The organism is Geodermatophilus sp. SYSU D01119 (genome assembly GCF_054049975.1).
Genome location: NZ_JBJGYL010000002.1, coordinates 1 through 112,163 on the forward strand (window position 1 = coordinate 1; position 112,163 = coordinate 112,163).

A 112,163-nucleotide genomic window follows, 5' to 3' on the forward strand; every position below is an offset into this window, starting at 1 on the left:
ACCGCGACCTGACAGATCGCGATATCAATCAACCAAAGGAATCCCACCCAGACCACCAAAGGCCCGGGACGGGGTATTACTTGGCACTGACTTTCGGCACGCTGTTGAGTTCTCAAGGAGCGGACGCACACCAACTCGACCCTTCCGGGCTCCGTCAGCAGCGGCTTGTCCTACCGTACGCCGTCTCCGGAGGTCCTGCACCCTCGGGGTGCTCCTCCGTGGCCCTCGCGGGCTCCGTCCGGCGCGAAGAGAACAGTACACCAACTCCGAGGGGGTCTGCACGGGGGTCCGGTGGGACGCCGGACACACCCCGGGCACCTCCCCGGGACCGGCCCTCACAGGCCCAGGAAGGACTCCAGTCCCACCGTCAGGCCGGGGCGCCGGCCGATCTCCCGGACGGCCAGGAGCACGCCGGGCATGAACGACGCCCGGTCGTAGGAGTCGTGCCGCAGGGTGAGGGTCTCCCCCGCCGCTCCCATGAGCACCTCCTGGTGCGCGACCAGACCGGTGAGCCGCACGGCGTGCACGGCCACCCCCTCGACGTCGGCCCCGCGCGCGCCGGGCAGCGAGTCGGTGGTGGCGTCCGGGGACGCGGGCAGGCCGGCCGCCCGGCGGGCGGCGGCCACGAGGCGCGCGGTGCGCACCGCCGTCCCCGAGGGCGCGTCCACCTTGTGGGGGTGGTGCAACTCGACGATCTCGGTCGAGGGGAAGAAGCGCGCGGCCTCCTGGGCGAAGCGCATGAGGAGGATGGCGCCGATCCCGAAGTTGGGCGCGATCACGACGCCGACGTCCGGCTTCGGCTCGAGCCACTCGGCCACGGTCGCCAGCTTCTGTTCGTCGAACCCGGTGGTGCCGACCACGCAGGAGATGTTCTGGTCGATGCAGAAGCGGATGTTGTCCATGACGACGTCCGGGCGGGTGAAGTCGACGACCACCTGCGCGCCGGCGTCGGCGACGTTGAACAGCCAGTCGCCCTCGTCGACCATCGCCACGAGTTCGAGGTCGTCGGCGGCGTTGACCGCCTTCACGACCTCGGTGCCCATCCGGCCCCGGGCGCCGAGGACTCCGACCGAGATCCGTGGCGGCTCGCCCGCCGCGGTCCCGGTGGCCTGCTGGTCGGGGGTCGGGGTGCTCGTGGTCACCGGGTCAGTCTCCCGGGGTCCCCGCGCGGCGCAAGTGTCGGGCCGTCCTCAGACGGCCGGGACCCGCCGCTCCCCCACCGCCCAGGCCGCCAGGCCGAGGGCGATGCCGGCCGCGTCGGCCAGCCAGTCGGTCACCGTGCCGGAGCGCCCCAGCAGCGGGAGGGCCTGGACCACCTCGCTGACGGCGCCGTACCCGAGCAGCAGCACCCCGAGCGGCACCGGCCGGATCCCCGCCCAGCGGCCGGCCAGGGTCAGCGCCAGGAACAGGCTCAGGTGCACGACCTTGTCCACGCCGGGCGGCGACGACGGCACGTCGGACGCCGGCGCGAAGAGGACGGCCAGCGAGACGAGAACCGTGACGGCGAGCACGCCGCGGGACAGGGCGCCGTGCACGCGCAGGACGGGGTGGGGACGACGGGCCATGGGGCGGGCGGCGGCCTCAGAGCCGGTCGAGGTCGGACTCGCGGTACGGGCCGACGACGGCCAGGCAGGTGTCGCGGCCGAGCAGGTCGGCGGCGACGGCGCGCACCTGGTCCTCGTCGACGGCGGCGATGCGCTCGAGCACCTCGCGCACCGGCACGTACTCCCCGTGCGAGAGCTCGCTCTTGCCCAGCCGGCTCATCCGCGAGCCGGTGTCCTCCAGGCCGAGGACGGTGCCCCCGCGCATCTGGCCGCGGCCGCGGGCGACCTCCTCGGCGGTGATCCCCTCGGACGCGACCCGGGCCAGCTCCTCGCGGACCAGCCGGAGCACCTCCGGCACGCGCTTCTTCGCGCACCCGGCGTAGACGGAGAACGCCCCGGTGCCCGCGTAGGAGGTCAGCGCCGACCCGACGCTGTAGACCAGCCCGCGCTTCTCCCGGATCTCCTGGAACAGCCGCGAGCTCATCCCCCCGCCGACCGCCGTCTCCAGGACCGCGGCCGCGTAGCGGCGCTCGTCGAACCGGCTCAGGCCGACGCTGCCCAGCAGCAGGTGCGTCTGCTCGGTCTTCCGGCTCACCAGCCCGGCGGGCCGGGCGGGGCGGCAGAGCACCAGTTCGTCGCCGCGCCGCAGCGGCGCCGGGGGCACCGGGCCGGACAGCCGGTCGCCGAAGACCGCCGTCACCAGGTCCACCACCTGCTGGTGGTCGACCCGGCCGGCCGCGGTCACCACCATCGACGGGAGCGCGTAGCGGGACCGGTACCAGCCGTCGACGTCGTCGCGGGTGAGGCCCTCGATCGACTCGACGGTGCCGAGCACCGAGCGGCCGAGCGCGGTGTCCCCGAAGAGCGTCTCGGCGAACAGGTCGTGCACCAGGTCGGACGGCTCGTCGTCGCGCATGGCGATCTCCTCGAGCACCACCGTGCGCTCGGACTCGAGGTCCTCCGCGGTGTTGAGCGCCTCGGTGACCAGGTCGCCGAGCAGCGTCACCGCGAGCGGGAGGTCGCTGGCGAGCACGTTCGCGTAGTAGCAGGTGTGCTCCTTGGCGGTGAAGGCGTTCATCTCACCGCCGACGGCGTCCATCGCCGTCGCGATCTCCAGGGCGCTGCGGCTGCGCGTGCCCTTGAACAGCAGGTGCTCGAGGAAGTGCGAGGCGCCGGCGACCCGGTCGCTCTCGTCCCGCGAGCCGACGCCCACCCAGATGCCGAGGGTGGCCGACAGGACACCGGGCATCGTCTCGGTGAGCACCCGCAGCCCGCCGGGCAGCACGGTGCGCTCGACTCGGCCGCCGACCTCGTCGACGTCGAGGACTCGGGTGACACCGACCGGGGCCGGGACGGACACGAGGTCGGCAGACCCCGCGCCCGTCCCGGCCCCGGCAGGAGTCGGGTCGGCGACCGTGTCAGGCCTCCGCGGGCGCGTCGGCCGGGGCCGCGGGGGCGTCGGCGGCACCGTCGGCGGGGGCACCGTCACCGGCGGCCTCCGTGGCGACCGGCACGAGGCTGATCTTGCCGCGGGCGTCGATGTCGGTGATCTCCACCTGCAGCTTGTCGCCGACGTTGACGACGTCCTCGACCTTGCCGATGCGCTTGCCGCCGCCGAGCTTGCTGATGTGGACGAGGCCGTCCTTGCCGGGCAGCAGCGAGACGAAGGCGCCGAACGGCGTCGTCTTGACGACGGTGCCGAGGAAGCGCTCGCCGACCTTCGGCATCTGCGGGTTGGCGATCGCGTTGATGCGGTCGACCGCCGCCTGCGCCGAGGGGCCGTCGGAGGCGCCGACGTAGATCGTGCCGTCGTCCTCGATCGTGATGTCGGCGCCGGTCTCGTCCTGGATCGAGTTGATCATCTGGCCCTTGGGGCCGATGACCGCGCCGATCTTGTCGACCGGGATGCGCACCGTGGTCACGCGCGGGGCGTACGGGCTCATCTCGTCGGGGCCGTCGATGGCCTCGTTCATCACGTCGAGGATGTGCAGCCGGGCGGCGCGGGCCTGGGTCAGCGCCTGGGCGAGCACGTCGGACGGGATGCCGTCGAGCTTGGTGTCCAGCTGCAGGGCCGTGACGAAGTCCTTGGTGCCGGCGACCTTGAAGTCCATGTCGCCGAAGGCGTCCTCGGCACCGAGGATGTCGGTGAGCGCGACGTACTCCGTCTTGCCGTCGACCTCGTCGGACACCAGGCCCATCGCGATGCCCGCGACCGGGGCGCGCAGCGGCACACCGGCGTTGAGCAGCGCCAGCGTGGAGGCGCAGACCGAGCCCATCGACGTCGAGCCGTTGGAGCCCAGGGCCTCCGACACCTGCCGGATCGCGTAGGGGAACTCCTCGCGGTCGGGCAGCACCGGCAGCAGCGCGCGCTCGGCGAGCGCGCCGTGGCCGATCTCGCGGCGCTTGGGCGAGCCCACGCGGCCGGTCTCGCCGGTGGAGTACGGCGGGAAGTTGTAGTTGTGCATGTAGCGCTTGCGCGTCTCGGGCGAGAGCGTGTCGAGCTGCTGCTCCATGCGGAGCATGTTCAGCGTGGTGACGCCGAGGATCTGGGTCTCGCCGCGCTCGAAGAGCGCCGAACCGTGCACCCGCGGGACGACCTCGACCTCGGCCGACAGCGGCCGGATGTCGGTGACGCCGCGGCCGTCGATGCGGACCTTGTCACGCAGGATGCGCTGCCGGACGACCTTCTTGGTGACGGCGCGGAAGGCGGCCGACACCTCCTTCTCGCGGCCGGCGAACTGCTCGGCCAGCGAGGCGGCGACCTCGTCCTTGAGCGCGTCGGTGGCGTCGTTGCGCTCCTGCTTGCCGGCGATGGCCTGCGCCTGGGTCAGCCGCTCGAGGGCGGCGGACTCGACGGCGGCGTAGACGTCGTCCTGGTAGTCCAGGAAGCGCGGGAACTCCGCGACCGGCTTGGCGGCCTTCTCGGCCAGCGCGGCCTGGGCCTCGCACAGCCGCTTGATGAAGGGCTTGGCGGCCTCGAGGCCCTGGGCGACGACCTCCTCGGTCGGCGCGGTGGCGCCGCCGCGGACCAGCTCGATCGTCTTCTCGGTGGCCTCGGCCTCGACCATCATGATCGCGACGTCTCCGTCGGGGAGGACGCGGCCGGCCACGACCATGTCGAAGACGGCGTCCTCGAGCTCGGCGTGGGTGGGGAAGGCGATCCACTGGCCGCCGACGAGGGCGACGCGGGTGCCGCCGACCGGGCCGGAGAACGGCAGGCCCGACAGCTGGGTGGACGCCGAGGCGCCGTTGATGGCGAGCACGTCGTAGAGGTGCGCCGGGTCGAGCGCCATGACGGTGATGACGACCTGGACCTCGTTGCGCAGGCCCTTGGCGAAGGTCGGGCGCAGCGGGCGGTCGATGAGCCGGCAGGTGAGGATCGCGTCTTCGCTGGGGCGGCCCTCGCGGCGGAAGAACGAGCCGGGGATGCGCCCGGCGGCGTACATCCGCTCCTCGACGTCGACCGTCAGCGGGAAGAAGTCGAAGTGCTCCTTGGGCTGCTTGCTGGCCGTGGTGGCCGACAGCAGCATGGTGTCGCCCATGGTGACGACGACCGAGCCGGCGGCCTGCTTGGCGAGGCGGCCGGTCTCGAAGGTGATCGTGCGGCTGCCGTAGCTGCCGTTGTCGATGACCGCGGTGGCGGTGGTGACCCCGTCCTCGGGGTCGTACTCGGCAGCTACGCCGGTGGTGGGCTGGCTGCCCTGGGTGGTGGGTGCGGACACGTCGTCCTCTTCCTACGTCGCATGCGGCGACGTCCTCTTCGTGGCGCCCTGCGCCGGACTGCTCCCGGGTGACCGGTCTTCGATCGAAGCCCCCGGGGACGTTCCCCCCGCGGGGGGGAGGCATGCCCGGGGGCCACCACCGAGGACCGGCCGGCGTCGGAGCGCGCGGCGGGGGCCGTGGTCCCGTGGGGCGGACGCCCCACGAGAGAGGGGACCGTCCCGGTGGGACGGTCCCCTCTGGGGTCAGCGGCGCAGACCGAGCCGCTCGATGAGCGAGCGGTAGCGGTTGATGTCGGTCTTGGCCAGGTAGTTCAGCAGCCGCCGGCGGCGGCCGACCAGCAGGAGCAGGCCCCGTCGGCTGTGGTGGTCGTGCTTGTGCTGCTTGAGGTGCTCGGTCAGGTCACTGATCCGGCGGGTGAGCATCGCGACCTGGACCTCGGGCGAGCCCGTGTCCTTCTCGACCGTCGCGTACTCGGTCATGATCTGCTGCTTCGTCGCGCTGTCGAGCGCCATGGGCGGGCCTCCGGGCCTGGTCAGGTGTGGCCCCCGGTCTGGTTCACGGGGGCAGCTCGCACACACGTCGGGCGGTGCCCGACTCCTGCGAGGCTACCAGCGTGCCCGCGGCCGCCCGTGCCGGCGATCACCCGGCGGGGGGCAGCCCCAGCACGGCGCGGGTGCGGGCGACGTCGCCGGCCATGGCCTCGACGAGGGCGTCCACCCCGGCGAAGGAGGTCATCGGCCGCAGCCGCGAGACGAACTCGACGCCGACGTGCTCGCCGTAGAGGTCGCCGGTGAAGTCGAGGACGTACGCCTCGACGGTGCGCCGCGACCCCTGGAACGTCGGGTTGGTGCCGACCGAGATCGCCGCCGGGGCGCTGCCGAGCGTCGCGCCGGAGGGGTCGAGGGTGACCAGGTGGCCGGCGTAGACGCCGTCGGCGGGGATCGCCGTCCACGGCGGGCTCTCGACGTTGGCCGTCGGGTAGCCGAGCTCCCGGCCGCGCCGGTCGCCGCGGACGACGACGCCGTCGACGCGGTGCGGCCGGCCCAGCGCCCGCGCCGCGCTCTCCATGTCCCCGGCCGCGACGCAGGCGCGGATGTAGGTGGAGGAGATGGTGACCTCGCCGTCGGCGGAGTCGTCGCCGGCCAGCGGGATGCCCTCGACCGCGAACCCGAAGCGGCGGCCCTCCTGGGCGAGGGTGGTGACGGTGCCCGCGGCGCGGTGCCCGTAGGTGAAGTTCTCGCCGACGACGACCGCCGAGGCGTGCAGCTGCTCGACCAGCACGCCGTGCGCGAACTCCTCGGGGGTGTGCCGGCTGAACTCCAGGGTGAACGGGATGACGCACATGCCGTCGACGCCGAGCCCGGCCACCAGCTCGGCCTTGCGGTCGAGCGAGGTGAGGATCGCCGGGTGCGAACCCGGCCGGACCACCTCGCTCGGGTGCGGGTCGAAGGTGACCAGGACGCACGGCCGGCGCAACGACCGGGCCCGCGCGACGGCGGTGCCGATCAGCTGCTGGTGGCCGCGGTGGACGCCGTCGTACTGGCCCACCGTGACCACCGTCCGCCCGAGGTCGGCCGGGGTGGCCGCCAGCCCGCGCCAGCGCCGCACGCGCCGTCCTCCTGGGGGTCCGCCGGGGTCGCTCAGGCGACCCGGTGCAGCCAGCCGTGGGTGTCGGGCACCCGGCCGTGCTGGATGTCGAGCAGGTGCTCCCGCAGGCCCATGGTCACCGGGCCGGGGGTGCCGTCGCCGACGGTGAAGTCGCCCGTGCGGGCCTTGACCTCGCCGACGGGGGTGATGACGGCGGCCGTGCCGCAGGCGAAGGTCTCGGTGACCGTGCCGTCGGCGACGCCGGCGCGCCACTCGTCGACGCTGAACTTCCGCTCGGTCACCCGCATGCCGCGGTCGCGGGCCACGGTGATGAGCGAGTCGCGGGTGATGCCGGGCAGCAGGGTGCCGGTGAGCTCGGGGGTCACCAGCTCGGCGTCGTCGCCGGAGCCGAGGACGAAGAACAGGTTCATCCCGCCCATCTCCTCGACGTAGCGCTTCTCGACGGCGTCGAGCCAGACGACCTGGTCGCAGCCGGCGGCGATGGCCTGCTCCTGCGCGAGCAGGCTCGCGGCGTAGTTGCCGGCGCACTTGACGTCGCCGGTGCCGCCGGGCGCGGCGCGGATGTAGTCCTCGGAGAGGTAGACGCTCACCGGGTGCACGCCGCGCGGGAAGTAGGCGCCGGCGGGGCTGGCGATGACGAGGAACAGGTACTCGGTGGCCGGGCGCACGCCCAGGAAGGGCTCGCTGGCCAGCTGGTAGGGCCGCAGGTACAGCGTCTGGTCGGGGCCGGTGGGGACCCAGTCGCGGTCGGCGTCGACGAGCGCGTCGACGGCGGCGAGGAACGCCTCCTCGGGCACCGGCGGCATGGCCAGCCGGCGGGCGCTGCGGGCGAAGCGGGCGGCGTTGGCCCCGGGCCGGAAGGTGGCCACGCTGCCGTCGGGCTGGGCGTAGGCCTTGAGCCCCTCGAAGATCGACTGCGCGTAGTGCAGGGCCGCGGTGGCGGGGTCGACCTGCAGCGGGGCGTACTGCGTCAGCCGGGCGTCGTACCAGCCGCGGCCGGCCGCGTAGCGGGCGACGAACATCGAGTCGGTGAACGCCCGGCCGAAGCCCGGGTCGGCCAGCACGGCCTCCCGCTCGGCGGCGGGACGGCGGGTCACGGACTCCACGGTCACCGGCACGCCCTCGGTGAACATCCGGGAGGAGGTGCGGCTGTCGGCGAGCGTGTCGGTCATGTCTCCCACCTGGGTGAGCTCGTGCGGGCGCCGGGCCGGCGGAGGACCGGCCCCGCGCTCACAGTAGCCCCGGGCCCGGCGGCGGCCGGGAGCCGACCGCCGCCGTGCCCGCCGCCGTGCCGACCCCCGGTCCGCTCAGGGCCGGTCGGGCGCCGAGCTCTCGACCACCTGGTAGGACCACAGGTGGTGCGAGTCGCTGGCGGCCGGGGCGAGCTCGTCGCCGCCGCCGGAGTGCGCCCGGGCGAAGTCCTGCCCGCCCTCCCAGGCCTGGTAGGCCTCCTCGCTCTCCCACCGCGTGTAGACCAGGTACTGGTCGGTGCCCTCGAGCGGGCGCAGCAGCTCGAACCACTCGAAACCGGGGGTCTTCTCGACCAGGCCACCGCGGCCGCGGAAGCGCTCCTCGAAGCGCTCCTGCGCGTGCGGCGGGACCACGATCGCGTTGATCTTCACGACGCTCATGCGCGGCTCCTTCCCGGCGTGGCCGCCGGTCACACGCACGCCCGCGCGGCGCCGCCGGTCCGGGGCGAGGATGACCCGGTGACCCAGGACCCGCGGCCCGGCGTGCTCTTCGACGTCGACGGCACCCTCCTCGACACCAACTACCTGCAGGTCCTCGCGTGGTGGCAGGCCTTCCGCGACACCGGGCACGACGACGTGTCCATGGCCGACTGCCACCGCGCCATCGGCATCGCCAGCGAGCAGCTGGTCACCCACCTGCTCGGCGACGACGCCGACGACGCCGAGGAGGTCTCGGAGACCAAGACCCGGCGCTACGAGCCGCTGCGCGAGCTGGTCTCGGCGTTCCCCCGCGTCGACGAGCTGCTCGCCGCCTGCCGCGAGCGGGGGCTGGCGGTCGTGCTGGCCACCAGCGGCAAGGAGTCCGACCTCGAGTGGATGGTGCCGGCCATCGGCGGCGAGGACGTCGTCGACGGCTCGACGACGTCGGCCGACGTCGAGTCGGCGAAGCCCGCCCCCGACCTGCTGCGGACGGCGGCCGAGCGCAACGGCCTGGACCCGGAGCGGACGGTGGCCGTCGGCGACACCATCTGGGACGTGCGGGCGGCCCGCGACGCCGGCTTCCCGTGCATCGCGCTCACCTGCGGCGGCATCTCGCGGCAGGAGCTGCTCGAGGAGGGCGCCGACGAGGTCTACGCCACCCCGGCCGACCTGCTCGAGCACCTCGACGGCTCGCTCATCGGCAAGGCCGCCCGGGGCTGAGCCGCCCGGGGCTCAGCCGCCCGAGCCGAGCGGCCTCGGGCCGGCCCGCCCCGGCCCGCCTCAGGACGGCGGGAAGCCGACCGCGACCCGGGCGGTGCCCCCTGCGTCCTCGACGAGCGCGGCCAGCCGGCCGGCCGGGTCGAGCGCGGCCACCAGGCCGGGCCGGCCGGTGGCGGCGATCCGCTGCCCGTAGCCCAGGGCGCGCGCCTCGTCGTCGGTGAGCCGGCGCTCGGGGTAGATGGCCGTCGCGGCGCCCGGCAGGGACAGCACGCCCGGTCCCCCGCCGGCGGCGAGCGCGGCCGCGGCCTCCTCCACCGGGGCGGCCTGCTCGGTGGTGAAGGGCCCGGAGGCGGTGCGGCGCAGCGCGGTGAGGTGCCCGCCCACCCCGAGGGCGGCCCCGGCGTCGCGGGCGATGGCCCGGACGTAGGTGCCGGCGGTGCAGGCGACGGTGACCTCGACGTCGACCAGGCCGGGCGCGGGGCGGGTGACCGCGTGCACGTCGATGCGGTGCACGGTGACCGCCCGCGGCTCGAGGACCACCTCCTCGCCGGCGCGCACCCGGTCGTAGGAGCGCCGCCCGTCGACCTTCACCGCGCTCACCGAGGAGGGCACCTGGAGCAGCGGTCCGGTCTGGGCGGCGAGCGCGGCCCGGACGGCGTCGTCGTCGAGCCCGTCGGCGGGGGTGGTGGTGAGCACCGCGCCCTCGCGGTCGTCGGTGACGGTGGTCTGCCCGAGCCGGATCGTGGCCTCGTAGACCTTGTCCGAGCCGCCGAGGTGGCCGAGCAGCCGGGTGGCGGTTCCCACGCCGAGGACGAGCAGGCCGGTGGCCATCGGGTCGAGGGTGCCCGCGTGCCCGACGCGGCGGACCGACAGCACGCGGCGGGCGCGGGCGACGACGTCGTGGGAGGTCATGCCGCCGGGCTTGTCGACCAGCAGGATCCCGGGGGTCACGTCGGCGTCGGCGGCGCGGCGGCGGCTCATCCCGGGGTCCCCGCGACGACGTGGAGCGCCGGCGGAGCGTCTTCGTGGGGTGAGCTCATGCGCCCACCGTCGCAGGTGCGGTCAGCCACCTGTCCCCCGCCACCCGGGCGAGGACGGCGACGAGGCGCAGCGCGATGAACAGGGTGAGGCCGGTCCAGACGCCGGCCAGGCCCCAGCCGAGCGGGCCGGACAGCAGCGACAGCGGCAGGAACCCGAGCAGCGCGGCGCCGATCGTGACGGTGCGCAGGTAGGCGACGTCACCGGCGCCCATGAGGACCCCGTCGAGGGCGAACACCACCCCGGCCAGCGGCTGGAAGCCGGCGAGGAACCACCAGACGAGCTCCGCCTGCTCCCGGACGGCGGGGTCACCCGTGAACAGGGGCACGAGCAGGTCGCGGCCGGCGAGCAGGAGGACGGCGACCAGCACACCGGTGCCGAGGCCCCACAGCGTGACCCGCCGGGCGGTGGCCCGCGCCTCCTGCGGCCGCCCGGCGCCGAGCGCGTGGCCGACCAGCGTCTGCGCGGCGATGGCGAACGCGTCGAGCACCAGGGCGAGGAAGAGGAACAGCTGCAGCGCGATCTGGTGGGCGCCCAGCTGGGCCTGCCCGGCGCGCGCGGCCACCCCGGCGGCGGCGAGGAACGCCGCCTGCAGCACGGTGGCGCGCAGCAGCAGGTCGCGGCCGAGCACCAGCTGCGCGCGGACGGCGGCGGGGCGGAACCGCCAGTCGGCGCGCTCGCGCAGCAGCGCCCGCACGAACAGCGCCGCCGTCAGCGACTGGCCGACGAGGTTGGCCACCGCGGAGCCGGGCAGGCCCAAGCCCGCGGTGTGCACCAGCAGCGGGCACAGGACCAGGCTCAGCAGGCTGCCGGCGACGACGAAGCGCACCGGGCGGCGCAGCTCCTGCACACCGCGCAGCCACCCGTTCCCGGCGAGGGACACCAGCAGCAGCGGCGCGCCGCAGCCGGCGATCCGCAGCCACTGCTCCCCCGCCGTGGCCACCTCGCCCGGGCCGCCCGCGAGCGCGCGGGTCAACGGACCCGCCAGCAGCTGGAAGAGGAGCACGACCGCGGCGCCGAGCAGCAGCGCCAGCCAGGTGGCCTGCACGCCCTCGGCGACCGCGCCCGCCCGGTCTCCGGCCCCGGCGCGGCGCGCGGCGCGGGCGGTGGTGCCGTACGCGAGGAAGTTGAGCAGCGCGGCGGCCCAGGCCAGCAGCCCGCCGCCGACGGCGAGCCCGCCCAGCGGGACGGTGCCGAGGTTCCCGACGACGGCGGTGTCGACGAGCAGGTACAGCGGCTCGGCGGCCAGCACCACCAGCGCCGGGACTGCCAGCCCCAGGACGGACGGCGCCCGCGCCGTCACCGGGGGGTGGTCGCGGGTGTCCCCTCGGCCCGGACCGTGGCCCGGACCGTGGACCCGACCGTGGCCCCGACGGTGGCCCGGATCGCCGCCACCGTCGCCTCCCGGTCGAGGTGCGAGGTGAAGCCCGCGGCGGCGCGGTGCCCGCCGCCACCGAGGGCCATGGCCACGCGGGCGACGTCGGTGCCCCCGCGGGAGCGCAGCGACACCGACCACGAGCCGTCGTCCTGGCCCTTGAGCACGCAGGCGACGTCGGCCTCGGCGGTGGCGCGGACGACGTCGACCAGCGCCTCGAGCTGCTCCCCGGGCAGGCCGTGCTCGGCGGCCTCGGCGGTGCTCGACCAGGTCCACACCAGGCCCGCGCCGACCTCCGGCTCGAGCACGGCGCGGCCGGCGACGGCGGACAGCAGGCGCAGCCAGCCGAACGGCGCGGTGTCGAACAGCCGCCGGCTGATCGCGGCGTGGTCGATGCCGGTGCCGAGCAGGCGGGCGGCGAGCAGGTGGGTGTCGGGCCGGGTGCTGCCGAAGCGGAAGGAGCCGGTGTCGGCGGCCAGGCCCGCGTAGAGCAGCGTGGCCAGCGGCGCGTCGAGGGCGACGCCGAGCTCGTCGAGCAGCCCGGCCACGAGGACGACGGTGGCGGGCGCCGCGCCGTCGACGAGGCGCACGTCGCCGAAGCCCGGGTTGCTGGCGTGGTGGTCGACCACGACCGAGGTGCCGGCCCGCTCGAGCAGCACCGCCAGCTCGCCCAGGCGTGCCGGGGAGGCGACGTCGAGGCTGACGAAGACGTCGGGCGCGGGGTCGACCGCGGCGGCCGGTGTGAGCCCCTCGGCCCCGGGCAGCCAGCCCAGCGACGCCGGGAGCTCCGGGCGGCCCGGGAAGGTGGCGGTGACGCGGGCGCCGCGCCGGCGCAGGCCCTCGGCCAGCGCGAGGGTGCTGCCGAGCGCGTCGGCGTCGGGCTGCACGTGGCCGGAGAGCACGACGGTGGCACCGGCGTCGGCGGCTGCGGCCAGCACGGCGGCCGGGGTGCGCGGCGGCACCCCGGCGGACGGGAGGGTCACCGCGGTCAGGCGTCGGGGCCGGGGTCGGACACCGGTGCGGCGTCCTCGTCCTCGGACACGGTGCCCCCGCCGGGTGGCAGGGCGGGGCCGCCGTCGGTGGGCTCGTCCGCGGCGATGCTGGGGATCTCGCCGACCTGCCCGGTGCGGCCGCCGTCGGTGGGGTCGCCGGCGTTGGGCTCCTGGCGCCCGCCGAGCTCGGAGAGCCCCTGGCCCTCTCCCGGCAGGTACGGGTCGGGGTCGTTCTCACTCACGAGGCGCTCCTGTGCTCGGGGGACGCGTCGGCGTCCTCGTCGTCGTCCTCGTCCGGGTGCCGGTAGGGGTCGGCGTCGCCGGCGTAGCTGGCGTTCTCGCGCAGGCGGGCGAGCTCGGCGTCGGCGTGCCGCACCCGCTCGAGCGCCTCGTCGAGCTCCCGGGCGGTGTCGGGGACCATGTCGGCGACGAAGGTCAGGGTCGGCACGAACTTGATGCCGGTCTGCCGGCCGACCGTGGAGCGCAGCACGCCGGTGGCGCTGGCCAGGGCGCGGGCGGAGTCGGAGACGGCGGTCTCGTCGCCGTAGACGGTGTAGTAGACCGTGGCCTCGCGCAGGTCACTGGTCACCCGGGCGTCGGTCACGGTGACCATGCCCAGCCGCGGGTCCTTGATCTGCGACTCGATCGCCGCGGAGACGATCTGGCGGATGCGCACCGCGAGCTTGCGGGCACGGGCGGGGTCGGCCACGGCGGACCTCCGGGGGTCGGGGGCGCGCCGGTGTGGCGCGCCCGGACGGGCGTGGGACTGCGGCCGGCCGGGATCGGTCAGTCGGTGTCGGAGAACAGCTGCCGGTGCGTCGACAGCAGCGTCACCTCCGGCCGCTCGGCCAGCAACCGCTCGCAGGCGTCGAGGACGTCGGTCACCTGACCGGCGTCCCCCGCGACGGTGGCGACCCCGACCTGCACGCGGCGGTGCAGGTCGAGGTCGCCCACCTCGGCCGCGGCGACGGCGAAGCGGCGCCGCAGCTCGGCCACGATCGGCCGGACGACGGCGCGCTTGCCCTTGAGCGAGTGGACGTCGCCGAGCAGCAGGTCGGCGGTCAGCGACCCGGTGAACACCGGATCACCTCCCGCCGACCCGCAGCTGGTGGCCGTGCACTCAGACGCGCGGCTTCTCGCGCATCTCGAACGTCTCGATGACGTCCTCGATCTTGATGTCGTTGAACGACCCGAGCCCGATACCGCACTCGTAGCCGTCGCGGACCTCGGTCACGTCGTCCTTGAAGCGACGCAGCGACTCGACGGTGAGGTTGTCGGCGACGACCACCCCGTCGCGCACCAGCCGGGCCTTCGAGTTCCGGGTGATGACGCCGCTGCGGACGATGGAGCCCGCCACGTTGCCGATGCGCGGCACGCGGAAGACCTCGCGGACCTCGGCGGTGCCGAGCGCGACCTCCTCGTACTCCGGCTTGAGCATGCCCTTGAGGGCCGCCTCGATCTCCTCGATCGCCTGGTAGATGACCGAGTAGTACCGGACGTCGATGCCCTCGCGGTTGGCGAGCTCGGTGGCCTGGCCCTCGGCCCGGACGTTGAAGCCCAGGACGATGACGTCGTCGGCCAGCGCCAGGTCGATGTCGCTCTTGGTGATGCCGCCGACGCCGCGGTGGATGACCCGCAGCGAGATGTCGTCGCTCACCTCGATCTTCATCAGGGCCTCCTCGAGCGCCTCCACGGTGCCCGAGTTGTCGCCCTTGATGATCAGGTTGAGCTGGCGGTTCTCCTTGAGCGCCGCGTCGAGGTCCTCGAGGCTGATCCGCTTGCGCATGGAGGCGTTCTGCGCGTTGCGGATGCGGGCCTGACGACGGTCGGCGATCTGCCGGGCGACGCGGTCCTCCTCGACGACGAGGAAGGTGTCGCCGGCACGCGGCACCGAGGTGAGACCCACGACCTGCACGGGGCGGGCCGGCAGGGCCTCCTTCAGCTTGTTGCCGTGCTCGTCGAGCAGCGAGCGGACGCGCCCGTAGGCGTCGCCGGCCACGATCGAGTCGCCCTGGCGCAGCGTGCCGCGCTGGACGAGGACGGTGGCGACGGGGCCGCGGCCCTTGTCCAGCTTGCCCTCGATGACCACGCCCTGCGGGTCCTGCTCGGTGTTGGCGCGCAGGTCCAGCGAGGCGTCGGCGGTCAGCAGGATCGCCGCGAGCAGGTCGTCGATGCCCTGGCGGGTGGTCGCGGAGACGTCGACGAACATCGTGTCGCCGCCGTACTCCTCGGCCACCAGCCCGTACTCGGTGAGCTGCTGGCGGATCTTGGCGGGGTTGGCCCCCTCCTTGTCGATCTTGTTGACCGCGACCACGATCGGCACCTCGGCGGCCTGGGCGTGGTTGAGCGCCTCGACCGTCTGCGGCATGACGCCGTCGTCGGCCGCCACCACCAGGACGACGATGTCGGTCACCTTCGCGCCACGGGCACGCATCGCGGTGAACGACTCGTGACCCGGGGTGTCGATGAAGGTGATCGGGCGCTCCTCGCCCTCCAGCTCGCTGACGATCTGGTAGGCGCCGATGTGCTGCGTGATGCCACCGGCCTCGCGCGCCACCACGTTGGTGTTGCGGATGGCGTCCAGGAGCTTCGTCTTGCCGTGGTCGACGTGACCCATGACGGTGACGACCGGCGGACGGGCCGACCAGTCCTCCTCGTCGCCCTCGTCGCCGAAGGTGAGGTCGAAGGTCTCGAGGAGCTCGCGGTCCTCGTCCTCGGGGCTGACGACCTGGATGTCCCACTCGATCTCGGCGCCGAGCAGCTGGAGCGTCTCGTCGTTGACCGACTGGGTCGCGGTGACCATCTCGCCCAGGTGGAACAGGGCGGTGACCAGCGCGGCCGGCTGGGCGCCGATCTTCTCGGCGAGGTCGGTCAGCGAGGCGCCACGGGGCAGCCGGACGACCTGCCCGTGCCCACGCGGCAGGCTGACGCCGCCCATGCTGGGCGCCGCCATGGAGTCGAACTCCTGACGCCGCTGCTTCTTGCTCTTGCGCCCGCGGACCGGACCGCGGCCACCGGGACGCCCGAAGGCACCCGCCGTGCCCGCACCCGAGCCGCCACGGCCGCGGCCACGGCCACCGCCGCCGGCACGGAAGCCGCCGCCGGCCGGCGCGCCGGCACCCGGGCCGCCACCGCCGCCGGGACGGAAGCCACCGCCGCCGCCGGGACCACCCGGACGGCCACGGCCACCGGCGCCACCCGGGCCGCCGGGACGACCGGCACCGGCCGGACGCGGCGGCATCATGCCGGGGTTGGGCCGGGGCGGCATCATGCCCGGGTTCGGCCGGGGACCACCCGGACCGGCCGCGGGACGCGGGCCGCCCGGACGGGGACCACCGGCACCGGGCGCCGGGCGGGGACCGCCGGCACCAGGGGCCGGGCGGGGACCGCCGGCACCGGGACCCGGACGGGGACCACCGGCCGCGGGACCCGGGCGCGGGCCACCGGCAGCCGGACCCGGACGCGGGGCGCTGCTGAAGGGGTTGTTGCCCGGCCGCGGGGCCGGACGGGGGCCGGGACGCGGACCGGCGCCGGGGGCACCGGGCGCGGCACCGCCGGGACGCGGACCGGCGCCGGGGGCACCGGGCGCGGCACCGCCGGGACGCGGCGCACCCGGGGCGGCCGGGCGCGGGGCACCCGGACGGGCGCCACCGGGCACGGGGCCACCGGCCGGACGCGGCGCGGGGCCGCCCGGACGGGGAGCGCCCGGCGCGGCCGGACGCGGGCCCTGCGGGGCGGTCGGCTGCTGGGTCGGCGCGCTCGCGGCCGGCGCCTGCGGGGCGGCCGGCTGCTGCTGGACCGGCTGCTGCTGGACCGGGCGCGGCCCGGGCACGGGGGCACCCGGGCGCGGGGCACCCGGACGCGGACCCGGCGTCGGACCGGCCGACGGGGCGGGCGCCGACGGGGCGGCCGGCGCCTGCGGAGCGCGCGCGGCCGGTGCGGGCGCCGAGGGGCGCGGCGCGGCCGGGGGCATGGGACGGGGCGCGTTGCCGCCGCCGTTGCCGCCGCCGTTGCCGCCGCCGTTGCCGCCGCCGGTGGCGGCGCCGAGGGCCTCCCGCAGCCGCCGGGCCACGGGGGCCTCGACGGTGGAGGAGGCGGACTTCACGAACTCGCCCTGCTCCTTGAGCTTGGCGAGGACGGTCTTGCTGTCGACCCCGAACTCCTTGGCGAGTTCGTGGACGCGGGCTTTGCCTGGCACGGATCTCCTCTGGTGAGGCCGGCGGCTCGCCCGCGCGACCTCGTCGTCAGTGGTGCATGGTCTGGCTTGTCATCGTGGGGACTTCACGGCTGACTCATCCGACGACGTCCTGCTCTCGACGTGCGGACCGGCCGGGTGCCGGTCCGTCTGGGGAAGTGCGGTCTGTCGTTCGTCCGCTGTCGCCCGCCCCGGGTCGTGGTCACCCGGCGCGGAGGCGCCGAGGACGTGCTCCCGGAGCGGACCGGCCTCCACCGCGGCGCCGCCTCCGGGGAGGCGCAGCGCCCGGGGGAAGGCCCGGCGTCGCTCCGCTGCGTGCAGGCACTCCGGCGTGGGGTGCAGGGACGCACCCCTACCGGGGAGCCTCCTCCGCGGATCGGGCACCAGGGCACCGGAGCGGAGGACGACACGTAGCAGGTCGGTGACCGGAGCGCGCTTCCGGCAGCCCACACACGTGCGCACCGGGATCGACGTTTCGGCCACCCGTCATGTTAGCGCGCGGCGGGGCCGCGTTGTTCCGGGCGCCGCTGACCGGCCCGGGGCGCCCCTCCACCGGGGTACGGGCGGCCGCCGGGGGCGCCGGCCCGGACCGGCGGCGGGCCCGACCGGAGCGGCGGGCGGCCCACGCCCGGCGACGGCGCGGCGTCGTCGGCCTGCGCGTCGCTGCGGATGTCGATCCGGCAACCGGTGAGCCGGGCGGCCAGGCGGGCGTTCTGGCCCTCCTTGCCGATGGCCAGCGACAGCTGGTAGTCGGGCACGACCACCCGCACGGCCTTGGCCTTCGGGTCGACCAGCGTCGCCGACGCCACGCGCGCCGGGCTCAGCGCGGACGCCACGAAGGTGGCCGGGTCGTCGGACCAGTCGACGATGTCGATCTTCTCGCCGTGCAGCTCGCTCATGACGTTGCGCACCCGCTGGCCCATCGGGCCGATGCAGGCGCCCTTGGCGTTGAGCCCCGGCACCGAGGTGCGGACGGCGATCTTCGACCGGTGCCCCGCCTCGCGGGCGACGGCGACGATCTCGACGCTGCCGTCGGCGATCTCGGGGACCTCGAGGGCGAACAGCTTGCGCACCAGGTTCGGGTGGGTGCGCGAGATGGTCACCTGCGGGCCGCGGTGGGTGCGGGACACCGAGACGACGTAGGCGCGCAGCCGGCTGCCGTGCGGGTAGCGCTCCCCCGGCACCTGCTCGGCGGCCGGCATGACGGCCTCGACCTTGCCGATGTCGAGCAGCACCGCGCCCTGCGCGTTGCGGCGGGCGTCGGCCTGGACGACGCCGCTGACGATGTCGCCCTCGCGGCCGGCGTACTCGCCGAAGGTCTGCTCGTGCTCGGCGTCGCGCAGCCGCTGGACGATCACCTGCTTGGCGGTGCTGGCCGCGATCCGGCCGAAGTCGGAGGGGGTGTCGTCCCACTCGCGCACGACCTGCCCGTCGTCGCCGAGCTCCTGGGCGAGCACCGCGACCTCGCCGCTCTTGCGGTCGACGTGCACCCGCACGTGCCTGGCCGCGCCGTCGGCGTGCCGGTAGGCGGTCACCAGCGCCGTCTCGATCGCCTCGATCACCGTGTCGGCGGGGATGTCCTTCTCCCGCTCGATGGCCCTGAGGGCGGTCAGGTCGATGTTCACTGTCGTCCTCCGTCGTCGCCCTCGTCGTCGTCCAGCAGGTCCTCGTCGAGGTCGTCGTCCATGAGGTCGTCGGCGTCGTCGGGGCCCGGGCCGTCGTCCGCGGGTCCGTGCTCGTCCTTGCCGGGCCGGCCGAACTCGACCTGCACCCGGCCGGCGCCCAGCTGCGCCCACGGCACGTGCCGCGGGGTGGGCGCCTTCTTCTTCGCGCCGGGCTTGCCCGGCTTCTCGACCGCCAGGGTCACACCCGCGTCGTCGACGGCGGTGACCCGGCCGGTCAGCTGCTCGCCGCCGACCGCGACCGTCACCAGCCGCCCGGTGTTGCGCCGCCAGTGCCGCGGCTCGGTCAGCGGCCGGTCGACGCCGGGGCTGGTCACCTCCAGCACGTAGGGTGCGCGGCCGAGCTCGCCGTCGTTGCGGTCGAGCACGGCCGACACGGCGCGGCTGACCTCGGCGACGTCGTCGAGGGAGACCCCCTCGTCCCGGTCGACGACGACGCGCACGACGCTGCGGCGGCCGGCGGGGGTGACCACCAGCTCCTCCAGGTCGTAGCCGGCGTCGGCGACGACCGGCTCGATCCAGCCGGCCAGCCGCGTCGCGGCCGGGTCCTGACCCTTCGCTGCGGACACGGGCTCCCTCCCTCCTGACCGGTCGGAGCTCGTGCTCGGCGGACCGCACCCGGGCAGCGGACGGCGGCGCGCACGGCACCGCCCGGCGGCGTACCCGGGAAGAGGTCAGGCTACCGCTCCCCCGCGGGCCCGGCCCCGGCCGCTCGGGCGCCGGCGGCGGACCGGGCCGATCCGCCCGTCGCTGCCCGCGGCGCGCGGGGGCGCCTGGGAGGATGGCGGCGATGTCCACCTCCCCTCCCGGCCGCTCCCCCGCCGGGTTCTCCCGGCGCCGGCTGCTCGCCGGCGCGGCCGGGCTGGCCCTGCTGGCGGCGGCCGGGTGCACCGCGGGCGACGCCGGCGGCGCGGCCGCGCAGACGTCGGCGCAGGACGACCGGCTGGCCGCGCAGTTGCCGGTGCAGGAGGCGGTCGTGGCCGCCTACGACGCCGCCGCGGCCGCCGACCCCGCCCTCGGCGGCGAGGTGGCCCCGCTGGCCGAGCAGGCGCGCACCCAGCTCGAGCGCCTGCGCGCCGCGGCACCGGCCGCGGCCGCGTCGGCATCGGCGTCGGCCTCGTCGTCGGCCTCGGCGTCGGCGTCGACCCCGGCGACCGCCCCGGCCCCGCCGGCGGGCGGGGACGTGCGGGGATGGCTGCGCGAGCAGGTGGCCACGGCCGCCGCGGCGCACACCGCCGCGTGCGTGGAGGCCACCGGCGCCCGGGCGGCGCTGCTCGGGGCGGTGGCGGCCGGGCTGCGCGGCCACGAGGCCGCGCTGGCGTGACGAGGACTCGCGGGAGGCACCCACGTGGCCGATGACGGGACCGCCGCGGGCGGCGAGGACGCCGCGCTGCGCGAGGTGCTGGCCGCCGAGCACGCGGCGGTGTGGGGACACGGCGTCGTCGGCGCCGCGCTGCCGCCGGACGCGCGCGGACCGGCCGTCGACGGCGAGCTCGCCCACCGCGACCTGCGCGACCGGCTGGCGGCGCTGCTCGAGGAGCGGGACGCCGACCCGGTGCCCGCGCAGGCCGGCTACGAGCTGCCCTTCCCCGTGCTGTCCGACGTCGACGCCGCGGCGCTGGGCGCCGCGCTCGAGGAGGGCGTGAGCGCCTCCTGGGTGGCGCTGCTGAGCGCCGCGGAGCAGCCGGCGGTCCGGCAGCTGGCCGTCGACGCGCTCGGCGCCGCGGAGGCGCGCGCCGTCGGCTGGCGCCGGGCGGCCGGGCGGACGCCGGTCACCGCTGCGCTGCCCGGCCTGCCCGACGCCTGACCCGCCGGCCGTCGACCGGCCGGCCGCGAGCGGTCAGCCGACCGCGCCCAGGAAGGCGTCGGTGACGGCGACGGCGGCGCTGCTGGACTGGCCGCCCTCGACGAGCACCGCGAACGCGATGTCGCCCTGCGCCCCGCCGAGCCGGTAGCCCACGAACCAGCCGTGCGAGTCCGGCGGGGTGTTGGTGCCGTACTCGGCGGTGCCGGTCTTGCCGTACACCTCGCCGCGGTCGGCCAGCGCGGTCGCGGTCCCGCTGAGCACCACCTGGCGCATCATCGGCCGCAGCTGGTCGAGCACGCCCTGCCCCGGGCCCGCGGGCGCGGGACCGGCGGGCTCGGCGCCGACGACCTCGACCGGCGCGGCCGGGGTGCCGCTCGCGATCCCGGCGGCGACGAGCGCCATCTGCGCGGGGCTCATGAGCACCTGGCCCTGGCCGATCGCGTTGGCCGCCTTGGTGGTGCCGGTGGAGTCCGACGGCACGCTGCCGGAGAAGACGCCGACCGGCAGCTGCCACTCGGTGCCCACGCCGTAGGAGGCGGCCGCGGCGGCCAGGGCGTCGTCGGGCAGCTCCAGGCCCTCCTGGATGAAGGTGGTGTTGCAGGACTGGGCGAAGGCCTCGGTGAAGGGCACCGTGCCGAGGTCGAACTGGTCCTGGTTCTCGAACTCGCGGCCCTCGACGACCGTCGTGCCCGGGCAGGCGACCGGGGTGTCGGGGGCCACCGTCCCGGTGGACAGCAGCGCGGTGGCCGAGATGGTCTTCATGCTCGAGCCGGGCGGGTACTGGCCCGACAGCGCGTTGGCGGGCACGGCCGCCTCGTTCGACGACACGGCCAGGACCTCGCCGGTGCCCGGCCGGACGACGACGAGGTGGGTGGCCCGCGCCTCGGTGGCGACGGCGGCGTCGGCGGCCTCCTGCAACGGGCGGACCAGCGGCGTCTGCAGCGGCTGGCCGGCGACGGGGGCGACGGACGCCACCTCCCGGCCGGCGTCGCCGGTGGCCTCGTCGGTGCTGACCACGGAGACGGTGAAGCCGGGAGTGCCGGTCAGCTGCTCCTGGAAGGCCCGCTGCAGGCCGGACAGGCCCACCTGGTCGCCGGCGGCGTAGGCCGGGCCGGCCTCCTCGGTGGTGGTCTCCTCGATCACCTCGGCGGTGGCGGCGCCGACCCGGCCGAGCAGCGCGGAGGCGAACCGCGCCGTCGGTGCGAGCAGCCGGGTGTCGGTGGGGAACACCGCGCCGGGCAGGTCGAACACCTGCGCGCGGATGGCCTCGAAGTCGGGACGCCGCAGGGTGATGACCGGCACGAACTGCCCGGGCGGCGCGGCCTGGACGTCGGCGGTGATGTCCTCGGCCGGGATGCCGGTGGCCGCCGAGAGGCCCGCGGCCAGCGCCGGCAGGTCGGTGACCTGGCCGGGGTCGACGCCGACGTTCACGACCTCGGTGGGCGCGAACAGCGGCTGCCCGGCGGCGTCGGTGATCGCGGCGCGCTCGGGCAGCGACCGGGTGAGCTGCAGGCGCTGGCCCTCCCCCAGCTCGGGGTGCACGAGCGTCGGCTCCGCCACCACCTGCCAGGCGTCCTCCCCCTCCCGCAGCTCGAGGGTGGCGTCGTAGGTCCAGTCCGGGGCGGCCTGCAGGTCCCAGGTGGCGGTCCACCCGGCGGTGGCGGTGCCGTCCTCGACGGCGACCTCGCCGAGCTCGGCGGACAGCGCCGCGCCGGGCAGGTCGGCGGCGGTCTGCTCGAGCAGCGCGGTGGCGGCGGCGGGGTCGGTGGTGGCGTCCGCGGCGGCCGCGGCGTCGCCGCCCGCCCAGTCGTCGAGGAAGGCCTGTGCGGCGGCGCGGACGTCGTCCTCGGAGCCGCCGGAGCAGGCCGCGAGGACCGGTGCGGACAGGAGCGTGAGGACCGTGCCGAGGACCGCCGTGCGTCGTGCTGCCACGTCCGGACACCCTGTCAGACCCGGAGCGCCATCCCGGGGAGGCGCCTCAGAACAGGACGCTGGCGTAGCAGCCGACCTCGCGGAAGCCGACCCGGCGGTAGACGGCCCGGGCGGGCGCGTTGAAGTCGTTGACGTAGAGGCTGACCACCGGCGCGACGACCGTGCGGGCGTACTCGACGACGGCGGCCATCCCGGCGGCGCCGATGCCGCGGCCGCGCGCCTCGGGGGCGGTCCACACGCCCTGCACCTGGCAGGCCGCGCGCGACACCGCGCCGATCTCGGCCTTGAACAGCACCCGCCCGTCCTCGATCCAGGCCAGCGACTGGCCGGCGCGGACGAGGTCCTCGACCCGCATGCGGTAGCCCACCCCGCCGTCGGCGCGCAGCGGGCTGACCCCGACCTCCTCGGTGAACATGGCCACCGCGGCGGGGAGCAGGACGTCGATCTCCGAGGGGCGCACCGGGCGCACCCGCGGCTCGGGCGCCACCGCGGGCGGGCCCTCGATGGCCAGGAGGGGCTGGCGCGGCCGGTGGTCGCGCGCCGGGCCCCAGGAGGGCTCCAGCAGCTGCCACAGCGGGTCGACGGCGGCGGCCGGGCCGACGATGGTCGAGCAGCGGCGGCCGGCCCGGCGGGCGCGCTCGGCGAACGCCTCCGCGGCGGCCCGCTCGGCGCCCGGGACGCTGAACGGGATCAGGTTCGCCCCGGCCAGGCAGACGGCGTCGAGGCTGCGGCCGGTGCCCACACCCCACAGCGGCGCCCCGAGCGAGGCCGGGGCGGTGCCGGCGGCCTCCACCCGCCCGGCGAGCACGCACGCCGCGACCGGGTCGGCGGACAGCAGCCGGCGGACGGCGGGTTCGTCGCTCTCGTCGAGGACGCGGGCGGACGACCCGGTCGAGCGCAGCACGGCGGGCGGGGGGAGGCGCGTCAGCCGACGGTGACGACGGGCGGGCCGGAGGGGACGCCGTCGTCGTCGAGCTGCTCACCGGCCAGGCGCATGGCCTCCTCGATGAGGGTCTCGACGATCTGCGACTCCGGCACGGTCTTGATGACCTCGCCCTTGACGAAGATCTGGCCCTTGCCGTTGCCGGAGGCGACGCCGAGGTCGGCCTCGCGGGCCTCGCCCGGGCCGTTGACGACGCAGCCCATGACGGCCACGCGCAGCGGCACCTCCATGCCCTCGAGGCCGGCGGTGACCTCGTCGGCGAGCTTGTAGACGTCGACCTGCGCGCGCCCGCACGACGGGCAGCTGACGATCTCCAGGCCGCGCTGGCGCAGGTTCAGCGACTCGAGGATCTGGGTGCCGACCTTGACCTCCTCCGCGGGCGGCGCGGAGAGGGAGACGCGGATCGTGTCGCCGATGCCCTGGGACAGCAGCGCGCCGAAGGCGACGGCGGACTTGATGGTGCCCTGGAACGCGGGGCCGGCCTCGGTGACACCGAGGTGCAGCGGGTAGTCGCACCGGGCGGCCAGCAGCTCGTAGGCGCGGACCATGACCACCGGGTCGTTGTGCTTGACCGAGATCTTGATGTCGCGGAAGTCGTGCTCCTCGAACAGCGAGCACTCCCACAGCGCCGACTCGACCAGCGCCTCCGGCGTCGCCTTGCCGTACTTGGCCAGCAGGCGCTTGTCCAGCGAGCCGGCGTTGACGCCGATGCGGATCGGGATGCCCGCGCCCTTGGCCGCGCGGGCGATCTCGCCGACCTTGTCGTCGAACTTCTTGATGTTGCCGGGGTTCACCCGCACCGCGGCGCAGCCGGCGTCGATCGCGGCGAAGACGTAGCGCGGCTGGAAGTGGATGTCGGCGATGACCGGGATCTGCGACTTCCTCGCGATGATCGGCAGCGCCTCGGCGTCGTCGGTGTCCGGGACGGCCACGCGCACGATCTGGCAGCCCGAGGCGGTCAGCTCGGCGATCTGCTGCAGGGTCGCGTTGACGTCGGCGGTCTTCGTCGTGGTCATCGACTGGACGCTGACCGGGAAGTCGCTGCCGACCCCCACGTCCCCGACCATCAGCTGGCGGGTCTTGCGCCGGGGCGCGAGGACGGGCGGGGGTGCGGCGGGCATGCCGAGACCGACGACGGTGGACATGCCCCCGAGTATCCCCGCTCTCCGCAGGTCGGCGCCGTGCGCTACTGGAGTGTGATCGGGTTGACGACGTCGGCGATGAGCAGCAGGCCCGACAGCGCGATGAACAACCCGGCGACGACGTAGGCCACGGGCATGAGCCGGGCGATGTCGAAGGGCCCCGGGTCGGGCCGGCCGCGCCACCGGGCGACCACCGAGCGCGCCTTCTCGTACAGCGCGCCGGCGACGTGCCCGCCGTCGAGCGGGTAGATCGGCAGCAGGTTGAACAGGAACAGCACGAGGTTGACGCTGGCCAGCAGGCCGAGGAAGAAGCTCAGCTTCTCGGCGCCGCTGAACTCCTGGATGGCGAACACCTCGCCGGAGATCCGCCCGACGCCGACGACGCCGATCGGCCCGTTGACGTCGCGCTCCTCCCCGAGGAAGGCGGCGCGGAACAGCTGCGGGACCCGCTCGGGGATCTCGATCAGCCGCTGCACCGACTGCGACACGACCATGCCGAAGTAGCCGGGCAGGTCGGAGAAGGACTGGCGGGCGAAGCCGAACACCGGGCTGACGCCGAGGTAGCCGGCCGTCATGGTGCCCTCGCCGTCGTCGGTGGCGACGACGTTCTCGATCGGGGTGACGGTCAGCTCCCGGGCCTGCCCGTCGCGCTCCACGGTCAGCGCGAGCGGCTCGCCCGCCGAGCCGCGGATCGCCTGCTGCACCGCCGTCCAGCTGTCGTAGGCGGTGGGGTCGAGGGTCTGCCCGTCGATGGCGACGATCGTGTCGCCCGGCTGCAGGCCGGCCTCGGCGGCGGGGCTGGCGACCGGCTCCGCGCAGCCGGCGGTGCCCTCCTCGCACAGCTGCCCGGCGTCGGCACCGCTGGTGACGATCGGGATGCCGCAGACGTCGGTCTGCTGCTCCTCGGCCAGCGCGATGCTCTCCGCCCCGGCCGGGACCACGCACGCCGGGACGCTGGCCAGCTGGGTGGTGATGACGTTGGTGCCGATGGCGGTCAGCAGGACCGCGAAGAACACCACGGCCAGGACCAGGTTGTGGAACGGCCCGGCGAACATGACGACCACGCGCTGCCACCAGGGCTTGGCGTAGAAGACCCGGCCGGCGTCGCTGGGCAGGACGTCGTCGAGGGCCTGGCCGCGCACCTCGGCGATGAACGTCCGCATGCGGGTGGCGCGGGTGCTCTCGTTCTCCTCGGCCGGCGGGATCATCCCGACGATGCGGATGTAGCCGCCGAGCGGGATGGCCTTGACGCCGTACTCGGTCTCGCCGCGCCGGCGGGAGAACACGGTCGGGCCGAAGCCGACCATGAACTGCGGCACGCGCATGCCGAACTTCCGGGCCCAGTAGAAGTGGCCGTACTCGTGGAACGCGATCGAGGCGAGCAGGCCGACGAAGAACGCGACGATCCCGAGGACCGTCAGGACGATGCTCAGCTCGGGCCTCCGGCGACGGCGGCGCGGGCGTGCTGCCGGGCCCATCGCTCAGCGGCCAGCACGTCGTCCACGCAGGTGGGGGCGCCGAGGTCCGGCGCGTCGTCGAGGGTACGCGCGACGAGGCCCACGACGTCCGGGAAACGCAGCCGTCCCCCCAGGAAGGCGGAGACCGCCTCCTCGTTGGCCGCGTTGAAGACCGCGGGGACGACGCCCCCGGCCTCCCCCGCGGCCCGTGCCAGGCGCACCGCCGGGAACGCCTCCTCGTCGAGCGGCGCGAACTCCCAGGTGCTCGCCGCCGACCAGTCCAGCGCCGGCTGCACGTGCGGCAGCCGGTCGGGCCAGGCCAGTGCGAGCGCGATGGGCAGCCGCATGTCCGGCGGGCTGGCCTGCGCGATGGTGGCGCCGTCGGCGAAGGTCACCATCGAGTGCACGATCGACTGGGGGTGCACGACGACGTCGATGTGGGCGTAGGGGACGCCGAACAGCAGGTGCGCCTCGATGAGCTCCAGGCCCTTGTTGACCAGCGTGGCCGAGTTGATCGTGACGACCGGGCCCATGTCCCAGGTGGGGTGCGCCAGCGCCTGCTCGGGCGTGACGTCGGCGAGGTCGGCGGCCCGCCGCCCGCGGAAGGGCCCGCCGCTGGCGGTGAGCACCAGCCGGGCGACCTCCCCCCGGGCCCCGCCGCGCAGGCACTGCGCGAGCGCCGAGTGCTCGGAGTCGACGGGCACCAGCTGACCCGGTGCCGCGGCGGCGGTCACCAGGTCGCCGCCCGCGACCAGGGACTCCTTGTTGGCCAGGGCGACGGTGTTGCCGGCCCGCAGCGCGGAGAGCGTCGGCCCCAGGCCGATCGAGCCGGTGATGCCGTTGAGGACGACGTCGGCCGGGCGGGCGGCGAGCTCCTCGGCGGCGCGCGGCCCGGCGAGGATCTCCGGCAGCGCGTACTCCCCGCGCGCCCAGCCCCGCTGCGAGGCGGCCGCGTAGAAGGCCAGCTGGAGGTCCTGGGCCGCCGTCGCCCGGGCCACCGCCACCGTGCGCACGCCGAGCGCGAGCGCCTGCTCGGCCAGCCGGGCGACGTCGCCGCCGCCGGCCGCCAGCGCGGTGATCCGCAGCCGGTCGGGGTTCTGCTCGGCGACCGCGATCGCCTGCCGGCCGATCGAGCCGGTCGAGCCCAGCACGGTCACCTCGCGCGGCTCGCTCATGCGGCGCATCCTCCCCGACGCGCCGCACCACCTCGAACGGTGCCCCGCGGGCGGGGCTGGCAGGATGGGATCCGTGAGCGAGCACCACGGCCCGGGTGTCCGGTCGGACAACCCGCTGTCCACGCGCGTCAACCAGCCCAACCGCGAGGAGGGCGTCGTCCGCGCCGGGGCCCACCCGGTCGAGGAGGAGCGCCCCGAGGACTGGGGCTGGCACGGCCGCTCCGGCAAGTGGGCACAGATCGCCGGCTGGCTCACCGTGCTGTCGATGCTGGCCTACACGTGGGGCAACCACGAGGGCCGCATGGAGGACGTGTGGCTGTTCGGGATCGCCGCGTTCCTCGTGCTGATCCTGCTGTGGGACCTCCGGCGCAAGCGCACCGCCTGGCGCCCGTAGCGCCTGGCAGTCCCGAGACGTCCCCGACGACCCGGTCCGGCACCCGCCGGGCCGGGTCGTCGGGTGTCGGGGCCCGGCTCAGGTGGCGGTGACCCCGATGGCGGCGCCGATCAGGTAGGTGGCCCCGGCGGCCAGGGCGCCGAACAGCAGCTGGCGCAGGCCGGCGTACCACCACGGTCGCGGGGTGAAGCGCGAGGACAGCGCACCGGCGGCCACCAGGCCGACCGCGCCGCACAGCAGCGCCACCCACAACAGCGACAGCCCGAACAGGTAGGGCAGCAGCGGCAGCACCGCGCCCAGGGAGAACGTCAGGAACGACGAGACCGCCGCCGTCCGGGGCGAGGGCTGGTCCTCGGGGCTGACGCCGAGCTCCGCGACGACGTGCAGCCGCAGCGCCACCTCGGGGTCGCGGGACAGCTGGACGGCGACCTCGTGGGCGAGGTCCGCGTCGACGCCGCGCTCGCGCAGCATGCCGACGAGCTCGCCGAGCTCCTCCTGCGGGTGCCGCTCGAGCTCCCGCCGCTCCTTGGCCACCTCGAGCTCGAGCTGCTCGTTCTGCGTCCTCACCGAGGTGTACTCGCCGAGCGCCATCGAGATCGCGCCGGCGACCAGCCCGGCGACGCCGGTGAGGACGATCGTGCGCGGCGCCGCTCCCCCGCCGCCGACGCCGGCGACCAGGGCGGTGTTGGTCACCAGGCCGTCCATCGCGCCGAAGACGGCGGCGCGCAGCCAGCCGCCGGAGACGTCGCCGTGGTGGTGCTCGTGCAGGGCGGCGGGCTCCCCGGCCGCGGGCTCCTCGGTACGGGAGCTCACGCGGTGTCCCCGGCGCTCACGTGGTGTCCCGCGCGCTCACGCGTCGGCCTCGGCGCCCAGCGGCACCGGCGCCTCCAGCATGGGCGCGGGGGTGGCGACCGCCGGCACGCCGGCGTCGTCCCCGAGGTCGGCGGCGGCGAGCTGGCCGCAGGCACCGTCGATGTCCTGGCCGCGGGTGTCGCGCACCGTCGTCGGCACGCCCGCGGCCCGCAGGCGGGCGACGAACTCCCGCTGCGCCGGCAGCGGGCTCGCATCCCACGGGCTGCCCGGCGTCGGGTTGAGCGGGATCAGGTTGACGTGCGCGAGCTTCCCGGCGAGCAGCCGGCCGAGGAGGTCGGCGCGCTCGGGCTGGTCGTTGACGTCGCGGATGAGCGCGTACTCCACCGAGTAGCGGCGGCCGGTGCGCGCGGCGTAGTCGTCGGCGGCCTCCACCACCTCGGCGACCTTCCACCGGGTGTTGATCGGCACGAGGGTGTCGCGCAGCTCGTCGTCGGGGGCGTGCAGGCTGACCGCGAGGGTGACCGCCAGGCCCTCCTCGGTGAGCTTCCGGATGCCGGGCACCAGGCCCACGGTGGAGACGGTGACCGACCGCTGCGACAGGCCGAGGCCGTAGGGCGCCTGCCCGAGCAGCGCGCGCAGCGTGGCGCGCACCCGCGGGTAGTTGGCCAGCGGCTCGCCCATGCCCATGAAGACGACGTTGGACAGCCGGCCCGGCCCGCCGGGGACCTCGCCGTTGGCCATCGCCGCCGCGGCCGCGACCGCCTGGCCGATGATCTCGGCGGCCGACAGGTTGCGGGTCAGCCCGTTCTGGCCGGTGGCGCAGAAGGGGCAGGCCATGCCGCAGCCGGCCTGGCTGGAGATGCAGACGGTGGCGCGGTCGGGGTAGCGCATGAGCACGCTCTCGACCAGGGCGCCGTCGTGCAGCCGCCACAGCGTCTTGCGGGTGCGGCCGCCGTCGGCGCTGAGCGTGCGCACCGGCGTGAGCAGGCCGGGCAGCAGCGCCTCCGTCAGCGTCCCGCGGACCGCCGCGGGGACGTCGGTCATCTGCGCGGGGTCGGTGACGCCGCGGAAGAAGTGCCGGGCCAGCTGGTCGGCGCGGAACGCCGGCTGCCCGAGGTCGGCGACGGCGGCGCGCGCCTCCTCCCGGGTGAGGTCGGCGAGGTGGCGCGGCGGCTTGCCCCGGCGCGGGGCGTCGAAGACGAGGGGCAGGGCAGTCATGGCCCCTCCATCGTCCCACCCCGCCCCGCACCGTGGGACGCGCTCCGGGTGAGGTCGCTCGCTCAGGAGGACGGCGCGGCCGGGTCCCCGCTGGGCTCCGGGGTCGCCGATGGCTCCGGCGACTCCGTCGGCGTCGGCTCCGGAGACTCCGTCGGCGTCGGCTCCGGCGTCTCCGTGGGCGTCGACTCCGGGGTGCCCGTGGGGGTCGGCGTGCCGGTCGGGGTCGGCAGCGGGGTGGCGGTCGGCACCGGCGTCGGCGCGGGGGTGGGCACGGGCGCCTGGGTCGGGAGGGCCACCGGCACGGGCACCGGCGCCGGGACGACCACCGGCGCCGGCGGCGGGACCACCTGGGGGACGACGGCCTGGGGGACGACGGCCTGGGGGACGACGGGGAGCGCGACGGCGGCCGGCGCGGACGGGGCCGCGGCGAGCACCGGCGCCGGCGCGGGGTCGTCCTGGGACTGCGGCGCCGGCGTCTCGGCGGCGGTGGTCGGGGTGGGCGTGACCGGCGGCGGGACGGCGGGGCGCACGGGCCGCGGGGCACGCGTCGGGGTGGCGGTCGCGGTGGCGGTGGCCGTGGGCGAGGCCTGGACGGCGGAGGTCGGGACCGGGCCGGACGCCGAGCCCGCCAGCAGGACCGCACCGGTGATGCCGCCGGCCGCGAGCAGGCCGAGGGCCACCGCCAGGCCGGTGCGGCGGCGCGGCCGCGGCCGCGGGGCGACGACGACGCGCGGCAGCGTCACCGGCCCCTCGGGCGCCCGGGCGGGGCCGGCGGGGTCGTCGTACCCGGGATCGTCCTCGGGGTCGTCGTACCTGAGGTCGTCGTACCCGAGGTCGTCGTACCCGAGGTCGTCGTACCCGAGGTCGTCGTACCCGGGCACGTCGGCGACCGGGACGGCGAGGACCGCGGTGCCCTCCGCGAGGGCCTCCTCGGCGACAGCCTCCTCGGCGAGGGCCTCCTCGGCGACGGCCTCCTCGGCGACCGGCAGGTCGGGAACGGACTCCCCCACCGCGACGGGCTCCTCCACCGCGACGGGCTGGTCCTCGGCGGACGCCTCGCCGGCGGGGACCTCGTCCGACTCCCCGTCGGCGGGGACCTCGTCGGAGGCGTCGGTGGAGGCGTCGGCACCGGCGTCGGCACCGGCGTCGGGGGAGGCGTCGGGGGAGGCGTTCTCCGGGGCGGCGTCGTCCGCGGTTCCCACCGGCGCGGGCTCCCCGGCCGCGGGCTCCTCGGACGGCACCACCTCGGCCGGCACCACCTCGGCGGCGTCGTCCCCGGCCGGCGCACCGTCCCCGGCGGGCTCGTCCCCGGCGGGCTCGTCCTCGGCCAGCCAGAGGGGCAGCAGGTCCCGCAGGTCCTGCGTCGGCATCAGGCCGTCGTCGTCGACGAACGAGGTCGCGGCCGCGTCGGCGGCGCCCGGCGCCTCGTCGTCCTGCTGTGCCGTCATCCCACCTCGCAGTCACTCATGGTCATCCCCCGCTCACAGGTCGGAGTGATGGTGCCCGACGGGGACGCCCGGGGGCCGGAGGCGCGGCCGGGCTAGCGTCCCCCGGGTGCGCGAGACGGCGGATGACGAGGCGGAGGTGGCGGGTCCGTCCGATCCGGTCGGCGTGGGGCCGTGGGAGGGCCCGTGGCCCGAGGACCCGCGCTACGACCCGGAGCTGCTCGCGCACGGCGACCGGCGCAACGTCGTCGACCGGTACCGCTACTGGACGGTCGAGGCGATCGTCGCCGACCTCGACCCGCGCCGGCACGCCTTCCACGTCGCCATCGAGAACTGGCGGCACGACCTGAACATCGGCACGGTCGTGCGCACCGCGAACGCCTTCCTCGCCGCCGAGGTGCACGTGGTCGGGCGCAAGCGCTGGAACCGCCGCGGGGCGATGGTCACCGACCGCTACCTGCACGTGCGCCACCACCCCGACGCGGCGGCCCTCGGCGCGTGGGCGCGCGAGGCGGGCCTGCCGGTGCTCGCCGTCGACAACCTGCCCGGCGCCCGGCCGCTGGAGACCGCCGAGCTGCCGCGCGCGTGCGTGCTGCTGTTCGGCCAGGAGGGCACCGGGCTGTCGGCCGAGGCGCGCGAGGTGGCCGACGGCGTCCTGTCCATCGCCCAGTTCGGCTCCACCCGGTCGATCAACGCGGGCGTCGCGGCCGGGATCGCCATGCACGCCTGGATCCGCCGGCACGCGCAGCTGCCCTGACGCGCGCGTCCGCGCCGGGTGCGCCACCCTCGGCGGGGTGGGCCGACTCGACGACGTGGACCTGACGCTGGCGCTGTCCAAGAAGGACGGCAAGGAACAGCTGGCCGCGGCGCAGCGGCGGCTGGTGCACCTGCGGCTGTTCCTCGGTGGGCAGCTCGGCGGGCCGATCGGGCCGCCGGTGTGCGTGCTCTTCGAGGGCTGGGACGCCTCGGGCAAGGGCGGGGCCATCAAGCGGCTGGTCGACGAGCTCGACCCCCGGCACGTGCGGGTGGCCCAGTTCGCCGCCCCGACGCCGACGGAGAAGCGGCACCACTTCCTGTGGCGCTTCTGGCCGGTGCTGCCCGGCTGGGGCGGCATGGCCGTGCTCGACCGCACCTGGTACGGCCGGGTGCTGGTCGAACGGGTGGAGGGCTTCGCCTCCGACGAGGCGTGGCAGCGGGCCTACGGCGAGATCGTCGACCTGGAGACCACGCTCGCCGCCGAGGGCACGATCCTGGTGAAGTTCTGGATGCACGTCTCCCCCGAGGAACAGCTGCGCCGGTTCGAGTCGCGCGCCGCCGACCCCTACCGCGCCTGGAAGCTCACCGACGAGGACTGGCGCAACCGGGAGAAGCGGCCGGCCTACGAGGCCGCCGTCGAGGAGATGCTCGAGCGCACCGACCACCCCGGCGGGCGCTGGACCGTGGTGCCGGCCGACGACAAGCGCCACGCCCGCGTCGCCGTGGTCCGGACGGTCTGCGAGGCGATCGAGGCAGGGCTCGCCGCCCGCGGCATCGACCCGGACGCCCCCGCCGCGTGAGCGTCCTGCTCCACCTGTGCACGAGCGGCGAGTGGCGGGCCGCCCTCGACGCCGGCGCGCTGCGGCCGCCCGGGCCGTTCGTGCACCTGTCGCGGCCCGAGCAGGTGCACCTGCCGGCGCGGCGGCTGTTCCCGGGTCGCCGTGACCTCGTGCTGCTCGTCGTCGACCCGGCCCGCCTGACCGACCCCGTGGTCGAGGAGCCCGGCGTCCCCGGTGACCCCGGCGGCATGCGCTTCCCGCACCTGTACGGGCCGCTGCCGGCGTCGGCGGTGGTCGCCGTCGTCCCGTACCGGCCGCCGGTCCCGCCGGTGCTGCCCGAGCCGGGCGACGCGCTCGGCCGGGCGCTCGCGATGTCGCTGTCCCTGCCGGTCCGGCGCGCCGCCGACGTGCGTGACGTCCCCGGCGGGGTGGCGGTGCGCGACCCGCGCTTCCCGTACTCGCACGACCACAACCGGCTGCTGCTCGACTCCCCCGTCGACGCCGCCACCGTCGCCGCGGCCGCCGCCGACCTGGCCGTGCCGGCCGCGCTGCTGAGCTGGCCCGCCGCCGCGGGGGTCGCGGCTGAGCTGGCGGCGTCCGGTTGGGACGCCGGGGAGCTGCTGGTCATGACCCGCGCGGCGCGCCCGCCACTGTCGGGCGGCGAGCGGGCGGAGGTCCTGACCGAGCCGCAGGTGCGCGCGTTCCGCGCCGAGGCCTGGCGGCGCGACCTGCCCGCCGGCACGCCCGACCGCGACGAGGTGGTCGCCCAGCTGGTCGGCCGCGAGCCGCTCACCGGCACCGTCGTGGCGGTGCACGAGGTCGCCGTCCGCGAGGGCGGCCGCGTGGTCGCCGCCGGTCAGCTGCGGATCGACGGCGCGACGGCGGCGGTCGAGTCCGTGGAGACCGAGCCGGCCGCCCGCGGCCGGGGCGCGGCCGACGCGGTCCTCGCCCGCCTGGTCGGGCTCGCCGCCGACGCCGGCTGCGACCTGGTGGTGCTCGAGGCCGACGCCGCCGACTGGCCGCGGCACTGGTACGCGCGGCGCGGCTTCGCCGTCGCCGGGTCGGTGTGGGAGGTGACCCGGCGTCAGGCGGGCGGCGCGACCCAGGCCAGCAGCAGGTAGGCCGCAGCGGCCGACGGCAGCAGGCTGTCGAGCCGGTCCATGATCCCGCCGTGGCCGGGCAGCAGCGTGCCCATGTCCTTGATGCCGAGGTCGCGCTTGATCAGCGACTCGCCGAGGTCCCCCACCGTCGCGCTCACCGCCAGGGCGACGCCGAACAGCACACCGCCCCACCACGGCCCGTCGAGGGCGAGGGTGACGATCGGCGTCGCGACGGCCACGCAGGCCACGATCGACCCGGCCATGCCCTCCCAGGACTTCTTCGGGCTGACCGTCGGCGCCATGGGGTGCCGCCCGAACAGGACGCCGGCCGCGTAACCGCCGACGTCGTTGCCGACCACGGTGGCGATGAACGCCAGCACCCGGGCCACGCCGTCGTCCGGGACCAGCAGCAGCACGGCGAAGCCCGCGAGCAGCGGGACGTAGAGGGCGACGAAGACGCCGGCGGTGGCGTCGCGCAGGTACCCCTCGGGGCCGTCGCCGAGCCGCCACAGCAGGACGGCGACGACGGTGAACACGAACCCGGCCACCAGCCCGTCGGTGCCGCGCGTCCAGGCCAGCGCCAGCATGGCGACGGTGCCCACGAGCACCGGCGCGAGCGGCACCCGCGCGTTGCCGGCCTCCAGCGCCCGGACCAGCTCGACGACGCCGACCAGGATCGCGACGGCGATGACGCCGAGGAACGCCGGCCGGTAGACCAGCAGCGAGGCGACGATGACCGCGCCGAGGCCCAGCCCCACGCCGATGGCGGCGACCAGGTCGCGCCCGGCCCGGCTGCTCTTCGGCGGGACCAGGTCCGGCTCGGGATCGGAGCCGGGGACCGGGGCGATCACCGGGCCGTGCCCGCCGTCGCGCTCGCCGTCGTGCCCGCCGTCCGTTCCCGGGACGGCGGGGACCGGGGTGGGGACCGCGATCTCCTGGGTGCCGGGCGGCCCGGCGCCCGGCACCGTGATGGGGCTGGTGGGTGGGGCCACCGGCCGGGCGGGACCGGCGGCCGGACCGCGGAGGGCCGCCGGGGCGGGCGGGGGCGGCGGTGCGGGGGCGCGCCGGACGGCCGGGATCGGCCCGGTCTCGGCGGCCCCCTCGGGGGCTGCGCCGGACGGGCCGGCCCCGGCGTCGGGACGGGAGGTCATGGGAGGGACGGGGCGGGGTGGCTCAGACCTCGAGCAGCTCCGTCTCCTTGTTCTTGACCGCCTCGTCGATGCTCGCGACGTGCTGGGCGGTGAGGTCGTCGAGCTCCTTCTCCGCGCGGCGCACGTCGTCCTCGCCGGCCTCGCCGTCCTTGGCGATGCGGTCGAGCTCCTCCTTGGCCCGGCGGCGCACGTTGCGGATGGCGACCTTGGCGTCCTCGCCCTTGCTGCGCGCCTGCTTCACCAGGTCGCGGCGGCGCTCCTCGGTCAGCTGCGGGAAGACCACGCGGATGATCTGCCCGTCGTTGGTCGGGTTGACGCCGAGGTCGCTGTCGCGGATCGAGCGCTCGATCGCCGACAGCTGGCTGTTGTCGTAGGGCTTGATGACGGCCATCCGCGCCTCGGGCACGGTGATCGACGACATCTGCGGCACCGGGGTGGGCGCCCCGTAGTAGTCGACCAGGATCTTGTTGAACATCGACGGGGCGGCGCGTCCGGTGCGCACCGAGCCGAGGTCCTCCCGCGCGACCGACAGGGCCTTGTCCATCCGCTCCTCGGCGTCGAGCAGGGTGTCGTCGATCACGGGTCTCTCCTCCTGCGGCGGTCGGTCCCCGCCGTCGTCCTGCGGTGCGGTGCGGTGTGCTGGGGGCGGCGCCCGGGGGCGCCCGCTCAGCTGATCAGCGTGCCGATCCTCTCACCTGCCACGGCGGCGGCGATGTTGCCGTCACGCAGCAGGTTGAACACCACGATCGGCATGCGGTTGTCCATGCAGAGGCTGATCGCGGTGGCGTCGGCGACCTTGAGCTGGTCGGCGAGGACGGTGGCGTAGTCGAGGTCGCGGTACATGGTGGCCGCCGGGTTGGTGCGCGGGTCGTCGTCGAACACGCCGTCGACGCCGTTCTTGGCCATGAGCAGCACCTGGCAGCCGATCTCCAGCGCGCGCTGGGCGGCCACGGTGTCGGTGGAGAAGTACGGCATGCCGGCACCGGCACCGAAGATGACCAGCCGGCCCTTCTCCATGTGCCGCACCGCCTTGCGCGGGATGTAGGGCTCGGCGACCTGGCCCATCTCGATCGCCGTCTGCACCCGCGTCTGCAGGCCGACCTGCTCGCAGAACGCCTGCAGGGCGAGGGCGTTCATGACCGTGCCCAGCATGCCCATGTAGTCGGCCTGCCGGCGGTCCATGCCCGCCTGCGACAGCTCGGCGCCGCGGAAGAAGTTGCCCCCGCCCACGACGACGGCGACCTGCGTGCCCGAGGCGACGACGGCGGCCAGCTGGGTGGCGATGTCGTGGACGATGCCGGAGTCGACGCCGACCTTCCCGCCCCCGAAGGCCTCACCGGAGAGCTTGAGGAGCACTCGCTGGTAGCCCGCGCCGTCGGCGGGCTGGAAGGCGCTGGGAGCCGAGAGCGGCGGGCTCTGCGGAGCGGTCTGCGGCGCGGCGGTGTCGGTCAACGGTCCATCCCTCGCTCGACGTCGTTCTGGTGATCCTGCCAAACGGGCCGCGCGGCGCCAGCCGGGCCCGGACAGGCCACCGGCCCCGTCCCGGGTGCGGGACGGGGCCGGTGGGGTGCCTCGTGCTGCCTGACGATCAGGCCTGGCCGACCTCGAAGCGGGCGAACCGCTGCACGGTCAGGCCGGCGTCGTCGAGGATCTGCTTCACCGTGCGCTTGGGCTCGGTGATCGACGGCTGCTCGAGCAGGACGAAGTCCTTGTAGTAGGCGTTCACCCGGCCCTCGACGATCTTGACGATCGCCTGCTCGGGCTTGCCCTCCTCCTTCGCCGTCTGCTCGGCCACGCGGCGCTCGGTCTCGACGGCCTCCGCCGGGACCTCCTCGCGGGACAGGTAGCGCGGGCGCGCGGCGGCGATGTGCATCGCCAGCGAGCGCGCGGCCTCCTCGTCGCCGCCCTGGTACTGCACGGCGACGCCGATGGCCGGCGGCAGGTCGGTGGCCCGCTTGTGCAGGTAGACCGCGGTCGGGCCCTCGAAGGTGGCGAAACGGGAGAGGACGAGCTTCTCGCCGATGCGGGCGGACTCGGACTCGATCAGCTTGGCGACGGTCTGGCCCTCGACCTCGGTGGCCATGAGGTCGTCCAGGGTGGCGGGCGACTTCTCGAGGACGATCTCGATGAGCCGCTCGGCCAGCGCCACGAAGTCGGCGTTCTTGGCGACGAAGTCGGTCTCGCAGTCGAGCTCGAGCAGGGCGCCGTGCTTGCTGACGACGATGCCGTTGGTCGTGGAGCGCTCGAGGCGCTTGCCGACGTCCTTGGCACCCTTGATGCGCAGCAGCTCGATGGCCTTGTCGTACTCGCCGTCGGCCTCGGTCAGGGCCTTCTTGGCGTCCATCATGCCGGCGCCGGTGGCGTCGCGGAGGCGCTTGACGTCGGCAGCGGTGAAGGCGGGCATGTCACTTCCTCACGGGTCTGAAGGGGGTGGTGCGGACGTGCCGCGGCGCCGCCGCCCGGCCCGCGCGGGGCCGGGCGGCGGCGCCGGCGGGGTCAGCCGTTCTGGGCGCCCTGGGTTCCGGTGGAGGTGTCGCCGGTGGCGGGCACGCCCTCGACCGGGGCGACCGCGTCGGCCGTGACGGCCGGCGGGGCGTCCGGGGTCTCCGGGAGCGGGGTGGCGCCGCCGGCCTCGGTGCCGGCCCCGCCGGTCAGCAGCTCGCGCTCCCAGTCCGGCAGCGGCTCGTCGCCACCGATGGCCTGCTCGCCGCCGTCCTCACGGCCGGCGTTGGCCTGCGACGCCGAGCGGGCCATGAGGCCCTCGGCGACGGCGTCGGCGACCACGCGGGTCAGCACGTTGATCGCGCGGATCGCGTCGTCGTTGCCCGGGATCTTGTAGTCGACCTCGTCGGGGTCGCAGTTGGTGTCGAGGATCGCGACGACCGGGATGCCCAGCTTGCGGGCCTCGCCGACGGCGATGTGCTCCTTCTTGGTGTCCACGATCCAGATGGCGCTGGGCACCTTCTGCATGTCGCGGATGCCGCCGAGGCTGCGCTCGAGCTTGGCCTTCTCGCGGGTCAGGCCGAGCTGCTCCTTCTTGGACAGGCTGACCAGCACGCCGGTCTGCTCCATGTCCTCGAGCTCCTTGAGCCGCTGGAGCCGCTTGTGCACGGTCTGGAAGTTGGTGAGCATGCCGCCCAGCCAGCGCTGGTTGACGTAGGGCATGCCGACGCGCTGCGCCTGCTCGGCGACGACCTCCTGCGCCTGGCGCTTGGTGCCGACGAACAGGATCGTGCCGCCGTGCGAGACCGTCTGCTTGACGAACTCGTACGCCGAGTCGATGTACCCGAGCGTCTGCTGCAGGTCGATGATGTAGATGCCGTTGCGCTCGGTGAAGATGAAGCGCTTCATCTTCGGGTTCCAGCGACGGGTCTGGTGCCCGAAGTGCACGCCGCTGTCGAGCAGCTGCTTCATGCTGACGACTGCCATGGTCGCCTTCCTGTCCGCGCGCGGCCGCAGGGCGGCCGCGCTCCTCGGTTGACGCGGGCGCCGGGTGGCGGCCCGCCCTGGCGTCCTGCTGACCCACCGACCCGGTGCGGACCGGGACCGAGGTGGGGCTGCCCCGCCGTGCGAGGCGGGAGGAGGACGCGCGGAGTCGACCCGCACAGACGGGTCGCACCTGACAGCATACGCGGCGCCCCCGGGGCTCCTCCCCCGCCATCGGGTCCGTCCACAGGCCGGCTCCCGCGCCCCGCCGGGTCCGGCGCCGGGGAACGCTCTCGGGCGTGCTCCCCCGCCTGCTCGTCGTGCTGCTGACCGCGGCGCTGGTGGCGCTCGCGCCGGCCGCCGCGGTGGCCGAGCCCGCCGGGCCCGTCGGCGCGGGCGGGCTGCCGTGGGTCTCCCCGCTCGGCGACCCGCCGGCCGTGACGCGGCCGTTCGAGCCGCCGCCGACGCCGTACGGCCCGGGCCACCGCGGCGCCGACCTCGGCGGCTCGCCGGGCGACGTCGTCCGTGCGGCCGGGGACGGCGTCGTGGTCTTCGCAGGGACGGTCGCCGGGCGGCCGGTGGTCAGCGTGGACCACGCCGGCGGGCTGCGGACGACCTACGAGCCGGTCGCCGCCTCCGTCGCCGCGGGGCAGGGCGTGGCGCGGGGCGACCCGCTGGGGACGCTGGCGCCGCACCACGCGGGCTGCCCGGCCACCGCCTGCCTGCACTGGGGCCTGCGCCGCGGCGAGGTGTACCTCGACCCGCTGTCGCTGCTGCGCCCGCCGCGGGTGCGCCTGCTCCCGCTCGGCTCCTGACCGGAGGTCAGGCGATGTCGGCGAGCTTCGTCCGCAGGTGCAGCACGGCCTTCGTGTGGAGCTGGCAGATCCGGCTCTCGGTGACGCCGAGGACGCGGCCGATGTCGGCCAGGGTCAGCCCCTCGAAGTAGTAGAGGCTGACGACGACCTTCTCCCGCTCGGGCAGCTGCTCGACGGCGCGGGCGAGGAGCTGGCGGGACTCGCCGTGCTCGGCGACGGCCTGCGGGTCGAGGGCGTTGGCGTCCTGCAGCGTGTCGACCAGGCGCGGGGCGCCGCCCTCGTCGTCGGTGAGCAGCTCGTCGAGGGCGACGACGTTGACCAGGGACAGCTGGCCGAGGAACTTGCGGACCTCCTCGACGTCGAGGTCCATCTCCGCCGCGATCTCCTCGTCGGTCGGGCTGCGCTGCAGGCGGCTCTCCAGCGTCGCGACCGTGCGCTCGAACTGACGGGCGCGGTTGCGCACCGACCGCGGGATCCAGTCGGTGCTGCGCAGCTCGTCGATGATCGCGCCGCGGATGCGGGCCATCGCGTAGCTCTCGAACTTGACCTCGCGCGAGGGCTGGTAGCGGGTGATGGCGTCGATGAGGCCGAAGGTGCCGTAGGAGACCAGGTCGGCCTGCTCGACGTGCGCGGGCAGCCCGCTGCCGACCCGGCCGGCGACGTACTTCACCAGCGGGGCGTAGTGCAGGATCAGCCGGTCGCGCAGCGCGGGCGCCCGGTCGGCGACGTACTGCGCCCACAGCTCGGCGAGCGCCGCGTCGGCGTCCTCGTCGGACCCCCCGATCCGGTGGATGGTCGCCTCGGGCACGTCAGCACTCCCCGTGTGGTGGTCGGTCGGGTCCCCGCGGTGCGGCGGGGGCACGGTGGGCCGGATGGTCTCGGACACGGCGGCCGCTCAGGCTCTCGGGTGGGCCTGGGCGTGGACCGCGCGCAGCCGTTCCACCGTCACGTGCGTGTAGATCTGCGTCGTCGCGAGGCTAGCGTGGCCGAGCAGCTCCTGGACCGAGCGCAGGTCGGCGCCGCCCTCGAGGACGTGGGTGGCCGCGGAGTGCCGCAGCCCGTGCGGTCCGACGTCGGGCGCGCCGGGGGCCCTCGCCACGGCGGCGTGCACGGTGCGCCGCGCCTCGCGCGGGTCCAGGCGACGGCCGCGGGCCCCGAGCAGCAGGGCCGGGCCGGAGTCGGCGGTGGCTAGCGCCGGCCGGCCGCGCACCAGCCAGGCGTCGAGCGCCCGCTCGGCCGGGGCGCCGTAGGGCACGCTGCGCTCCTTGCGGCCCTTGCCGAGGACACGCAGCAGCCGGCGGCCGCGGTCGACGTCGTCGACGTCCAGGCCGACCAGCTCGCTCACCCGGATGCCGCTGGCGTAGAGCAGCTCCAGGACGACGGCGTCGCGCAGGCCCACCGGGTCATCGGCGCCGGCGGTGGACTCGACCACCGCGCGGGCCTGGTCAGGGGCGAGCACGTCGGGCAGCGTGCGGTGCGCCTTGGGGCTGACCAGCCGCAGGCCGACGTCCTCGGGGGTCAGGCCGGCGCGGCGCAGCCACGCCGTGAACGAGCGGGCCGCGGCCGCGCGGCGGGCGGTGGTCGCCCGGCTCGCACCCTTCGTCCGGCCCTGCGCGAGCCAGCTGCGCAGCGCGGCGAGGTCCAGCTCGTCGACGCGGGTGCCGCCGCGGCGGGCCAGGTGGTCGAGCAGCCAGACGGCGTCGGTGACGTATCCCCGGACGGTGTGGGCCGAGAGGTCGCGCTCGCCGGTGAGGGAGTCCTCGTAGCCCTCGAGCGCCGCGGCGAGCGCCGGTGGCAGCGCGGCGCGGGCATCGGCGGTCCGGACGGTCACGTCCCGACCGTCCGACGGCGCCCGCGCCCGGTCAAGGCGCCGCGCCGGTCGGTTGCCCGCGACGGATCGGGCGTCCCACCCTCCTCAGGGGCGCCGCGCCCTCTCCGGCGGCGGGGCCAGCCGCCAGCCGGTGCCGGTCCACTGCACCAGCCCGGAGATCTCCAGGCCGGGCAGCACCCGCATCGCCTCCAGCGGCCCGCAGCCGGCGACCGCCGCCAGCCGCTCGGCGCTCACCCCGACGCGGACGGGGCAGGCGTCGAGCACCCGGCGCGCGAGGTCGGAGAGCCCGTCGCGCGGCGACGCCGGCCGGTCGGGCGGGTCGGCGAGGTCGCTGCCGAGGTCGCCCACCTCCTCGATCACCTGCGCGGCACTGGAGACCAGCCGGGCACCGGCCTCGGCGTCGCGCAGCAACTCGTGGCAGCCGACCGACAGCGCCGAGGTGACCGGGCCCGGCACGACCAGCACCCGCTTGCCCAGCGCCTGCGCGCGGCGGGCGGTGGCCTGCGCGCCGGAGCGGGCCGCGGCCTCCACCACCACGGTGCCGCGGGTGAGCCCGGCGATGAGCCGGTTGCGGACCAGGAAGCGGTGCCGGTGCGGGGCAGCGCCCGGCGGCCACTCGCTGACCAGCAGCCCGCCGCCGTCGACGATGCGGGTGAAGACCGCCGAGTGCGCGGCCGGGTAGGCGCGGTCGACGCCGCACGCCAGCACCGCGACGGTCGGCGCCCCGGCAGCCAGCGCGCCGCGGTGCGCCGCGACGTCGATGCCGTACGCGCCGCCGGAGACGACCGTCCAGCCCCGCTCCCCCAGCTGCGCGCCGAGCTCCGCGGCGACGTGCTCGCCGTAGGAGGTCGACGCCCGCGACCCGACCACGGCCACCGAGCGGTCGACGGTCGCGTCGAGCGGCGCCTCGCCGCGCACCCACAGCGCCATGGGCGGCACCAGCGCCGTCGTGCGGTCGCCCTGGCCCTCGACGCCGCCGTCCCCGCCGTCTCCCCCACCGTGCGCGGCCACCGTGAGCGGGTGCAGGGCGAACGCCGGCCACTCGTCGTCCTCGGGCACGACCAGCCGGGCGCCGCAGCGCTCGGCCCGCCGGAGGTCGGCGAGGCTGGCGTCCCGCTCCGCCCGCGAGCCGACGAGCGCGCGCAGCGCCCCGGGCGCCGTGCCGTCGCGCAGTGCCCGCACCGCCGCGGCGGGGCCCCGGTCCTCGACCCAGCGCCACAGGGCGACCGAGCCGGGCTCGGCGGCCCGGGTGAGCCACGCCCGCGCCCGGCGAACGCCTGCGGCGCCGTCGGCGCTGCCGGGCGCCTCGACCGCGGCGGCGAGGTCGTCCTCCAGCCCGGTCACGCCGCCACCCGCTGCAGCCGCATGCCGAGGGACTCGGCCACGTCGTCGGCGTGCGGGACGGCGCGGCCGTCCAGGTCGGCGAGGGTCCAGGACACCCGCAGCACCCGGTCGAGGCCGCGCACCGACAGCAGCCCGCGGTCCAGCGCGCGCTCGGCCAGCGCCAGCGCGGGCCGGGGCAGCGCCCAGCGCTCGCGCAGCAGCCGGCCGGGCACCTGGCTGTTGAGGGTCAGCCCGGTGCCCCGCAGCCGGGCGGCGGCCGCCGCCCGCGCGGCCGCGACCCGGGCGGCCACCGTGGCCGTCGACTCGGGCTCGGCACCGGCGCCGAGCCAGGCGGCGCGCCCGACCGGCGGGAGCTCGACCCGCAGGTCGATGCGGTCGAGCAGCGGCCCCGACAGGCGCGCCTGGTAGCGGCGGCGCTCCAGCGGGCTGCAGGTGCAGGCCGCGTCCCCCGCGGCGCTGGCGCAGGGGCACGGGTTGGCGGCCAGCACGAGCTGCGCCCGGCAGGGGAAGGTGGCCGAACCGGCCGCCCGGCTGATGGTCACCGCGCCCCGCTCCAGCGGCTGGCGCAGCGTGTCGAGCGTCGCCCGCGGGAACTCCGGCGCCTCGTCGAGGAACAGCACACCGCGGTGGGCCCGGCACAGGGCGCCGGGGCGGATGGCGCCCGAGCCGCCGCCGACCAGAGCCGCCATCGTGGCCGAGTGGTGCGGGGCCTCGAAGGGCGGCCTGCTGACCAGCGGGGCGTCCGGGGGCAGCGTGCCCGCCACCGAGTGGATCGCGGTGACCTCCAGCGCGGCCCGCTCGTCGAGGACCGGCAGCAGCCCGGGCAGCCGCTCGGCGAGCATCGTCTTGCCCGCGCCGGGCGGACCGGTGAGGAACAGGTGGTGCCCGCCGGCGGCGGCGACCTCGACCGCCCGCCGGCCGGCCGCCTGGCCGACGACGTCGCCGAGGTCGGGCACCGGTGCCGGGGGCGGCAGCGGACCGCGGGCGTGCGCCGCGAGCCGGGCCCGGCCCGACAGGTGGTCGACGAGCTCGCCGAGCGTGCCGGCGGGCAGCACCTCGGCGCCGTCGACCAGCGCCGCCTCGTCGGCGTTGCCGGCCGGGACGACGACGGTGCGGTGGCCCGCGCGGGCGGCGGCGAGCACCGCCGGGAGGACGCCGCGGACGGGGCGCACCGACCCGTCGAGGCCGAGCTCGCCGAGCAGCACCAGCCCGTCGGCGGCGTCGGCGGGCACCGTGCCGGCGGCCGCCAGGACCGCGGCGGCCAGCGCGAGGTCGAACCCGCTCCCCTGCTTGGGCATCGACGCCGGCGAGAGCCCGATGGTGATGCGGCGCATCGGCCACGACGCCCCGGTGTTGACCACGGCCGCGCGGACCCGGTCGACCGACTGGCGGACCACCGCGTCGGGCAGGCCGACCAGTGCGACGCCGGGCAGCCCCGCCGACATGTCCACCTCGACCTCGACCATCGCGCCGGTGACGCCGGCCAGGCCCACCGACCAGGTGCGGGCGAGGGTCACGAGAACGCCCCGCGCAGGTGCGTGACGAGCGCCGGGCCGGCCGGGCGGACGAGGACGCCGACGACGTCGAAGCGCAGGTCGGGCGCGTGCTCGTCGTGGGCGGCCAGCCAGCGCTGGGCGAGCACGCGCAGGCGCCGCCGCTTGGCGGCCGGCACCGCCTCGACCGGGTGGCCGAAGCCGGTGGCGCGGCGGGTCTTGACCTCGCAGAAGACGATCGCCGCGCCGTCGCGGGCGACGATGTCGAGCTCGCCGTCGCGGCAGCGCCAGTTGCGGTCGAGGACGCGCAGGCCGGCGTCGGTGAGGTAGGTGGCGGCGATCGACTCGCCGCGGCTGCCGAGTTCGGAGGAGGGAGGCACCCGCCGACCGTGACCGCGGCCCGCCCGCGGCGGTGCGGTCCGGCGACGTCTGTGGACGGCACGGCGGGCTGTGGACGGAGGCGGCGGTCCCGTCGGCCCGGGCGGTCAGCCTCCCGGGCGTGGATCCGGGAGGAGGCCGGAGATCAGGCCGGAGATCAGGACAGGCGGGGCCCGTCGGGCAGCTCGAGGTCGGGCTTGTCGAGCTCCTCGACGTTGACGTCCTTGAACGTCAGCACGCGCACGTTCCGCACGAAGCGGGCCGGGCGGTACATGTCCCACACCCAGGCGTCGGAGAGCTTGAGCTCGAAGAACACCTCGCCGCCGGCCTCGCGCACCTGCAGGTCGACGGAGTTGGCCAGGTAGAAGCGCCGCTCGGTCTCCACCACGTAGGTGAACTGGCGGACGATGTCCCGGTACTCGCGATAGAGCTGCAGCTCCATCTCGGTCTCGTACTTCTCCAGGTCCTCGGTGCTCATCGCGGGTCTCCGGAGATCGTGCGCATGCCCCCATCATCGACCATGCCGCCCGCGGCGGTGAGGTGGAGTTCCCGGCCGGCGTGCGCGTCGCGGGCGCGGACGACGTTGACGAAGCGCGACCGGTGCTCCGGGCAGGGGCCGTGACGCTCCAGCGCGGCGGTGTGCGCGCCGGTCGTGTAGCCCTTGTGCACGGCGAAGTCGTACTCGGGGAACCGCTCGTGCACCTCGAGCATGATCCGGTCCCGGGTCACCTTCGCCAGCACGGATGCCGCGGCCACGCACGCCGCCACCCGGTCGCCCTTCCAGACGGCGAGCGTCGGGACGCCGAGGCCGGGCACCGGGAAGCCGTCGGTGAGGACGTAGTCGGCCGGCGGGTCGAGTGCGCTGACCGCGCGGCGCAGCGCCTCAAGGTTGGTCACGTGCATGCCCCGCGCGTCGAGGTCCTCGACCGGGATGACCACGACGGACCACGCGACCGCGCGGTCGACGATCTCGTCGTAGGCCCGGTCGCGGGCGGCGGCGGTGAGCAGCTTGGAGTCGGCGAGCCCCGGCACGCGGCCGCGGCGGCCGGCGGGCAGCACGCAGGCGGCGGCCACCAGCGGGCCGGCGCAGGCGCCACGGCCGGCCTCGTCGGCGCCGGCGACGGCGGAGAAGCCGCGTCGGCGCAGCGAGCGCTCCATGTCCCACAGCGCGTCGCCGCCGGGGAGCTCCGGCGGCGCCAGACGGCGGGTCCGGGCGGCCGGCGCGGCGGCGGCCCGGTGGGCGGGGGGAAGACGGCCTGCCATCGCCGTCCGACAGTACGACCCGCCACCGACGGACCGGCCCGGGCCACCGGCCGGCCCGCAGCACACGGCCGCGGGCCGGCCCCCGGGTCAGTGGGGACCGGCCCGCGGACCGGAGCGGGCCAGGTGGCCCGCGGTGCCGGACCGCCGAGGAGGCGGACGGTCCGGCAGAGCGAGGGAGTCCTTCGTCAGACCTCCACGGGGGCGGGGGCGGCGGTCACGGCGTGGGCGCCGCAGGTGCAGGCGGCGGTGCCGCGGGAGGACAGGACCAGCGAGACGGCGTGCGCGCGGTCCCGGGCACCCAGCTTGCGCAGGATGGCCTTGACGTGCGACTTGACGGTGTCCTCGCTGATGAACAGGTTGCGGCCGATCTGGCGGTTGGACTGGCCCTGCAGCAGCTCGTCGAGGACGTCCTGCTCGCGGCGGGTCAGCGGCACCTCGGGGGTGAGCGGCTTCGCCACGGGAGCGGCGGCGGCGCCCTCGACCCGGCGGATCTGCGGGTCCACGACGGTGCGGCCGGCACGGGCGGCCAGGATGGCCCAGCCGAGCAGTGTCGGCGAGGTGTTGAGCATGAGGTAGCCGCGGACGCCGGCGGCGACGGCCTCGTTCACGACGGCCGGGTCCTCCGAGGTGGCCAGCGCGACGACGGCGACACGGGGGAAGCGGCGGCGCAGGTCGCGGACGACGTTGAGAGTGGCCGCGCGGCCGGCCCCCAGCTCCACGACCACGGCGTCGGGACGGGCGGTCTCGACGAGGGTCAGGGCCCGGCGGAGCTCGCCCGGGGTGCCCACCGACTGCATGCCGGCGGTCTCGTTGATCATGCCGACCAGGCCGCGGCGCAGGACGGGGGCGTCGGCGAGGAGGAGCACGCGGGTAACGCCGCGGGTGGCGCTCGCCAGGGGTGCGGACACGACTTACTCCATTTCGGGGAACCGGTGTTGTTCTCGATTACTCCATCGGGCGGTATTGGCGACGGCTTGAACACTTCTTGGGGATTTTTTCTGCCTTTTCGGTGCGGCCGTCGTCACAGGGGAAACGCACAACGGTCACCGACTCGCGATTGTCGACATGGGGACGACCATTCCGGAATGGCGGGCGGAAACGGCGACGGCGCCGCCCCGGAGTGGGGCGGCGCCGTCGGAGGGCGCGAGGGGGCGGGTCAGCCCGGTGGGCCGCGGCGCAGCCGCCTGCGCCGGTTCCACAGGGCGACGGGGAGCGCGCCGACGAGCCCCGCGCCCAGGGGCAGCACCTGGCCGATCCGCCCGCTCGTGGCAGCGGCCTCGGCGGCCTGGATGTCCGGGGAGTCGAGCGTGCCGAAGCGGTCGACCGGCCAGACGATGAGCGCGGCCTTGCCGATGACGTCGTCGACGGCGATCGTGCCGCCGTAGCGGTCGCCCACGTGGGCGCGGGAGTCGGCCGACGCCGAGCGGTGGTCGCCCATGACCCACAGGCGCCCCTCCGGGACCGTCACGGGGCCGAAGGCGCGGCTCTCCAGCGGGGTGTCCTCGAAGATGTAGGGCTCGTCGAGCGGCTCGCCGTCGACGGTCACCCGGCCCTCGGCGTCGCAGCACTGCACGGTCTGCCCGCCGGTGGCGATGACGCGCTTGACGTAGTCGTCCTCGCTCGGCGGCGCGACGCCCACGGCCCGGCCCAGCCACAGCAGTCCGCCGGTGAACCAGTTCGACGGCTCCCGGTAGTCGACCTCGGGCACCCACGTGTCGGGGCCCTCGAAGACGACGATGTCGCCGGGCTCGGGCTCGCCGAACCAGTACGGCACCTTGTTCACCAGCACGCGGTCGCCGGTGCAGCCGGGGCAGCCGTGCAGCGTCTGCTCCATCGACCCCGAGGGGATGAAGAACGCCTGGGCGAGGAACGTCTTGACCAGCAGGGCCAGGACGAAGGCCACCACCAGCAGCACGGGCAGCTCGCGCAGCAGCGAGCTCTTCTTCTCCGGCTGGGCGGGCCGGCGCCGCCAGAGGGACCGTCGGGCCGCCGTCCTGGGCGGCGGGTCCTCCCCCGGGACGACGTCGGCGGGCCCACCGGACCGGTCGCTGCTCATCGGGAGTCAGCGTACGGCCGCGGTGGACCCGCCGCGGTCAGGCCGGGCGGAGCCGGCCGGGGAACGGAGGTCGCGTCAGCGCGCGACGGTCTCGCGCTTCTCCTTAATCTTGGCGGCCTTGCCGCGGAGCTCGCGCAGGTAGTACAGCTTGGCGCGGCGGACGTCACCGCGGGTCAGCACCTCGATCTTCTCGACGACCGGGGTGTGCACCGGGAAGGTGCGCTCGACGCCCACGCCGAAGCTGACCTTGCGGACGGTGAAGGTCTCGCGGATCCCACCGTTCTGGCGGCGGATCACCACACCCTGGAAGACCTGGATGCGCGAGCGGTTGCCCTCGACGACGCGGACGTGCACCTTGACGGTGTCCCCGGGGCGGAACTCGGGGATGTCGTCGCGCAGCGAGTCGGCGTCGAGTACGTCCAGGGTGTTCATCGCAGCATTCCTCGGTCTCAGCGTGTGGCTCGTCGTCGGCCCGGGCAGCGGGGCGCCCCACTCCGGACCAGGTGTCGGCTGCGACTCCGGGAGGGAGTGCCCGTCGGCGGGCGCCTCCGGTCTGCAGCGACTCTCTACTGTGCCACATCCCCGCCACCCTGCCGAGCGCGGCCCCGGGGAACGGGCTCAGTCGACCACGCGGGGTGGCCGGCGCCACGGTCCGGCGAGCAGTTCCGGCAGCACGGCGGCGAGCTCCCGGGGCGCGAACCCGACGTCGGCGGCGGCGATCTCGGCCACGGTCCACCAGCGGTGCGGCTCCTCGCCGAGCAGCTCGAGCTCGGTGCGGCCGGTGGCATCCACCTCGTGGACGACGTCGCGCAGCACGAAGAAGGTCTCCCGCGAGTCGACCTGCACGCCGGCGAAGGGCCCCACGTGCCGGCGGAACCACACCGGCCCCTCCAGGGCCACGGGGTCGACCACCAGGCCGATCTCCTCGGCGAGCTCGCGGGCCGCGGCGGCGCGCACGCTCTCGCCGTCCTCCACTCCCCCGCCGGGCGTGTACCAGAACAGCACGTCGCCGGGCGGGACCGCGGGGTCGGTCAGCCGGGCACCGAGCAGCAGCACGCGCCCGTCGGGGTCGAGGACGACGACCCGCGCCGTCGGGCGGACCACCGCCCGGGCGACCTCCGCGCGGTCAGGCACCGTCGAGGACCGCGCGGTCGGCCGGGGTCAGCGCGTCCTCCGGGAGCGCGGCGAGCAGGTCGGGACGGCGGGTGGCGGTCCGCCGCAGCGACTCCGCGCGCCGCCAGCGGGCGATGGCCGCGTGGTCGCCGGACAGCAGCACCGGCGGGACCTCCAGGCCGCGCCAGGACGCCGGCCGCGTGTAGGAGGGGCCCTCGAGCAGCCCGTCGGCGTGCGAGTCGAACTCCACCGACTCGCGGTTGCCGACGACGCCCGGGATCAGCCGGGTGACCGCCTCGACCATCACCAGCACCGCGGACTCCCCGCCGGCGAGCACGTAGTCGCCGATCGAGACCTCCGACACGGGGCCGGACGCGGCGGCCCACTCGGCCACCCGCTGGTCGATGCCCTCGTACCGCCCGCAGGCGAACACCAGTCCGGGCTCGGCGGCCCACTCGGCGGCGACGGCCTGGGTGAACGGGCGGCCGGCCGGCGTCGGCACGACCAGCCGGGTGCCGGGCGGGCGCACCGCCTCCAGCGCGCGGGCCCACGGCTCCGGCCGCATCACCATGCCGGGACCGCCGCCGTAGGGGGCGTCGTCGACGGTGCGGTGGACGTCGTCGGTCCACTGCCGCAGGTCGTGCACGCCGACGGAGACCAGGCCGCGGTCGGCGGCCTTGCCGAGCAGCGACTGGCGCAGCGGCGCCAGGTACTCGGGGAAGATCGTGACGACGTCGACGCGGTACGGGGCGCTCACAGGTCGAGCAGCCCCTCGGGCGGGTCGACGACGACGAACCCGCCGGGCACGTCGACCGTGGGCACGATCGCGGCGACGAACGGGACGAGCAGCTCCCCGCCCACCCCACGGCGCACGACGAGCAGGTCGGCGCCCTCGTGGCGGACCGCGGTGACCTCGCCCAGCGGCGTGCCGTCGGGCAGCCGGGCGGCGAGCCCGACGAGCTGGTGGTCGTAGAACGCGTCGGGGTCCTCGAGGTCGGGGAGCTCGTCCACGGGGACCTCGAGCAGGGTGTCGCGGAGGGCCTCGACGGCCTCGCGGCTGTCGTAGCCCTCGAACGCGAGCAGCAGCACCTCGCGGTGCCAGCGGGCCGCGGTGATGGTCAGCGGGCCGCGCTCGGCGGGGTCGGTGCGCAGGGCGATCCCGACGCGGAAGCGGGCGTCGGGGTCGTCGGTGCGCACCTCGACGGTGGCTTCACCACGGACACCGTGGGGCCGGCCGATGCGGCCGACCACCACGGTGTCCTGAGGAGGGGTTCCCACGCGCGGGACGCGGGTGCTCAGCGCCCGTCGGTGTCGACGACGTCGACCCGCAGGCCGCGGCCGCCGACGCCGGCCATGACGGTGCGCAGGGCCTTGGCGGTGCGGCCGCCGCGGCCGATCACCTTCCCGAGGTCGTCGGGGTGCACCCGGACCTCGAGGGTCTTGCCGCGGCGACCGCCGACCAGGTCGACGGTGACGTCGCGCGGGTGGTCGACGATGCCCTTGACCAGGTGCTCGAGCGCCTCTTCGAGCACGTCTTACTCGGCGGGCGTCGAGGTGGCGCCGGCCGCCGGGCCCTCGCCGCCGGCACCGGCGGCCTCGGCCACCGTGTCGGCGGCGGCGCTGTCGGCGGTGTCGGCCTTGGGGGCGGCCTTCTTCTTCGGGGTGGTGGCACCCGCGGCCGGCTCCTCGCCGTTGCCGCGGACGGCCTCCTCGTAGAGGGCCTTGCGGTCGGGCTTGGGGGCGGCGACCTTCATGGGCGGCGGGGCCGGCTCGCCCTTGAACTTCTGCCAGTCACCGGTGACGCGGAAGATGGCCGCGACCGGCTCGGTCGGCTGCGCGCCGACGCCCAGCCAGTACTGCGCGCGGTCGCTGTCGACCTCGATGAAGGAGGGGTCCTCCTTCGGGTGGTACTTGCCGATCGTCTCGATGACGCGACCCTCGCGCTTGGTGCGCGAGTCGGCGACGACGATGCGGTAGTACGGAGCACGCATCTTGCCCAGACGCATGAGCTTGATCTTGGTGGCCACGGTGGCTCGAACTCTCCTCGAACGCTGTTCGTCGGTGCTCGCCGGACGGACGCGTGGGGTTACGCCGGGGCGGAGCCAGGGACACGGCCGGCGACGGTGAGAGGGCCGCGCACCGCCGTGTTCGACCGACCATGATGCCAGACGCGAGGAGGCTCGCCGTGACCAGCCGGGGTCTGCTCCACCACGTGGAGCTGTGGGTGCCCGACCTCGACCGGGCGGAGCGCTCGTGGGGGTGGCTGCTGACCGCGCTGGGCGCCGCGCCGTACCAGTCGTGGGCGCACGGCCGGTCCTGGCGGCTCGGCGACGCGTACGTCGTCGTCGAGCGCTCCCCCGACCTCGCGGCCGGCGTCCACGAGCGGCGCCGTCCGGGGCTCAACCACCTGGCGTTCTGGGCCGGGGGCCCGGACGACCTCGACGCCCTGGTGGAGCAGGCCCCGGCGCACGGGTGGCGGCTGCTGTTCGCCGACCGCCACCCGTTCGCCGGCGGCCCGGACCACCGGGCCGCCTACCTCGAGGACGCCGACGGCTACGAGGTCGAGCTGGTGGCCGATCCCGCCTGACCGCGCACCTCGGCGAGGACGGCGGCGGCCGCGTCGGCGACCGGCACCTCGCTGCGCCCCCCCGTCGCGCGGTCGCGGACCTCGACGACGCCCTGCGCCAGGCCGCGGCCGACGGTGACGATGGTCGGCATCCCGAGCAGCTCGGCGTCCTTGAACTTCACGCCCGGCGACACCTTCGGCCGGTCGTCGTAGAGCACGGTCAGCCCGGCGCCGACGAGCTCCCGCGACAGCGACTCGGCGGCCTCGAAGACGGCGGCGTCCTTGCCGGTGGCGACGACGTGCACGTCGGCCGGGGCGACCTCGCGCGGCCAGACCAGGCCGAGCTCGTCGTGGGTGGACTCGGCGATCGCGGCCACGGCGCGGGAGACGCCTATGCCGTAGGAGCCCATGGTCACCGTGACGAGCTTGCCGTTCTCGTCGAGCACCTCGAGGCCGAGGGCCTCGGCGTACTTGCGGCCCAGCTGGAAGATGTGCCCGAGCTCCACGCCGCGGGCGAGCTCCAGCGGGCCCGAGCCGTCGGGCGCGGGGTCGCCGGCCAGCACCTCGGCGGCCTCGACGGTGCCGTCCCAGGAGAAGTCGCGCCCGGCGACGAGGTCGAACACGTGCTTGCCGGGCGCGTTGGCGCCGGTGACCCAGCGGGTGCCGGGGACGACGCGCGGGTCGACGAGGTAGCGGATGCCCGACTCGCTCCCGCTGCCGAGCACCTGCGGGCCGATGTAGCCCTTGACCAGCGCGGGGTGGGCCTCGAAGTCGGTGAACGGCTCGACCTCGGCGGGCGCCACCTGCGCCTCGAGGCGCTTGGCGTCGACCTCCCGGTCGCCGGGGATGCCGATCACCAGCGGCTCGCGGGTGCCGTCGGGCTGCACCAGCGTGACGACGACGTTCTTCAGCGTGTGCGCGGCGGTGTAGCCGGCGTCGGGGAACAGCTGGTTCGCGGCCGCGACCAGCGTCTCGATGGTCGGGGTGTCGGGGGTGTCCTCGACGTGCGCCTCGGGCAGCCCGTCGAACGGCACGGCCTCGGGGACGACGGTGGTGACCGCCTCGACGTTGGCCGCGTAGCCGCCGGCCGAGCGGACGAAGGTGTCCTCGCCGATGTCGGTCGGGTGCAGGAACTCCTCGCTGCGCGACCCGCCCATGGCCCCCGACATCGCCGAGACGATGACGTACTCCAGGCCCAGCCGGTCGAACACCCGGATGTAGGCGTCGCGGTGCGCGGCGTAGCTCTTGTCCAGCCCGGCGTCGTCGACGTCGAAGGAGTAGCTGTCCTTCATCGTGAACTCGCGGCCGCGGAACAGCCCGGCGCGGGGCCGCGCCTCGTCCCGGTACTTGGTCTGGATCTGGTACAGCGACAGCGGCAGGTCCTTGTACGACGAGTACAGGTCCTTCACCAGGAGCGTGAACATCTCCTCGTGCGTGGGGCCGAGCAGGTAGTCGGCACCCCGGCGGTCCTGCAGCCGGAAGAGGTTGGGGCCGTACTCGGTCCAGCGGTTGGTCGCCTCGTAGGGCTCGCGCGGCAGCAGCGCCGGGAAGTGCACCTCCTGCGCGCCCATCGCGTCCATCTCCTCGCGGACGACGCGCTCGACGTTGCGGAACACCCGGTAGCCCAGCGGCAGCCAGGTGAAGCCGCCCGGCGCGGCGCGCCGGATGTAGCCGGCGCGGACCAGCAGCCGGTGGCTGGGGACCTCGGCGTCGGCGGGGTCGTCGCGCAGGGTGCGCAGGAACAGCGTGGACATCCGCAGGAGCACGGGAGCAGTGTCCCAGCACCCGCGAGGCGGTTTCCCGCCGCCGTCGGGGACGGGGTCAGACGACGCGGCCGCGCAGCAGCCGCAGCACCGGCCGGGTGAGGGCGCCGAGGTCGGCGCGCGGGTCGGCGTCGTAGACGACGACGTCGGCCGGCGCGCCCTCCTCGATGCCCGGCAGCCCCAGCCACGCGCGGGCCGCCCAGGACGCCGCCCCGAGCGCCGCCTCGGCCGGCAGCCCCGCCTCGCACAGCGCCCGCACCTCGTCGGCGATGCGGCCGTGCTCGATGCCGCCGCCCGCGTCGGTGCCGGCGAACACCGGCACGCCGGCCTCGTACGCGGCGCGCACCACCGCACCCGAGCCCGCGTACAGCCGCCGCATCGTGCTCGCGTAAGCCGGGAACCGCTTCTCCCCCGCCTCGGCGAAGCCGGGGAAGTTCTCCACGTTCACCAGCGTGGGGACGACGGCGGTGCCGCGGGCGGCCATCTCCGCGACGAGGTCCTCGGTCAGCCCGGTGCCGTGCTCGACGCAGTCGATGCCGGCGCGGACGAGATCGGGCAGCGCGTCGGTGCCGAAGGTGTGCGCGGTGACCCGCGCGCCCTCCTCGTGCGCGGCGGCGATGGCGGCGGCGACGACGTCGGCCGGCCACTCCGGCGCGAGGTCGCCCACGGAGCGGTCGATCCAGTCGCCGACCAGCTTCACCCAGCCGTCGCCGCGGCGGGCCTGCACCCGCACCTGCTCGACGAGGTCCTCCGGCTCCAGCTCGACGGCCAGCCCGGGGATGTAGCGGCGGGTGCGGGCCAGGTGCCGGCCGGCCCGGACGATCGTCGGCAGGTCGGGCTCGTCGTCGAGCGCCCGGGTGTCCACCGGCGAGCCGCAGTCGCGCAGCGCCAGCACGCCGGCGTCGCGCTCGGCGACCGCCTGCGCCCGCAGCCCGGCCAGGTCCTCGACGTGCACGCCGCCGCGGCCGATGCCGACGTGGCAGTGCGCGTCGACCAGGCCGGGCAGCAGCCAGCCGCCGCGGGAGACTGTCTCCGCGCCGGGCACCGGCTCGGACGTGATCCGGCCGTCGCGCACCCACAGGTCGCGGTGCTCCCCCTCGGGGAGGAGGACGCCGGACAGGTGCAGCGCGGGCGCGCTCACCGCCCGGGCCGCTCGTCCCCGAACTTGCTGAAGTCGAGCTTGGAGAGATCCGGCAGCGCCTGGCCGGGGGGCAGCGAGGGCATGCCGCCGGGCAGCTGGCCCGGGAAGCCGGCGCCGGGAGGCAGCCCGGGGGCGCCCATCGGCCGGCGGGCCGGGGCCTTGCCCTTGGCGCCCTTCTTGCCCTTGCCCTTCTTCGCGGACTGGGCCTGCATCTGCCGGCCGCGGGCCTTCTTCGACATGGGGCCCATGCCGGGCAGGCCCATGCTGCCGGCCATCTGGCCCATCATCTTCTGGGCCTGCGCGAAGCGCTCCAGCAGCTGGTTGACCTCGGTGACGGTGACGCCGGAGCCGTTGGCGATGCGCACCCGGCGCGAGGCATTGATGATCTTGGAGTCGACGCGCTCCTGCGGGGTCATCGACCGGATGATCGCCGCGGTGCGGTCGAGGTCGCGGTCGTCGACCTGCTTGAGCTGCTCCTTCATCGCCCCGGCGCCGGGCAGCATGCCGAGCAGGTTGGCGATCGGGCCCATCTTGCGGATGGCCATCATCTGCTCGAGGAAGTCCTCGAGCGTGAAGCCCTCGCGGCTGACGAGCTTGCCGGCCATCTTCTCGGCCTGGTCGGCGTCGAAGGCCTGCTCGGCCTGCTCGATGAGGGTGAGCACGTCACCCATGCCGAGGATGCGCGAGGCCATCCGCTCGGGGTGGAAGACGTCGAAGTCGGTGAGCTTCTCGCCGGTGGAGGCGAACATGATCGGCTGCCCGGTCACGTAGCGGACCGACAGCGCGGCACCACCGCGGGCGTCGCCGTCGAGCTTGGTGAGCACCACGCCGGAGAAGCCGACGCCGTCGCGGAACGCCTCGGCGGTGGTGACGGCGTCCTGGCCGATCATCGCGTCGACGACGAACAGCGTCTCGTCCGGCTGCACGGCGTCGCGGATGCCTGCGGCCTGGGCCATGAGCTCGGCGTCGATGCCGAGGCGGCCGGCGGTGTCGACCACGACGACGTCGTGCATGGTGCGGCGCGCGTGCTCGATCGACTCGGCGGCCACCCGGATCGGGTCGCCGACGCCGTTGCCCGGCTCGGGGGCGTAGACGTCGACCCCGGCCTGCCCGGCGACGATCGTCAGCTGGTTGACCGCGTTCGGGCGCTGCAGGTCGCAGGCCACCAGCAGCGGGGCGTGGCCCTGGGACTTGAGCCAGCGGCCGAGCTTGCCGGCGAGCGTGGTCTTACCGGAGCCCTGCAGGCCGGCGAGCATGATCACCGTCGGCGACTGCTTGGCGAAGCGCAGCCGGCGGGTCTCGCCGCCGAGGATCTCGATGAGCTCCTCGTTGACGATCTTGATGACCTGCTGGGCGGGGTTGAGCGCCTGCGAGACGGCGGCGCCGCGCGCCCGCTCCTTGATCGCGGTGATGAAGGCGCGCACCACCGGCAGCGCGACGTCGGCCTCCAGCAGCGCGATGCGGATCTCGCGCGCGGTGGCGTCGATGTCGGCGTCGGTCAGCCGGCCCTTGCCGCGCAGGCCGGTGAAGACCTTGTCGAGGCGGTCGGAGAGTGTCTCGAACACGAGCAGTCCTCAGCAGTCACGGGCGCTGTCGTGGCCCCGACGGGCCGCGCCTCCTGACTCCAGCGTATCGACCCGGGCGCTCCCGCCCCGGCCGTGCGGGCGCTCAGGCCGCGCGGCGCACCGCGGCCTCGACCACGACGTCGAGGCCGCCGAGCAGGAAGGCGGTGCCGCAGTCGGTGCACGCCCACTCGGGGCACTCGCCGCCGTCGGCGGTGTGCCCGTCGATGCACTCGGGCTGCTCGAACACGGTGTCCTCGCCGCAGGTGGGGCAGGGCCAGGTCTGGGACCGCACGGGGACTCCCCTCGCCGTCGGTGGCGGGACCGGTCCGTCCCGCATCTGCCGCGACGGTGCCACGGGCCACCGACAGTCCCGCGCATTCAGCGCGGCGTGTCCCCTCCCCCGCTGTGCGCGGGGTCCGGCACGGCGCCCCGCGCGGCGGCCACCAGCGCCGCCTCCACCCGCCCGCGCTGGGCGGCGTCGATCGGGCAGCCGGCCGGGTTGCTCACGTAGAAGTAGTCGGCGGCGTCGGCGCCGAGGGTCTCGATCCGCGCCGAGGTGACGTCGAGGCCTTCGGCGCCGAGCGCCGCGGTGAGCCGGTAGAGCAGGCCCGCCCGGTCACCGGCGCGCACCTCGACGATGCTCGTGGCCTCCCCGCTGACCTCCGAGTCGTGCCAGGAGACCCGCGGCGGCGCGGAGCGGACGGCGTCCTGCCGGTAGTCGGCCTCGCGCTGCCGCAGCCGGTCGGCCAGCGGCAGCGTGCCCTCCAGGGCGGCCCGGACGGCGTCGGCGAGGATCGCCGGCTGCGGCGCCCGCCCGAAGCGCGGGCGGACGGCGAACACGGCGGTGGCCCGCCCGTCGAGCACGTTGACCTTGGCGGCGCGCACGTCGAGCTGGTTGAGCGCGAGCACCCCGGCCAGCCGGCTGAACAGCCCCTGCTCGTCGGGGGCGCCGATGGTGACCTGCTGGCCGTCGGCGACGTCCTCCACCCCGACGGTCACCGCGCCGGTCACCGCGCCCTCCCCGGGACTGGTGACGCTCGGCTCGGTGGGGTGCAGGACCGGGTCGGGCGCCTCCACGGGCGTCCCGCCGAGGTGCGCCTGCACCCGCGCCACGAGGTGCGCGACCAGGTGCGCCTTCCACGGCGACCAGGCCGAGGTGCTGGTGGCCGCGCCGTCGGCCTGCGCCACGGCGTGCAGCAGCTGCAGCACCTGGGCGTCGCGGCCGATGGTGTCGGCCACCCGCTCGATGGTGGCCGGGTCGTCGATGTCGCGGCGGGTGGCCGTGTCGGGCAGCAGCAGGTGGTGGCGCACGAGGGTGCCCACGGTGGCGACGTCGGCCGGGGTGAACCCCATCCGCGCCGCGATGCCGGCGGCGATCGGCTCCCCGACGACGCTGTGGTCGCCGGGCCAGCCCTTGCCGACGTCGTGCAGCAGCGCGGCGACCAGCAGCAGGTCGGGCCGGTCGACGTCGCGGGTGAGCTCGGCGGCGGCCGCGGCGGCCTCGACCAGGTGCCGGTCGACGGTGAACCGGTGCCACGGGTGGCGCTGCGGCAGCGAGCGCACCCGCTCCCACTCCGGCAGCAGGCGGGTGAGCAGGCCCTCCTGGTCCAGCTGCTCGAGGACCGGGACGGCGGAGCGGCCGCTGGCCAGCAGCCGCAGGAACGACCAGCGGACCTCCGCGGGCCAGGGCTCGGGCACCGGCGGCGCGTGCACCGCGAGCACCTTGAGCGTGTAGGGCGACAGCAGCAGGTCCTCACGGGCGGCGGCGGCCGCGCCGCGCAGCACCAGGCCGGGGTCGGTGGCGGGGCGGGCGTCGCGGGCGAGCACCACCTCGTCGCCCTGCCGGACGACGCCCTCGGCCAGCGGCTCGCGGCGCACCCGGCGGTAACGGGCGCGGGGACGGCGGACCAGCGCGGCGTCCACCCGGCGCCAGGTGTCGTCGGCGACGAAGGCCAGCCGGCGCCCCGCGAGGCTGACCTCGCGCAGCAGCACGTCCTCGTCGGGCAGGCCGAGGGCCGCCGCGACCGGGCGCTGCTCCTGGCGGACCAGGACGTCGGTGGGCCGGCCGGTGCGGCGGCGCAGCTCGTCGCGCACGTCGAGCAGGAAGGCGTAGGCGGCCTCGGCGTCGGCGGACGGCTCGTCGCCGAGCTGGGCGGCGGCGACCGCGCGCAGCACCTGGCCCTCGCGCAGCCCGCCGTAGGCCTCCTTGAGGTCGGGCTCGAGCAGGAACGCCAGCTCGCCGACCTGGCGGGCCCGGCCGCGGCGCAGGTCGCGCAGCTGCGGCAGCAGCCGCGACGCCGACTGGCGCCAGCTGGCCAGCGTCGCGGTGCGCAGCGCGGCGGCGAGGTCGGCGTCGCCGGCCACCAGCCGCGCGTCGAGCAGGCCGAGGCCCGCCTTGACGTCGGTGGAGGCGACCGAGACGGCCTCGGCGACCGAGCGCACGGAGTGGTCGAGCCGCACGCCGGCGTCCCAGATCGGGTACCAGACGGCGTCGGCGAGCGCGGCCACCTCGGGGCGGCCGTCGTGGACGAGGACCAGGTCGAGGTCGGCGTGCGGCGGGGGCTCGCGCCGGCCGAGGCTGCCGACGGCCACCAGCGCGACGCCGTCGGTGCCCGTGCGCGGGGCCGGTGCGCCCCGGCCCTGGCGGGGCGGCGGGGTGCCGGCCACGGCATCGGCGAGCAGTCCGCCGAGCCACCCGTCGAGCAGCCGCACCCGCTCGGCGCGGGGCAGGTCGGGCAGCGAGCCCAGGTCCGGCACGGTCTCCCCCTCGGTCAGCGGTTCGCAGGACGGCGTCGGCCGGGGCGGTGGTCCTGCCACCACCCCGGCCGACACGACGGGCTCCGGGGTCAGTCCCGGGTCAGAGCGCGTCCTCGCCGCGCTCGCCGGTGCGGACCCGCACGATCTCGTCGATCGTGGTGACCCAGACCTTCCCGTCCCCGATCTGGCCGGTGGAGGCCGACTCGACGACGGCGTCCACCACGCGGGCGGCCTCGATCTCGCCGACGACGACCTCGATGCGGACCTTGGGGACGAAGTCCACCTGGTACTCCGCGCCGCGGTAGACCTCGGTGTGGCCGCGCTGGCGGCCGAAGCCCTGCACCTCGCTGACGGTGAGCCCGGTGATCCCGATCAGCTCGAGGGCGTTCTTCACGTCGTCGAGCTTGAAGGGCTTGATGATGGCGGTGACGAGCTTCATGCCCGGACCCCTTCCGTGGTCTTCGGGGTGGTGGCCTGGTGCAGCGCGGAGCCGCTGCCGCCACCGAGACTGGTGAAGTCGTACCCGGACTCCGCGTGGACGACCGTGTCGATGCCGGCGACCTCGTCCTCCTCGGTGATCCGGAAGCCCATGACGGCCTTGACCAGGACGCCGATGACGTAGGTCAGCACGAAGGAGAACACGAGCACCGCGCCGGCCCCGACGGCCTGCCGCCAGAGCTGGTCGACGCTGCCGCCGAAGAAGAGGCTCTCCACGCCGGCCGGGGCGTCGGGGTCGGCCAGGAAGCCGATGGCCAGGGTGCCCCAGAGGCCGCCGACGAGGTGCACGCCGACGACGTCGAGGGAGTCGTCGTAGCCGAGGCGGTACTTCAGGCCGACGGCGAGGGCGCACAGCGCGCCGGCGATGACGCCCACGATGATCGCGCCGACCGGCGAGACCGCGGAGCAGGCGGGGGTGATGGCGACCAGGCCCGCGACGGCGCCGGAGGCGGCGCCCAGCGAGGTGGCGTGGCCGTCGCGCAGCTTCTCGGTGACCAGCCAGCCGAGGACGGCGGCGCCGGTGGCGGCGAGGGTGTTGACCCAGACGACGGCGGCGGTGTTGTTGGCCGCGAGCGCGGAGCCGGCGTTGAAGCCGAACCAGCCGAACCACAGCAGGCCGGCGCCGAGCATGACCAGCGGCAGGTTGTGCGGGCGCATCGCCTCACGGCCGAAGCCGCGCCGCTTGCCGAGCACCAGGGCGAGCGCGAGGCCCGCCGCGCCGGCGTTGATGTGCACCGCGGTGCCGCCCGCGAAGTCGATCGCCGCCAGGTCGTTGGCGATCCAGCCGCCGGTGTGGGTGACCACGCCGTCGTCGTCGGTGAGGGTGAAGTCGAAGACCCAGTGGGCGACCGGGAAGTAGACGACGGTGGCCCAGATCCCGGCGAAGACCATCCAGGAGCCGAACTTGGCGCGGTCGGCGATGGCGCCGGAGATCAGGGCGACGGTGATGATCGCGAAGACCGCCTGGAAGCCGACGAAGGCCATGGAGGGCAGGCCGCCGGCCTCGCTCGTGGTGTCCTCCATCAGGCCCTTGAGGCCGAAGAACTCACCGGGGTCGCCGAGCAGGCCCAGGCCGACGTCGTCCCCGAAGGCGAACGAGTAGCCGTAGAGCACCCAGAGCACCGTGATCAGCGCGAGGGCTCCGAAGCTCATCATCATCATGTTGAGGACGCTCTTCGCACGGACCATGCCGCCGTAGAAGAGCGCGAGACCTGGGGTCATCAGCAGCACGAGCGCGGCGCTGGTGAGGATCCAGGCGGTGTCGCCGGTGTTGACCACGGCAACCTCCTGAGGTGGGTCGTGGGCCGTCGGCCGCAACGAGGACGGGCCCCGGCGGGCCGGGGTCGGGGCGGGTCGCGGTCGCTGCCCTCCCTGGCGGCGACGCGGCGTTCACGGTGCCGGGACGGTGTTTCGGGGGACGTCGTCGCCGCGTTTCCGCGCGGTGAACTCCCGTTCGCGTGTCCCGCACCGATGTGACGGCCGTGTTGCGCGCCCGGCCGGGAGGGAGCCGGGGCAGACCTGCGAGACCCGTGCACCTGCAAGCGATGTGCAATAAGGTGCCGACGGGCCGGCGACGGGCCGGTCCCCCATCCTGCGGAGGTCCGCGTGCACGTCCCCGACGGGTTCCTCGACGCCCCGACGTCGGTCGCCACCGGCGCCGTGGCCGCCGGGACCGTGGCCCTCGCCCTGCGCGGCGCGCGCCGCGAGCTCGACGAGCGCACCGCTCCCCTGGCCGGCCTCACCGCCGCCTTCGTCTTCGCCGTCCAGATGGTCAACTTCCCGGTCGGCGCCGGGACCAGCGGCCACCTGATCGGCGGCGCGCTCACCGCCGTGCTGGTCGGGCCGTGGACGGCGGTGCTGTGCATGACCGTCGTCCTGCTGGTCCAGGCCGTGCTGTTCGCCGACGGCGGGCTGACCGCGCTCGGCACCAACGTGACGCTGCTGGGCCTGGTGGCCGTGGGCGCCGGCTACGGCGTGTTCCGCCTGCTCGTGCGGCTGCTGCCGCGCACCCGCACCGGCGTGCTGGCCGCCGCGGGCGCCGGCGCCTTCCTGTCGGTGCCGGTCGCGGCGCTGGCCTTCGTCGCGCTGTTCGCCGCCGGCGGGGTCGCCGACGTCCCGCTCGGCACCGTGCTCGCCGCGATGGGCGGCGTGCACCTGCTCATCGGCATCGGCGAGGCGGTCATCACCGTCGCCGTCCTGACCGCGGTGCTCTCCGTGCGGCCGGACCTGGTGCACGGCGCCCGGCACCTGCGCCGCGCCGCCGACCTGGCCACCCGCCCGGGCCTGCGCGCCGAGGGGGCCCTCCGGTGAGTGGCGCTGCGATGAGGGGCCGCCGCGCGTTCTGGATCGCCGGCCTCGTGGTCACCCTGGTGGTCGCCGGGTTCGTCAGCTACTACGCCAGCTCCTCCCCCGACGGGCTGGAGTGGGCCGCGGGCGAGAGCGGCTTCGCCGACACCGCCCGGGACAGCGCCGCCGCCGGCTCGCCGCTGGCCGACTACGGCGTCGAGGGCGTCGACGACGGCCGGCTGTCCGGCGGGCTGGCCGGCGTCATCGGCGTCGCGGTCACCCTCGTGCTCGCCGGCGGCCTCACGCTGGTGCTGCGCCGCCGCGGCAGCACCGCCGACCGGGACTGAGCGTGGGCGCCGGGCACGGCGGCCCGCTCGGCTCGGCCTACGTCGCGCGCGACACCGTCGTCCACCGGCTGCCGGCGCACGTGGCGCTGGTGGCCGTCGTCGCGTTCGCGCTGGTCGTCGTCGCCACGCCGGTGCAGGCGGCCTGGGCGCCGGCCTACGCCGGGTACGCCGTCCTGGTGCTCGGCGCGGCGGCCCTGGCGCGCGTACCGGCCGCCCGGCTGCTGCGCGGCCTGACCGTGGAGCTGCCGTTCGTCGTGTTCGCGCTGCTGCTGCCGTTCGTCGCGCGCGGCCCTCGGGTGGAGGTCCTCGGGCTGTCGCTCTCGGAGAGCGGCCTGCTCGCCGCGGGCGGACTGCTGGCCAAGGCGACGCTGTCGGTGCTCGCGGCCACCGTGCTGGCGGCCACCACCACGCCGCAGGACCTGGTCCGCGGGATGCAACGGCTGCGGCTGCCGGCGGTGCTCGTGCAGATCCTGTCGTTCATGGTGCGCTACGCCGACGTCGTCACCGGCGAGCTGCGCCGGATGCGGGTGGCGCGGGAGTCGCGCGGCTTCCGCGGCCGCGGGCCCGGCGCCCTGAAGGTGGTGGCCGGCACCGCGGGGTCGCTGTTCGTGCGGTCCTACGAGCGCGGCGAGCGGGTGCACCTGGCGATGCTGTCCCGCGGCGGCGACGGCCGGCTGCCCGCCGGGCCCGCCGTCGCCGTGCCCGCGCGCACCTGGCTGACCGGGCTCGCGCTGCCCCTGTCGGCAGCCGCCCTGCTGGCGGCGGGGATGCTCGGGGCGTGAGCACCCCGCCGTCCCTCCTCGTGGAGGACCTGGCCTTCGCCTACCCCGACGGCCACCAGGCGCTGTTCGGTGTCGACCTGCGCCTCGAGCGCGGCGAGCGGGTGGCGCTGCTGGGGCCCAACGGCGCCGGCAAGACGACGCTGGTGCTGCACCTCAACGGCATCCTCGGCGGCGGCCGCGGCCGGGTGAGCGTGGCCGGGCTGCCGGTGGAGAAGCGGCACCTGCCCGAGGTCCGGCGCCGCGTGGGCATCGTCTTCCAGGACCCCGACGACCAGCTGTTCATGCCGACCGTCGGCGAGGACGTCGCCTTCGGCCCGCGCAACCTGGGCCTGCCCGAGCCGGAGGTGGCCGCGCGGGTGGCCGCGGCGCTGGAGCAGGTGGGCATGGCCGGGTCGGCCGACCGCCCGCCGCACCACCTGTCGTTCGGGCAGCGCCGCCGGGTCGCCGTCGCCACGGTGCTGTCGATGCACCCGGAGGTGCTCGTGCTCGACGAGCCCTCCTCCAACCTGGACCCGGCCGGGCGCCGGGAGCTGGCCGAGGTCCTCACCGGCCTGCCGGTGACCGTGCTGATGGTCACCCACGACCTGCCCTACGCGCTCCAGCTGTGCCCGCGCTCGGTGGTGCTCGACGGCGGCGTGGTGGTCGCCGACGGGCCGACCCGCGAGGTGCTCGCCGACGCCGACCTCCTGGCCGCGCACCGGCTCGAGCTCCCCTACGGGTTCGACCCGTCCCGCGCCTGACCCGCCCGGCGGCCGGCCGGCGGCCGGCCGGCGGCCTCAGTCGGCGCCGCCGACGAGGCCCTCCGCGAAGGCCTCCGGCTCGAACGGCGCGAGGTCGTCGGCGCCCTCGCCCAGCCCGATCAGCTTCACCGGGATGCCGAGCTCGCGCTGCACGGAGACGACGATGCCGCCCTTCGCGGTCCCGTCGAGCTTGGTGAGCACGACGCCGGTGACGTCGACGGCCTGCGTGAACACCCGCGCCTGCACGATGCCGTTCTGGCCGGTGGTGGCGTCGAGCACGAGCAGCGTCTCGGTGACCGGGCTGACCTTCTCCACGACCCGCTTGATCTTGCCCAGCTCGTCCATGAGCCCGGACTTGGTGTGCAGACGGCCGGCGGTGTCGACGACGACGGTGTCGACCTCGGCCTCCACGCCGGTGCGCGCCGCCTCGAACGCCACCGAGGCGGGGTCGGCGCCCTCGCGGCCGCGCACGGTCATCACGCCGACCCGCTCGCCCCAGGTCTCGAGCTGGTCGGCGGCGGCGGCGCGGAAGGTGTCGGCGGCGCCCAGCACGACGCTGCGGCCGTCACCCACGAGCACGCGGGCGATCTTGCCGACCGTCGTCGTCTTGCCGGCGCCGTTGACCCCGACCACGAGGACGACGCCCGGGCGGCCCTCGCGGCGGTCGGTGCCCAGCGTGCGGTCGAGGTCGGGGCCGAGGACGGCGGTGAGCTCGCGGACCAGCAGCGCGCGCAGGTCGGCGGGCGTGGCGGTGGCCAGCACCATCGACTGGGTGCGCAGCCGGTCGACGATCTGCGTGGTCGCGGCGACGCCGACGTCGGCGGCCAGGAGGGTCTCCTCGACCTCCTCCCAGTCGTCCTCGGTCAGCCGCTCGCGGGCGAGCACGGTGAGCAGGCCGCGGCCCAGCGAGGACTGCGAGCGGGCCAGGCGCGAGCGCAGCCGCACCAGCCGGCCGGCCGACGGCGGCGGGGTCTCGAAGACGAGGTCCGGCTCGGGGACGGCGGGCGGCAGGTCGACCGTCGGCGGCGCGTCGGGGGCGACGGCGTCGGGCTCGGCCGGCGCCAGCCCCAGCCCGGACGCGGTGGCCCCGGCCGGGCGGTCCTCCGGGGGCGCCGGCGGTGCGGCGGGCGGCCGCGGGCGGGTGAGCGTCGTGCCGGACACCGCGTCGTCGTCGAGCCGGGTGGTGCGCCGGCCCCGGCCGACCAGCAGGCCCACCCCGGCGACCAGGGCCACGAGGACGATCGCGATCGCGATCAGCACGAACTCCATGCCGCCCAGTCTCCCAGGAGCCGCACCCGGGGCTCTGGGCGGAACCCGGCCGCGAGGGGCACGCTGGGCCGCGTGACGTTCCCCGCGGGAGACACCCCCGCCCTGCTGCTCGGGCCGCTGCTGCGGCACGTCGACCCAGTGTCGGCCACGGTGTGGGTGGAGACCGACCGCCCGTGCACCGTCGACGTCCTCGGCCGGACCGCGCGCACCTTCCGCGTGGGCGGCCACTGGTACGCCCTCGTCGTCGTCGAGGGGCTGGAGCCCGGCAGCACGACCCCCTACGAGGTGCGCCTGTCCACCGACGGCACCGACGGCGAGCGGGTGTGGCCGGAGGCGAGCTCCCCGTTCCCGGCCAGCCGCATCCGCACCCCCGGCCGGCCCGGGCCGTTCCGGCTGGCCTTCGGCTCCTGCCGCTACGCCGCCCCCAGCACCGTCGACCTGGGCGAGGGCATCCCGCCCGACGCCCTCGACGCCTACGCCCAGCGGGTGGCCGCCCTCCCCGAGGAGGAGTGGCCCGACGCGCTGGTGCTGCTCGGCGACCAGGTCTACGCCGACGAGCTCACCTCGGCCACGCGCGCCTGGCTCACCGTGCACCGCGGCGAGCCGGTGCCCGAGGACGCGCAGGTGCGCGACCGGGAGGAGTACACGCGGCTGTACGCCGAGTCGTGGATGGACCCGCAGGTGCGCTGGCTGCTGTCGACGATCCCGTCGTCGATGGTCTTCGACGACCACGAGATGATCGACGACTGGAACACGTCGGCGGCCTGGCGGAGGAAGGTGACCGCCACCGGCTGGTGGGCCGAGCGGATCGCCGGCGGCCTGGTCAGCTACTGGGTGCACCAGCACCTGGGGAACCTGAGCCCCGCCGAGCTCGCCGCCGACCGCACCTGGCAGGCCGTCCTCGACCTGCCCGAGGGCACCGACGCCGAGCCGCTGCTGCGCGGGATGGCCGTCGCCGCCGACCGCGAGCCGCGGACGGTGCGCTGGAGCTACGTGCGGCACTGGGGCGACGCCCGGCTGGTCATGGTCGACAGCCGCGCCGGCCGGGTCCTCGACGAGCAGGGCCGCCGCATGGTCGACGACGACGAGTTCGCCTGGATCGAGGACCAGATGCGGCAGGCCGTCGCCGACGGCGTCGACCACCTGCTCGTCGGCACCTCGCTGCCGTGGCTGCTCCCCCACGCCGTCGACTCGATCGAGCGCGTGGACGAGGCGGTCGCCGTCCGGCACGAGGGCCGCTGGCGGGGGAAGGCCGCCGAGGCGGTGCGGCAGGCCGCCGACCTCGAGCACTGGGCCGCCTTCGGGCACAGCTTCGACCGGCTCGCGGCCGCGCTGCTCGCCGTCGCCCGCGGGGAGCACGGCCGCGCCCCGGCGACCGCGCTGGTGCTCTCCGGCGACGTCCACCACGCCTACGCCGCCGAGGTCGTCTCCCCCGGCGGCCTGACCGGCCGGGTGCACCAGCTGACGGTCTCCCCGCTGCACAACCAGGCGCCGCACCCCATCCGCGTCGGGTTCCGGATCGGCTGGAGCCGGTGGGCCCGCCGGCTCACCGGCGTGATCGCGCGGGCGGCGCGGGTGCGGCCGCCGTCGGTGGAGTGGGCGAAGGCGGCGGGCCCGTTCTTCGGCAACCAGGTCGGCGAGCTGGTGCTCGAGGGCCGGCAGGCCCGCTTCGTGCTGCACGTGAGCGACCACCGACCCGACGGCCAGGAGGGCCTGCAGCAGGTGCTCGACCTGCCGCTGGCCGACCCGGTTCCGGCGACGGTCGCCGTCGACGGGTGACAGGCTGACGGGGTGACCGATCCCCATGGCGTGAAGCCCGCCCCCGGTCCCGACCAGCCGCCGATCCCGGTGCGGCTGGTCACCTTCAACACCCACCACGGGGTGGGCGACGACCGCCGGCACGACCTGCCGCGGCTGGCGAAGGTGCTCGCCGCCGCCGACGCCGACGTCATCTGCCTGCAGGAGGTGGACCGGCACTTCGGCGACCGCAGCGAGGACGTCGACCAGGCGCTGCTGCTGTCCCGCGCGCTGGACATGCAGCTGGCGTGGGGCCCGGCGATCGACGAGGAGCGCCCCGGCGACGCGCCGCGCCGCCAGTACGGCAACGCGCTGCTGTCCCGGCTGCCGATCCTGATCAGCGACGTCCACCCGCTGCCGGGCACCGGTGAGCCGCGCAGCGCGCTGCGCACGCTGGTCGAGCTCGACGGCGGCGCGCTGTGGGTGACCACCACGCACCTGACCACCCGGTCGGCCGAGGAGCGGGCCCGTCAGGTGCAGCTGCTGCGCGACCTGCACACCGACTCGATGGAGACCGGCGTGGTGGTCGGCGACCTCAACGCCGCCCCGGACGCGCCCGAGCTGTCCGCCCTGCGCGCCGACTTCTCCGACGCGTGGGCCCTCGCCGGCGACCGCGACGACCAGGCCCGCTGGCGGTTCTGGCAGCGCGACGAGGGGCTCACCCACCCGGCGCGGGCGCCGCACGCGCGCATCGACCAGGTGTGGGTGACCCCGGGCATCCAGGTGGCCTCGGCCCGCGTGCTCGACGGCGCCGGCGCCTCGGACCACCTGCCGCTCGCCGTCGACCTGCTGGTCCCCTCCGGCGTCTAGCGAGGCACGGGGAGCGATACGCACGTCCCGGGGCCGAGAACGTGCGGACGGCTTCCTGTGCCTAGGCCGGGTCGGGCTCGCGCAGCCGCTGGCTGATGACGCCGGTGATGCCGTCGCCGCGCATGCTCACGCCGTAGAGCGCGTCGGCGATCTCCATCGTGCGCTTCTGGTGGGTGATGACGATCAGCTGCGACGTCGCCCGCAGCTGCTCGACGAGGGTGAGCAGCCGGCCGAGGTTGACGTCGTCGAGGGCGGCCTCCACCTCGTCGAGCACGTAGAACGGCGAGGGCCGCGCCCGGAAGATGGCCACCAGCAGCGCGACGGCGGTCAGCGAGCGCTCGCCGCCGGACAGCAGCGACAGCCGCTTGACCTTCTTGCCCGGCGGGCGGGCCTCGATCTCCACGCCGGTGGTGAGCATGTCCTCCGGGTCGGTGAGCACCAGCCGGCCCTGCCCGCCGGGGAACAGCGTGGCGAAGACGCCCTCGAACTCGCGGGCCACGTCGGCGAAGGCCGCGGCGAACACGTCGTGGATGCGCCCGTCGACCTCGCGGACGACGGTCAGCAGGTCGCGGCGGGTGGCCTTGAGGTCCTCGAGCTGGGTGGCGAGGAAGGTGTGCCGCTCCTCCAGCGCCGCGAACTCCTCCAGGGCCAGCGGGTTGACCCGGCCGAGCGTGGCCAGGTCCCGCTCGGCCTGGGCGGCGCGGCGCTCCTGCGTCGCGCGGTCGTAGGGCACCGGCCCGGGCGCGGGCTCCCCCGCCGCCTCCGCGGCGGCGATCCGCGCCGGTGACGGCGGCACGGGCGCGGCCGGGCCGTACTCGGCGACCAGCGTGGGCAGGTCGACGCCGAACTCCTCGGCGGCCCGCTCCTCCAGGGCCTCGATGCGCAGCCGCTGCTCGGCCCGGGCCACCTCGTCGCGGTGCACCTCGTCGGTGAGCCGCTCGAGCTCGGCGGTGGCCGCGCGGACGCGGGTGCGCACCTCCAGCAGCTCGGCCTCGCGGGCGCTGCGCTGCCGGGCCAGCTCGTCGCGCTCGGCGGCGGCGCGGGCCAGCGACGTCGCCAGGGCGGTGAGGGCGTGCTCCGCGCCGGCGCGCACCCGGCCGGCCACCTCGGCGCCGCGGCGGCGGGCCAGGGCGGCCGCGGCGGCCCGCTCGCGGGCGGCGCGCTCCTGCCGGGCCTGCCGGCGCAGCGCCTCGGCGCGGCCGGACAGCGCGCGGGCGCGCTCCTCCGCGGTGCGCACCGCCAGCCGGGCCTCGGTCTCGGCCTGCCGGGCGGCGGCGACCTCCAGCCGCAGCCGGTCGCGCTGCCCGGGGTCGGGCTCCTCCTCCGCGGGCGCCGACTCGGCCTCGGTGAGCCGGGCCTCGAGCTCGGCCAGCCCGGTGGCCGACTCCTCCAGCGCCCGCTCGGCGCGCCGCCGGGCGGCGTCGGAGCGGTCGGCCTCGGCGGCGGCCGAGCGCGCGGCGGCGCCCAGTTCGGCGAGCTCGGCGGCGAGCTTCGAGCGGGTGCGGTCGGCGTCCCGGCGGGCGGCCTGCGCGGCCTCGACGTCGGCGGCGCGGACCTGCGCGGTCTCGCGGGCGGCGGCCAGCCGCGTGGCGAGGTCGGCGGCGCGGGCGGCCGCGGCGGCGTGCTCGCGCTCGGCCTCGTCGACCCGCGCCCGCACCTCCAGGCCCGACGGCGCCTCCGAGGCACCGCCCCAGGCTCGGTCGGCGCCGACCAGGTCGCCGTCGGTTGTGACCGCCCGGAGCGTGGGGTGGGCGCCGACCAGCGCGGCCGCGGCGCCCAGGGTCGGGACGACGGCGACGCGGTCCAGCGCCCGGGCGAGGGCCGGCCGCAGCTCGTCGGGCGCCTCGACGAGGTCGACCGCCCAGCGCAGGCCCTCCGGCAGCGCGGGCTCCCCGTCGCGCGGCGGGGCGTCCGGGCCGCCGGTGACCAGCAGCGCGGCCCGGCCGCCGCCGGCGTCGCGCAGGTGCGCCAGGGCGTCGGCGGCACCGGTGACCCCGGCGACGGCGACCGCCTCGGCGAGCCCGCCCAGCGCCGCGGCCAGCGCGACCTCGGCGCCCGGCGCGACGGTGATCCGCTCGGCCACCGGCCCGAGGACGCCGGCCAGCGCGCCGGAGGTCCCCGCGGCCAGCACGGCGGCGGCGCCGTCGGCCGGGGCGAGGCCCTGGGCGAGGGTGTCGCGGCGGGCGGCCCACGAGGCGCGGTCGCGCTCGGCGGCGCGCTCGGCGTCGGCCAGCTCGGTGACCGCGCGGGCGGCGGCGGTGCGCGCGGCGACGGCGTCGGCGTGCGCGGTGACCAGGGCGACGTCCTCGTCGTCGGCGTCGCCGGCCCCGGCGCGGCGCTCGTCGAGCCGGGCCTGCGCGGCCTCGGCCCGCGCGGCGGCCTCGGCGGCTGCCTGCGCCAGCCGCTCGGCCTCCGCCTGCCCGGCGGCGGCCCGCGACCGGGCGGCGGCGACCTTCCCGGACAGGCGGGCCAGGCCCTCGCGGCGGTCGGCGATGGCCCGGGTGGCCGCGACCCAGGCCCGCTCCTCGGCCGCGAGCGCCTCCTCCAGCTCGGTGCGGGCGGTGACGGCGGCGGCCAGCCGGCCGCGCTCGGCCGCCAGGCCCGCGGCGAGCTCGGCCTCGGTGGCGTCGACCCGGTCGGCCTCGGCCTCGAGCTGCTCGGGGTCGCGGCCGCCGGTGCCGACCGGGACGGGCGCCGACAGGTGCCGGGAGCGCTCGGCGGCCAGCGAGGCGATGCCGCGGAAGCGCTCGGTCAGCGCGGACAGCCGGTACCAGGTGTCCTGCGCGGCGCCCAGGCGCGGGGCGTCGGCGGCCTGGGCGGCGTCGAGCTGCGCCTCCCGGCGCGCGACGCCCGCGAGCTCCGCCTCGACGACGGCGCGGCGCGCGCGGGCCGCGGCCTCGTCGGCGACGTCCTTGTCCAGCGCGTCCCGCAGTCCGACCAGGTCGTCGGCGAGCAGGCGGAGACGTGCGTCGCGCAGGTCGGCCTGCACGCCGGCGGCGCGGCGGGCCACCTCGGCCTGGCGCCCGAGGGGCTTGAGCTGGCGGCGCAGCTCGGCGGTGAGGTCGGCCAGCCGGTCGAGGTTGGCCTGCATCCCGTCGAGCTTGCGGAGCGCCTTCTCCTTGCGCTTGCGGTGCTTGAGGACGCCGGCGGCCTCCTCGATGAAGGCGCGGCGGTCCTCGGGGCGGCCGGTGAGGACGGCGTCGAGCTGGCCCTGGCCGACGATGACGTGCATCTCGCGGCCGATGCCGGCGTCGCTGAGCAGCTCCTGCACGTCGAGCAGCCGCACCTTGTCGCCGTTGATCTCGTACTCGCTCTCGCCGGAGCGGTACATGCGGCGGGTGACCGACACCTCGGTGTAGTCGATCGGCAGGGCACCGTCGGCGTTGTCGATCGTGAGCGTCACCTCGGCGCGGCCGAGGGCCGCGCGGCCGGCGGTGCCGGCGAAGATGACGTCCTCCATCTTGCCGCCGCGCAGGGACTTCGCGCCCTGCTCGCCGAGCACCCAGGCGATGGCGTCGACGACGTTGGACTTGCCCGAACCGTTGGGCCCGACGATGGCGGTGATGCCCGGCTCCAGGCGCAGCGTCGTCGCGGACGCGAAGGACTTGAAGCCCTTGAGCGTCAGGCTCGACAGGTGCACGGGAGGGAGGCTCTCACCCGGCGGCGGCCGTGCGCGCCGGGTGGCGGTGCAGGTGTTACGCGAGCGCCGGCGCGGCGTTGTCGCCGGCCATGCTCAGCAGCTCGGAGGCGATGACGGCGTCGCGGGCGGCGTCGCGCTGGGCGCGCAGCTCGCCGAGCTCCTGCTCCAGGCGGCGCACCTTCGCGCGCAGGGCCGCGTTCTCCTCGAGTACGCGGAGCTCCGCGGGCGACACGACGGAACCGAACAGGGCCTTGGCCATGGCGACAGCGGCCTTTCGACAGCGGTGGGGGTGCCCGCCGCCCCGGGAAGTCGGTCGGCGCGGGCTCGGTGCCTCCAGGGTGACAGCCCCGGACACGCAGGTCAACGCCGACCCTGGACCCCTCCCGTGTCGGGTGGATGTCGTCTTCGTCACGCCGTGGTGAAGCCGGATCCCCCCTGCACCACGCGCTCCTCGGGCACCACGCCGGTCACCGACCCGGGCGCTCGCGGCCCGTCGAGCGCGGCGACGACGGCGCGGACGTCCTCGGCCGGCCCCTCCAGCTCGATCTCGACGCGGCCGTCGGGGAGGTTGCGCGCCGATCCCGCGAGCCCCGCCGCCTCGGCCAGGCCGCGGACGAACCAGCGGTAACCGACGCCCTGCACGTGGCCGCTGACCAGCACGCGCACCCGCAGGTCCGCACTCACGAGCGCCTCACGCGCGGCCGCGGCTGGCACAGCGGGCAGCTGTAGCTCGACCGGTTCATGAACTGCTCCCGGACGACGGGCGTGCCGCAGCGGGGGCAGGGCCGGTCGAGCTGGCCGTACACGGCGAGGAAGCGGGAGAAGTAGCCGCTCTGCCCGTTGACGTCGACGTAGAGGGAGTCGAACGAGGTGCCGCCCTGCGCCAGCGCCTCGCCGAGCACGCTGCGGACGCCGTCGAGCAGGTCGGCGACCTGGGCGCGGGTCAGCCTGTCGGTGGGGCGCGCGCCGTGCAGCCGGGCCCGCCACAGCGACTCGTCGGCGTAGATGTTGCCGACGCCGCCGATGAGCGTCTGGTCCAGCAGCGCCCGCTTGACCTCGGTCCTGCGCCGGCGCAGCGCCGCGCTGAAGCCGGCCTCGTCGAAGGAGGGGTCCAGCGGGTCGATGGCGATGTGCGCGAGGCGCGACGGGATCCGCTCGGCTGCGTCCTCACCCACCCCACCGCCCCCGGCGCACTCCTCGACCGCCAGCCCGCCGAAGGTGCGCTGGTCGACGAAGCGCAGCTCGCGACCGCCGTCGGTGAAGGTGAACCGGGCGCGCAGGTGCGTCTCGTCGGGCTGGCTCCGCTTCTCCACCAGCAGCTGCCCGCTCATGCCGAGGTGGGCGACCATCGCGCGGCCGGAGGGGGCGCCGTCGGGCTCGGTGAGCGGCAGCCACAGGTACTTGCCGCGGCGGTGCGCGGCGGCGAACGCGCGGCCGGTCAGCGCCCCGACGAAGTGCTCGGCGCCCTCGAGGTGACGGCGCACGGCGCGCGGGTGGTGCACCTCGACGGCGGCCACGGTGCGGCCGGCGACCCAGCGCTCGAGGCCGCGCCGGACCACCTCGACCTCGGGCAGCTCGGGCACGGGACTACTCCGCGGGGGACCCGGCCGGGTCCGGGGTGGGGCCCTCGCTGGAGACCGACCGCCAGGCGGCCTCGGCGGCCTCCTGCTCGGCGGCCTTCTTGGTGCGGCCGGTGCCGGCGCCGCGGACGACGCCGGCCAGCGACACCGACGCGGTGAACGTCTTGGCGTGCGGCGGGCCCTCGTCGGTGACGTCGTAGACCGGGGCGCCCAGGCCCCGGGCGGCGCCGAGCTCCTGGAGGCTGGTCTTCCAGTCCAGGCCCGCCCCGCGCTTGGCCGACTCGACCAGCAGCGGGTCGAACAGCCGGTGCACGATCGCCGAGGCGGCGTCGAGGCCCAGGCCCAGGTGGATCGCGCCGATCAGCGCCTCGAGCGCGTCGGCGAGGATCGAGTCCTTCTCCCGGCCGCCGGTGGTCTCCTCACCGCGGCCGAGCAGCAGGTGCGGGCCCAGCCCGCCGGCGCCGAGCCGCCGGGCGACCCCGGCCAGCGAGGTCATGTTGACCACCGACGCCCGCAGCTTGGCCAGCCGACCCTCGGGCAGGTCGGGCTGGCTGCGGTAGAGCTCGTCGGTGACGACCAGGCCGAGCACGGCGTCGCCGAGGAACTCCAGGCGCTCGTTGGTCGGCACCCCGCCGTTCTCGTAGGCCCACGATCGGTGGGTCAGCGCCAACGCCAGCAGGCCGCCGGGCAGCTCGACGCGGAGTGCGTCGAGCAGCCAGGCGGCTGCGCGGTCGGCGTGCGCCTGACCCGCCGGTGACCCGCCCTCGGGGACCACCGGCGTGCGGGCGGCGCTGCCCACGGACGGCGTCGTCAGACGGAGAGGACCTGGCGGCCGGCGTGCTGGCCGCAGTTCGGGCAGGCCTGGTGCGGCGGCTTGAGCTGACCGCAGGCACGGTTCGGGCAGGGGGTGAGCGTGGGGGCGCTCGCCTTCCACTGCGACCGGCGGGCGCGGGTGTTGGCGCGGGACATCTTCCGCTTCGGGACGGCCACGGTCAGTTCTCCTCAGGGTCGTCCGGACGGTCGGTGACCGCTCCGGTGGTGAGTCGGCCGGCGAGGCCGGCCCAGCGGGGGTCGACCAGCTCGTGCGAGTGGTCGGCCGGGAGGTCGTCGATGCGCTGGCCGCAGCCGGAGCACAGGCCCGCGCAGTCGTCGGTGCAGGTGGGCGAGAGCGGCAGTGCCAGGACGACGGTGTCGCGGACCATCGGCTCGAGGTCGATGCGCTCGCCCTCGACGAGGCGGACCTCGTCCTCCTCGCTCGTGGCCTCGGTGGTGCTGCCCGGGTAGGCGTAGAGCTCCTGGACGTCGAGCTCGAGGGTGTCCTCGACAGGCTCCAGGCAGCGGGCGCACTGGCCCTCCACCGGCACCTCGACGGCGCCGGAGACCAGCACGCCCTCCATCACCGACTCCAGGCGCAGCCGCAGGTGCACCGGGGCGCCCTCGGGCACGCCGACGAGTTCGAGCCGCCAGCCCTCGGGAGCCGGGACGGTGCGGTCGAGCTCCTGCAGGGAGCCCGCGCGGCGGCCGAGCTCGCGCAGCTCGACGGCCCAGGGGTTGGCGGCGGGACGCCGGGCGTCGGGGCTCGCGGCGCCTGGGCGGCGGGATGGGGCGGCAGGCATGTCGGTACTCGCGGTCGTCAGAGGAGGGGATCCGGTCCGGGGAGGTCACCGGTGGACCAGCAACCGAGACTACCCGATCCTGCGCGGGTGCCGTCCGGCCCCGCTCAGTCGCGCAGGGTCTCCCGGGCCTTCTCCACCGAGCGCAGCATCCGCTCGAGGGTGGTGCCGAAGTCGGCGAGGCGGGTGTCGACGTACTCGTCGACCTCCGCGCGCATCCGGTTGACCTCCGCGACGGTCTGCGCGCCGAGTTCGTCGGAGCGGGCGACGGCGCCGCGGTAGACCTCGGTCTCGGTGACCAGGCGCTCGTGCTCGGCCTGCGCGACGGCCAGCAGCTCGGCCTGCTGCGCCTCGGCGTCGGCCAGCACCGCCGCGTGGTGGTCGCGCGCCTCGGCCAGCAGCCGGTCGGCCTCCGCCTCGGCCTGCCCGAGCAGCTCGTCGGCCTCAGCCTGGGCGCGGGCGAGCAGCTCGTCGCGCTGGCGGCGGGCCGTGCCGAGGATCTCCTCGCGCTGGCGGCGGGCGCCGGCGACGAGCCGGTCGGCCTCCTCGCGGGTGCGCCCGGTCAGCTGCTCGGCCTCGGCCTGGGCCTGCTCGAGGATCTCGGTGCGCTGCTCGACGATCGCGCCGGCGGCGTGCACCTCGTCGGGCAGGTTCTCCCGGAGGTCGTCGAGCAGGTCCAGCAGCTGGTCGCGCGGCAGGATGCACGAGCCCGACATGGGCACGCTGCGCGCGTTCTCGATCAGCCGGCTGAGCTCGTCGACGGTCTCGTAGAGCCGGTAGACGACCTCCGTCACCGAGCCTCCTCGCTGGCGCTCGTCGACCCGCTGCCGGACCGCGCCCTGCGTGACCTCGCGAGCTCGGTCACGTGGCCGCGTCCCGCTTGGCCAGCAGCCGGTCGAGGACGGCCTTGGGCACCAGCCGGGAGACGTCGCCGCCGAAGGTGGCGATCTGCTTGACCAGGCTGGAGGACAGGTGGCCGACCTGCGGGGCGGTGGGCACGAACAGCGTCTCGACGCCGGCGAGCTCGCGGTTCATCTGCGCCATCTGCAGCTCGTACTCGAAGTCGCCGACCGCGCGCAGGCCCTTGACCACGACCGGGATGTCGTGGCCGCGGCAGTAGTCGACGAGCAGCCCGCTGAAGCTGTCGACGACGACGTTCGGCAGGTCGGCGACCGCCTCGCGCAGCAGCTCCATGCGCTCGTCGACGCTGAACAGGCCGGCCTTGCCCGGGTTCACCAGCACGGCGACCACCAGCTCGTCGTACAGCCCGGCCGCCCGCGCGATCACGTCGACGTGGCCGTTGGTGACCGGGTCGAAGGACCCGGGACACACCGCTCGCCTCACGGGAGGCGACCGTACCGGAGCAGCGCCTCTCCGTAGCGGCGGTCGCGGATGCCGGTGAGCGGTGTCGGCCACTCCCACGGCTCCTCGCGGGAGGACCGCTCGACGACGACCACCGCCCCCGGCGCCAGCCACTCCCCCGTGACCAGCGCGCCGAGGACGCCGAGGACCTCGGCGGCCGGGACGGCGTAGGGCGGGTCGGCGAGCACGAGGTCGAAGCGGGCCGGCGGCGCGCCGCCGACGACGGTGGGCACCGACCCGGCGACCACCCGCGCGCCGGGCAGCCCGACGGCGGCGACGTTGGCGCGCAGCACCGGCAGCACCCGGGGCCCGTTCTCGACGAGCACCGCCTGCGCGGCCCCGCGCGAGAGCGCCTCGAGGCCCAGCGCGCCCGACCCCGCGTACAGGTCGAGGACGGCGGCGCCGTCGAGGTCGAGCAGCGAGCCCAGGCTGTTGAACAGGCCCTCGCGGGCGCGGTCGCCGGTGGGCCGCACGCCGCTCGGCGGCACTTTCAGCCGCCGCCCTCCTGCCGCCCCGGAGATCAGGCGCGTCACGCCTTCTCCAGGTACTCGGCGCGCTCGTCGGTGGCCAGGGCCGCCACCTCCATCGCCAGGCCCGGGTGGTCGGCCAGGCCGCGGTCGGTGGCCAGCAGCGCGGTGGCCTCGGCGCGCGCCGCCGCGATGAGCTCCTCGTCCTCCAGCAGCGACAGCATCCGGATGCCCGAGCGGCGGCCGGACTGCGCGGCGCCGAGCACGTCGCCCTCGCGGCGGGTCTCGAGGTCGAGGCGGGCGAGCTCGAAGCCGTCGGAGGTGCCGGCGACGGCGGCCAGCCGCTGCCCGGTCGCCGTCGTCCCGCGGGCCTCGGTGACCAGCAGGCACAGCCCCCGGTGCTTGCCGCGGGCGACACGGCCGCGCAGCTGGTGCAGCTGGCTGACGCCGAAGCGGTCGGCGTCCATGACGACCATCACCGTGGCGTTGGGCACGTCGACGCCGACCTCGACGACGGTGGTGGCCACCAGCACGTCCACCTCGCGGGCGGCGAAGGCGCGCATCGTCGCCTCCTTGGCCTCCGGCGTCATCCGGCCGTGCAGGACCGCGAGGCGCAGGCCGGCGAGCGGGCCCTCGTCGAGGGCGCGGGCGACGTCGAGGACGGCCAGCGGCGGCCGCCGGTCGTCGCCGCCCTTCCCCTCCTCGGGCGCGCCGTCGGCGTCCTCGGGGGCGTCGGTCCCGTCGTCCCCGGTCTCGTCGTCGCCGATGCGGGGGCAGACGACGTAGGCCTGCCGGCCGGCGGCGACCTCCTCGCGCAGCCGCTCCCAGGCGCGGTCGAGCCAGGACGGCTTGTCGCTGACCGGCACCACGGAGCTGGCCACGCCCCCGCGGCCGCTGGGCAGCTGGCGCAGGACGGAGGTCTCCAGGTCGCCGTAGACGGTCATCGCGACGGTGCGCGGGATCGGCGTGGCGGTCATGACCAGCACGTGCGGCGGCCGCTCGCCCTTGGCGCGCAGCGCGTCGCGCTGCTCGACGCCGAAGCGGTGCTGCTCGTCGACGACGACCAGGCCGAGGTCGGCGAAGTCGACGCCCTGCTGCAGCAGCGCGTGGGTGCCGACGACGATCCCGGCGCTGCCGTCGGCGACCGCGGCGCGGGCGGCGCGGCGGGGCGCGGCCTTGAGCGAGCCGGTGAGCAGCACGACCTTCGTGCCGGCGGGGTCGCCGTCGAGCTCGCCGGCCCGGGCCAGCGGGCCGAGCATCGCGGAGATGCTGCGCGCGTGCTGCGCGGCCAGGACCTCGGTGGGCGCCAACAGCGCGGCCTGCCCGCCGGCGTCGACCACCTGGGCCATGGCACGCAGCGCCACGACGGTCTTGCCCGACCCCACCTCGCCCTGCAGCAGGCGGTGCATGGGCTGGTCGCGGGACAGCTCGGCGGCCAGCTCCTCCCCCACCTCGCGCTGGCCCTCGGTGAGGGAGAACGGCAGCGCGGCGTCGACGGCGTCGAGCAGCCCGCCGGACCGGCGCGGGCGGGCGGTGCCCGGCTCCAGGGCGGCGGCGCGGCGGCGGGCGGCGAGCACCAGCTGCAGGGTGAGCGCCTCGTCCCACTTGAGCCGGTCCTGGGCGCGCTCGACGTCCTCGGCGGAGGTGGGCCGGTGGACGTCCAGCAGCGCGGCGGCGAGGCTGAGCAGCCCGTGCCGGGAGCGCAGGTCCTCCGGCAGCGGGTCCTCGACGAAACCGAAGCCGCCGGTGGCGTCGAGCAGCAGCTTCACGGACTTCTGGATCACCCAGCTCGAGACGTCCTTGCTCGCGGGGTAGATCGGGATGAGCGCGCGGGCCCAGTCCTCGTCGTCGTCGCCGGTGATGAGGTGGAAGTCGGGGTGGGCGAACTGCTTGGAGTTGCGGTACTCGCCGACGGTGCCGGCGAACAGCCCCCAGGAGCCCTCCTCGAGCTTGCCGAACCTCCGGTTGAAGAAGACGAGCTGCATCTGCCCGGCACCGTCGCCGACGGTGACCTCGGTGAGCGTGCCGGGGCGGTTGCGCATGCGCCGGCTGGTGACCTTGCGGACCTGCGCCAGCACGGTGACGCGGTCGCCGACCTGCAGGTCGTCGAGGCGGGCGATCTCGCCGCGGCGGGCGTAGCGGCGCGGGTAGTGGCGCAGCAGGTCGCGCACGGTGCGCAGCTCCAGCGACTCGGCCATCGCCTTGGCCGTCTTCGCGCCGAGCACGCGGGAGAGGTCGGTCTCCAGGGTGACCGCCACGTCACTCCACCCCGATCTGCAGCGGGACCGCGGCCCCGCTCTCGTAGCGCACCACCTCGACGGTCGGGTGCGCGGACGCCAGGTGCCCGCAGGCGGCGTCGCCGAGCGCGGGGTCGGGGCCGACCAGCACGGTGGCCATCTCCCCGCCGGCCGACAGCAGCCGGTCGAGCAGGTCGCAGGCGACGGCGGCGAGGTCGGCGCCGATGACCACGACGTCACCCTCGGCCGACCCCAGCACGTCGCCCGGGCGGCAGGGGCCCGCGCTGGTCAGCGCCTCCTGCTCGGCGACGGCGACCTCGGCCCAGCGGGTGGCCGCCGCGGCCTCGGCCATGCCGATGACGTCGTCGCCGAACCGGCGGGAGGGGTCGGCCACCGCGACGGCGGCCAGCCCCTGCACCGGCGACCGGGTGGGCACGACGGCGACGTCGCGGCCGAGCTCCCGGGCGCGCTCGGCGGCGCGGGAGGCGGCCGGGGTGAGCGCGGGGTCGTTGGGCAGCAGCACGACCTCGGCGGCGGCGGAGGCGACCACCTCGGCGAGGACCTCGTCCTCGGTGACCCCGTCGGGGCCGCAGGTCACCGCCCGCACGCCCTCGCCGGCGAACAGCCGCGCCAGCCCGTCGCCCGGGACGACGGCGACCACGGTGCGCCGCCCCGGCACCGGCTCGGCCGGCCGCACCGGCGCCAGCGGCGTGACGCTGATCCCGTGCGGGCGCCCGGCCTCGATGCCCGCCTCGATGGCCGCCCCGACGTCGGAGGTGTGCACGTGCACGTTCCACTGCCGCCCGGTGGGCGTGTCGACGCCGACGACGACGAGGCTGTCGCCGAGCGCGGCGAGCCGCTCGTGCAGGACGGCGACGGCGGCCTCGTCGGAGTCGGCGAGCAGGTACTGCACCTCGCTGCCCGGGCCCGGCGGCGGCTGGTGCGGGGCGTGCGGGTGGGGGTGCTCGTGCCGCTGCGGGCGGGCGTGCTGCGGGCGGCGGTGCAGCGGCGGGCGGGCCGGCTCCACGCCGGTGACCGTGGTGACCAGCGCGTCGAGGACCAGGCACAGGCCCGCGCCGCCGGCGTCGACCACGCCCGCGGTGCGCAGCACGTCGAGCTGGCCGGGGGTGGCCTCCAGCGCCGTGCGGGCGCCGTCGGCGGCGGCGGTCACGACGTCGGCCAGGGCGGTGCGCCCCCCGGCGACGGCGGCGCCCGCGGCCTCGGCGCCCGCCCGGGCGACGGTGAGGAAGGTGCCCTCCTCGGGGTCGGCCACCGCGGAGTAGGCGCCGTCGGCGGCCTTCTGCAGCGCGGCGGCCAGCGCCGGGCCGTCGGCGGGGCCCGCGCCGGCCAGGGAGTCGGACAGGCCGCGCAGCAGCTGGGCGAGGATCGTGCCGCTGTTGCCCCGGGCGCCGAGCACCGCACCGCGCGACAGCGCCGTCCACGCGGGCTCCGCCGGGCCGGCGGCCTCCAGCGCCGCGACCGCGGCCTGCGCGGTCAACAGCAGGTTGGTGCCGGTGTCGCCGTCGGGCACGGGGAAGACGTTGAGCTCGTCGATGCGCTCGCGGGCCGCGGACAGCGCGGCGACCGCGGTGCGGCACCACTGTCCGACCGCGGCGTCGTCGAGCGCCTGCAGCACGGCCGGAGGGTACCCACGGACGCCGACGGTCCGGTCCCGCGCGCGGGGGTCCGGGACGCCCGCGGGGGCCTCCCCAGGGGCATGGCGACACCGCGCCGGGGAAGCGGTTACGATGGACGACGGTCTGCGGGTGCCGTTCGGCGCACCGCCGAGTTCATGAAGACGATTCTCTGGGAGTGATCCACCGTGGCTGCCGTGTGCGATGTCTGTGGCAAGGGGCCCGGTTTCGGTATGTCGGTGTCGCACTCGCACCGCCGCACGCCGCGCCGTTGGAACCCGAACATCCAGTCGGTGCGGGCGCTGGTCGCCCCCGGCAACCGCAAGCGGATCAACGCCTGCACCTCGTGCATCCGCGCGGGCAAGGTCGTCCGCGCCTGACCGCGCCGCCCCCGCCCGGGGGGCGATGAGCCGTACCGAAGGGCCCCGGAGGTTCCCGACCTCCGGGGCCCTTCGTCGTGTGCCTCACCCGCCGTGCGGCCGGCCGATCCCCCGCGCCCGCGCCGCGGTGACCACCAGGTCGACGACCGTGTCCAGCGGCAGCGCCGTCCCGTCGACGACGAGGTGGTAGTGCCGGGCGGCGGCCGCGTCGCAGCGGTAGAAGTGCCGCACGTAGGCCTCGCGGGTGGCGTCGTTGGCCTCCATCTCGCGCCGGGTCTCCTCCTCGGGCCGGCCGTAGCGCTCCACCGCCGCGCGCAGCCGCGCCTCCGGCGGGCCGTCGAGCCGCACGTGCAGCGCGTCGGGCCGGTCGCGCAGCACCAGCGCGCCGGCGCGGCCGAGCACCACTCCCCCGGCACCGTCGGCGATCTCGCGCAGCACCCGCTCGGTCTGCTCCCGGTAGGCGCGCTCGTCGGGCTCGCCGGTCAGCGGGACGACGCCGCCGATCGGGTCGGGCATCGCCCCGAGCGAGGCCACCAGCCGCCACAGCCCGCGCACGACGCGCTCGTCGTTCGCCTCGGCGTCGTCCTGGGACACCCCGAGCCGGCCGGCCACCTGGGCCGGGATGGCGCGGTCGTGGAAGGCCAGGCCCAGCCGGCCGGCCACCGCCGGGCCCACCTCGGGGCCGCCCGCGCCGTAGGACGCGGAGATCGTCACGACGCCCACGGCCGCTCCTCCCCGGGGTCGGTCAGCTGCCGGCCGAGGAAGACCGCCCCGGCCTCCCCGGCGTAGATGCCGTACCCCGGCACGGGCCGGTACCCCATCGCGGCGTAGAGCGCGAGCGCCTCGGGCTGCCGGTCGCCGGAGTTGAGCACCACGGAGCGGTACCCGGCGGCGCGGGCGGAGTCCTCCAGCGCGGTCACCAGGAGCTGGGCCAGGCCCAGCCGGCGGAAGGCGGGCACCACGTACACCCGCTTGACCTCCGCCTCGGAGTCGCCGTGCCGGCGCCACGCGCCGCAGCCGGCGGGCTCCCCGTCCACCTCGGCGACGAGGAACAACCCCGCCGGGGGCACGAACTCCGCCGGGTCGACGACGGCCTCGTCCGGGCCGCCGTAGCGGTCGACGTACTCCTGCTGCACCCGGCCGACGAGGTCGCGCGCCAGCGGGTCGTCGTACGGCACCGCCCGCAGCCGCGCCGTCCGCCCGTCGCGCAGCCGCACGCGGCGCCCGGCGGCCTCAGCCGAAGTGGACATGCCCGGTCCTCCCTGCACCCACGGCCTGCGCGACGTCGGCCGCCGGCTCGCCGCTGACGGTCACGCCGGCCGCGCCCTCGCGGACCTCCCCGATGGCCGTCCAGCCCGCGGGCAGCGCCGCGCCGGGCGGGAACGTGGCCAGGAGGGCATGGTCCTCCCCGCCGGTGAGCACCCAGGACAGCGGGTCGGCACCGAGTGCCGCCGCCACCTGCTGCATGGGCCCGGGCGGCTCGAGCATCGTGCGCACCAGGGCCGCCCGGTCGACGTCGATGACCACCCCGCTGGCGTCGGCCAGGTGGCCGGCGTCGGCGAGCAGGCCGTCGCTGACGTCGCACATCGCGCTCGCCCCGGCGTCGGCGGCCGCCGGGCCCGCGGCGTAGGGCGGGGCGGGGCGGCGGTGCGCCCCGACGGCGGCGATCGGGCTGCTGAAGCCGCGGCGCAGCACGGCCAGCCCGCACGCCGACCAGCCCAGCCGCCCGGTGACCGCGAGGACGTCGCCGGGGCGGGCCCCCGAGCGCAGCACCGGCGCCCGGCCGCCGAGGTCGCCGAGCGCGGTCACCGACAGCACGATCGCGCCGCTGTCGGGCGCCGAGGCCACGGTGTCCCCGCCGACGACGGCCGCGCCGAGCGGCGCGCACTCGGCGGCCATGCCGGCGGCCACGCCCTCCAGCCACGACGTCGGGGTGTCGGCGGGGCAGGCCAGCCCGACGAGCAGCGCGGTGGCCACGCCGCCCATCGCGGCGACGTCGGCCAGGTTGGCCGCGGCGGCCTTGTGCCCGACGTCCTCGGCCGAGGACCAGTCACGCCGGAAGTGGCGGCCCTCGACGAGCACGTCGGTGGTGGCGACCACCCGGCCGTCGGGCACCCGCAGCACCGCGGCGTCGTCACCGGGACCGACCTCGGCGGCGGCCGCGGAGCCCGCCCGGGCGACCACCCGGGCGATGACCCCGAACTCCCCCACGACCCGGACGGTGTCGGCGAGGTCGCCGCGCCCGGTCAGCGGACGGGGCCGTGTCACCGGCCACATCCGGTCGCTGGGGTACGTTGCGCTCCGGTCCGCCTGCCGGTGGCAGGCCGCCACCCGCAGAGTCGTCGGAGGAAGGTCGTCCCGTGGTCCACGCCTACATCCTGATCCAGACCGAGGTCGGCAAGGCCGCCCAGGTGGCGTCGACGATCAGCGAGATCGCCGGCGTGACCAAGGCCGAGGACGTCACCGGCCCCTACGACGTCATCGTGCGCGCCGAGGCCGACAGCGTCGACGACCTCGGCCGGCTGGTCGTCGCCCGGGTGCAGTCGGTGGACGGGATCACCCGCACGCTGACCTGCCCCGTCGTCAACATCTGAGCCGCTGAGCGAGGACACCCCCGCCCGGGAGGACTCCCCCCGCGAGGCGGCCCCCGGGCCCCCGCCCGAGCAGTCCCGGCCCGACCCGCTGCGCCGGCTGTCCCTGCTGGCCGCGGCCGTCGTCGTGCCGGTCCTGCTGGTGGTCCGGCTGGTCGGCGGGGACGACGACGCCCCGGCCGCCGACGACCCCCCGGTGGCCGACCTCGGCCCCACGACCGGGCAGCAGCGCGAGGACCTGCCGGTGCTGCCGGTCGAGGTGCCGCCGGCCACGCCGGAGGCCGACGCGAACTGCCCCGCGCTCATGGGGGCGCTGCCGCTGGACCTGCTCGAGGACCCGGGCCGCATGGTGCAGTCCGACACCCCCTACGCCGCCGCGTGGGGCGACCCGCCGGTCGTGCTGGTCTGCGGCGTCGACGCGCCCGCGGGCCTGGTGCCCGGGGAGGGCCTGTTCACCATCAACGGCGTCACCTGGTTCGTCGACCAGTCCGACCCCGACGCCACCGTGTGGACCGCCGTCGACCGCGTCGTCCACGTCGAGGTGACCCTGCCGCCCGACGTCGACAGCGCCCCGGTGACCGCGCTCAGCGACGTCCTCCGCACCGCGCTGCCGGCGCGCTGACCCGGCCGCTCAGGCCGGCGGCAGCTCCTCCAGCTGCGCCTCCACGACCTCGCGGACCTCGGCGAGCGCCTCCTCCTCGGTGCCGGCCACCGCGGTGACCGCGACGCTGAACGCCCCGTGGCCGCACCAGGCGAACGCGGCCGGGCCGGCCAGCCCGGTGGCGGGGTCGACCTCGGCCACGGTGAGCAGGCTGCACCCGGCGGGCAGGTCCGGTGGGTCGTGGCGCAGCACGCCCTCGTACACCTCGGCGTCGTTGCCGGCGAGGTCCTCGGCGTAGGCGCCGGCTCCCGCCGGGTCGTCGAACTGGTCGAGGAAGACGCTGGTGAGCGGGCCGGTGGTGGAGCCCCAGAAGCGCTCCCAGCCGTGCCGGTAGCCGTAGTCGCGCAGCACGTCCCGCTCGCGCTCGGGGTCGTCGGCGTAGGAGGCGACGTCGTCGACGGTCTTGGCGCCGGCGGGCGGCTGCAGGTCGGCGTCGGGGATCCGCGGCAGGCCCGAGGGCACCTCGGTGAGCACCAGGTCGCCGAGCTCCTCGACGCTGCCCGGCGTCGGGGTGGCCTCCGACCGCACACCCTCGGCCTCGGAGGCCGTGCAGGCGGCCACGAGCGGGCCGGCCAGCAGCAGGCCGGCGGAGACGACGGCCCGGCGGCCGCGCGTCACCGAGGGGCCGGCCGGCCCGCCCGCGCCAGCGCGGAGGCGACCAGCCGGTCGACCAGCTCGGGGTAGGACACCCCGCTGGCCGCCCACATCCGCGGGAACATCGAGATCGGCGTGAAGCCGGGCATGGTGTTGACCTCGTTGACCACCAGCCGGTCCTCGCCGTCCGGGCCGGTGCCGAGGAAGAAGTCGACGCGCGCGAGCCCCTCGCAGTCCATGGCGAGGTAGGCGCGGCAGGAGGCCTCCCGGACCGCGCGGGTCTGCTCGGGGGTGAGGTCGGCAGGGACGTCGAACTCGACGGCGTCCTCGAGGTACTTGGCGTCGAAGTCGTACCAGGCGGTGCCGGGCTTGAGCCGGATCTCGGCGGGCAGGCTCGCCTCGGGGGCGCCGCCGTCGCGGCCGGCCAGCACGCCGCACTCGATCTCCCGGCCCGGGACGGCGGCCTCGACGACGACCTTGCCGTCGACGGCGGCCGCGGTGGCCACGGCCTCGGGGAACTGCGCCCAGTCGGTGACGCGGGTGATGCCGATGCTCGAGCCCGCCCGCGACGGCTTGACGAAGACCGGCAGGCCCAGGCGCTCGCGGTCGGCGGAGGAGAGCGCGTCGGGGTGCGCCCACAGCGCACCGCCGGCGTCGCGGAGGACGACGTGGTCGCCCTGCGGCAGCCCGGCGGCGGCGAGGAGCTTCTTGGTGAACTCCTTGTCCATCGACGCGGCGCTGGCGAACACGCCCGACCCGACGTAGGGCAGGCCGCTCATCTCCAGCAGGCCCTGGATGGTGCCGTCCTCGCCGTAGGCGCCGTGCAGGACGGGGAAGACCACGTCCACCTCGGTGAGCGCCGCGCCGATCCCGGCGGCGGGCTCGAGGACGGCGAGGCCGCGGCCGGCCGGGTCGCCGACGAGGGAGACCGCCGTCCCGCCGGTGACCTCGGGGAGCTGCCCGTCGGTGATGGCCAGCCGCTGCGCGGGGTCGGGCAGGACCCAGCGGCCGTCGCGGGCGATGCCGACCGGCACCACCTCGTAGCGCTCCGGGTCGAGGGCGGCGATCACGCTCCCCGCCGAGACGCAGGAGATCGCGTGCTCTGCGCTGCGCCCCCCGAACACGACCGCGACGCGCACCCTGCCTGTCCCGCTCATCGCGGCCGACCCTAGTCGACGCCCGCGCGCGTCCCGCGTCTCCCGTGGGCTGTGGCGGGGGCGGTGTGGGAACCTCGTCGCGATGCGGGAGAACGCGGCCCCTCCGGTGGACCCCCGGCCTCCGGCGACGACGGCGCACCAGGGGCACGGGGACGCTCCGGCGCGTCCGCACTCCCTCGGGCTGCGGCTGGCCGGCGCCGCCGTGCACGCCTACACCGCGCTGGGCTCGGTCCTGGCGCTGCTGTTCGTGCTCGCGGCGCTCGAGGGCGAGGTGGAGGCCGCGCTCTGGGTCGGCCTCGCCGCGCTGTTCATCGACGGCACCGACGGCATGCTCGCCCGCCGCGCGCGGGTCAAGGAGACGATCCCCTGGTTCGACGGGGCCCTGCTCGACAACATCGTCGACTACCTGACCTACGTCTTCGCGCCCGTCGTCCTGCTCTGGACGACCGGCGCGCTGCCCCACGGGCCGTGGGGCTGGGTGCTCGCCGCGCTGCCGCTGCTGGCGTCGAGCTACCAGTTCTGCCGGGTCGACGCGAAGACCGACGACCACACGTTCCTCGGCTTCCCGAGCTACTGGAACGTCGTGGCGTTCTACGCGGTGGTGCTCGACCTGTCGCAGGTGGCCGTGGCGATCACGCTCGTCGTCTGCTCGGTGCTGGTATTCGTGCCGGTGCGCTACCTGTACCCATCGCGCACCGAGGCGCTGTGGCAGCTGAGCATGCTGCTGACGGCGGTCTGGTTCGTCTGCTACGCCGTCCTGGTCGTGCAGCTGCCCGACCCGAACCCGTTCGTCGTGGTGCTGTCGTTCGCCTACGTCGTCTACTACCTGGCGTTCAGCGGGTGGCTCACCGCCCGCGCCGCCCACCGCCGCCGCAAGGCCGCCCGCGCCGCCTGAGCCCGCCCTGGCGCCGCTGCCGCGGTGACGGCGTGCGCACAGGTGCGGTCCGCGGGCCCGTGGCTGCACGTCGGCGCACGCTGTCGGGCCGGCCTGGGCCGTCAGAACGGGGCGCGCAGCACCAGCTCGACGTTGCGGTCGGCGGGCGTGCCGGCCAGCCCCGACCCCAGCCCCGCCCACGGCACGTTGGCCGCGAGCTCGCGGTGCAGCGACGCCAGCGCGGCGGGCTCGCGGGCGGCCGGGTCGCCCGGCGACGGCGGCCGCGCCGGGCTGCCGTGGTCGACCATCGTGCAGACCAGCGACAGCGTCCCGTCGCCGTTGCCGAGCACCTCGACCACCCGCGCCTGCCCCGGCCAGTCGACGACGGCGCAGGTGGCCACCTCCCACAGCCCCGCGCCGGGCTCGTCCGGGTGCGCCCAGGCCCGCACCTCGCTCACGTGCGTGTGCCCGTTGAGCCACAGCACCACGTTGGGCCAGCGGTGCAGCAGGGCCAGCAGCTCCGCGGCGCCCAGCGCGTCGTCCTCCGCGGCGGGCCGGCGGCCGAGGGCGTCGGAGCGGGTCAGCGTGCTCGACCCGTGGTGCGACAGCAGCACCACGAGCCGGTCGGCGTTGCCGGTGGCCACCCGCCCGCCGTCGGGACCGGGGGCCGACGACGACACCTCGCGCAGCCGCTCCTCCAGCCACCGCGCCTGCGCGGCGTCCACGGAGCCGGCCGCCCCGCCGGTGACCCGCGTGGTGTCCAGGCACACCACCCGGACGCCCGGGACGCCGTCCCACGCGTAGTACGCGGTGCCCTCGCGCAGGTTCTCCTCGGTGAACCCGTGGCCCGACGGAGCGCCCGGGTCGGCGAGGTGCGCCGCGACGAACGCGCGCCGGTCGATGAACCGCCGGTCGGCCACCGGGGTCACCGGCCGCGAGGTGGCGGTGGTGAACACCTCCGAGGAGTGCGTGAACAGCGCCAGCGCGTCGTCGAGGGCCGCACCCGGCAGCAGGGCGGGGTCGACGTCGACCGGCTTGCGCCCGGCGCCCAGGACGGCGGCCAGCGCCGGCGTGGGCACCCCGACGCCCTGGATGAGCGCCTCGTGGTTGCCGTGGCAGCCGAGCCACGGCAGCCGCAGCCCCTCGGCGGCGAACGCCGCGAACGCCGCGTCGAGCAGGCCCGGCCGGGCGGGGAACCCGAACCGCTCGTGGTGCAGCCCGCCGTCGTCGTCGGGCCGCCAGAACAGGTCGTGCGGCCAGCCGGAGGCCTGCACGCCGTCGTAGGCGGTGAGCCCCGCGCCCGGGGACACGACGCCGCCGCGCAGCACCGCCAGGAACAGCTCCAGCTCGTTCCACTGGGCGTTGTCGATGGCGTCGCCGGTGGTCACCACCACCTGCAGGGGCTCCCCCGTGCGCGGCCCGCCGGCCAGGCCGTTGAGCGTGCGCACCAGCGCGTCGACGGCGTGCGCGGTGAGCGCCTCCTGCGGCCGGTGCATCGGGACCAGCGCGCTCATCCGCGGGTCGGTCTCGAAGCGGTGGAAGAACTCGAAGCGCGCCGGCGAGCAGACGTCGGCCAGCTGCAGGTCGGTGACGTGCGCCAGGCAGGCCACCGCCCGCGCGCCGCGCCGGGGCGGGTCCCAGGTCTCCCCCACCAGGTCGCGGCGCACGCGGTGCGGCTCCCCCGCGGCCCACGCCAGCGCGCGGTAGTCGCCGTCGCGGCCGCGGTGCAGCACGGGGCCGGCCGCGAGGACACGGTCGAGGGTGGTGCGGCTCATCCGCTCAGACGGAGGAGGCGGCGTCGAGCCCCGCGGTGAGGTCGTCGACGACGTCGCCGGTGTCCTCGATCCCGCAGGAGAACCGCAGGAAGCCGGCGGGGACGGCGTCGCCGCCCCACTGCGCGCGGCGGTCGACGGTGCTGTGCACCCCGCCGAAGCTCGTCGCCGCGACCCACAGCCGGGTGGCGGCGAGGAAGCGCGACACCGCGGCCTCGTCGGCGAGCTCGGCGGACACGACGCCGTTGGGGCGCAGCATCTGCCGGGTCGCCAGCGCGTACGAGGGGTCCTCCGGCCGCCACGGCCAGCGCACGCCGGTGACCGCCGGATGGGTGGCGAGCACCTCCGCGACCGCCGCCGCGGTCTCCGCCTGCCGGGCCAGCCGCAGGTCCAGCGTGCTCATCGACCGGTGCCCGAGCCAGGCGTCGAAGGCGCCCGGCGTGGCGCCGGTGTGGTCGCGCCAGCCCTTGAGCCGGTCGAACACCTCGTCGGAGGAGGTGCTCACGTGGCCGAGCAGCAGGTCGCTGTGCCCGGTGAGCGCCTTGGTGTCGGCGGCCATCGTCACGTCGGCACCGAGGGCCAGCGGCCGCTGGCCGAGCGGGGTGGCGGTGGTGTTGTCGACGGCGAGCAGCGCGCCGGCGGCCCGGGTGGCCCGGGCGACCGCGGCGACGTCGCAGACGTCGAGCTGGGGGTTGCTCGGGGTCTCCAGCACCACCAGCCGGGCGCCGTCGAGGCCGCCCTCCGCGGCGAGGCCGGCGACGTCGAGGGTGGGCACGTACTCGACCCGGATGCCGAGCCGCTCGAGCTCGTCGCGGGCCAGCAGCCGGGTCGTGTAGTAGCCGTCGCTCGGCAGCACCAGCCGGTCGCCGGCCGACACCAGCCCCAGGACGACGGCGGAGATCGCGGCCATGCCGGTGGCGAAGGACAGGCACCGGCCGCCGTCGAGCTCCCCGACCGCGTCCTCGAAGGCCCGGAACGTCGGGTGCTCGGTGCGGGCGTAGGCGTCGCGGCCGCCGGCGCGGGGCGGCAGGTCGCCGAGGTGGTACGGCGCGGCGAACACCGGCGAGGGGCGCAGCGGGGCGCCCGGCTCGGGGGGAGCGTCGCCGGCGTGCACCGACCGGGTGCCGTCCCCCCAGCCGTCGAGCGGTCCGCTCGCTCGGGCTCCGCCCGTCGTGCCGTCGGTCACTCGGGCTTGGCCTCTCGGGACATGATCTCCTTCACCATCTGCGCCGCCGGGACGCCCTCGTGGCAGACCCGCACGACCGCCTCGGTCACCGGCACGTCCACCCCGTGCGCGCGGGCGAGGTCCAGCACCGACCGGCAGCTCTTCACGCCCTCGGCGGTCTGCCGGGTGGTGGCCTGCACCTCCTCCAGCGACAGGCCGCGGCCGAGCTTCTCGCCGAAGGTGCGGTTGCGCGACAGCGGCGAGCTGCAGGTGGCCACGAGGTCGCCGAGGCCGGCGAGCCCCGCGAACGTGGTCAGCTCGGCGCCCAGCGCGAGGCCGAGCCGGGCGGTCTCGGCCAGCCCGCGGGTGATGAGCGAGGCCCGGGTGTTGTCCCCGAAGCCCATCCCCTCGGCGATGCCGCAGGCCAGCGCGATGACGTTCTTCACCGCGCCGCCGAGCTCGCAGCCGACGAGATCGCGGTTGGTGTAGGGCCGGAAGTACGGCGTGTGGCAGGCGGCCTGCAGCGCGGTGGCGCGGTCGTCGTCCGGGCAGGCGATGACGGTGGCCGCCGGCTGCTCCTCGGCGATCTCCCGCGCCAGGTTCGGCCCCGACAGGGCGGCCACCCGCTCCGGGCCCGCGCCGGTGACCTCGCCGATCACCTCGCTCATCCGCTTGGTGCTGCCGAGCTCGATGCCCTTCATCAGCGAGAGCAGCGTCGCGTCGGGCGGCAGCAGCGGCGTCCACTCGCCGAGGTTGGCGCGCAGCGACTGGGACGGGACGGCGAGCACCACGACGTCGGCGCCGTCGAGGGCGACCCCGGCGTCGGGCGTGGCGGTGAGCGCGCCGGGCAGCCGCACGCCGGGCAGGTAGTCGGGGTTCTCCCCGGTCTCGGTGATCGCCGCGGCGAGCTCGGGGCGGCGGGCGTGCAGGGTCACCGTGCACCCGGCGTCGGCGAGCACCTTGGCGAACGTCGTCCCCCAGGACCCGGCCCCGAGGACGGCGGCGCGCGTGCCGCTCACGCGGCGCTCCCCGGCAGGTCGCCGGGCAGCGACCGCCGCGGGCGGGCGGCGAAACCGGGCGGCGCCGGTTCGCCGCGGACGTCGGCCAGGAGGTCACGCACCCGGCCCATGATGGTGTCGGTGACCTCGCGCAGCAGGTCGGGCGTCAGCGGGCGCCCGGCGCGCACCTCCTCGCGCAGCGCCGTGAGGTCGACCGGCTCCCCGATCAGGTACTCGGTGGGCGTGCGCGGCCGCAGGTGCAGCTTCTTGGTGTGGTAGTCGTGCACCCGCTGCGGGCCCCACTGGGCCACCGGCAGGACGACGGCGTCGGTGGTCAGCGCGAGCCGCGCGACGCCGGTGCGGGCCTGCATCGGCCACCAGTCGTCGTCGCGGGTGACCGACCCCTCGGGGTAGATGACGACGACGTTGCCGGCCTCGAGGTCGGCGGCCGCGGCGGCCAGCGCGCCCCGGGCCTCCGAGGAGCCGCGGGCCACCGGGATCTGCCCGGCGTCGCGCAGGATCGCCCCGGCCAGGCCCTTGAACACCGCCTCCTTGGCCAGGAAGTGCGGCACCCGCCCGTTGTCGTAGACCAGCCGCGCGCAGGCCAGCGGGTCGAGCACGGAGACGTGGTTGGCCACGAGCAGCACCGGCCCGGTGCGCGGCAGCCGGTCGCCGTGCCGGTACCGCAGCCTGAACAGCAGCGAGGCCACCGGGTAGATGACGACGACGGCCAGGCGCAGCGACCAGGGCAGCCGCCCGCGCTCGTGCAGGGCGCGGGGCCGTGTCTGCCCCGGGACCGCGGGGGTCCCCGGGGTCGGGTCCTCGGTCACCGGCATCCCTCCGCTCGACGTGACGACCGGCACATGATCGACCCTCGCCGGGGCCGGTGGTCGCACCGGGGTCCCCACGCGGCGACGGCCCGGCGCCCGCGTGTGCTCACATGGGCGGTGTGCGGTGGTCCCTGGTCGTCCCGGCGAAGCGGCTCGGCGCGGCCAAGACCCGCCTGGCGCCGCTGACCGGCGGTGGCCGCGGCGACCGGCCCGACCTGCACGCCGACCTGGTGCTCGCGCTGCTGGCCGACACCGTCGCCGCCGCGCGCGCCTGCCCCGCCGTGGCCGCCGTCGTGGTGGTCACCGACGACGAGCGGGCCGCGGCCACCGTGCGCGCGCTCGGCGCCCGGACCGTGCCCGACGAGCCCGACCGCGGGCTCAACCCGGCGCTCGCGCACGGCGCCCGGGCGACCGGGGCGTCGGCGGTGGCGGCGCTGTCGTCGGACCTGCCGGCGCTGCGGCCGGCCGAGCTCGCCGCCGCCCTCGACGCCGCGGCGGCGGTCCCCCGCGGGTTCGTCGCCGACGCCGCGGGCACCGGCACCACCCTGCTCACCGCGTCGGGCGTGCCGCTGGACCCGCACTTCGGCAGCGGGTCGGCCGCCGCGCACACCGCCGCGGGCGCGCTCGCGCTGACCGGCGACTGGCCGGGGCTGCGCCGCGACGTCGACACGCCCGCCGACCTGCGCGAGGCCACGGGCCTCGGGCTCGGGCCGGCCACCGCGGCGCTGCTGCCGCGGCTGCCGCGGCCTGCGGCCTGAGGTCGCCGGGCGCGGTCCCTCGCCGTTCACCCGCGTGGGGCACGATGACCGCGTGGCTGCCGAGACGACACCCGTGGTGACCGGGCCGGAGACGACCGTGCCCGCCGACGGGGGGACCGCCCTGCCCGCCGACCGCTTCCTCAACCGGGAGCTGTCCTGGCTGGACTTCAACTCGCGGGTGCTCGAGCTGGCCGAGGACGAGTCGATGCCGCTGCTCGAGCGCGTCAAGTTCCTGGCGATCTTCGCGGGCAACCTCGACGAGTTCTACATGGTCCGCATCGCCGGGCTGAAGCGCCGGCTGAGCACCGGCCTGACCGTCCGCTCCCCCGACGGGCTGACCATCCGCGAGCAGCTGGCCCGGGTCACCGCGCGCACCCAGGAGCTGGTCCACCGGCACGCCGTCGTCTTCCAGCAGGACGTGACGCCGCGGCTGGAGGCCGAGGGCATCCGGATCGTGCACTGGCGGGACCTGGCCGAGTCCGAGACCCGGCGGCTGCGCGAGTACTTCCGCGACCAGGTGTTCCCGGTGCTGACCCCGCTCGCGGTCGACCCGGCGCACCCGTTCCCCTACATCAGCGGCCTGTCGCTCAACCTCGCGGTCTCGGTGCGCGACCCCGAGACCGGCGCGCCGCGCTTCGCCCGGCTCAAGGTGCCGAACAACGTGCCGCGGTTCGTGCCGGTGGGACCGGCCGACGAGGCGACGTTCCTGCCGCTCGAGGACCTCATCGCCGCCCACCTGGCGCTGCTGTTCCCCGGCCTCGAGGTGATCGACCACCACCTGTTCCGGGTCACCCGCAACGCCGACCTCGAGGTGGAGGAGGACCGCGACGAGGACCTGCTGCAGGCCCTCGAGCGCGAGCTCGCCCGCCGCCGCTTCGGCCCGGCCGTGCGGTTGGAGGTGACCGAGACGATGGACCCGCAGATCCTGTCGGTCCTCGTCTCCGAGCTCGAGGTCAGCCCCGAGGACGTCGTCACCGTGCCCGGGCTGCTCGACCTCGCCTCGCTGTGGGCGCTCTACGCCCTCGACCGGCCCGAGCTCAAGGACGAGCCGTTCGTGCCGGCCACCCACCCGCGGCTGTCCGACGGAGAGACGCCCAAGAGCGTCTTCGCCACGCTGCGCGAGGGCGACGTGCTGGTCCACCACCCGTACCACTCGTTCGCCACGAGCGTGCAGCGCTTCATCGAGCAGGCCGCGGCCGACCCGCACGTGCTGGCGATCAAGCAGACGCTGTACCGCACGTCGGGTGACTCCCCGATCGTCACCGCGCTCATCGAGGCGGCCGAGGCCGGCAAGCAGGTCGTCGTCCTCGTGGAGATCAAGGCGCGCTTCGACGAGGAGGCCAACATCACCTGGGCCCGCTCGCTCGAGCGGGCCGGCTGCCACGTCGTCTACGGCCTGGTGGGGCTCAAGACCCACTGCAAGACGGCGCTGGTGGTGCGCCGGGAGAACGGCGTCATCCGCCGCTACGTGCACATCGGGACGGGCAACTACAACCCGAAGACGGCCCGCCAGTACGAGGACCTCGGCATCCTCACCGCCGACCCGCGGGTGGGCGCCGACCTCACCGACCTGTTCAACGTGCTGACCGGCTACTCGCGGCAGACGTCCTACCGGCAGCTCATGGTGGCGCCGCAGGGCATCCGCGCCGGCCTGCTGGAGAAGATCCGCCGGGAGGCCCGGCACGCCGCGGAGGGGCGGCCGTCGGGGATCCGCATCAAGGTGAACTCGCTGGTCGACGAGCGGCTGATCGACGCGCTGTACGAGGCGTCGCGGGCCGGGGTGCCGGTGGAGTTGTTCATCCGCGGGATCTGCGCGCTGCGCCCCGGCGTGCCCGGGCTGTCGGAGAACGTCCGCGCCCGCTCGATCGTGGGCCGCTTCCTCGAGCACTCGCGCGTGATGGCGTTCGTCAACGGCGGCGACGAGGAGTGGTGGATCGGCAGCTCCGACCTCATGCACCGCAACCTCGACCGGCGCGTGGAGGTGCTGCTGCGGGTCTGCGACGACACCGCGCAGCGCCAGCTGCAGGGCATGTTCGACGCCGCGATGGCGCCCGGCGTGCGCTGCTGGGAGCTCGGTCCCGACGGCGCGTGGGTGCGCGGCGGCGAGCGCGACTACCAGGCCGGCCTGATGCGGGCGGTGACCGAGCATGCCGGCTGAGCGCACCCGTGCCGTGATCGCGGCGGCCGGCGGCGCGGTCTGGCGCCCGGCCGACGGCGGCGGCATCGAGACCGTCGTCGTCCACCGGCCCCGCTACGACGACTGGTCGCTGCCCAAGGGCAAGCTCGACGTCGGCGAGAACGCGCTGGTCGCCGCCGTCCGGGAGGTCTGCGAGGAGACCGGGCTGCAGGTGGTGGCCGGGCGGCGCAGCGTGCGCACCCACTACGAGGTCGCCGCCGGGCCCAAGCACGTCGACTACTGGCTCATGCGGGCCGTCGGCGGGGAGGCGTTCACGCCCAACGACGAGGTCGACGAGCTGCGCTGGCTGCCGGTCGACGACGCCGCCCGCCTGGTCACCCACGCGCACGACCGCGCCGTGCTGGCCGACCTCGCGCGCGAGGACGTCCCGCGGGCGCCGTCGCTGCTGCTGGTGCGGCACGCCAAGGCGGGCAGCCGGCGCGACTGGGACGGCCCCGACGAGGAGCGCCCGCTGGAGAGCCAGGGCCGGCGGCAGGCCGCGCAGCTCGCCGCGGTGCTGCCGCTGTTCGGCCCGCGGGAGCTGCACACCGCCGACCGGGTGCGCTGCCGGCAGACGCTCGAGCCGCTGGCCGCCGCCACCGACCTGGAGCTGCACACGCTGCGCGAGCTCGGCGAGGAGGAGTACGCCGCCGACCCGCGGGCCGGCCTCGACGCCGTCGAGGCGATGCTCGCGCCGTCGGAGGAGCCCGGGGTGCGCGTGGTGTGCAGCCAGGGCGGGGCGATCCCGTCGGTGCTCATGAGCCTCGGGGTGCGCTTCGAGGGCACCCGGCTCCACCCGCCCGCGGCCAAGGGCAGCGTGTGGGCGCTCGGCGGGCGCCCGGGCGCGCTGCTCGCCGACTACTACCGCGAGTTCGACCCGGACGCCGACGCCCCCCGCTGAGGGACGCCGATGAAGGACCCCCCTTCCCCCCGCGCCTCGCACGCTCGGCGCGGGACCCTGAAGGGGGGCCGTTCCATCACGTCACCCGGCCGGGAGGGCCGGGAGCGCCTTCGGCAGCCAGGCCGGGCGGCGGTCCTCGAAGGCCTCGATGTCGCCGAGGTGCCGCTCGGTGAGCCCGACGTCGTCCAGGCCCTCCAGGAGGCGCCAGCGGGTGTACTCGTCCACCTCGAACGGCACGGTCGTGTCGCCGTAGGAGACGGTCCGCGCCTGCAGGTCCACGGTCACCGGGGTGGCCGGGTCGGCCTCGACGGCCTGCCACAGCGCCTCGACGTCGGCCTGCGGCAGGACGACGGTGAGCAGCCCGGACTTGGTCGAGTTGTTCTTGAAGATGTCGGCGAACCGCGAGCTGATGACCACGCGGAAGCCGCCGTCGAGCAGCGCCCAGCAGGCGTGCTCGCGGGAGGAGCCGGTGCCGAAGTCCGGCCCGGCGACCAGGATCGTCGCCTCGGCGTACTCCGGCTGGTTGAGCACGAAGTCGGGCTCGTTGGTGCGCCAGGCGACGAACAGGCCGTCCTCGAAGCCGGTGCGGGTGATCCGCTTGAGGTACTCGGCCGGGATGATCTGGTCGGTGTCGACGGCGCTGCGCCGCAGCGGGGCCGCGGTGCCGGTGTGCGTGGTGAAGGGCTGCATCTCGGACTTCCTGCTGGGGCGGCGGGGCGGGTGGTCAGACCGTCGCGGGGACGTCGGCCAGGTCGGCGGGGGCGGTCAGCCGGCCGGTGAGCGCGGTCGCGGCCGCCACGGACGGCGACACCAGGTGCGTGCGCCCGCCCTTGCCCTGCCGACCCTGGAAGTTGCGGTTGCTCGTCGACGCCGACCGCTCCCCGGGCTTCAGCTGGTCGGGGTTCATGCCCAGGCACATCGAGCAGCCGGCGCCGCGCCACTCGGCACCCGCCTCGGTGAACACGCGGTCCAGGCCCTCGGCCTCGGCCTGCTGCTTGACGCCGATCGAGCCGGGGACGACGAGCATCCGGGTGCTCGCGTCGATCCGCCTGCCGCGCAGCAGCTCGGCGGCGGTGCGCAGGTCCTCGATGCGGCCGTTGGTGCAGGAGCCGAGGAAGACGGTGTCCACCTCGATCTCGCGCAGCGGCGTGCCCGGGGTGAGGCCCATGTAGGCCAGTGCCTGCTCGGCGGCGCGGCGCTCGTTGTCGTCGGCGAGCTCGGCCGGGTCGGGCACCCGGCCGGTGATCGGCAGGCCCTGCCCGGGGTTGGTGCCCCAGGTGACGAACGGCGCGAGCTCGGCGGCGTCGAGGACCACCTCGGTGTCGAAGACGGCGCCCTCGTCGGTGCGCAGCGTCCGCCAGTACTCGACGGCGGCGTCCCAGTCGGCGCCCTGCGGGGCGTGCGGGCGGCCCTGCAGGTAGGCGAACGTCGTCTCGTCGGGGGCGATCATCCCGGCGCGGGCGCCGGCCTCGATCGACATGTTGCAGATCGTCATCCGGGCCTCCATCGACAGCGCCTCGATGGCGCTGCCGCGGTACTCGATGACGTGGCCCGCGGCGCCGTTGGTGCCGATCCGCGCGATGACGGCGAGGATGACGTCCTTGGCCGAGACGCCCTCCGGCAGCTCGCCGTCGACCGTGACCGCCATCTGCTTCGGCCGGTACTGCGGCAGCGTCTGGGTGGCCAGCACGTGCTCGACCTCGCTGGTGCCGATGCCGAACGCGAGCGCGCCGAACGCGCCGTGGGTGGAGGTGTGGCTGTCGCCGCAGACGATGGTCAGGCCGGGCTGGGTGAGGCCGAGCTGCGGGCCGATGACGTGCACGATGCCCTGGTCGCGGTCGCCCATCGGGGCCAGCCGGATGCCGAACTCGGCGGCGTTGCGGCGCAGCGCCTCCACCTGCGCCCGGCTGACCGGGTCGGCGATCGGGGCCAGCACGTCGAGCGTCGGGACGTTGTGGTCCTCGGTGGCCATGGTGAGGTCGGGCCGGCGCACCGGGCGGCCGGCCGCGCGCAGGCCGTCGAACGCCTGGGGGCTGGTGACCTCGTGCACGAGGTGCAGGTCGATGTAGAGCAGGTCGGGCTCGCCCGCGGCGCTGCGCACCACGTGGGCGTCGTAGACCTTCTCCGCCAGGGTCTTCGGCACTTTCCCTCCAGGTCCACCGAGCGCACATCCCATTGCGTGGGATGAGAGTATCGCTGTGTGGGACAGCCTAACCCCGTCGCCGTGCTGGACAAAGCAGTGGCCATCCTCCGTGCCGTGGCGCACGAGCCGGCCACCCTCGCCGACCTCGTGGAGCGCGCCGGGCTCCCCCGCGCCACCGCGCACCGGCTGGCCGTCGCCCTCGAGGGCCACCGCCTGCTGCGCCGCACCCCCGCGGGCGCCTGGGCGCCCGGCCCCGCGCTCGCCGAGCTCAGCCACGGCAGCGTCGACCTCGCCCAGGTGGCCGGCCGGCACCTCGTCGCCCTGCGCGACGCGAGCGGCGAGAGCGCGCAGTTCTACGTCCGCGAGGGCGGCTCGCGGGTCTGCGTGGCGGCCGCCGAGCGCGCCTCGGGCCTGCGCGACACCGTCCCGGTCGGCGCCCGGCTGCCCATGACGGCGGGCTCGGCCGCGCACGCGCTGCTGGCCTTCGCACCCGCCGAGGAGGTCACCCCGCTGCTGCCGGGCGCGAGCTTCACCGCCCGCACGCTGCTCGACGTCCGCCGGCGCGGGTGGGCGCACAGCGTGGCCGAGCGGGAGGCCGGCGTCGCCTCGCTGTCCGCGCCGGTGCGCGACCCCGCCGGTGCCGTCCTGGGCGCGGTCTCCATCTCCGGCCCGGTCGAGCGGCTCGGCCGCCGGCCCAGCCCCGAGGTGGTCGGCGCGGTCCTGGAGACCGCGGCCGCCATCGCCCGCGCCGCGAGCTGATCCCGGCCGACCGGAGGGGTGACCGGGCGGCGGCGGGAGCGGAGACTCCCGGCATGACGACGACGGACCCGACGACGACGGACCCGACGACTCAGCCGACGAGGTCCCGCGGGCGCGCCCGCATCGCGGAGCCCGGCGAGGGCATCGGCCTCGACGAGCTCGCGCTGGCCACCCGCAACCACGGCATGCCCTTGGAGGCGCTGCGCTGGGACGTCACGCCGCCGGGCCTGCACTACGTGCTCACGCACTACGACATCCCGGCGGTCGACCCGGCCGGCTGGTCGCTGCAGGTCACCGGCGCGGTCGGCCGGGAGCTCCGGCTGGACCTCGCGGAGCTGCGGCGCCGTCCCGCGGTCACCGCGCGGGTGCTGCTCGAGTGCGCCGGCAACGGCCGCGCCCGGCTGGAGCCCCGCCCGGTGAGCCAGCCGTGGCTGCTCGAGGCGGTCGGCAGCGCCGAGTGGACCGGCACGCCGCTCGCGCCCCTGCTGGAGGAGGCCGGGGTCTCCCCCGGCGCGGTCGACGTCGCGTTCACCGGCGCCGACCACGGCGTCGAGCGCGGCGTGGAGCAGGACTACACCCGCGGCCTGCCGCTCGCCGAGGCGATGCGGCCCGACGTGCTGCTGGTCTGGGCGATGAACGGCGCGCCGCTGCCGCCGCAGCACGGCGCGCCCGTGCGGCTGCTGGTCCCCGGCTGGTACGGGATGGCGCACGTGAAGTGGCTGACCCGCGTCGAGGTCCTCGACCGCCCCTTCGACGGCTTCCAGAACGCCGTCGCCTACCGCCTGAAGACCGAGGCGCACGAGGACGGCGTGCCGGTCACCCGGATCGCGCCCCGGGCGCTGCTGGCCCCGCCCGGCTTCCCCGACTTCATGACCCGCGAGCGCTTCGTGCACGCGGGCCCCGTGACGCTCACCGGCCGTGCCTGGTCGGGGCGGGCGCCGCTGACCGGGGTCGAGGTGAGCACCGACGGCGGCGACACCTGGGCGGCGGCCGACCTCGCCCCCGCCGACCCGGCGCACCCGTACGCCTGGCGCGCCTGGACCTGCACCTGGGACGCCCGCCCGGGCAGCACCGAGCTGCTGGTGCGGGCCGCCGACGCCGACGGCCCGCAGCCGGTGGAGCAGCCCTGGAACCGCCAGGGCATGGCCAACAACCTGGTGCAGCGGGTGCCGGTGACCGTCCTGGGCTAGTGCCCCGGCGCGGTGCGGCCGCTGCCGTCGTCCTCCGGGTCCTGCCGCTCGGCCGGCTCCTCGACCAGGATCGGCCGCAGCCGGGACCACAGCGCGAACGCGGCGGCGAAGGCGAGCATCGCCAGCCCCGCCCACAGGTTGGCGTTCACGTCGCCGGTCTTCTCGCCCTCCCGGTCGCCGAACAGGCCCAGGAGGACCAGCACGACGCCGTAGAAGCCGATCAGCGCGGCGATCACGTTGCGGACGTCGAAGGCGCCGGCCGCCTGCTTGGCCGGGGCCGAGCGGTTGCTGCTGCTGCTCATGACCGTGCTCCTGACGTCAGCGGAAGATCACGTTGAGGACGATGACCATGACCAGCGCGATGCCGGCCAGCTTGGTCGGCGACTGGTACCAGGGCAGCCGGTGCGCGTCGGGGTCGGTGCGCTGCTCCTTGGGCGTCTCGGAGTAGACGAGCCCGGCGAGCTGCGCGACCGGCTTGGGCGCGGTGACCTGGCTGACCACCACGCTCACCACGATGTCGACGACGAACGCGGCGCTCGCGGCGACGAAGCTGGCGCCCTGCCCGCCGATCGGCAGCACCCCGAGCGACGCGGTGCCGAACGCGTCCTCGCTGAGGAACGCGACGACGACGGCGGCCAGCGTGCCGGAGACCAGGCCCATCCAGCCCGCGGTCGGCGTCATCCGCTTCCAGAACATGCCGAGGATGAACGTGGCGAACAGCGGCGCGTTGAAGAAGCCGAACAGCGTCTGCAGGTAGTCCATCAGGTTCGTGTAGCCCGACGCGATGATCGCCGTCCCGATGGCGGCCACGGTGGCGCCGACCGTCGCCCACCGGCCCACGGCGAGGTAGTAGGAGTCGGGCCGGTCCTTCTTCACGTACTGCTGCCACAGGTCGTAGCTGAAGACGGTGTTGAAGGCGGAGATGTTGGCCGCCATGCCCGCCATGAACGCCGCCAGCAGGCCGGCCAGCGCGACCCCGAGCAGGCCGTTGGGCAGGACGTCGCGGATGAGCAGCAGGATCGAGTTGTTGTAGTCGAACTCGGTGTCCGACGCCGCGCGGGCCTCGACCACCTCCGGGACCAGGACCGTGGCGATGAGGCCCGGGATGACCACGATGAACGGGACGAACATCTTCGGGAAGGACCCGATGATCGGCGTCGCCCGCGCGGCCGACATCGACTTGGTCGCCATCGCCCGCTGCACCTCGACGAAGTTCGTCGTCCAGTAGCCGAAGGACAGCACGAAGCCGAGGCCGAACACGATGCCGATCACCGACAGGACGGGGCTGCCGATCCCGGACAGCTCCGTGGCCGGCCACGAGGTGAGCTCCTCGGCCCGGCCGGAGTCGGTCACCCGGTCGACGAGCCCGCCCACGCCGCCGACCCGGTTGAGGCCGATCAGCGTCAGCGGCAGCAGCGCGGCCACGATGACGAAGAACTGCAGGACCTCGTTGTAGATCGCCGCCGACAGCCCGCCGAGGGTGATGTAGCTGAGGACGACGGCTGCGGCCACGATGAGCGAGAGCCACAGCGGCCAGCCGAGCAGCGCCTCGACGATCGTGGCCAGCAGGTAGAGGTTGATGCCGGCGATGAGGATCTGGGCGACGGCGAAGCTCAGCGCGTTGACCAGGTGGGCGCCGGTGCCGAACCGGCGGCGCATGAACTCCGGGACGCTGCGGACCTTCGACCCGTAGTAGAAGGGCATCATCACCACGCCCAGGAACAGCATGGCCGGGACCGCGCCGATCCAGAAGTAGTGCATGGTGCTCATGCCGTACTGCGCGCCGTTGGCCGACATGCCGACGATCTCGACGGCGCCCAGGTTCGCGGAGATGAACGCCAGGCCGGTCACCCACGCGGGCAGCGAGCGGCCGGACAGGAAGAAGTCCAGGCTGTCGGACACCCGCCGCCGCGCGGCGGCGCCGATCAGCAGCACGACGACGAAGTAGGCGGCCACCAGCAGGTAGTCGACGAAGTTCGCGTCCAGTCTCAGGTCGTCCACCGAGGCCTCCAGCCGGTTCGGGTCACGAGAGGCGCCGGGCCCCCGCTGCGGGGACCACGACGTAGGAGCGGGGGGCGCCGGCGCGCTCGGCGACGGCGGCGGACACGGCCTCGACGGCGCCGGCGTCGACCAGGGCGACGGCGCTGCCGCCGAAGCCCCCGCCGACCATCCGGGCGCCGTACGCGTCGGCGGCCAGCGCGGCCTCCACGACGGCGTCGAGCTCGGGCACCGACACCTCGAAGTCGTCGCGCAGCGAGGCGTGCCCGGCGGTGAGCACGGGGCCGGTCTCGCGCGGGTCGGCGCCGGAGCGCAGCAGGTCGACCACCCGGGCCACGCGGGCGTCCTCGGTGACCACGTGCCGGGCCCGGCGCAGCAGCACCGCGCCCTCGTCGGTGCCGTCGTCGAGGGCGGCCAGGGCGTCGGTGCCGGGCAGGTCGCACAGGTACTCGACGCCGAGCCGGTGGGCGGCCTCCTCGCACTGCCGCCGGCGCTCGCCGTAGCCGCTCTCGGCGTGGCTGTGCGTGGTGCCCGAGTCGACGACGAGCAGCGCGAGCCCCGCGGCCTCGAGGTCGAGCGGCACCTGGTCCCAGGACCGGTCGCGGGTGTCGAGGTGCAGCGCGTGCCCGGCGCTGCACAGCACCGACGCGGACTGGTCGAGGATCCCGGTCGGCGCGCCGACGAAGTCGTTCTCCGCCCGCCGGGCGACGTCGACGAGGTCGTCGGGGGCCCAGTCGAGGCCGAGCAGGTCGCGCACGGCCAGCGCCACGGCGCACTCCAGCGCCGCCGACGACGACAGTCCCGCCCCGGCCGGCACGTCGCCGTCGACCAGCAGCGACAGCCCGCCGGCGGCCGCCTCGCGCACCTGCTCCACGACGCCTGCCGGGTAGCCGGCCCAGCCGCCGGGGGTGCCGGGCGCGAGGTCGGCGACCGCGACGTCGGCGTCCTCGCCGGGGTGCTGCGCGGAGACCAGGACCAGCCGGCCGTCGTCGCGGCGGGCGGCCGCGGCGCGGACGGTGTGCGGCAGGGCGACCGGGAGCACCGAGCCGCCGTTGTAGTCGGTGTGCTCGCCGATGACGTTCACCCGGCCGGGCGCGGCCCACACCCCCTCCGGGGCGGCGCCGAAGCGCTCGGTGAAGGCCGCCGCGGCGGTGCGGGCGGCGGTCCCGTCGTCGGCCGGTGCACCGCTCACGGGACGACCACCGCGCGCAGCTGCTCGGCGACGTCCTCGGGGTTGGTGTCGGTGATGAAGGCGCCCATGCCCGACTCGGAGCCCGCCAGGTACTTGAGCTTGCCGGGCGCGCGGCGCAGGGAGAACAGCTGCAGGTGCAGCCACCAGTCCTCGCGGCCCTCCCGCACCGGCGCCTGGTTCCAGGAGGCGATGTAGGGCATCGGGGTGTCGAAGCGGTGCGCGAACCGGCCGAGCACGTCGAGGTAGAGCGCGGCCAGGTCGTCGCGCTGGGCGTCGTCGAGGGCCGGCAGGTCGGGCACCCGGCGGGTGGGGAACAGCTGGACCTCGTAGGGCCAGCGCGCGGCGGCGGGCACGAACGCCACCCAGGAGTCGTTGGCGGCCACCACGCGCGGGCCGGTGCGCTCGGCCTCGACGACCTCGGCGAACAGGTCGCCACCGGTGGTCTCGCGGTGCCTGCGCACGGAGGCGAGGACGCGCTCCACGCGGGGGGTCACGAAGGGGTAGGCGTAGATCTGCCCGTGGGGGTGCGACAGCGTCACCCCGATCTCCTCGCCGGAGTTCTCGAAGCAGAACACCTGCTCGACGCCGTCGATCGCCGACAGCTCCGCGGTGCGCTCGGCCCAGACGTCGACCACCAGCCGGGCGCGGTCGCGGCCGAGGCCGGCGAAGTGCTGGTCGTGGTCGCTGGTGAACAGCACCACCTCGCAGCGGCCGAAGCCGGGCCGCAGCCCGGCGAACGGGGCGCCGGGTGCGGTGGGCGGCACGTCGGTGTCGACGGCGGTGGCCAGCGACGGGAAGCGGTTCTCGAAGACGACGACCTGGTAGTCGCTGTCGGGCACCTCGCTGGGGCGGCCGGGCCGCGACGGGCACAGCGGGCACTGGTCGGCCGGCGGCAGGAAGGTGCGCGTCTGCCGGTGCGCCGCGACCGTCACCCACTCCCCGAGCAGCGCGTCGCGCCGCAGCTGCGACCGGGTGCTGACCGGCGGGAGGTCCCGGGTGTCCTCGGCGTCGTGGGCAGCGGTGCTGCCGTCGGCGTCGAAGTAGAGGATCTCCCGGCCGTCCGCCAGCCGGCGAGTCGTCCGGTTCACCGTGCCGCGCCTCCGTTCCCGGCCCGAGGAGGGGCCCCGGGAACGCTATGCCCGTTCTCGATCATGGGCCACTCGGGGTGACCAGGAACGCAGCAGGGCCCCCGGCCGGGAAGCCGGGGGCCCTGCTGTTGTGTAGCCCCGAAGGGATTCGAACCCTCGCTACCGCCGTGAGAGGGCGGCGTCCTGGACCGCTAGACGACGGGGCCGGACGGCGTCGATCCTGCCACACCGCCCCGGCCGCGCCGGCCGCAGGGTCCCGGGGACGGCCGGTGCCCGGGAACGGCGAGAGCCCCCGGCCGGTGACCGGGGGCTCTCGCGCTGCGTAGCCCCGAAGGGATTCGAACCCTCGCTACCGCCGTGAGAGGGCGGCGTCCTGGGCCGCTAGACGACGGGGCCGTGCGGTGGTGCTGGTCGTGCGGTACTTCTGGTGGTGCTGAGGAGGTGGTGCTTCCTCGCTGGGGTACCAGGACTCGAACCTAGACTAACGGAGCCAGAATCCGTCGGGCTGCCAATTACCCCATACCCCAAGGTCTTGGCCGGCACCTCGCGGCGCCGTGGAGAACGATACCCGACGTCTCCGCGGGCCGTGTCACCACCCCCCGCCCCGCGGGTCGCCGGCGGGGACGCGCAGGTCGAGGGCGGGGGTGAGCAGCTCCGGGCGCAGCGTCCGGCGCGAGGTCGCGACCAGCGCCACGTAGGCGCCCATGGCCACCAGCGACACCGCCAGCGACAGCAGCCCGATGCCCGCCGGGAGCTCCTGGGTGGCCACGCCGTCGCCCAGGGACCCGGCGAGCAGGAAGACCAGCACGTTGTTGACCGCGTGCAGCACGATCGCCGCCTCCAGCCCGCCGGTGAGCCAGACGACGGCCGAGGCGGCCAGGCCGAAGGCGAACCGGTCGAGGAAGGTGGCGACGTCGCCGGGCGCGTGCGCCAGCGAGAACAGCGCCGCGGTGAGCACGGCCGCCGTCAGCGCCCCGGCCCGCGGGTCGCGCACCCACCCGGCCACGGCCTGGCTCAGGTAGCCGCGGAAGACGTACTCCTCGGCCGCGGACTGCAGCGGCGTGGTGAGGACCACGACGAGCAGCAACCAGAGCAGGTCGTCGACCGGCCCGGTGGCCTCCGCGTCGCCGAAGGCGAAGCCGAGCACCACCGACAGGGCGATGCCGACGCCGAGGGTGGCCAGCGCGCGCAGCGTGTACGGGGCGAGCAGCCGCCAGCGCAGCCGCGCCAGCACCGACGACGACCAGCCGGGACCCATCCCGTGCGCGACGGCCCACAGCAGCCAGACGATCGGGATCGCGACGATCAGCGAGAGGTTGGTCACCAGCAGGACGCCGGGGTCGACCAGGTCGAGCAGCGCCAGGTCGGGCTCGATGCCGGTGAGCAGCACCAGGAGCACGACGACGAACGCGGCCACCGAGTAGGCGACGACGAACAGCAGCAGGCCCAGCAGCGGCCGCCACCACGCCCAGTCCCGTGAGCGCATGGCCCGCAGGAAGGGCACCGGCTCGTCGTGCGGCGGCGTGCCCGGCGGGGGCGCCAGCCGGAGCCCCGGCGGCAGCGGCCCCGGCCCGAACGCGCCGGGCGGGTACGCGCCGTGCGGCACCGGCACCGGCACCGGCACCGGCACCGGCGGCAGCGGGCCGGGGCCGGCCGGGCCGTGCGGGCCCGGCGGCAGGGGCACCGGGCCCAGCGGCCACGGCACCGGACCGGCGGGAGCGCCGGCCCAGTGCGGGGCGTCCGCGCCGAGGAGCCCGGGTACCCGCGGCGGCGCCCCGTAGGGCCCGGTGGGCGGCGGGCCGGTGTAGGGCTCGTCGGCCCAGGGTGCGGGGCCCTCCGGGGCGGTCATCAGCGCGCGGACTGCTCGCGGGCGGTCTCGAGCCGGCGCACCGTCCGCTCCCGGCCCAGCAGCTCGATCGACTCGTAGAGCGGCGGGGAGACCGTGCGGCCGCTGAGCGCCACCCGCACCGGCCCGAACGCCTGGCGCGGCTTGCGGCCCAGCCCCTCGACGAGGGCGTCCTTGAGCGCCTGCTCGATGGCCGGCGTGCTCCACTCGGGGAGGTCGCGCAGCGCGGCGGCCGCGGCGGCGAGCACCTCGCCGTCCTCGGGCCGCAGGTTCTTGGCCGCGGCGGCCGGGTCGACCTCGACGTCCTCGGTGAACAGGAAGCCGAGCAGCCCGACGACGTCGGACAGCACGACCGTGCGCTCCTGGGCCATCGGCGCGATCGCCCGCAGCACCCGCTCCTGCTCGGCGGTGGGCGGGTCGGCGACCAGCCCGGCGCCGGCGAGGACGGGCAGCACCGCGGCGACGTAGTCGTCGGCGGGCAGCGCCCGCACGTGCTGGGCGTTGATCGCCTCGGCCTTCTTCACGTCGAAGCGGGCGGGGTTGGCGCTCACCCGGGTGACGTCGAAGGCCTCGGCCATCTCGGCCATGGAGAACACGTCGCGGTCCTCGGCGATCGACCAGCCCAGCAGGGCCAGGTAGTTGGCGAAGCCCTCGGGCAGGAAACCGCGCTCGCGGTAGACGTCGACGTTGGACGTGGGGTCCCGCTTCGACAGCTTCTTGTTGCCCTCGCCGGTGACGTAGGGCAGGTGGCCGAAGCGCGGGGTGCCGGCGGCGACACCGACGTCCTGCAGCGCGGCGTAGAGCGCGAGCTGGCGGGGCGTGGAGGGCAGCAGGTCCTCGCCGCGGAGCACGTCGGTGATGCCCATCAGCGCGTCGTCGACGGGGTTGACGAACGGGTACAGCGGCGCGCCGTTGGCCCGGACGACGACGAAGTCGGGCACCGAGCCGGCGGCGAAGCGCACCTCGCCGCGGACGAGGTCGGTCCAGGCGAGGTCCTCGTCGGGCATCCGGAGCCGCAGCACCGGCTCGCGACCCTCGGCGCGGAGGGCGGCCTTCTGCGCGTCGGTGAGGAACCGGTCGGCGTTGTCGTAGCCGAGCTTGGGGTCCTGCCCGGCGGCCAGGCGCCGCGCCTCGACCTCCTCGTTGGTGGAGAAGGACTCGTAGAGGTGCCCGGCCTCGAGCAGCTTCCCGGCGACCTCGCGGTAGACCTCGGAGCGCTCGGACTGCCGGTAGGGGCCGTGCGGGCCGCCGACCTCGGGGCCCTCGTCCCAGTCCAGGCCGAGCCAGCGCAGGCTGTCGAGCAGGTGCCGGTAGGACTCCTCGGAGTCGCGGGCGGCGTCGGTGTCCTCGATGCGGAAGACGAACGCGCCGCCGGTGTGCCGGGCGTGCGCCCAGTTGAACAGGGCGGTGCGCAGCAGTCCGACGTGGACCATGCCCGTCGGCGAGGGGCAGAAGCGGGTGCGGACGGTGCCCGCCGGGGTGGTCACCGGGCGCCGCCGGCGCTGGAGGCGGTGTCGGCGCCGCTGACGCCGTTGGTGAGCGAGCCCAGGCCCTCGATGGCGCACTCGACGCGCTGGCCGGGCCGGATCGGGCCGACGCCGGCCGGGGTGCCGGTGAGCACCACGTCGCCGGGCAGCAGCGTCATGACCTGCGAGATGTAGGAGACCAGGGTCGGGACGTCGAACAGCAGCTGGCTGGTGCGCCCGGCCTGGCGCGGCTCGCCGTCGACGGTGCAGGTGATCTCCAGGTCGGCCGGGTCCTTGCCCAGGCCGCGCAGGTCGGTCTCGATCCACGGGCCGAGCGGGCAGAACGAGTCGAAGCCCTTGGCGCGGGTCCACTGCCCGTCGGCCTTCTGCATGTCGCGCTCGGTCACGTCGTTGCCGATCGTGTAGCCGAAGACGCTGCCCGGGACCTGCTCCGGGGTGAGGTTGCGGGCCCCGCGGGCGCCGATGACGACGGCGAGCTCGACCTCGTGGTGCACGTTGGTGCTGCCGGCCGGGATGCGGATCGCGTCGCCGGGGCCGATCACCGACGTCGAGGGCTTGAGGAACAGCAGCGGGCGCTCGGGGGCCTCGCCGGTGTTCATCTCCTTGACGTGGTCGGCGTAGTTCTTGCCGACGCAGACGACCTTGCTCGGCAGGATCGGCGAGAGCAGCCGGACGTCGGCCTGGGCGAAGCGCTGGCCGGTGAAGGAGATGGTGCCGAACGGGTGGCCCTCGATCTGGGCGACCTGGCCGTCGCCGTCGAGGACTCCGAAGGACATGCCCGAGGGCGAGGCGAAGCGGACGATGCGCACGAGGTCGAGGCTACTGACCCCGCGCGCGCCCGCCGCCCGCCCTACGGTGACCGGTGTGGCCTGCCGCCTGAGCGAGATCGTCGTCGACAGCCGGGACCCCGAGGCGCTCGCCGCCTGGTGGGCCGAGGTGCTCGGCTACCGGGTGCTCGGCCGCGAGGAGGACGGCGCGGTGGAGATCGGCCCGGAGGCCGGCTTCGGCGGCCCGGCGCCCACGCTGGTCTTCACCCCGGTCGGGCAGTACGAGACGGCGAGGCCGCGGCTGCACCTCGACGTCAACGCCACCGACCGTGACCAGGACGCCGAGCTGCAGCGGCTGCTCGACCTCGGGGCCACCCGCGCCGACGTCGGGCAGACCGGTGGGGAGTCCTGGCACGTGCTCGCCGACCCGGAGGGCAACCCGTTCTGCCTGCTGCGCCGCCGTCTCGACCCGTTGTGACCCCGTATCCGAGGAGTGCTCCGTGATCCTGATCGTCATCAAGTTCCCCGTCCGGCCGGACAAGATCGACGAGTTCCGCGCCAAGGCCGACGAGTACGCCGCCGCGGTGAACGCCGAGGAGGGCAGCCTGTTCTTCGAGTGGTCGCGCAGCGTGCTCGACCCGAACACGTTCGTCTGCATCGAGGGCTTCCGGGACGCCGACGCCGGCGCCTCGCACGTGGCCACCCCGCACGCCAAGGCCGCCTTCGACTGGATGTCGGACCTCGTCGCCGAGCAGCCGCAGATCATCTACATCGACGAGCCGTCGGTGCCCGGCTTCGGCCCGATGGGCGAGGTCACGCCGCGGAGCTGACCACGGCGGTCGGGGTGGTGTGCGTCTGCGGCGCGTCCCGGTGCGGGCATGAGCCGCAGGCGCACACCACCGCCGTCAGCGGCAGTGGACGGCGTAGGTGAGCGCGTCGACCAGCGCGTGCCAGGAGGCCTCGACGATGTTGTCGTGGACGCCGACGGTGGTCCACTCCCCCACGCCGTCGGTGGTGTCGACCAGCACCCGCGTGGTGGCGCTCGTGCCGCCCTTCCAGCCGAGGATGCGGACCTTGTAGTCGGCCAGCGAGACGTCGGCGAGGCCGGGGTGCCGGCCCACCAGCGCCTGGCGCAGCGCGTTGTCCAGCGCGTTGACCGGGCCGTTGCCCTCGGCGGTGCTGATGACCCGCTCGGTGCTGCCGTCGTCGTCGGGCAGGTGCACCTTCACCGTCGCCTCGCTGACGACGACGCCGTTGCCCCAGTGCTCGACCGTCGTCCGGTAGCTCTCCAGCCGGAACAGCGGCGCGGGCGCGCCGGGCAGCTGGGAGCGCAGCAGCAGCTCGAAGGAGGCGTCGGCCGCCTCGAACGACCAGCCGTCGGCCTCGAGCGCCTTCACCCGGTCGACGACGCGGCCCACGGCCTCGGCGTGCCCGGACAGGTCGACGCCGAGCTCGCGGCCCTTGAGCTCGACCGAGGCCCGGCCGGCCATCTCGGTGACCAGGATGCGCATGTCGTTGCCGACGACGGCCGGGTCGAGGTGGTTGTAGAGCTCGGGGCTGACCTTGATCGCGCTGGCGTGCAGGCCGGCCTTGTGCGCGAAGGCGGAGGCGCCGACGAAGGGCTGGTGGTCGTCGGGGGCGATGTTGGCGAGCTCGGCGATCGCGTGGCTGACCCGCTGCAGCTCGGCCAGGCACTCGACGGGCACCACGGGCAGCCCCATCTTGGTCACCAGGTTCGCCACCAGCGCGAACGTGTCGGCGTTGCCCGCCCGCTCGCCGTAGCCGTTGGCGGTGCCCTGGACGTGCCGCACGCCGGCCTCGACGGCGGCCAGCGAGTTGGCGACCGCGCAGCCGGTGTCGTCCTGGCAGTGGATGCCCAGCCGCCCCTCGACCCGCGCCCGGACGTCGGCCACGACCCGGCCCACGCCCATCGGCAGCATGCCGCCGTTGGTGTCGCACAGGACGCCGACCTCGGCGCCCGCGCCGAACGCCGCCCGCAGCACCGCGACGCCGTAGTCGGGGTCGGCGGCGTACCCGTCGAAGAAGTGCTCGCAGTCGACGAACACCCGGCGGCCGTGCGCGACGAGGTACGCCACGGTGTCGGCGACCATCGCGAGGTTCTCCTCGAGCGTGGTGCGCAGCGCGTCACGGACGTGCCGGACGTCGGACTTCGCGACCAGGCACACCACCGGCGTCTCGGCGTCGAGCAGCGCCCTCACCTGCGGGTCGTCCTCCACCCGGACGCCGGCCTTGCGGGTGGCGCCGAAGGCGACCAGCACCGCGTGCCGCAGCTTGAGCTCGGTGCGCGCGCGGGCGAAGAACTCGGTGTCCTTGGGCAGCGCGCCCGGCCAGCCGCCCTCGATGTAGCCGACGCCGATCTCGTCGAGCAGCCGTGCGACGGCGAGCTTGTCGGCGACGGAGAAGCTGATCCCCTCGCGCTGGGCGCCGTCGCGCAGCGTCGTGTCGAAGACGTGGATGTCGGTGCCGAGGTCGGTGGCCACGGGGTCTCCCGGGGGTCCGGCGGCGATCTCGCCCCTCACACGAAGAAGACCCCCCGGGAACGGGAGGTCTGCGCGCGGTCGGGGAGGGACCGCGCGCTAGCCGATGATGAGGGTGGTGCCGGGGAGGTGCATCGCCGCGGAGTCTAGCCCCGCGGCGATGCTGGGCGGTGCGAGTGGTGCGGAGCTCAGCCCCCGGCGAGCGCGGCGAGGCGGTCGCCGACCTCCGCGGTGCGCACCTGGGCGCGCGGGTCGCGGGTGGAGAGGTCGAAGGCGACGGCGGCGTTGACCTTGCGCGCCAGGTCGGCGTGCCCCAGGTGCTCGAGCAGCAGGCCCACCGACAGCACGGTCGCCGTCGGGTCGGCGATGCCCTGCCCGGCGATGTCGGGCGCCGAGCCGTGCACCGGCTCGAACATCGACGGGTTGGTGCCCGAGGCGTCGAGGTTGCCGCTGGCGGCCAGGCCGATGCCGCCGGTGACCGCGGCGGCGACGTCGGTGACGATGTCGCCGAAGAGGTTGTCGGTGACGATGACGTCGTAGCGGCCCGGGTCGGTGATGAAGAACATCGACGCCGCGTCGACGTGCTGGTAGGCGACGGTGACCTCGGGGAACTCCGCGGCCACCTCCTCGACCGTCCGCGACCACAGCGACCCGGCGTGGGTGAGCACGTTGGTCTTGTGGATCAGCGTGAGGTGGCGGCGCGGCCGGGCCGTGGCCCGCTCGAACGCGTAGCGGACCACCCGCTCGACGCCGAACGCCGTGTTCAGGCTGACCTCGGTGGCCACCTCGTGCGGGGTGTCGCGGCGCAGCACGCCGCCGTTGCCGACGTAGGGGCCCTCGGTGCCCTCGCGCACGCACAGCATGTCGATGTCACCGGGCTCGGCCAGCGGGCTGCGCACGCCGTCGTAGAGCTTGGCCGGGCGCAGGTTCACGTGGTGGTCGAGCTCGAAGCGCAGCCGCAGCAGCAGCCCGCGCTCGAGGATGCCCGGCGGCACGCTGGGGTCGCCGATGGCGCCGAGCAGGATCGCGTCGTGCCCGCGCAGCTCGTCGAGCACGCTGTCGGGCAGCAGCTCGCCGGTGCGCTGCCAGCGGGCGGCGCCGAGGTCGTAGGGCGTCGTCTCGAGGTCGGGGGCGACCGCCCCGAGGACCTTGAGTCCCTCGGAGACGACCTCGGGGCCGATGCCGTCTCCCGCGATCACAGCCAGGCGCATGGCGGAGACCCTAGGTCAGCGGGGGTCGAGGTCCGCGGAGCGGGCCTCGCGCGCTCCGATGCGGCCGGCGATGTCGGCCAGCAGGTCGGGGGCGACCGGGCTGTCGACGACGACCGCCATGAGCGCCTCGCCGCCCCGCGTGGTGCGGCTGACCTGGGCGCCGGCGATGTTGACCCCGGCCTCCCCGAGGGCCGCCCCGACCGTGCCGACGACGCCGGGCCGGTCGGTGTAGAGGAAGAACAGCAGGTGGCCGGACAGGTCGAGGTCCATGTCGAAGCCGTCGACCTCGACCAGCTTGGGCACCTGGTTCTTGCCGAACAGGGTGCCGGAGACGCACACCTCGCGGCCGTCGGCCATCACGCCGCGCACCCGGACGAGGTTGCGGTAGTCGGGGCTCTCGACGTCGCTGGTCAGCGTCACCTCCAGGCCGCGCTGCCCGGCCAGCAGCGGCGCGTTGACGTAGGTGACCTGCTCCTCGACGACGTCGGCGAAGACGCCCTTGAGGACGGCGAGCTGCAGCACGGAGTCGTCGAACTCGGCGAGCTTGCCGCGCACGTCGACGGTCACCGACTGCGCGATCCCGCCGGCGACGGCGGTGAACACGGTGCCCAGCCGCTCGGCCAGCGGCAGGCCCGGGCGCACGTCCTCGGCGACGACGCCGCCGGCCTGCACGTTGACCGCGTCGGGCACGAACTCGCCCTGCAGCGCGAGCCGCACCGAGCGGGCGACGGCGGTGCCGGCCTTGTCCTGCGCCTCCGCCGTCGAGGCGCCCAGGTGCGGGGTGACGACGGTGTTGGGCAGGGCGAACAGCGGGCTGTCGGTGGTGGGCTCGGTGGCGAAGACGTCGATGCCGGCGGCGCCGACCTGCCCGGAGCGCAGGGCGTCGGCCAGCGCCGCCTCGTCGACCAGGCCGCCGCGGGCGGCGTTGACGACGATCACGCCGCGCTTGGTGGTGGCCAGCTCCGCGGCCCCGATGAGCCCGAGGGTCTCCGGCGTCTTCGGCAGGTGGACGGTGATGAAGTCGGCCTCGCGGAGCAGCTCCTCCAGCGACACCATCCGGACGCCGAGTTGCGCGGCGCGGCCGGGCTGGATGTAGGGGTCGTAGGCGATCAGCGTGGTGCCGAAGGCGGCCAGCCGCTGCGCGACGAGCTGCCCGATGCGGCCCAGGCCGACGACGCCCACGACCTTCCCGGTGACCTCCACGCCCATGAACCGGGACCGCTCCCACCGGCCCTCGCGCAGCGACGCGTCGGCGGCCGGGATCTGCCGGGCGGCGGCCAGCAGCAGCGCGACGGCGTGCTCGGCGGCGCTGACGATGTTCGACGTCGGGGCGTTGACCACCAGGACGCCGCGCTCGGTGGCGGCGGCGACGTCGACGTTGTCCAGGCCGATGCCCGCGCGGGCGACCACCTCGAGGTTGGGGGCGGCCGCCAGCGCCTCGGCGTCGATGCGCGTGGCGCTGCGGATCAGCACCGCGGAGGCGTCGGCGAGGGCGGGCAGCAGGGCGGCGCGGTCGGCGCCGTCGACGTGGCGGACCTCCACGTCGGTGCCGAGCACCTCCAGCACGCTCGGCGCCAGCTGCTCGGCGATGAGGACGACGGGCGCGCTCGGGTTCACGGGGGTACAGCCTAGGGACGCGCAGGTCAGCGCTCCGGTCACGGGCGGGGCACGCAGCGCCCCACGGGCCCCAGCACCGGACCCCGCCGGGTGGCTCGCTTGATGTGGGTAGGGGTGCCCCGCATCCTGGCCGCGACGAGCCGGCACCGGCCGGCGACCGGAGGAGACCATGACCGACTTCAGCAAGGACAGCGGCGGGGCCTCGGCCTCCGGCCAGGGCCGACCCCAGGACCCCCAGCAGCCGGGCGGGTACGGCGCCCAGCCCGAGGGCCAGCAGT

General features: G+C 75.8%; 114 protein-coding genes, 3 tRNA genes and 1 pseudogene (1 of these 118 running past the window's edge). 27 read left to right on the forward strand and 91 right to left on the reverse strand.

The genetic code is table 11. From position 1 onward, the window contains the following. Positions 1-335: 335 nt before the first annotated feature. The 8 genes from dapB to ACI79X_RS01550 all read right to left on the reverse strand — a co-directional run bounded on the left by dapB (position 336) and on the right by ACI79X_RS01550 (position 8,506). Positions 336-1,142, reverse strand: coding sequence for a 4-hydroxy-tetrahydrodipicolinate reductase (gene dapB, locus ACI79X_RS01515; RefSeq protein WP_457023652.1), 807 nt, complete (start codon positions 1,140-1,142; stop codon positions 336-338). Positions 1,143-1,190: 48 nt separating this feature from the next. Further along, a complete protein-coding gene (locus ACI79X_RS01520) occupies positions 1,191-1,565 on the reverse strand; it encodes a VanZ family protein (protein ID WP_457023653.1) in 375 nt (124 codons plus the stop codon). A 16-nt stretch (positions 1,566-1,581) separates the two neighbouring features. Further along, the gene (locus ACI79X_RS01525) at positions 1,582-2,904 is read right to left on the reverse strand and encodes a M16 family metallopeptidase (protein WP_457023654.1); all 1,323 of its coding nucleotides are present in this window, start codon (positions 2,902-2,904) and stop codon (positions 1,582-1,584) included. Between the two features lie 58 nt (positions 2,905-2,962). After that, the gene (locus ACI79X_RS01530) at positions 2,963-5,266 is read right to left on the reverse strand and encodes a polyribonucleotide nucleotidyltransferase (protein ID WP_457023655.1); all 2,304 of its coding nucleotides are present in this window, start codon (positions 5,264-5,266) and stop codon (positions 2,963-2,965) included. A gap of 243 nt (positions 5,267-5,509) precedes the next feature. Beyond that, complete coding sequence (rpsO, locus tag ACI79X_RS01535; RefSeq protein ID WP_072920360.1) at positions 5,510-5,779, reverse strand: 30S ribosomal protein S15; 270 nt, start codon at positions 5,777-5,779, stop codon at positions 5,510-5,512. 127 nt (positions 5,780-5,906) lie between these two features. Continuing rightward, entirely contained in the window at positions 5,907-6,875 is a 969-nt protein-coding gene (locus tag ACI79X_RS01540) for a bifunctional riboflavin kinase/FAD synthetase (RefSeq protein WP_457023656.1), read from the reverse strand. Positions 6,876-6,907: 32 nt separating this feature from the next. After that, positions 6,908-8,047 (reverse strand): branched-chain amino acid aminotransferase, encoded by a 1,140-nt coding sequence (locus tag ACI79X_RS01545; protein WP_457023657.1) that lies wholly within the window; start codon positions 8,045-8,047, stop codon positions 6,908-6,910. A 135-nt stretch (positions 8,048-8,182) separates the two neighbouring features. After that, entirely contained in the window at positions 8,183-8,506 is a 324-nt protein-coding gene (locus ACI79X_RS01550; protein WP_336032307.1) for an antibiotic biosynthesis monooxygenase family protein, read from the reverse strand. 78 nt (positions 8,507-8,584) lie between these two features. Here ACI79X_RS01550 and ACI79X_RS01555 point away from each other — a divergent pair, with 78 nt between their 5' ends. Next, the gene (locus tag ACI79X_RS01555; RefSeq protein WP_457023658.1) at positions 8,585-9,265 is read left to right on the forward strand and encodes an HAD family hydrolase; all 681 of its coding nucleotides are present in this window, start codon (positions 8,585-8,587) and stop codon (positions 9,263-9,265) included. 60 nt (positions 9,266-9,325) lie between these two features. On the opposite strand, the gene truB is transcribed toward ACI79X_RS01555, so the two are convergent. The 11 genes and pseudogenes from truB to rimP form a co-directional block, all read right to left on the reverse strand. After that, a complete protein-coding gene (gene truB, locus ACI79X_RS01560) occupies positions 9,326-10,246 on the reverse strand; it encodes a tRNA pseudouridine(55) synthase TruB (RefSeq protein WP_457023659.1) in 921 nt (306 codons plus the stop codon). A gap of 55 nt (positions 10,247-10,301) precedes the next feature. Next, on the reverse strand, positions 10,302-11,606 hold the full coding sequence (locus tag ACI79X_RS01565) for an MATE family efflux transporter (protein ID WP_457023660.1): 1,305 nt from the start codon (positions 11,604-11,606) through the stop codon (positions 10,302-10,304). Continuing rightward, a complete protein-coding gene (locus tag ACI79X_RS01570; protein WP_457023661.1) occupies positions 11,603-12,661 on the reverse strand; it encodes a DHH family phosphoesterase in 1,059 nt (352 codons plus the stop codon). The genes ACI79X_RS01565 and ACI79X_RS01570 overlap by 4 nt, the downstream gene beginning before the upstream one ends. A 5-nt stretch (positions 12,662-12,666) precedes the next feature. Further along, positions 12,667-12,912: a hypothetical protein gene (locus ACI79X_RS01575; RefSeq protein WP_457023662.1), complete on the reverse strand. Its 246-nt coding sequence runs from the start codon at positions 12,910-12,912 to the stop codon at positions 12,667-12,669. Continuing rightward, complete coding sequence (gene rbfA, locus ACI79X_RS01580; RefSeq protein ID WP_457023663.1) at positions 12,909-13,379, reverse strand: 30S ribosome-binding factor RbfA; 471 nt, start codon at positions 13,377-13,379, stop codon at positions 12,909-12,911. Before rbfA ends, ACI79X_RS01575 begins: the two co-directional genes overlap by 4 nt. Positions 13,380-13,456: 77 nt before the next feature. Beyond that, positions 13,457-13,750 carry a DUF503 domain-containing protein gene (locus tag ACI79X_RS01585; RefSeq protein ID WP_073421844.1) on the reverse strand — a complete coding sequence of 98 codons (294 nt, stop codon included), beginning with the start codon at positions 13,748-13,750 and terminating at the stop codon, positions 13,457-13,459. 40 nt (positions 13,751-13,790) lie between these two features. After that, positions 13,791-15,623, reverse strand: coding sequence for a translation initiation factor IF-2 (gene infB / locus ACI79X_RS01590; protein WP_457023863.1), 1,833 nt, complete (start codon positions 15,621-15,623; stop codon positions 13,791-13,793). A 1,101-nt stretch (positions 15,624-16,724) separates the two neighbouring features. Further along, a pseudogene (locus ACI79X_RS01595) lies at positions 16,725-16,868 on the reverse strand (translation initiation factor IF-2 N-terminal domain-containing protein); the annotation flags it as partial. Positions 16,869-16,937: 69 nt separating this feature from the next. Further along, positions 16,938-17,348, reverse strand: coding sequence for a YlxR family protein (locus ACI79X_RS01600; protein WP_457023664.1), 411 nt, complete (start codon positions 17,346-17,348; stop codon positions 16,938-16,940). An 8-nt stretch (positions 17,349-17,356) separates the two neighbouring features. Then, entirely contained in the window at positions 17,357-18,490 is a 1,134-nt protein-coding gene (nusA, locus tag ACI79X_RS01605; protein ID WP_457023665.1) for a transcription termination factor NusA, read from the reverse strand. Then, entirely contained in the window at positions 18,487-19,116 is a 630-nt protein-coding gene (gene rimP / locus ACI79X_RS01610) for a ribosome maturation factor RimP (protein WP_457023666.1), read from the reverse strand. The genes nusA and rimP overlap by 4 nt, the downstream gene beginning before the upstream one ends. Positions 19,117-19,337: 221 nt before the next feature. On the opposite strand from rimP, the gene ACI79X_RS01615 reads away from it, so the two are divergent. Then, positions 19,338-19,871 carry a hypothetical protein gene (locus tag ACI79X_RS01615; RefSeq protein WP_457023667.1) on the forward strand — a complete coding sequence of 178 codons (534 nt, stop codon included), beginning with the start codon at positions 19,338-19,340 and terminating at the stop codon, positions 19,869-19,871. Between the two features lie 24 nt (positions 19,872-19,895). Beyond that, positions 19,896-20,354, forward strand: coding sequence for a ferritin-like domain-containing protein (locus tag ACI79X_RS01620; RefSeq protein ID WP_457023668.1), 459 nt, complete (start codon positions 19,896-19,898; stop codon positions 20,352-20,354). Positions 20,355-20,387: 33 nt separating this feature from the next. Here the strand turns inward: ACI79X_RS01620 and ACI79X_RS01625 are convergent, their stop codons facing one another. From ACI79X_RS01625 to dxr, 5 genes are read right to left on the reverse strand one after another with little or no spacing between them, the layout of a single operon-like run. After that, positions 20,388-22,286 (reverse strand): penicillin-binding transpeptidase domain-containing protein, encoded by a 1,899-nt coding sequence (locus tag ACI79X_RS01625; protein ID WP_457023669.1) that lies wholly within the window; start codon positions 22,284-22,286, stop codon positions 20,388-20,390. A 46-nt stretch (positions 22,287-22,332) separates the two neighbouring features. Then, positions 22,333-23,190, reverse strand: coding sequence for a GNAT family N-acetyltransferase (locus tag ACI79X_RS01630; RefSeq protein WP_457023670.1), 858 nt, complete (start codon positions 23,188-23,190; stop codon positions 22,333-22,335). Positions 23,191-23,210: 20 nt separating this feature from the next. Next, positions 23,211-24,374 carry a flavodoxin-dependent (E)-4-hydroxy-3-methylbut-2-enyl-diphosphate synthase gene (gene ispG, locus ACI79X_RS01635; RefSeq protein WP_457023671.1) on the reverse strand — a complete coding sequence of 388 codons (1,164 nt, stop codon included), beginning with the start codon at positions 24,372-24,374 and terminating at the stop codon, positions 23,211-23,213. Between the two features lie 41 nt (positions 24,375-24,415). Then, complete coding sequence (locus ACI79X_RS01640) at positions 24,416-25,849, reverse strand: M50 family metallopeptidase (RefSeq protein ID WP_457023672.1); 1,434 nt, start codon at positions 25,847-25,849, stop codon at positions 24,416-24,418. Next, positions 25,801-27,003: a 1-deoxy-D-xylulose-5-phosphate reductoisomerase gene (dxr, locus tag ACI79X_RS01645; protein ID WP_457023673.1), complete on the reverse strand. Its 1,203-nt coding sequence runs from the start codon at positions 27,001-27,003 to the stop codon at positions 25,801-25,803. Before dxr ends, ACI79X_RS01640 begins: the two co-directional genes overlap by 49 nt. A gap of 73 nt (positions 27,004-27,076) precedes the next feature. On the opposite strand from dxr, the gene ACI79X_RS01650 reads away from it, so the two are divergent. After that, positions 27,077-27,397, forward strand: coding sequence for a DUF2631 domain-containing protein (locus ACI79X_RS01650; RefSeq protein WP_457023674.1), 321 nt, complete (start codon positions 27,077-27,079; stop codon positions 27,395-27,397). A 78-nt stretch (positions 27,398-27,475) separates the two neighbouring features. Here ACI79X_RS01650 and ACI79X_RS01655 read toward each other — a convergent pair whose 3' ends face one another. The 3 genes from ACI79X_RS01655 to ACI79X_RS01665 form a co-directional block, all read right to left on the reverse strand. Continuing rightward, the gene (locus tag ACI79X_RS01655; RefSeq protein ID WP_457023675.1) at positions 27,476-28,210 is read right to left on the reverse strand and encodes a VIT1/CCC1 transporter family protein; all 735 of its coding nucleotides are present in this window, start codon (positions 28,208-28,210) and stop codon (positions 27,476-27,478) included. 36 nt (positions 28,211-28,246) lie between these two features. Further along, positions 28,247-29,428 carry a 23S rRNA (adenine(2503)-C(2))-methyltransferase RlmN gene (gene rlmN, locus ACI79X_RS01660; RefSeq protein WP_457023676.1) on the reverse strand — a complete coding sequence of 394 codons (1,182 nt, stop codon included), beginning with the start codon at positions 29,426-29,428 and terminating at the stop codon, positions 28,247-28,249. A 62-nt stretch (positions 29,429-29,490) separates the two neighbouring features. Further along, positions 29,491-30,876, reverse strand: a complete 1,386-nt coding sequence (locus ACI79X_RS01665) for a hypothetical protein (protein WP_457023677.1) — start codon at positions 30,874-30,876, stop codon at positions 29,491-29,493. Between the two features lie 106 nt (positions 30,877-30,982). Here ACI79X_RS01665 and ACI79X_RS01670 point away from each other — a divergent pair, with 106 nt between their 5' ends. The 3 genes from ACI79X_RS01670 to ACI79X_RS01680 are packed head-to-tail and all read left to right on the forward strand — an operon-like array spanning position 30,983 to position 33,529. After that, the gene (locus tag ACI79X_RS01670; protein WP_457023678.1) at positions 30,983-31,630 is read left to right on the forward strand and encodes a TrmH family RNA methyltransferase; all 648 of its coding nucleotides are present in this window, start codon (positions 30,983-30,985) and stop codon (positions 31,628-31,630) included. A 37-nt stretch (positions 31,631-31,667) separates the two neighbouring features. Then, the gene (locus ACI79X_RS01675; protein ID WP_457023679.1) at positions 31,668-32,429 is read left to right on the forward strand and encodes a polyphosphate kinase 2 family protein; all 762 of its coding nucleotides are present in this window, start codon (positions 31,668-31,670) and stop codon (positions 32,427-32,429) included. After that, the gene (locus ACI79X_RS01680) at positions 32,426-33,529 is read left to right on the forward strand and encodes a DUF952 domain-containing protein (RefSeq protein ID WP_457023680.1); all 1,104 of its coding nucleotides are present in this window, start codon (positions 32,426-32,428) and stop codon (positions 33,527-33,529) included. The genes ACI79X_RS01675 and ACI79X_RS01680 overlap by 4 nt, the downstream gene beginning before the upstream one ends. Here ACI79X_RS01680 and ACI79X_RS01685 read toward each other — a convergent pair. The 5 genes from ACI79X_RS01685 to rpsB all read right to left on the reverse strand — a co-directional run bounded on the left by ACI79X_RS01685 (position 33,493) and on the right by rpsB (position 38,088). After that, a complete protein-coding gene (locus tag ACI79X_RS01685) occupies positions 33,493-34,500 on the reverse strand; it encodes a phosphatidate cytidylyltransferase (protein ID WP_457023681.1) in 1,008 nt (335 codons plus the stop codon). The genes ACI79X_RS01680 and ACI79X_RS01685 overlap by 37 nt on opposite strands. Positions 34,501-34,681: 181 nt before the next feature. Continuing rightward, entirely contained in the window at positions 34,682-35,239 is a 558-nt protein-coding gene (gene frr / locus ACI79X_RS01690) for a ribosome recycling factor (protein WP_073421830.1), read from the reverse strand. 86 nt (positions 35,240-35,325) lie between these two features. After that, on the reverse strand, positions 35,326-36,111 hold the full coding sequence (pyrH, locus tag ACI79X_RS01695; protein ID WP_457023682.1) for a UMP kinase: 786 nt from the start codon (positions 36,109-36,111) through the stop codon (positions 35,326-35,328). Between the two features lie 136 nt (positions 36,112-36,247). Beyond that, positions 36,248-37,063 carry a translation elongation factor Ts gene (tsf, locus tag ACI79X_RS01700; RefSeq protein WP_457023683.1) on the reverse strand — a complete coding sequence of 272 codons (816 nt, stop codon included), beginning with the start codon at positions 37,061-37,063 and terminating at the stop codon, positions 36,248-36,250. 92 nt (positions 37,064-37,155) lie between these two features. Next, positions 37,156-38,088 carry a 30S ribosomal protein S2 gene (gene rpsB / locus ACI79X_RS01705; RefSeq protein ID WP_457023684.1) on the reverse strand — a complete coding sequence of 311 codons (933 nt, stop codon included), beginning with the start codon at positions 38,086-38,088 and terminating at the stop codon, positions 37,156-37,158. A gap of 296 nt (positions 38,089-38,384) precedes the next feature. On the opposite strand from rpsB, the gene ACI79X_RS01710 reads away from it, so the two are divergent. Further along, positions 38,385-38,900: a murein hydrolase activator EnvC family protein gene (locus ACI79X_RS01710; protein ID WP_457023685.1), complete on the forward strand. Its 516-nt coding sequence runs from the start codon at positions 38,385-38,387 to the stop codon at positions 38,898-38,900. Between the two features lie 7 nt (positions 38,901-38,907). On the opposite strand, the gene whiG is transcribed toward ACI79X_RS01710, so the two are convergent. The 15 genes from whiG to rpsP form a co-directional block, all read right to left on the reverse strand. Beyond that, on the reverse strand, positions 38,908-39,708 hold the full coding sequence (whiG, locus tag ACI79X_RS01715) for an RNA polymerase sigma factor WhiG (protein ID WP_457023686.1): 801 nt from the start codon (positions 39,706-39,708) through the stop codon (positions 38,908-38,910). Positions 39,709-39,795: 87 nt separating this feature from the next. After that, entirely contained in the window at positions 39,796-40,731 is a 936-nt protein-coding gene (locus ACI79X_RS01720; RefSeq protein ID WP_457023687.1) for a tyrosine recombinase XerC, read from the reverse strand. A gap of 84 nt (positions 40,732-40,815) precedes the next feature. Continuing rightward, entirely contained in the window at positions 40,816-42,075 is a 1,260-nt protein-coding gene (gene dprA, locus ACI79X_RS01725; RefSeq protein WP_457023688.1) for a DNA-processing protein DprA, read from the reverse strand. Beyond that, positions 42,072-43,592: a YifB family Mg chelatase-like AAA ATPase gene (locus tag ACI79X_RS01730; protein ID WP_457023689.1), complete on the reverse strand. Its 1,521-nt coding sequence runs from the start codon at positions 43,590-43,592 to the stop codon at positions 42,072-42,074. Before ACI79X_RS01730 ends, dprA begins: the two co-directional genes overlap by 4 nt. Further along, on the reverse strand, positions 43,589-43,948 hold the full coding sequence (locus ACI79X_RS01735) for a YraN family protein (RefSeq protein WP_457023690.1): 360 nt from the start codon (positions 43,946-43,948) through the stop codon (positions 43,589-43,591). The genes ACI79X_RS01730 and ACI79X_RS01735 overlap by 4 nt, the downstream gene beginning before the upstream one ends. A gap of 155 nt (positions 43,949-44,103) precedes the next feature. Then, on the reverse strand, positions 44,104-44,424 hold the full coding sequence (locus ACI79X_RS01740; protein WP_110005697.1) for a DUF2469 domain-containing protein: 321 nt from the start codon (positions 44,422-44,424) through the stop codon (positions 44,104-44,106). Then, complete coding sequence (locus tag ACI79X_RS01745; protein ID WP_457023691.1) at positions 44,421-45,209, reverse strand: ribonuclease HII; 789 nt, start codon at positions 45,207-45,209, stop codon at positions 44,421-44,423. The genes ACI79X_RS01740 and ACI79X_RS01745 overlap by 4 nt, the downstream gene beginning before the upstream one ends. 185 nt (positions 45,210-45,394) lie before the next feature. Then, positions 45,395-46,117: a LuxR C-terminal-related transcriptional regulator gene (locus ACI79X_RS01750; RefSeq protein ID WP_457023692.1), complete on the reverse strand. Its 723-nt coding sequence runs from the start codon at positions 46,115-46,117 to the stop codon at positions 45,395-45,397. 248 nt (positions 46,118-46,365) lie between these two features. Further along, positions 46,366-47,265 (reverse strand): signal peptidase I, encoded by a 900-nt coding sequence (lepB, locus tag ACI79X_RS01755; protein WP_457023693.1) that lies wholly within the window; start codon positions 47,263-47,265, stop codon positions 46,366-46,368. A 75-nt stretch (positions 47,266-47,340) separates the two neighbouring features. Continuing rightward, positions 47,341-47,697: a 50S ribosomal protein L19 gene (gene rplS / locus ACI79X_RS01760; protein ID WP_073421819.1), complete on the reverse strand. Its 357-nt coding sequence runs from the start codon at positions 47,695-47,697 to the stop codon at positions 47,341-47,343. A gap of 186 nt (positions 47,698-47,883) precedes the next feature. Then, entirely contained in the window at positions 47,884-48,399 is a 516-nt protein-coding gene (locus tag ACI79X_RS01765) for an NUDIX hydrolase (RefSeq protein WP_457023694.1), read from the reverse strand. Beyond that, a complete protein-coding gene (gene trmD / locus ACI79X_RS01770) occupies positions 48,392-49,135 on the reverse strand; it encodes a tRNA (guanosine(37)-N1)-methyltransferase TrmD (RefSeq protein ID WP_457023695.1) in 744 nt (247 codons plus the stop codon). Before trmD ends, ACI79X_RS01765 begins: the two co-directional genes overlap by 8 nt. Then, positions 49,132-49,656 (reverse strand): ribosome maturation factor RimM, encoded by a 525-nt coding sequence (rimM, locus tag ACI79X_RS01775; RefSeq protein WP_457023696.1) that lies wholly within the window; start codon positions 49,654-49,656, stop codon positions 49,132-49,134. Before rimM ends, trmD begins: the two co-directional genes overlap by 4 nt. 17 nt (positions 49,657-49,673) lie before the next feature. Next, positions 49,674-49,910, reverse strand: coding sequence for an RNA-binding protein (locus ACI79X_RS01780; protein WP_073421815.1), 237 nt, complete (start codon positions 49,908-49,910; stop codon positions 49,674-49,676). Positions 49,911-49,913: 3 nt separating this feature from the next. Then, complete coding sequence (rpsP, locus tag ACI79X_RS01785; protein ID WP_457023697.1) at positions 49,914-50,405, reverse strand: 30S ribosomal protein S16; 492 nt, start codon at positions 50,403-50,405, stop codon at positions 49,914-49,916. Positions 50,406-50,563: 158 nt separating this feature from the next. On the opposite strand from rpsP, the gene ACI79X_RS01790 reads away from it, so the two are divergent. Further along, entirely contained in the window at positions 50,564-50,965 is a 402-nt protein-coding gene (locus ACI79X_RS01790) for a VOC family protein (RefSeq protein WP_457023698.1), read from the forward strand. Here ACI79X_RS01790 and ACI79X_RS01795 read toward each other — a convergent pair. The 7 genes from ACI79X_RS01795 to ACI79X_RS01825 all read right to left on the reverse strand — a co-directional run bounded on the left by ACI79X_RS01795 (position 50,932) and on the right by ACI79X_RS01825 (position 59,946). Further along, entirely contained in the window at positions 50,932-52,710 is a 1,779-nt protein-coding gene (locus tag ACI79X_RS01795; RefSeq protein ID WP_457023699.1) for a proline--tRNA ligase, read from the reverse strand. The genes ACI79X_RS01790 and ACI79X_RS01795 overlap by 34 nt on opposite strands. 55 nt (positions 52,711-52,765) lie before the next feature. Next, complete coding sequence (locus ACI79X_RS01800; RefSeq protein ID WP_457023700.1) at positions 52,766-53,848, reverse strand: amidohydrolase family protein; 1,083 nt, start codon at positions 53,846-53,848, stop codon at positions 52,766-52,768. After that, positions 53,845-55,413, reverse strand: a complete 1,569-nt coding sequence (ffh, locus tag ACI79X_RS01805; protein ID WP_457023701.1) for a signal recognition particle protein — start codon at positions 55,411-55,413, stop codon at positions 53,845-53,847. The genes ACI79X_RS01800 and ffh overlap by 4 nt, the downstream gene beginning before the upstream one ends. Positions 55,414-55,516: 103 nt before the next feature. Further along, the gene (locus ACI79X_RS01810) at positions 55,517-55,705 is read right to left on the reverse strand and encodes a hypothetical protein (protein ID WP_457023702.1); all 189 of its coding nucleotides are present in this window, start codon (positions 55,703-55,705) and stop codon (positions 55,517-55,519) included. Positions 55,706-55,791: 86 nt separating this feature from the next. Beyond that, the gene (locus ACI79X_RS01815; RefSeq protein WP_457023703.1) at positions 55,792-58,170 is read right to left on the reverse strand and encodes a [protein-PII] uridylyltransferase; all 2,379 of its coding nucleotides are present in this window, start codon (positions 58,168-58,170) and stop codon (positions 55,792-55,794) included. Between the two features lie 100 nt (positions 58,171-58,270). Further along, the gene (locus tag ACI79X_RS01820; protein ID WP_073421809.1) at positions 58,271-58,609 is read right to left on the reverse strand and encodes a P-II family nitrogen regulator; all 339 of its coding nucleotides are present in this window, start codon (positions 58,607-58,609) and stop codon (positions 58,271-58,273) included. Next, a complete protein-coding gene (locus tag ACI79X_RS01825) occupies positions 58,606-59,946 on the reverse strand; it encodes an ammonium transporter (RefSeq protein WP_457023704.1) in 1,341 nt (446 codons plus the stop codon). The genes ACI79X_RS01820 and ACI79X_RS01825 overlap by 4 nt, the downstream gene beginning before the upstream one ends. A gap of 327 nt (positions 59,947-60,273) precedes the next feature. On the opposite strand from ACI79X_RS01825, the gene ACI79X_RS01830 reads away from it, so the two are divergent. The 4 genes from ACI79X_RS01830 to ACI79X_RS01845 are packed head-to-tail and all read left to right on the forward strand — an operon-like array spanning position 60,274 to position 62,823. Next, complete coding sequence (locus tag ACI79X_RS01830) at positions 60,274-60,978, forward strand: energy-coupling factor ABC transporter permease (RefSeq protein ID WP_457023705.1); 705 nt, start codon at positions 60,274-60,276, stop codon at positions 60,976-60,978. Between the two features lie 11 nt (positions 60,979-60,989). After that, positions 60,990-61,301 carry a PDGLE domain-containing protein gene (locus ACI79X_RS01835; protein WP_457023706.1) on the forward strand — a complete coding sequence of 104 codons (312 nt, stop codon included), beginning with the start codon at positions 60,990-60,992 and terminating at the stop codon, positions 61,299-61,301. A gap of 2 nt (positions 61,302-61,303) precedes the next feature. Then, positions 61,304-62,083 carry a cobalt ECF transporter T component CbiQ gene (gene cbiQ, locus ACI79X_RS01840; protein WP_457023707.1) on the forward strand — a complete coding sequence of 260 codons (780 nt, stop codon included), beginning with the start codon at positions 61,304-61,306 and terminating at the stop codon, positions 62,081-62,083. Continuing rightward, on the forward strand, positions 62,080-62,823 hold the full coding sequence (locus ACI79X_RS01845; protein ID WP_457023708.1) for an energy-coupling factor ABC transporter ATP-binding protein: 744 nt from the start codon (positions 62,080-62,082) through the stop codon (positions 62,821-62,823). The genes cbiQ and ACI79X_RS01845 overlap by 4 nt, the downstream gene beginning before the upstream one ends. A 36-nt stretch (positions 62,824-62,859) precedes the next feature. On the opposite strand, the gene ftsY is transcribed toward ACI79X_RS01845, so the two are convergent. Then, on the reverse strand, positions 62,860-64,092 hold the full coding sequence (ftsY, locus tag ACI79X_RS01850) for a signal recognition particle-docking protein FtsY (RefSeq protein ID WP_457023709.1): 1,233 nt from the start codon (positions 64,090-64,092) through the stop codon (positions 62,860-62,862). 72 nt (positions 64,093-64,164) lie between these two features. Here ftsY and ACI79X_RS01855 point away from each other — a divergent pair, with 72 nt between their 5' ends. Together ACI79X_RS01855 and ACI79X_RS01860 are read left to right on the forward strand one after the other, a co-directional pair. Further along, a complete protein-coding gene (locus tag ACI79X_RS01855; RefSeq protein ID WP_457023710.1) occupies positions 64,165-65,871 on the forward strand; it encodes an alkaline phosphatase D family protein in 1,707 nt (568 codons plus the stop codon). Between the two features lie 12 nt (positions 65,872-65,883). After that, entirely contained in the window at positions 65,884-66,699 is an 816-nt protein-coding gene (locus ACI79X_RS01860; RefSeq protein ID WP_457023711.1) for an endonuclease/exonuclease/phosphatase family protein, read from the forward strand. A gap of 61 nt (positions 66,700-66,760) precedes the next feature. On the opposite strand, the gene smc is transcribed toward ACI79X_RS01860, so the two are convergent. The 12 genes from smc to ACI79X_RS01920 all read right to left on the reverse strand — a co-directional run bounded on the left by smc (position 66,761) and on the right by ACI79X_RS01920 (position 79,234). Next, positions 66,761-70,339, reverse strand: coding sequence for a chromosome segregation protein SMC (smc, locus tag ACI79X_RS01865; RefSeq protein WP_457023712.1), 3,579 nt, complete (start codon positions 70,337-70,339; stop codon positions 66,761-66,763). 55 nt (positions 70,340-70,394) lie between these two features. Beyond that, positions 70,395-70,598 (reverse strand): hypothetical protein, encoded by a 204-nt coding sequence (locus ACI79X_RS01870; RefSeq protein WP_457023713.1) that lies wholly within the window; start codon positions 70,596-70,598, stop codon positions 70,395-70,397. Between the two features lie 149 nt (positions 70,599-70,747). Beyond that, positions 70,748-71,023 carry an acylphosphatase gene (locus ACI79X_RS01875; RefSeq protein WP_457023714.1) on the reverse strand — a complete coding sequence of 92 codons (276 nt, stop codon included), beginning with the start codon at positions 71,021-71,023 and terminating at the stop codon, positions 70,748-70,750. Then, positions 71,020-71,922, reverse strand: coding sequence for a bifunctional DNA-formamidopyrimidine glycosylase/DNA-(apurinic or apyrimidinic site) lyase (mutM, locus tag ACI79X_RS01880; protein WP_457023715.1), 903 nt, complete (start codon positions 71,920-71,922; stop codon positions 71,020-71,022). Before mutM ends, ACI79X_RS01875 begins: the two co-directional genes overlap by 4 nt. Positions 71,923-71,926: 4 nt before the next feature. Then, positions 71,927-72,718 (reverse strand): ribonuclease III, encoded by a 792-nt coding sequence (gene rnc, locus ACI79X_RS01885; RefSeq protein ID WP_457023716.1) that lies wholly within the window; start codon positions 72,716-72,718, stop codon positions 71,927-71,929. An 11-nt stretch (positions 72,719-72,729) separates the two neighbouring features. After that, positions 72,730-72,909, reverse strand: coding sequence for a 50S ribosomal protein L32 (gene rpmF, locus ACI79X_RS01890; protein WP_075014296.1), 180 nt, complete (start codon positions 72,907-72,909; stop codon positions 72,730-72,732). A gap of 2 nt (positions 72,910-72,911) precedes the next feature. Further along, positions 72,912-73,535: a YceD family protein gene (locus tag ACI79X_RS01895; protein WP_457023717.1), complete on the reverse strand. Its 624-nt coding sequence runs from the start codon at positions 73,533-73,535 to the stop codon at positions 72,912-72,914. Between the two features lie 104 nt (positions 73,536-73,639). Then, a complete protein-coding gene (locus ACI79X_RS01900; protein WP_457023718.1) occupies positions 73,640-74,326 on the reverse strand; it encodes a hypothetical protein in 687 nt (228 codons plus the stop codon). Positions 74,327-74,393: 67 nt separating this feature from the next. Next, positions 74,394-74,876 (reverse strand): pantetheine-phosphate adenylyltransferase, encoded by a 483-nt coding sequence (gene coaD / locus ACI79X_RS01905; protein ID WP_457023719.1) that lies wholly within the window; start codon positions 74,874-74,876, stop codon positions 74,394-74,396. Beyond that, positions 74,873-75,427 carry a 16S rRNA (guanine(966)-N(2))-methyltransferase RsmD gene (gene rsmD / locus ACI79X_RS01910; RefSeq protein WP_457023720.1) on the reverse strand — a complete coding sequence of 185 codons (555 nt, stop codon included), beginning with the start codon at positions 75,425-75,427 and terminating at the stop codon, positions 74,873-74,875. The genes coaD and rsmD overlap by 4 nt, the downstream gene beginning before the upstream one ends. After that, positions 75,424-77,619: an ATP-dependent DNA helicase RecG gene (gene recG, locus ACI79X_RS01915; RefSeq protein ID WP_457023721.1), complete on the reverse strand. Its 2,196-nt coding sequence runs from the start codon at positions 77,617-77,619 to the stop codon at positions 75,424-75,426. Before recG ends, rsmD begins: the two co-directional genes overlap by 4 nt. 1 nt (position 77,620) lies before the next feature. Next, a complete protein-coding gene (locus ACI79X_RS01920) occupies positions 77,621-79,234 on the reverse strand; it encodes a DAK2 domain-containing protein (RefSeq protein ID WP_457023722.1) in 1,614 nt (537 codons plus the stop codon). Between the two features lie 195 nt (positions 79,235-79,429). Between ACI79X_RS01920 and rpmB the strand changes: the two genes are divergently transcribed. Next, positions 79,430-79,612, forward strand: coding sequence for a 50S ribosomal protein L28 (gene rpmB, locus ACI79X_RS01925; RefSeq protein ID WP_436277817.1), 183 nt, complete (start codon positions 79,430-79,432; stop codon positions 79,610-79,612). Between the two features lie 84 nt (positions 79,613-79,696). Here the strand turns inward: rpmB and ACI79X_RS01930 are convergent, their stop codons facing one another. The 3 genes from ACI79X_RS01930 to ACI79X_RS01940 are packed head-to-tail and all read right to left on the reverse strand — an operon-like array spanning position 79,697 to position 81,880. After that, entirely contained in the window at positions 79,697-80,335 is a 639-nt protein-coding gene (locus tag ACI79X_RS01930) for a cytidylate kinase-like family protein (RefSeq protein ID WP_457023723.1), read from the reverse strand. Further along, the gene (locus ACI79X_RS01935; protein ID WP_457023724.1) at positions 80,323-80,862 is read right to left on the reverse strand and encodes a GNAT family N-acetyltransferase; all 540 of its coding nucleotides are present in this window, start codon (positions 80,860-80,862) and stop codon (positions 80,323-80,325) included. Before ACI79X_RS01935 ends, ACI79X_RS01930 begins: the two co-directional genes overlap by 13 nt. Continuing rightward, positions 80,846-81,880 (reverse strand): thiamine-phosphate kinase, encoded by a 1,035-nt coding sequence (locus ACI79X_RS01940; protein ID WP_457023725.1) that lies wholly within the window; start codon positions 81,878-81,880, stop codon positions 80,846-80,848. Before ACI79X_RS01940 ends, ACI79X_RS01935 begins: the two co-directional genes overlap by 17 nt. A 92-nt stretch (positions 81,881-81,972) precedes the next feature. Here ACI79X_RS01940 and ACI79X_RS01945 point away from each other — a divergent pair, with 92 nt between their 5' ends. Further along, positions 81,973-82,206 (forward strand): Lrp/AsnC ligand binding domain-containing protein, encoded by a 234-nt coding sequence (locus ACI79X_RS01945; RefSeq protein ID WP_457023726.1) that lies wholly within the window; start codon positions 81,973-81,975, stop codon positions 82,204-82,206. A 124-nt stretch (positions 82,207-82,330) separates the two neighbouring features. Continuing rightward, positions 82,331-82,825, forward strand: coding sequence for a DUF3515 domain-containing protein (locus ACI79X_RS01950; RefSeq protein WP_457023727.1), 495 nt, complete (start codon positions 82,331-82,333; stop codon positions 82,823-82,825). Between the two features lie 9 nt (positions 82,826-82,834). On the opposite strand, the gene ACI79X_RS01955 is transcribed toward ACI79X_RS01950, so the two are convergent. Together ACI79X_RS01955 and ACI79X_RS01960 are read right to left on the reverse strand one after the other, a co-directional pair. Next, the gene (locus ACI79X_RS01955) at positions 82,835-83,482 is read right to left on the reverse strand and encodes a hypothetical protein (RefSeq protein WP_457023728.1); all 648 of its coding nucleotides are present in this window, start codon (positions 83,480-83,482) and stop codon (positions 82,835-82,837) included. Next, entirely contained in the window at positions 83,479-84,615 is a 1,137-nt protein-coding gene (locus ACI79X_RS01960) for a D-alanine--D-alanine ligase family protein (RefSeq protein WP_457023729.1), read from the reverse strand. The genes ACI79X_RS01955 and ACI79X_RS01960 overlap by 4 nt, the downstream gene beginning before the upstream one ends. Before the next feature lie 106 nt (positions 84,616-84,721). Between ACI79X_RS01960 and ACI79X_RS01965 the strand changes: the two genes are divergently transcribed. After that, positions 84,722-85,510: a CDP-alcohol phosphatidyltransferase family protein gene (locus tag ACI79X_RS01965; RefSeq protein WP_457023730.1), complete on the forward strand. Its 789-nt coding sequence runs from the start codon at positions 84,722-84,724 to the stop codon at positions 85,508-85,510. A gap of 101 nt (positions 85,511-85,611) precedes the next feature. Here ACI79X_RS01965 and ACI79X_RS01970 read toward each other — a convergent pair whose 3' ends face one another. The 4 genes from ACI79X_RS01970 to ACI79X_RS01985 are packed head-to-tail and all read right to left on the reverse strand — an operon-like array spanning position 85,612 to position 90,254. Further along, on the reverse strand, positions 85,612-87,264 hold the full coding sequence (locus tag ACI79X_RS01970) for a TIGR03767 family metallophosphoesterase (RefSeq protein ID WP_457023731.1): 1,653 nt from the start codon (positions 87,262-87,264) through the stop codon (positions 85,612-85,614). A gap of 4 nt (positions 87,265-87,268) precedes the next feature. Then, complete coding sequence (locus ACI79X_RS01975) at positions 87,269-88,447, reverse strand: cystathionine gamma-lyase (protein ID WP_457023732.1); 1,179 nt, start codon at positions 88,445-88,447, stop codon at positions 87,269-87,271. Then, positions 88,444-89,445: an NAD(P)H-dependent glycerol-3-phosphate dehydrogenase gene (locus ACI79X_RS01980; RefSeq protein ID WP_457023733.1), complete on the reverse strand. Its 1,002-nt coding sequence runs from the start codon at positions 89,443-89,445 to the stop codon at positions 88,444-88,446. The genes ACI79X_RS01975 and ACI79X_RS01980 overlap by 4 nt, the downstream gene beginning before the upstream one ends. After that, positions 89,442-90,254: a lysophospholipid acyltransferase family protein gene (locus ACI79X_RS01985; protein WP_457023734.1), complete on the reverse strand. Its 813-nt coding sequence runs from the start codon at positions 90,252-90,254 to the stop codon at positions 89,442-89,444. The genes ACI79X_RS01980 and ACI79X_RS01985 overlap by 4 nt, the downstream gene beginning before the upstream one ends. Before the next feature lie 119 nt (positions 90,255-90,373). On the opposite strand from ACI79X_RS01985, the gene cofC reads away from it, so the two are divergent. The 3 genes from cofC to ACI79X_RS02000 are packed head-to-tail and all read left to right on the forward strand — an operon-like array spanning position 90,374 to position 94,089. Continuing rightward, positions 90,374-91,012 carry a 2-phospho-L-lactate guanylyltransferase gene (gene cofC / locus ACI79X_RS01990; RefSeq protein WP_457023735.1) on the forward strand — a complete coding sequence of 213 codons (639 nt, stop codon included), beginning with the start codon at positions 90,374-90,376 and terminating at the stop codon, positions 91,010-91,012. A 52-nt stretch (positions 91,013-91,064) separates the two neighbouring features. Next, positions 91,065-93,170: an RNA degradosome polyphosphate kinase gene (locus tag ACI79X_RS01995; protein ID WP_457023736.1), complete on the forward strand. Its 2,106-nt coding sequence runs from the start codon at positions 91,065-91,067 to the stop codon at positions 93,168-93,170. Beyond that, positions 93,160-94,089, forward strand: a complete 930-nt coding sequence (locus ACI79X_RS02000; protein WP_457023737.1) for an NUDIX hydrolase — start codon at positions 93,160-93,162, stop codon at positions 94,087-94,089. Before ACI79X_RS01995 ends, ACI79X_RS02000 begins: the two co-directional genes overlap by 11 nt. Before the next feature lie 81 nt (positions 94,090-94,170). Here ACI79X_RS02000 and leuD read toward each other — a convergent pair whose 3' ends face one another. Both leuD and leuC read right to left on the reverse strand, forming a co-directional pair. After that, entirely contained in the window at positions 94,171-94,779 is a 609-nt protein-coding gene (gene leuD / locus ACI79X_RS02005) for a 3-isopropylmalate dehydratase small subunit (RefSeq protein WP_457023738.1), read from the reverse strand. A gap of 34 nt (positions 94,780-94,813) precedes the next feature. Then, positions 94,814-96,232 carry a 3-isopropylmalate dehydratase large subunit gene (gene leuC, locus ACI79X_RS02010; protein ID WP_457023739.1) on the reverse strand — a complete coding sequence of 473 codons (1,419 nt, stop codon included), beginning with the start codon at positions 96,230-96,232 and terminating at the stop codon, positions 94,814-94,816. Positions 96,233-96,328: 96 nt separating this feature from the next. On the opposite strand from leuC, the gene ACI79X_RS02015 reads away from it, so the two are divergent. Together ACI79X_RS02015 and ACI79X_RS02020 are read left to right on the forward strand one after the other, a co-directional pair. Continuing rightward, a complete protein-coding gene (locus ACI79X_RS02015) occupies positions 96,329-96,991 on the forward strand; it encodes an IclR family transcriptional regulator (RefSeq protein WP_457023740.1) in 663 nt (220 codons plus the stop codon). A gap of 53 nt (positions 96,992-97,044) precedes the next feature. Further along, positions 97,045-98,181, forward strand: coding sequence for a sulfite oxidase (locus ACI79X_RS02020; protein ID WP_457023741.1), 1,137 nt, complete (start codon positions 97,045-97,047; stop codon positions 98,179-98,181). On the opposite strand, the gene ACI79X_RS02025 is transcribed toward ACI79X_RS02020, so the two are convergent. The 10 genes from ACI79X_RS02025 to ACI79X_RS02070 all read right to left on the reverse strand — a co-directional run bounded on the left by ACI79X_RS02025 (position 98,178) and on the right by ACI79X_RS02070 (position 106,601). Then, positions 98,178-98,483 (reverse strand): hypothetical protein, encoded by a 306-nt coding sequence (locus tag ACI79X_RS02025; protein WP_457023742.1) that lies wholly within the window; start codon positions 98,481-98,483, stop codon positions 98,178-98,180. The genes ACI79X_RS02020 and ACI79X_RS02025 overlap by 4 nt on opposite strands. 16 nt (positions 98,484-98,499) lie before the next feature. Next, complete coding sequence (locus tag ACI79X_RS02030) at positions 98,500-100,182, reverse strand: sodium:solute symporter family protein (RefSeq protein ID WP_457023743.1); 1,683 nt, start codon at positions 100,180-100,182, stop codon at positions 98,500-98,502. Between the two features lie 22 nt (positions 100,183-100,204). After that, entirely contained in the window at positions 100,205-101,371 is a 1,167-nt protein-coding gene (gene galK / locus ACI79X_RS02035) for a galactokinase (RefSeq protein ID WP_457023744.1), read from the reverse strand. Continuing rightward, positions 101,368-102,459: a galactose-1-phosphate uridylyltransferase gene (gene galT, locus ACI79X_RS02040; RefSeq protein WP_457023745.1), complete on the reverse strand. Its 1,092-nt coding sequence runs from the start codon at positions 102,457-102,459 to the stop codon at positions 101,368-101,370. Before galT ends, galK begins: the two co-directional genes overlap by 4 nt. Positions 102,460-102,592: 133 nt before the next feature. Continuing rightward, positions 102,593-102,665 (reverse strand) — tRNA-Glu (locus ACI79X_RS02045). A 117-nt stretch (positions 102,666-102,782) separates the two neighbouring features. Continuing rightward, positions 102,783-102,855 (reverse strand) — tRNA-Glu (locus tag ACI79X_RS02050). A 59-nt stretch (positions 102,856-102,914) separates the two neighbouring features. Continuing rightward, positions 102,915-102,986 (reverse strand) — tRNA-Gln (locus ACI79X_RS02055). 62 nt (positions 102,987-103,048) lie between these two features. Further along, on the reverse strand, positions 103,049-104,308 hold the full coding sequence (locus tag ACI79X_RS02060) for a CPBP family intramembrane glutamic endopeptidase (protein ID WP_457023746.1): 1,260 nt from the start codon (positions 104,306-104,308) through the stop codon (positions 103,049-103,051). Further along, positions 104,308-105,792: a glutamate--tRNA ligase gene (gltX, locus tag ACI79X_RS02065; RefSeq protein WP_457023747.1), complete on the reverse strand. Its 1,485-nt coding sequence runs from the start codon at positions 105,790-105,792 to the stop codon at positions 104,308-104,310. Before gltX ends, ACI79X_RS02060 begins: the two co-directional genes overlap by 1 nt. Further along, a complete protein-coding gene (locus tag ACI79X_RS02070; RefSeq protein ID WP_457023748.1) occupies positions 105,789-106,601 on the reverse strand; it encodes a fumarylacetoacetate hydrolase family protein in 813 nt (270 codons plus the stop codon). Before ACI79X_RS02070 ends, gltX begins: the two co-directional genes overlap by 4 nt. A 55-nt stretch (positions 106,602-106,656) precedes the next feature. On the opposite strand from ACI79X_RS02070, the gene ACI79X_RS02075 reads away from it, so the two are divergent. Together ACI79X_RS02075 and ACI79X_RS02080 are read left to right on the forward strand one after the other, a co-directional pair. Beyond that, positions 106,657-107,037, forward strand: coding sequence for a VOC family protein (locus tag ACI79X_RS02075; protein ID WP_457023749.1), 381 nt, complete (start codon positions 106,657-106,659; stop codon positions 107,035-107,037). Between the two features lie 22 nt (positions 107,038-107,059). Then, on the forward strand, positions 107,060-107,389 hold the full coding sequence (locus ACI79X_RS02080) for a putative quinol monooxygenase (RefSeq protein WP_457023750.1): 330 nt from the start codon (positions 107,060-107,062) through the stop codon (positions 107,387-107,389). 75 nt (positions 107,390-107,464) lie between these two features. Here the strand turns inward: ACI79X_RS02080 and cimA are convergent, their stop codons facing one another. The 3 genes from cimA to serA form a co-directional block, all read right to left on the reverse strand. Next, positions 107,465-109,060: a citramalate synthase gene (gene cimA, locus ACI79X_RS02085; RefSeq protein WP_457023751.1), complete on the reverse strand. Its 1,596-nt coding sequence runs from the start codon at positions 109,058-109,060 to the stop codon at positions 107,465-107,467. A 185-nt stretch (positions 109,061-109,245) separates the two neighbouring features. Beyond that, the gene (locus ACI79X_RS02090; RefSeq protein WP_457023752.1) at positions 109,246-110,268 is read right to left on the reverse strand and encodes a 3-isopropylmalate dehydrogenase; all 1,023 of its coding nucleotides are present in this window, start codon (positions 110,266-110,268) and stop codon (positions 109,246-109,248) included. A gap of 15 nt (positions 110,269-110,283) precedes the next feature. Next, positions 110,284-111,885 carry a phosphoglycerate dehydrogenase gene (gene serA, locus ACI79X_RS02095; protein ID WP_457023753.1) on the reverse strand — a complete coding sequence of 534 codons (1,602 nt, stop codon included), beginning with the start codon at positions 111,883-111,885 and terminating at the stop codon, positions 110,284-110,286. Between the two features lie 169 nt (positions 111,886-112,054). On the opposite strand from serA, the gene ACI79X_RS02100 reads away from it, so the two are divergent. Then, positions 112,055-112,163 carry the 5' portion of a hypothetical protein gene (locus ACI79X_RS02100; protein ID WP_457023754.1) on the forward strand. The gene runs 761 nt beyond the window's last position, so the window shows 109 of its 870 coding nt (coding positions 1-109); the start codon lies at positions 112,055-112,057; its stop codon lies beyond the right edge, outside the window.

Excerpts from the sequence above, each read along its gene's own strand:
- ACI79X_RS01520 (WP_457023653.1), bottom strand. The coding sequence starts at position 1,565 with ATGGCCCGTCGTCCCCACCCCGTCCTGCGCGTGCACGGCGCCCTGTCC.
- rpsO (WP_072920360.1), bottom strand. The coding sequence starts at position 5,779 with ATGGCGCTCGACAGCGCGACGAAGCAGCAGATCATGACCGAGTACGCG.
- ACI79X_RS01545 (WP_457023657.1), bottom strand. The coding sequence starts at position 8,047 with ATGACCGACACGCTCGCCGACAGCCGCACCTCCTCCCGGATGTTCACC.
- ACI79X_RS01550 (WP_336032307.1), bottom strand. The coding sequence starts at position 8,506 with ATGAGCGTCGTGAAGATCAACGCGATCGTGGTCCCGCCGCACGCGCAG.
- truB (WP_457023659.1), bottom strand. The coding sequence starts at position 10,246 with ATGAGCCGCCGCCGCGCCGCCGACGCCGACGTGACCCCCGGGATCCTG.
- infB (WP_457023863.1), bottom strand. The coding sequence starts at position 15,623 with ATGGCGGCGCCCAGCATGGGCGGCGTCAGCCTGCCGCGTGGGCACGGG.
- ACI79X_RS01615 (WP_457023667.1), top strand. The coding sequence starts at position 19,338 with ATGTCCACCTCCCCTCCCGGCCGCTCCCCCGCCGGGTTCTCCCGGCGC.
- ispG (WP_457023671.1), bottom strand. The coding sequence starts at position 24,374 with ATGTCCACCGTCGTCGGTCTCGGCATGCCCGCCGCACCCCCGCCCGTC.
- ACI79X_RS01640 (WP_457023672.1), bottom strand. The coding sequence starts at position 25,849 with ATGGGCCCGGCAGCACGCCCGCGCCGCCGTCGCCGGAGGCCCGAGCTG.
- dxr (WP_457023673.1), bottom strand. The coding sequence starts at position 27,003 with ATGAGCGAGCCGCGCGAGGTGACCGTGCTGGGCTCGACCGGCTCGATC.
- rlmN (WP_457023676.1), bottom strand. The coding sequence starts at position 29,428 with ATGACTGCCCTGCCCCTCGTCTTCGACGCCCCGCGCCGGGGCAAGCCG.
- ACI79X_RS01665 (WP_457023677.1), bottom strand. The coding sequence starts at position 30,876 with ATGACGGCACAGCAGGACGACGAGGCGCCGGGCGCCGCCGACGCGGCC.
- tsf (WP_457023683.1), bottom strand. The coding sequence starts at position 37,063 with ATGCCCGCCTTCACCGCTGCCGACGTCAAGCGCCTCCGCGACGCCACC.
- rpsB (WP_457023684.1), bottom strand. The coding sequence starts at position 38,088 with ATGGCAGTCGTCAGCATGAAGCAGCTGCTCGACAGCGGCGTGCACTTC.
- ACI79X_RS01740 (WP_110005697.1), bottom strand. The coding sequence starts at position 44,424 with ATGAGCACCGAGGACCTGGAGAAGTACGAGACCGAGATGGAGCTGCAG.
- ACI79X_RS01745 (WP_457023691.1), bottom strand. The coding sequence starts at position 45,209 with ATGGCAGGCCGTCTTCCCCCCGCCCACCGGGCCGCCGCCGCGCCGGCC.
- lepB (WP_457023693.1), bottom strand. The coding sequence starts at position 47,265 with ATGAGCAGCGACCGGTCCGGTGGGCCCGCCGACGTCGTCCCGGGGGAG.
- rplS (WP_073421819.1), bottom strand. The coding sequence starts at position 47,697 with ATGAACACCCTGGACGTACTCGACGCCGACTCGCTGCGCGACGACATC.
- ACI79X_RS01820 (WP_073421809.1), bottom strand. The coding sequence starts at position 58,609 with ATGAAGCTCGTCACCGCCATCATCAAGCCCTTCAAGCTCGACGACGTG.
- ACI79X_RS01835 (WP_457023706.1), top strand. The coding sequence starts at position 60,990 with ATGAGGGGCCGCCGCGCGTTCTGGATCGCCGGCCTCGTGGTCACCCTG.
- ftsY (WP_457023709.1), bottom strand. The coding sequence starts at position 64,092 with ATGGAGTTCGTGCTGATCGCGATCGCGATCGTCCTCGTGGCCCTGGTC.
- ACI79X_RS01870 (WP_457023713.1), bottom strand. The coding sequence starts at position 70,598 with ATGGCCAAGGCCCTGTTCGGTTCCGTCGTGTCGCCCGCGGAGCTCCGC.
- ACI79X_RS01895 (WP_457023717.1), bottom strand. The coding sequence starts at position 73,535 with ATGCCTGCCGCCCCATCCCGCCGCCCAGGCGCCGCGAGCCCCGACGCC.
- ACI79X_RS01935 (WP_457023724.1), bottom strand. The coding sequence starts at position 80,862 with ATGTCCACTTCGGCTGAGGCCGCCGGGCGCCGCGTGCGGCTGCGCGAC.
- ACI79X_RS01960 (WP_457023729.1), bottom strand. The coding sequence starts at position 84,615 with ATGAGCGGGACAGGCAGGGTGCGCGTCGCGGTCGTGTTCGGGGGGCGC.
- ACI79X_RS01970 (WP_457023731.1), bottom strand. The coding sequence starts at position 87,264 with ATGAGCCGCACCACCCTCGACCGTGTCCTCGCGGCCGGCCCCGTGCTG.
- ACI79X_RS02000 (WP_457023737.1), top strand. The coding sequence starts at position 93,160 with ATGCCGGCTGAGCGCACCCGTGCCGTGATCGCGGCGGCCGGCGGCGCG.
- leuD (WP_457023738.1), bottom strand. The coding sequence starts at position 94,779 with ATGCAGCCCTTCACCACGCACACCGGCACCGCGGCCCCGCTGCGGCGC.
- ACI79X_RS02020 (WP_457023741.1), top strand. The coding sequence starts at position 97,045 with ATGACGACGACGGACCCGACGACGACGGACCCGACGACTCAGCCGACG.
- ACI79X_RS02025 (WP_457023742.1), bottom strand. The coding sequence starts at position 98,483 with ATGAGCAGCAGCAGCAACCGCTCGGCCCCGGCCAAGCAGGCGGCCGGC.
- ACI79X_RS02060 (WP_457023746.1), bottom strand. The coding sequence starts at position 104,308 with ATGACCGCCCCGGAGGGCCCCGCACCCTGGGCCGACGAGCCCTACACC.
- ACI79X_RS02090 (WP_457023752.1), bottom strand. The coding sequence starts at position 110,268 with ATGCGCCTGGCTGTGATCGCGGGAGACGGCATCGGCCCCGAGGTCGTC.